The sequence below is a fragment of the Stappia sp. WLB 29 genome, assembly GCF_023507705.1.
Taxonomy (GTDB): Bacteria; Pseudomonadota; Alphaproteobacteria; order Rhizobiales; family Stappiaceae; genus Stappia.
In genome coordinates, this window is record NZ_JALBGD010000006.1 from 1 (window position 1) to 112,059 (window position 112,059).

At 65.4% G+C, this 112,059-nt stretch carries 106 protein-coding genes, 1 tRNA gene and 1 other annotated feature (1 of these 108 only partly in view); of the genes, 44 read left to right on the top strand and 63 right to left on the bottom strand.

Going from position 1 to position 112,059, the window contains the following annotated elements; translation table 11 throughout:
* Positions 1-621: TetR/AcrR family transcriptional regulator (locus MNI96_RS12740; RefSeq protein WP_283776478.1), on the bottom strand; the 621-nt coding region annotated here is incomplete at its 3' end.
* A gap of 134 nt (positions 622-755) precedes the next feature.
* Here MNI96_RS12740 and MNI96_RS12745 point away from each other — a divergent pair.
* The 3 genes from MNI96_RS12745 (at position 756) to MNI96_RS12755 (ending at position 2,847) form a co-directional block, all read left to right on the top strand.
* Positions 756-1,187 (top strand): VOC family protein, encoded by a 432-nt coding sequence (locus MNI96_RS12745; protein ID WP_249693685.1) that lies wholly within the window; start codon positions 756-758, stop codon positions 1,185-1,187.
* A gap of 117 nt (positions 1,188-1,304) precedes the next feature.
* Entirely contained in the window at positions 1,305-1,715 is a 411-nt protein-coding gene (locus MNI96_RS12750) for a ketosteroid isomerase-related protein (RefSeq protein WP_249693687.1), read from the top strand.
* Positions 1,716-1,749: 34 nt separating this feature from the next.
* The gene (locus tag MNI96_RS12755; protein ID WP_249693688.1) at positions 1,750-2,847 is read left to right on the top strand and encodes an NAD(P)/FAD-dependent oxidoreductase; all 1,098 of its coding nucleotides are present in this window, start codon (positions 1,750-1,752) and stop codon (positions 2,845-2,847) included.
* Positions 2,848-2,941: 94 nt separating this feature from the next.
* On the opposite strand, the gene speE is transcribed toward MNI96_RS12755, so the two are convergent.
* Both speE and speD read right to left on the bottom strand, forming a co-directional pair.
* Positions 2,942-3,814: a polyamine aminopropyltransferase gene (gene speE / locus MNI96_RS12760; protein ID WP_249693690.1), complete on the bottom strand. Its 873-nt coding sequence runs from the start codon at positions 3,812-3,814 to the stop codon at positions 2,942-2,944.
* Positions 3,811-4,350: an adenosylmethionine decarboxylase gene (gene speD / locus MNI96_RS12765; protein WP_249693692.1), complete on the bottom strand. Its 540-nt coding sequence runs from the start codon at positions 4,348-4,350 to the stop codon at positions 3,811-3,813. The genes speE and speD overlap by 4 nt, the downstream gene beginning before the upstream one ends.
* Positions 4,351-4,493: 143 nt before the next feature.
* Between speD and MNI96_RS12770 the strand changes: the two genes are divergently transcribed.
* Entirely contained in the window at positions 4,494-5,075 is a 582-nt protein-coding gene (locus MNI96_RS12770) for a GNAT family N-acetyltransferase (RefSeq protein ID WP_349629168.1), read from the top strand.
* Between the two features lie 67 nt (positions 5,076-5,142).
* Here MNI96_RS12770 and MNI96_RS12775 read toward each other — a convergent pair whose 3' ends face one another.
* The 5 genes from MNI96_RS12775 to MNI96_RS12795 form a co-directional block, all read right to left on the bottom strand.
* Positions 5,143-5,883: an SIMPL domain-containing protein gene (locus tag MNI96_RS12775; RefSeq protein WP_283776479.1), complete on the bottom strand. Its 741-nt coding sequence runs from the start codon at positions 5,881-5,883 to the stop codon at positions 5,143-5,145.
* Between the two features lie 236 nt (positions 5,884-6,119).
* Positions 6,120-7,367: a TRAP transporter large permease gene (locus MNI96_RS12780; RefSeq protein ID WP_249693694.1), complete on the bottom strand. Its 1,248-nt coding sequence runs from the start codon at positions 7,365-7,367 to the stop codon at positions 6,120-6,122.
* Entirely contained in the window at positions 7,364-7,909 is a 546-nt protein-coding gene (locus MNI96_RS12785) for a TRAP transporter small permease (RefSeq protein WP_249693695.1), read from the bottom strand. Before MNI96_RS12785 ends, MNI96_RS12780 begins: the two co-directional genes overlap by 4 nt.
* Before the next feature lies 1 nt (position 7,910).
* Positions 7,911-8,894, bottom strand: coding sequence for a TRAP transporter substrate-binding protein (locus MNI96_RS12790; protein WP_249693696.1), 984 nt, complete (start codon positions 8,892-8,894; stop codon positions 7,911-7,913).
* Positions 8,895-9,225: 331 nt separating this feature from the next.
* Complete coding sequence (locus MNI96_RS12795) at positions 9,226-10,299, bottom strand: AI-2E family transporter (protein ID WP_249693697.1); 1,074 nt, start codon at positions 10,297-10,299, stop codon at positions 9,226-9,228.
* 181 nt (positions 10,300-10,480) lie between these two features.
* Between MNI96_RS12795 and MNI96_RS12800 the strand changes: the two genes are divergently transcribed.
* Positions 10,481-10,556 (top strand) — tRNA-Ile (locus MNI96_RS12800).
* Here MNI96_RS12800 and MNI96_RS22085 read toward each other — a convergent pair.
* From MNI96_RS22085 to MNI96_RS12815, 3 genes are all read right to left on the bottom strand, one after another.
* A complete protein-coding gene (locus MNI96_RS22085) occupies positions 10,513-12,099 on the bottom strand; it encodes a recombinase family protein (protein ID WP_502960338.1) in 1,587 nt (528 codons plus the stop codon). The genes MNI96_RS12800 and MNI96_RS22085 overlap by 44 nt on opposite strands.
* A gap of 550 nt (positions 12,100-12,649) precedes the next feature.
* Positions 12,650-13,489 (bottom strand): hypothetical protein, encoded by an 840-nt coding sequence (locus MNI96_RS12810; RefSeq protein ID WP_249693699.1) that lies wholly within the window; start codon positions 13,487-13,489, stop codon positions 12,650-12,652.
* A 228-nt stretch (positions 13,490-13,717) separates the two neighbouring features.
* Positions 13,718-14,230: a hypothetical protein gene (locus MNI96_RS12815; RefSeq protein WP_249693700.1), complete on the bottom strand. Its 513-nt coding sequence runs from the start codon at positions 14,228-14,230 to the stop codon at positions 13,718-13,720.
* A 114-nt stretch (positions 14,231-14,344) separates the two neighbouring features.
* Here MNI96_RS12815 and MNI96_RS12820 point away from each other — a divergent pair, with 114 nt between their 5' ends.
* The gene (locus MNI96_RS12820) at positions 14,345-14,557 is read left to right on the top strand and encodes a hypothetical protein (RefSeq protein ID WP_249693702.1); all 213 of its coding nucleotides are present in this window, start codon (positions 14,345-14,347) and stop codon (positions 14,555-14,557) included.
* A gap of 37 nt (positions 14,558-14,594) precedes the next feature.
* Here the strand turns inward: MNI96_RS12820 and MNI96_RS12825 are convergent, their stop codons facing one another.
* The 7 genes from MNI96_RS12825 to MNI96_RS12855 all read right to left on the bottom strand — a co-directional run bounded on the left by MNI96_RS12825 (position 14,595) and on the right by MNI96_RS12855 (position 20,193).
* On the bottom strand, positions 14,595-14,903 hold the full coding sequence (locus MNI96_RS12825) for a hypothetical protein (protein ID WP_249693705.1): 309 nt from the start codon (positions 14,901-14,903) through the stop codon (positions 14,595-14,597).
* A 203-nt stretch (positions 14,904-15,106) separates the two neighbouring features.
* Entirely contained in the window at positions 15,107-16,492 is a 1,386-nt protein-coding gene (locus tag MNI96_RS22000; RefSeq protein ID WP_249693707.1) for a type IV secretory system conjugative DNA transfer family protein, read from the bottom strand.
* A gap of 134 nt (positions 16,493-16,626) precedes the next feature.
* Positions 16,627-17,016 (bottom strand): hypothetical protein, encoded by a 390-nt coding sequence (locus tag MNI96_RS12835; protein WP_249693709.1) that lies wholly within the window; start codon positions 17,014-17,016, stop codon positions 16,627-16,629.
* Positions 17,013-17,489, bottom strand: a complete 477-nt coding sequence (locus MNI96_RS12840; protein WP_249693711.1) for a hypothetical protein — start codon at positions 17,487-17,489, stop codon at positions 17,013-17,015. Before MNI96_RS12840 ends, MNI96_RS12835 begins: the two co-directional genes overlap by 4 nt.
* On the bottom strand, positions 17,486-18,118 hold the full coding sequence (locus MNI96_RS12845; protein WP_249693713.1) for a hypothetical protein: 633 nt from the start codon (positions 18,116-18,118) through the stop codon (positions 17,486-17,488). The genes MNI96_RS12840 and MNI96_RS12845 overlap by 4 nt, the downstream gene beginning before the upstream one ends.
* A gap of 40 nt (positions 18,119-18,158) precedes the next feature.
* Positions 18,159-19,322: a hypothetical protein gene (locus MNI96_RS12850; RefSeq protein ID WP_249693715.1), complete on the bottom strand. Its 1,164-nt coding sequence runs from the start codon at positions 19,320-19,322 to the stop codon at positions 18,159-18,161.
* A 115-nt stretch (positions 19,323-19,437) separates the two neighbouring features.
* Positions 19,438-20,193, bottom strand: coding sequence for a hypothetical protein (locus tag MNI96_RS12855; RefSeq protein WP_249693717.1), 756 nt, complete (start codon positions 20,191-20,193; stop codon positions 19,438-19,440).
* 98 nt (positions 20,194-20,291) lie between these two features.
* Between MNI96_RS12855 and MNI96_RS12860 the strand changes: the two genes are divergently transcribed.
* Positions 20,292-21,083 (top strand): hypothetical protein, encoded by a 792-nt coding sequence (locus tag MNI96_RS12860; RefSeq protein ID WP_249693718.1) that lies wholly within the window; start codon positions 20,292-20,294, stop codon positions 21,081-21,083.
* Here MNI96_RS12860 and MNI96_RS12865 read toward each other — a convergent pair.
* On the bottom strand, positions 21,080-22,246 hold the full coding sequence (locus MNI96_RS12865) for a hypothetical protein (RefSeq protein ID WP_249693719.1): 1,167 nt from the start codon (positions 22,244-22,246) through the stop codon (positions 21,080-21,082). The two genes, MNI96_RS12860 and MNI96_RS12865, sit on opposite strands and share 4 nt — an antisense overlap.
* A gap of 47 nt (positions 22,247-22,293) precedes the next feature.
* Positions 22,294-22,875 carry a recombinase family protein gene (locus tag MNI96_RS12870; RefSeq protein WP_249693720.1) on the bottom strand — a complete coding sequence of 194 codons (582 nt, stop codon included), beginning with the start codon at positions 22,873-22,875 and terminating at the stop codon, positions 22,294-22,296.
* A gap of 215 nt (positions 22,876-23,090) precedes the next feature.
* Here MNI96_RS12870 and MNI96_RS12875 point away from each other — a divergent pair, with 215 nt between their 5' ends.
* A complete protein-coding gene (locus MNI96_RS12875) occupies positions 23,091-23,318 on the top strand; it encodes a hypothetical protein (RefSeq protein WP_249693721.1) in 228 nt (75 codons plus the stop codon).
* Positions 23,308-26,448, top strand: a complete 3,141-nt coding sequence (locus MNI96_RS12880; protein WP_249693724.1) for a phage tail fiber protein — start codon at positions 23,308-23,310, stop codon at positions 26,446-26,448. The genes MNI96_RS12875 and MNI96_RS12880 overlap by 11 nt, the downstream gene beginning before the upstream one ends.
* A gap of 233 nt (positions 26,449-26,681) precedes the next feature.
* Here the strand turns inward: MNI96_RS12880 and MNI96_RS12885 are convergent, their stop codons facing one another.
* The 3 genes from MNI96_RS12885 to MNI96_RS12895 are packed head-to-tail and all read right to left on the bottom strand — an operon-like array spanning position 26,682 to position 29,383.
* Positions 26,682-27,026: a TraR/DksA family transcriptional regulator gene (locus MNI96_RS12885; protein ID WP_067217562.1), complete on the bottom strand. Its 345-nt coding sequence runs from the start codon at positions 27,024-27,026 to the stop codon at positions 26,682-26,684.
* 4 nt (positions 27,027-27,030) lie between these two features.
* A complete protein-coding gene (locus MNI96_RS12890) occupies positions 27,031-27,882 on the bottom strand; it encodes a universal stress protein (protein WP_067217560.1) in 852 nt (283 codons plus the stop codon).
* A 16-nt stretch (positions 27,883-27,898) separates the two neighbouring features.
* Positions 27,899-29,383: a SulP family inorganic anion transporter gene (locus MNI96_RS12895; protein WP_067217557.1), complete on the bottom strand. Its 1,485-nt coding sequence runs from the start codon at positions 29,381-29,383 to the stop codon at positions 27,899-27,901.
* A gap of 78 nt (positions 29,384-29,461) precedes the next feature.
* Positions 29,462-29,517 (bottom strand) — a sequence feature (sul1 is cis-regulatory element that is thought to sense ions involved in sulfur or methionine metabolism; They are found in Alphaproteobacteria).
* A gap of 366 nt (positions 29,518-29,883) precedes the next feature.
* On the opposite strand from MNI96_RS12895, the gene MNI96_RS12900 reads away from it, so the two are divergent.
* Both MNI96_RS12900 and MNI96_RS12905 read left to right on the top strand, forming a co-directional pair.
* Positions 29,884-30,822: a class I SAM-dependent methyltransferase gene (locus tag MNI96_RS12900; RefSeq protein WP_249693727.1), complete on the top strand. Its 939-nt coding sequence runs from the start codon at positions 29,884-29,886 to the stop codon at positions 30,820-30,822.
* 570 nt (positions 30,823-31,392) lie between these two features.
* The gene (locus tag MNI96_RS12905; RefSeq protein WP_249693729.1) at positions 31,393-33,321 is read left to right on the top strand and encodes a ParB/RepB/Spo0J family partition protein; all 1,929 of its coding nucleotides are present in this window, start codon (positions 31,393-31,395) and stop codon (positions 33,319-33,321) included.
* A gap of 297 nt (positions 33,322-33,618) precedes the next feature.
* Here MNI96_RS12905 and MNI96_RS12910 read toward each other — a convergent pair whose 3' ends face one another.
* From MNI96_RS12910 to MNI96_RS12930, 6 genes are all read right to left on the bottom strand, one after another.
* Positions 33,619-34,323, bottom strand: a complete 705-nt coding sequence (locus MNI96_RS12910) for a hypothetical protein (protein WP_249693731.1) — start codon at positions 34,321-34,323, stop codon at positions 33,619-33,621.
* Between the two features lie 7 nt (positions 34,324-34,330).
* Positions 34,331-34,462, bottom strand: coding sequence for a hypothetical protein (locus tag MNI96_RS21890; RefSeq protein WP_283776480.1), 132 nt, complete (start codon positions 34,460-34,462; stop codon positions 34,331-34,333).
* A gap of 205 nt (positions 34,463-34,667) precedes the next feature.
* Positions 34,668-35,357 (bottom strand): competence protein CoiA family protein, encoded by a 690-nt coding sequence (locus MNI96_RS12915; protein ID WP_249693734.1) that lies wholly within the window; start codon positions 35,355-35,357, stop codon positions 34,668-34,670.
* Between the two features lie 23 nt (positions 35,358-35,380).
* On the bottom strand, positions 35,381-35,668 hold the full coding sequence (locus MNI96_RS12920) for a helix-turn-helix domain-containing protein (RefSeq protein ID WP_249693736.1): 288 nt from the start codon (positions 35,666-35,668) through the stop codon (positions 35,381-35,383).
* A complete protein-coding gene (locus MNI96_RS12925) occupies positions 35,665-35,985 on the bottom strand; it encodes a type II toxin-antitoxin system RelE/ParE family toxin (RefSeq protein WP_249693738.1) in 321 nt (106 codons plus the stop codon). Before MNI96_RS12925 ends, MNI96_RS12920 begins: the two co-directional genes overlap by 4 nt.
* A 234-nt stretch (positions 35,986-36,219) precedes the next feature.
* Positions 36,220-36,768: a recombinase family protein gene (locus tag MNI96_RS12930; RefSeq protein ID WP_249693740.1), complete on the bottom strand. Its 549-nt coding sequence runs from the start codon at positions 36,766-36,768 to the stop codon at positions 36,220-36,222.
* Between MNI96_RS12930 and MNI96_RS12935 the strand changes: the two genes are divergently transcribed.
* From MNI96_RS12935 to MNI96_RS12955, 5 genes are all read left to right on the top strand, one after another.
* Complete coding sequence (locus MNI96_RS12935) at positions 36,745-37,329, top strand: hypothetical protein (RefSeq protein WP_249693742.1); 585 nt, start codon at positions 36,745-36,747, stop codon at positions 37,327-37,329. The genes MNI96_RS12930 and MNI96_RS12935 overlap by 24 nt on opposite strands.
* The gene (locus tag MNI96_RS12940; RefSeq protein WP_249693744.1) at positions 37,326-38,099 is read left to right on the top strand and encodes a hypothetical protein; all 774 of its coding nucleotides are present in this window, start codon (positions 37,326-37,328) and stop codon (positions 38,097-38,099) included. Before MNI96_RS12935 ends, MNI96_RS12940 begins: the two co-directional genes overlap by 4 nt.
* A gap of 112 nt (positions 38,100-38,211) precedes the next feature.
* The gene (locus MNI96_RS12945) at positions 38,212-38,448 is read left to right on the top strand and encodes a CopG family ribbon-helix-helix protein (RefSeq protein ID WP_249693746.1); all 237 of its coding nucleotides are present in this window, start codon (positions 38,212-38,214) and stop codon (positions 38,446-38,448) included.
* A gap of 8 nt (positions 38,449-38,456) precedes the next feature.
* The gene (locus tag MNI96_RS12950) at positions 38,457-38,744 is read left to right on the top strand and encodes a type II toxin-antitoxin system RelE/ParE family toxin (RefSeq protein WP_249693748.1); all 288 of its coding nucleotides are present in this window, start codon (positions 38,457-38,459) and stop codon (positions 38,742-38,744) included.
* A 588-nt stretch (positions 38,745-39,332) separates the two neighbouring features.
* Entirely contained in the window at positions 39,333-40,247 is a 915-nt protein-coding gene (locus MNI96_RS12955) for an ArdC family protein (RefSeq protein ID WP_249693752.1), read from the top strand.
* A gap of 68 nt (positions 40,248-40,315) precedes the next feature.
* Here the strand turns inward: MNI96_RS12955 and MNI96_RS12960 are convergent, their stop codons facing one another.
* The 5 genes from MNI96_RS12960 to MNI96_RS12980 form a co-directional block, all read right to left on the bottom strand.
* Entirely contained in the window at positions 40,316-41,722 is a 1,407-nt protein-coding gene (locus MNI96_RS12960; RefSeq protein WP_249693754.1) for an MATE family efflux transporter, read from the bottom strand.
* Positions 41,723-41,762: 40 nt separating this feature from the next.
* The gene (locus MNI96_RS12965; RefSeq protein WP_249693756.1) at positions 41,763-42,578 is read right to left on the bottom strand and encodes an oxidoreductase; all 816 of its coding nucleotides are present in this window, start codon (positions 42,576-42,578) and stop codon (positions 41,763-41,765) included.
* Between the two features lie 72 nt (positions 42,579-42,650).
* Positions 42,651-43,994: a beta-ketoacyl-ACP synthase II gene (gene fabF, locus MNI96_RS12970; protein WP_249693759.1), complete on the bottom strand. Its 1,344-nt coding sequence runs from the start codon at positions 43,992-43,994 to the stop codon at positions 42,651-42,653.
* The gene (locus MNI96_RS12975) at positions 43,991-44,482 is read right to left on the bottom strand and encodes a PaaI family thioesterase (RefSeq protein ID WP_249693762.1); all 492 of its coding nucleotides are present in this window, start codon (positions 44,480-44,482) and stop codon (positions 43,991-43,993) included. Before MNI96_RS12975 ends, fabF begins: the two co-directional genes overlap by 4 nt.
* Positions 44,479-45,075, bottom strand: a complete 597-nt coding sequence (locus MNI96_RS12980) for a TetR/AcrR family transcriptional regulator (RefSeq protein ID WP_249693765.1) — start codon at positions 45,073-45,075, stop codon at positions 44,479-44,481. Before MNI96_RS12980 ends, MNI96_RS12975 begins: the two co-directional genes overlap by 4 nt.
* Positions 45,076-45,159: 84 nt before the next feature.
* On the opposite strand from MNI96_RS12980, the gene MNI96_RS12985 reads away from it, so the two are divergent.
* The 3 genes from MNI96_RS12985 to MNI96_RS12995 all read left to right on the top strand — a co-directional run bounded on the left by MNI96_RS12985 (position 45,160) and on the right by MNI96_RS12995 (position 50,132).
* Entirely contained in the window at positions 45,160-46,275 is a 1,116-nt protein-coding gene (locus MNI96_RS12985; protein ID WP_502960339.1) for an efflux RND transporter periplasmic adaptor subunit, read from the top strand.
* Entirely contained in the window at positions 46,272-49,382 is a 3,111-nt protein-coding gene (locus MNI96_RS12990; protein WP_249693766.1) for an efflux RND transporter permease subunit, read from the top strand. The genes MNI96_RS12985 and MNI96_RS12990 overlap by 4 nt, the downstream gene beginning before the upstream one ends.
* Before the next feature lie 129 nt (positions 49,383-49,511).
* Positions 49,512-50,132, top strand: coding sequence for a TetR/AcrR family transcriptional regulator (locus tag MNI96_RS12995; RefSeq protein WP_249693767.1), 621 nt, complete (start codon positions 49,512-49,514; stop codon positions 50,130-50,132).
* Between the two features lie 33 nt (positions 50,133-50,165).
* On the opposite strand, the gene MNI96_RS13000 is transcribed toward MNI96_RS12995, so the two are convergent.
* Both MNI96_RS13000 and MNI96_RS13005 read right to left on the bottom strand, forming a co-directional pair.
* The gene (locus MNI96_RS13000) at positions 50,166-51,446 is read right to left on the bottom strand and encodes a relaxase/mobilization nuclease domain-containing protein (protein WP_249693770.1); all 1,281 of its coding nucleotides are present in this window, start codon (positions 51,444-51,446) and stop codon (positions 50,166-50,168) included.
* Entirely contained in the window at positions 51,443-51,859 is a 417-nt protein-coding gene (locus tag MNI96_RS13005; RefSeq protein ID WP_249693772.1) for a plasmid mobilization protein, read from the bottom strand. Before MNI96_RS13005 ends, MNI96_RS13000 begins: the two co-directional genes overlap by 4 nt.
* A 250-nt stretch (positions 51,860-52,109) precedes the next feature.
* On the opposite strand from MNI96_RS13005, the gene MNI96_RS13010 reads away from it, so the two are divergent.
* The 3 genes from MNI96_RS13010 to secD all read left to right on the top strand — a co-directional run bounded on the left by MNI96_RS13010 (position 52,110) and on the right by secD (position 55,838).
* A complete protein-coding gene (locus MNI96_RS13010; RefSeq protein WP_249693775.1) occupies positions 52,110-52,496 on the top strand; it encodes a hypothetical protein in 387 nt (128 codons plus the stop codon).
* An 86-nt stretch (positions 52,497-52,582) separates the two neighbouring features.
* Entirely contained in the window at positions 52,583-52,795 is a 213-nt protein-coding gene (locus tag MNI96_RS13015) for a hypothetical protein (RefSeq protein ID WP_249693776.1), read from the top strand.
* 520 nt (positions 52,796-53,315) lie between these two features.
* Positions 53,316-55,838, top strand: coding sequence for a protein translocase subunit SecD (gene secD, locus MNI96_RS13020; protein WP_249693779.1), 2,523 nt, complete (start codon positions 53,316-53,318; stop codon positions 55,836-55,838).
* A 52-nt stretch (positions 55,839-55,890) separates the two neighbouring features.
* Here secD and MNI96_RS13025 read toward each other — a convergent pair whose 3' ends face one another.
* Positions 55,891-58,107: a heavy metal translocating P-type ATPase gene (locus MNI96_RS13025; RefSeq protein WP_249693781.1), complete on the bottom strand. Its 2,217-nt coding sequence runs from the start codon at positions 58,105-58,107 to the stop codon at positions 55,891-55,893.
* Between the two features lie 110 nt (positions 58,108-58,217).
* On the bottom strand, positions 58,218-58,631 hold the full coding sequence (locus MNI96_RS13030; protein ID WP_249693783.1) for a MerR family transcriptional regulator: 414 nt from the start codon (positions 58,629-58,631) through the stop codon (positions 58,218-58,220).
* A 160-nt stretch (positions 58,632-58,791) separates the two neighbouring features.
* Here MNI96_RS13030 and MNI96_RS13035 point away from each other — a divergent pair, with 160 nt between their 5' ends.
* Positions 58,792-59,799, top strand: a complete 1,008-nt coding sequence (locus tag MNI96_RS13035; RefSeq protein ID WP_249693785.1) for a L,D-transpeptidase family protein — start codon at positions 58,792-58,794, stop codon at positions 59,797-59,799.
* Positions 59,800-59,833: 34 nt separating this feature from the next.
* Here the strand turns inward: MNI96_RS13035 and MNI96_RS13040 are convergent, their stop codons facing one another.
* Positions 59,834-60,574, bottom strand: a complete 741-nt coding sequence (locus MNI96_RS13040) for an RES family NAD+ phosphorylase (protein WP_249693787.1) — start codon at positions 60,572-60,574, stop codon at positions 59,834-59,836.
* 2 nt (positions 60,575-60,576) lie between these two features.
* Positions 60,577-60,990: an MbcA/ParS/Xre antitoxin family protein gene (locus tag MNI96_RS13045; protein WP_249693788.1), complete on the bottom strand. Its 414-nt coding sequence runs from the start codon at positions 60,988-60,990 to the stop codon at positions 60,577-60,579.
* Positions 60,991-61,309: 319 nt separating this feature from the next.
* Between MNI96_RS13045 and MNI96_RS13050 the strand changes: the two genes are divergently transcribed.
* Together MNI96_RS13050 and MNI96_RS13055 are read left to right on the top strand one after the other, a co-directional pair.
* Complete coding sequence (locus MNI96_RS13050; RefSeq protein WP_249693790.1) at positions 61,310-61,720, top strand: BA14K family protein; 411 nt, start codon at positions 61,310-61,312, stop codon at positions 61,718-61,720.
* A 157-nt stretch (positions 61,721-61,877) separates the two neighbouring features.
* A complete protein-coding gene (locus MNI96_RS13055) occupies positions 61,878-62,915 on the top strand; it encodes a glycosyltransferase family 10 fucosyltransferase (RefSeq protein WP_249693793.1) in 1,038 nt (345 codons plus the stop codon).
* 10 nt (positions 62,916-62,925) lie between these two features.
* Here MNI96_RS13055 and gntR read toward each other — a convergent pair whose 3' ends face one another.
* Positions 62,926-63,945 (bottom strand): HTH-type transcriptional regulator GntR, encoded by a 1,020-nt coding sequence (gene gntR / locus MNI96_RS13060; protein WP_283776482.1) that lies wholly within the window; start codon positions 63,943-63,945, stop codon positions 62,926-62,928.
* A 125-nt stretch (positions 63,946-64,070) separates the two neighbouring features.
* Between gntR and MNI96_RS13065 the strand changes: the two genes are divergently transcribed.
* From MNI96_RS13065 to MNI96_RS13080, 4 genes are all read left to right on the top strand, one after another.
* Positions 64,071-64,616: a gluconokinase gene (locus tag MNI96_RS13065; protein WP_249693797.1), complete on the top strand. Its 546-nt coding sequence runs from the start codon at positions 64,071-64,073 to the stop codon at positions 64,614-64,616.
* A 66-nt stretch (positions 64,617-64,682) separates the two neighbouring features.
* Complete coding sequence (locus MNI96_RS13070) at positions 64,683-65,705, top strand: TRAP transporter substrate-binding protein (protein WP_249693799.1); 1,023 nt, start codon at positions 64,683-64,685, stop codon at positions 65,703-65,705.
* Positions 65,706-65,815: 110 nt separating this feature from the next.
* Complete coding sequence (locus MNI96_RS13075) at positions 65,816-66,367, top strand: TRAP transporter small permease subunit (protein ID WP_249693800.1); 552 nt, start codon at positions 65,816-65,818, stop codon at positions 66,365-66,367.
* Positions 66,367-67,683 (top strand): TRAP transporter large permease, encoded by a 1,317-nt coding sequence (locus MNI96_RS13080; RefSeq protein ID WP_249693802.1) that lies wholly within the window; start codon positions 66,367-66,369, stop codon positions 67,681-67,683. Before MNI96_RS13075 ends, MNI96_RS13080 begins: the two co-directional genes overlap by 1 nt.
* Here MNI96_RS13080 and MNI96_RS13085 read toward each other — a convergent pair.
* Positions 67,670-68,647 carry a glycosyltransferase family 61 protein gene (locus tag MNI96_RS13085; RefSeq protein ID WP_249693804.1) on the bottom strand — a complete coding sequence of 326 codons (978 nt, stop codon included), beginning with the start codon at positions 68,645-68,647 and terminating at the stop codon, positions 67,670-67,672. The two genes, MNI96_RS13080 and MNI96_RS13085, sit on opposite strands and share 14 nt — an antisense overlap.
* A gap of 112 nt (positions 68,648-68,759) precedes the next feature.
* On the opposite strand from MNI96_RS13085, the gene MNI96_RS13090 reads away from it, so the two are divergent.
* On the top strand, positions 68,760-69,518 hold the full coding sequence (locus MNI96_RS13090; RefSeq protein WP_249693806.1) for a hypothetical protein: 759 nt from the start codon (positions 68,760-68,762) through the stop codon (positions 69,516-69,518).
* Here MNI96_RS13090 and MNI96_RS13095 read toward each other — a convergent pair.
* The 3 genes from MNI96_RS13095 to MNI96_RS13105 form a co-directional block, all read right to left on the bottom strand.
* The gene (locus tag MNI96_RS13095) at positions 69,461-70,114 is read right to left on the bottom strand and encodes an FkbM family methyltransferase (protein ID WP_249693808.1); all 654 of its coding nucleotides are present in this window, start codon (positions 70,112-70,114) and stop codon (positions 69,461-69,463) included. The two genes, MNI96_RS13090 and MNI96_RS13095, sit on opposite strands and share 58 nt — an antisense overlap.
* A gap of 114 nt (positions 70,115-70,228) precedes the next feature.
* A complete protein-coding gene (locus tag MNI96_RS13100; protein WP_249693809.1) occupies positions 70,229-70,849 on the bottom strand; it encodes a sulfotransferase family 2 domain-containing protein in 621 nt (206 codons plus the stop codon).
* A 387-nt stretch (positions 70,850-71,236) separates the two neighbouring features.
* A complete protein-coding gene (locus tag MNI96_RS13105) occupies positions 71,237-71,494 on the bottom strand; it encodes a hypothetical protein (protein WP_249693810.1) in 258 nt (85 codons plus the stop codon).
* A gap of 260 nt (positions 71,495-71,754) precedes the next feature.
* On the opposite strand from MNI96_RS13105, the gene ettA reads away from it, so the two are divergent.
* Entirely contained in the window at positions 71,755-73,404 is a 1,650-nt protein-coding gene (gene ettA / locus MNI96_RS13110; protein ID WP_249693811.1) for an energy-dependent translational throttle protein EttA, read from the top strand.
* Between the two features lie 174 nt (positions 73,405-73,578).
* The gene (locus tag MNI96_RS13115) at positions 73,579-74,193 is read left to right on the top strand and encodes an MOSC domain-containing protein (protein ID WP_249693812.1); all 615 of its coding nucleotides are present in this window, start codon (positions 73,579-73,581) and stop codon (positions 74,191-74,193) included.
* Positions 74,194-74,203: 10 nt separating this feature from the next.
* Here the strand turns inward: MNI96_RS13115 and MNI96_RS13120 are convergent, their stop codons facing one another.
* Positions 74,204-74,545: a DUF2293 domain-containing protein gene (locus MNI96_RS13120; RefSeq protein WP_249693813.1), complete on the bottom strand. Its 342-nt coding sequence runs from the start codon at positions 74,543-74,545 to the stop codon at positions 74,204-74,206.
* A gap of 15 nt (positions 74,546-74,560) precedes the next feature.
* Entirely contained in the window at positions 74,561-75,517 is a 957-nt protein-coding gene (locus MNI96_RS13125) for a LysR substrate-binding domain-containing protein (RefSeq protein WP_249694111.1), read from the bottom strand.
* A gap of 132 nt (positions 75,518-75,649) precedes the next feature.
* Here MNI96_RS13125 and MNI96_RS13130 point away from each other — a divergent pair, with 132 nt between their 5' ends.
* Positions 75,650-76,726: an acyltransferase family protein gene (locus tag MNI96_RS13130; RefSeq protein ID WP_249693814.1), complete on the top strand. Its 1,077-nt coding sequence runs from the start codon at positions 75,650-75,652 to the stop codon at positions 76,724-76,726.
* Here MNI96_RS13130 and tsaA read toward each other — a convergent pair.
* Positions 76,704-77,252: a tRNA (N6-threonylcarbamoyladenosine(37)-N6)-methyltransferase TrmO gene (tsaA, locus tag MNI96_RS13135; protein WP_249693815.1), complete on the bottom strand. Its 549-nt coding sequence runs from the start codon at positions 77,250-77,252 to the stop codon at positions 76,704-76,706. The two genes, MNI96_RS13130 and tsaA, sit on opposite strands and share 23 nt — an antisense overlap.
* A gap of 231 nt (positions 77,253-77,483) precedes the next feature.
* On the opposite strand from tsaA, the gene MNI96_RS13140 reads away from it, so the two are divergent.
* Positions 77,484-78,563, top strand: coding sequence for a DUF2336 domain-containing protein (locus MNI96_RS13140; protein WP_249693817.1), 1,080 nt, complete (start codon positions 77,484-77,486; stop codon positions 78,561-78,563).
* A 91-nt stretch (positions 78,564-78,654) separates the two neighbouring features.
* Here the strand turns inward: MNI96_RS13140 and metH are convergent, their stop codons facing one another.
* From metH to MNI96_RS13160, 4 genes are all read right to left on the bottom strand, one after another.
* A complete protein-coding gene (gene metH, locus MNI96_RS13145; RefSeq protein ID WP_249693819.1) occupies positions 78,655-82,386 on the bottom strand; it encodes a methionine synthase in 3,732 nt (1,243 codons plus the stop codon).
* A gap of 8 nt (positions 82,387-82,394) precedes the next feature.
* Positions 82,395-83,312, bottom strand: coding sequence for a methylenetetrahydrofolate reductase [NAD(P)H] (gene metF / locus MNI96_RS13150; RefSeq protein ID WP_249693821.1), 918 nt, complete (start codon positions 83,310-83,312; stop codon positions 82,395-82,397).
* Between the two features lies 1 nt (position 83,313).
* Positions 83,314-84,372, bottom strand: a complete 1,059-nt coding sequence (locus MNI96_RS13155; RefSeq protein ID WP_249693823.1) for an ArsR/SmtB family transcription factor — start codon at positions 84,370-84,372, stop codon at positions 83,314-83,316.
* 249 nt (positions 84,373-84,621) lie between these two features.
* The gene (locus MNI96_RS13160) at positions 84,622-86,850 is read right to left on the bottom strand and encodes a mechanosensitive ion channel family protein (RefSeq protein WP_249693826.1); all 2,229 of its coding nucleotides are present in this window, start codon (positions 86,848-86,850) and stop codon (positions 84,622-84,624) included.
* Positions 86,851-87,785: 935 nt separating this feature from the next.
* Between MNI96_RS13160 and MNI96_RS13165 the strand changes: the two genes are divergently transcribed.
* Entirely contained in the window at positions 87,786-88,874 is a 1,089-nt protein-coding gene (locus tag MNI96_RS13165) for a DUF2336 domain-containing protein (RefSeq protein WP_249693828.1), read from the top strand.
* An 81-nt stretch (positions 88,875-88,955) separates the two neighbouring features.
* On the opposite strand, the gene MNI96_RS13170 is transcribed toward MNI96_RS13165, so the two are convergent.
* The 3 genes from MNI96_RS13170 to MNI96_RS13180 form a co-directional block, all read right to left on the bottom strand.
* Entirely contained in the window at positions 88,956-90,212 is a 1,257-nt protein-coding gene (locus MNI96_RS13170) for an amidase (protein WP_249693830.1), read from the bottom strand.
* A gap of 172 nt (positions 90,213-90,384) precedes the next feature.
* Entirely contained in the window at positions 90,385-90,906 is a 522-nt protein-coding gene (locus tag MNI96_RS13175; protein ID WP_249693838.1) for a BA14K family protein, read from the bottom strand.
* Between the two features lie 258 nt (positions 90,907-91,164).
* On the bottom strand, positions 91,165-91,728 hold the full coding sequence (locus MNI96_RS13180; RefSeq protein WP_249693839.1) for a BA14K family protein: 564 nt from the start codon (positions 91,726-91,728) through the stop codon (positions 91,165-91,167).
* Between the two features lie 193 nt (positions 91,729-91,921).
* Between MNI96_RS13180 and MNI96_RS13185 the strand changes: the two genes are divergently transcribed.
* Together MNI96_RS13185 and MNI96_RS13190 are read left to right on the top strand one after the other, a co-directional pair.
* Positions 91,922-92,710 (top strand): HugZ family pyridoxamine 5'-phosphate oxidase, encoded by a 789-nt coding sequence (locus tag MNI96_RS13185; RefSeq protein WP_502960336.1) that lies wholly within the window; start codon positions 91,922-91,924, stop codon positions 92,708-92,710.
* Positions 92,711-92,773: 63 nt separating this feature from the next.
* The gene (locus tag MNI96_RS13190; RefSeq protein WP_249693841.1) at positions 92,774-93,685 is read left to right on the top strand and encodes an alpha/beta hydrolase; all 912 of its coding nucleotides are present in this window, start codon (positions 92,774-92,776) and stop codon (positions 93,683-93,685) included.
* A gap of 97 nt (positions 93,686-93,782) precedes the next feature.
* Here MNI96_RS13190 and MNI96_RS13195 read toward each other — a convergent pair whose 3' ends face one another.
* The 7 genes from MNI96_RS13195 to MNI96_RS13225 form a co-directional block, all read right to left on the bottom strand.
* Positions 93,783-94,115 carry a hypothetical protein gene (locus MNI96_RS13195; RefSeq protein WP_249693842.1) on the bottom strand — a complete coding sequence of 111 codons (333 nt, stop codon included), beginning with the start codon at positions 94,113-94,115 and terminating at the stop codon, positions 93,783-93,785.
* 215 nt (positions 94,116-94,330) lie between these two features.
* Positions 94,331-95,338 carry a TIM44-like domain-containing protein gene (locus tag MNI96_RS13200; protein ID WP_249693843.1) on the bottom strand — a complete coding sequence of 336 codons (1,008 nt, stop codon included), beginning with the start codon at positions 95,336-95,338 and terminating at the stop codon, positions 94,331-94,333.
* A 239-nt stretch (positions 95,339-95,577) separates the two neighbouring features.
* Entirely contained in the window at positions 95,578-99,183 is a 3,606-nt protein-coding gene (locus MNI96_RS13205; protein WP_249693844.1) for a hydantoinase B/oxoprolinase family protein, read from the bottom strand.
* A gap of 167 nt (positions 99,184-99,350) precedes the next feature.
* Positions 99,351-100,658 carry a TRAP transporter large permease gene (locus tag MNI96_RS13210; RefSeq protein WP_249693845.1) on the bottom strand — a complete coding sequence of 436 codons (1,308 nt, stop codon included), beginning with the start codon at positions 100,656-100,658 and terminating at the stop codon, positions 99,351-99,353.
* Between the two features lie 6 nt (positions 100,659-100,664).
* Positions 100,665-101,198, bottom strand: a complete 534-nt coding sequence (locus MNI96_RS13215) for a TRAP transporter small permease (protein ID WP_249693846.1) — start codon at positions 101,196-101,198, stop codon at positions 100,665-100,667.
* A gap of 220 nt (positions 101,199-101,418) precedes the next feature.
* Entirely contained in the window at positions 101,419-102,408 is a 990-nt protein-coding gene (locus MNI96_RS13220; RefSeq protein ID WP_249693847.1) for a TRAP transporter substrate-binding protein, read from the bottom strand.
* A gap of 98 nt (positions 102,409-102,506) precedes the next feature.
* The gene (locus tag MNI96_RS13225) at positions 102,507-103,769 is read right to left on the bottom strand and encodes an NAD(P)/FAD-dependent oxidoreductase (protein WP_249693848.1); all 1,263 of its coding nucleotides are present in this window, start codon (positions 103,767-103,769) and stop codon (positions 102,507-102,509) included.
* A 208-nt stretch (positions 103,770-103,977) separates the two neighbouring features.
* Between MNI96_RS13225 and MNI96_RS13230 the strand changes: the two genes are divergently transcribed.
* Complete coding sequence (locus MNI96_RS13230; protein ID WP_249693850.1) at positions 103,978-104,697, top strand: aspartate/glutamate racemase family protein; 720 nt, start codon at positions 103,978-103,980, stop codon at positions 104,695-104,697.
* 66 nt (positions 104,698-104,763) lie between these two features.
* Positions 104,764-105,306, top strand: a complete 543-nt coding sequence (locus tag MNI96_RS13235; RefSeq protein ID WP_249693852.1) for a winged helix DNA-binding protein — start codon at positions 104,764-104,766, stop codon at positions 105,304-105,306.
* Between the two features lie 9 nt (positions 105,307-105,315).
* Here MNI96_RS13235 and MNI96_RS13240 read toward each other — a convergent pair whose 3' ends face one another.
* A complete protein-coding gene (locus tag MNI96_RS13240) occupies positions 105,316-107,565 on the bottom strand; it encodes a putative bifunctional diguanylate cyclase/phosphodiesterase (RefSeq protein ID WP_249693854.1) in 2,250 nt (749 codons plus the stop codon).
* A gap of 186 nt (positions 107,566-107,751) precedes the next feature.
* Between MNI96_RS13240 and MNI96_RS13245 the strand changes: the two genes are divergently transcribed.
* From MNI96_RS13245 to MNI96_RS13265, 5 genes are all read left to right on the top strand, one after another.
* Positions 107,752-109,158, top strand: a complete 1,407-nt coding sequence (locus MNI96_RS13245) for a class II fumarate hydratase (RefSeq protein ID WP_249693856.1) — start codon at positions 107,752-107,754, stop codon at positions 109,156-109,158.
* 182 nt (positions 109,159-109,340) lie between these two features.
* Positions 109,341-110,042 (top strand): SDR family oxidoreductase, encoded by a 702-nt coding sequence (locus MNI96_RS13250; RefSeq protein WP_249693858.1) that lies wholly within the window; start codon positions 109,341-109,343, stop codon positions 110,040-110,042.
* 15 nt (positions 110,043-110,057) lie between these two features.
* Positions 110,058-110,756 (top strand): J domain-containing protein, encoded by a 699-nt coding sequence (locus MNI96_RS13255; protein WP_249693860.1) that lies wholly within the window; start codon positions 110,058-110,060, stop codon positions 110,754-110,756.
* A gap of 33 nt (positions 110,757-110,789) precedes the next feature.
* On the top strand, positions 110,790-111,416 hold the full coding sequence (locus MNI96_RS13260) for a LysE family translocator (protein WP_249693862.1): 627 nt from the start codon (positions 110,790-110,792) through the stop codon (positions 111,414-111,416).
* Between the two features lie 22 nt (positions 111,417-111,438).
* Positions 111,439-112,059, top strand: partial view of an N-acetylmuramoyl-L-alanine amidase gene (locus MNI96_RS13265; protein ID WP_249693864.1) — the 5' portion only. 135 nt of this gene lie beyond the right edge of the window; only the first 621 of its 756 coding nucleotides appear in the window; it begins with the start codon at positions 111,439-111,441; the stop codon falls past the right edge of the window.

Sequence of the window (112,059 nt, forward strand, 5' to 3'; positions counted from 1 at the left end):
CTCCGGGGTCAGCAACCCGTCGATGAGCACCTCGAAGACGGCGAGGAAGCCGGCCTCGTCGGCGCCCGAGGCGATGTCGAGCGCGGCGCGGTCGAAGGCAGCGGAGAGCACGCCGGTCAGCGCGTCGAGGGGCAGGGGGCGCAAGTCGCCCTGCCCAAGGGCTTCCGCCAGCCCCTCGCGCAGGGTGCGGCCGGCATGCAGCGCGTCGAGCCGCGAGGCCTCACTGGGGCCGAGCGCGGCCGGCCCGTCGACCAGCAGGATGCGGCTGCGGCCGGGCGCGCGCATCGCCGCGAAATAGGCCCGCGCGCCGGCAAGCAGCGCCGCGCGCGCGGACGGCGCTTCGGCCGAGCCCGCTTCGATCTCCTGCGCGACTTCGCGGCTTTCCGCCTCGAAGACGGCGGCGAAGAGCGCGGTCTTGTCGGCGAAATGGTGATAGAGCGCGCCGCGCGTCACGCCGGCGGCGGCGACGATCTCCGGCGTCGAGGTGTCGGCGAAGCCTTTTTCCGCGAACAGGCGCCGGCCGGCGGCGATCAGCTCGCCGCGCATTTCGGCGGAACGTTCGGAATTGCCGCGGCCCTTGCCGCGCCGCCGGTCGGGTTTGTTCGTCGTCGTGCCGGTCATCGATTCATCTCTTTACATACAGACTGCCTGTATGTATATGGATACAGGCTGCATGTATGTGACATGGGGCGGTGCCGGCAGGCAAGGGTTTGCTGCTGTCGCCGAAGGACAGACGAGAGACGGAAGGACAGGCCATGAAGGTGACGAGCTATTATCCCGTGCTGATGACCGGCGAGGTGGAGACGACCGCGCGATTCTATGAGACGCATTTCGGCTTTCGCCGCGCCTTCAGCGCCGACTGGTACGTGCATCTGCAGTCGGAAAACGATCCGTCCGTGAACCTTGCGGTTCTGGACGGCAGCCATGAGACGATCCCGGAGGCGGGGCGCGGGCAGTCGGTCGGCGGGTTGCTGCTCAACTTCGAGGTGGAGGATGTCGATGCCGAGTACGAGCGGCTGACGGCGGCGGGCCTGCCGATCCTGTTGGACATCCGCGACGAGGAGTTCGGCCAGCGGCATTTCATCACGCGCGACCCTAATGGCGTGCTGATCGACATGATCAAGCCGATCCCGCCGAGCGCAGCGTTCCTGGCGCAGTATGCGGACGATGCGGTTCCGACCGAGTGAGCTCAGGGTGGACAGTGTGGACAAGAAGGGCGGGCGCGGCTTGCCAAGGCCGGGACGGGAAGGTCAGAATGCGGCCCGAACGCCCTCCCTTCTTTCCCCCGAACACCGGAAACAGACATGCCGCAAGCTGCGACCCTCAAGCTTCTCCACGCCTATTACGCCGCCTTCAACGCCGGCGACACGGCAGCGATGCTGGAGCTGGTCACCGACGATATCGCCCATGACGTGAACCAGGGCGAACGGCGGCAGGGCAAGGCGCTGTTCGCCGCGTTCAACGACCACATGACGCGCTGCTACAAGGAAGAGCTGTCGGAGATCGTGCTCTTTGCCAGCGAGGACGGCCGCCGCGCGGCGGCCGAGTTCATCGTCTCGGGCACCTATCTCGTCACCGACGAGGGCCTGCCGGAGGCGGCGGGACAGACCTATCGCCTGCCGGCGGGCACGTTCTTCGACATTCGCGAGGGGCGGATCGCCCGCATCACCACCTATTACAATCTGCAGGAGTGGATCGCCCAGGTCGGCGCCTGATTCCCGCTCGCGCCGGCAAGGAGGCAAGCTTCCCATGAAGGTCATCGTCGTCGGCGCCGGCATTGCCGGGCTCTCCACCGCCTGGTCGCTCGCCAAGCGCGGCGTCGAGGTGGTGCTGGTCGAACAGGGGCAGATCCCCAACCCGCTGTCGGCCTCGGGCGACCATCACCGGATCATCCGCCGCGCCTATGGGGCGCAGGGCGGCTACCAGCGGCGGATCGACGAGGCCTATGCGGCCTGGGACGAGATGTGGGCCGATCTCGGCGCCAAGCATCTGGCCGATACCGGCTTCCTGCTGGTGTCGCAGACCGGCCGGGACGCGGCCGTCGACTATCGCGACAGCCTGGTCGCCGGCGGCTATCCGGTGGAGGACCTGACCCGGGACGAGGCGGTGCGCCGCCATCCGTTCCTCGATCCCGGCGGCGTGCATTCGGCCGCCTTCAGCCCGGAGGGCGGCGTGCTGCTGTGCCGGCATATCGCCTGCGATCTGCTGGCCTTCATGCGGCGCGCCGGCGTGACGATCCGCGCGCAGACGCAGGTGGTGGCGGTGGATGTGGCTTCGGGCAAGGTACGGCTTGCCGGCGGCGAGGAGCTTGCCGGCGATCATGTGGTGGTGACGGCCGGCGCCTGGGTGCTGCAGCTGTTCCCGCAGCTTGCCGACCGGCTGACCTCCTATCGCACGGCGGTCGCCTATCTCGACCCGCCGGCGGATCTCGCCGCCGCCTGGGAGGCCTCGCCGGTGATCCTCGATGTCGGCGGCACGGTCGACGGCTATGTGCTGCCGCCGGTGCGGGGCACGGGGCTGAAGGTGGGCGCTGGCATCCACAAGGTGCGCGCCGGTGCCGACGAGCGGCGTGTGCCGGAGCCGGGCGAGGGCGAGCGGTTGCGCGATCATTTCGCCCCGCCGTTTGCGCGCATCAAAGAGTACCGGGTGCGCGAGGTCATCACCTGCGCCTATACGTTCACCGCGGACGAGCATTTCCTCGTTGCCGGGGAAGACCGGCTGACCATCGTCTCGGCCTGCTCGGGACACGGCTACAAGTTCGGCGCGGCCGTCGGCCGCCGGGTGGCGGACGGGGTTCTGTCCAGCGACCGGGCCGGTTTGAGAGAGTGGCTAGAAGCGCGGGACTGAGGGAGTGGCGTTGCCCCCAGCGACAGGCGCCGCAAAAAAAGCCGCCGTCCCGAGGGGCGGCGGCTTTCCTGTTTTCGGCAAGCAGACAAAGGCGTCAGGCGCCCTTGCGGCCTTCCTCCACCGCATCGCGAATGAAGCGCGGCAGCGCGAAGGCGGCCTGGTGCACTTCCGGCGTGTAGTAGCGGGTGTCGAGCTCGGCGGCCTCGAAGCGCTGCTCCAGCACCTCGAGCGGCTGGCGGCGCAGGGCCGGATCGTCGCTGGCCCAGCCGAGCGCCATGTGGCCGCCGAAATAGGTCGGGATCGCCGCGACATAGGCATAGGCGTCGCGGTAGATCTTCGAGAAGTGGCCGATGGAGGAGACCAGCTCGCCCTTCTGCAGGAAGGGGACGCCGTTCTGGGTGACCAGCACGCCGCCCGGCTTCAGGCAGTGATGGACGCCGCGATAGAACTCGGGCGTGAACAGCACGGCGCCGGGGCCCATCGGGTCGGTGGAATCCACCATCACCACGTCGAAGCGGCGATCCGTCTCGGCGACGAAGCGCGCCCCGTCGGCGATGACCAGGTCGAACCGGTCGTCGCGGAAGACGGAGGCGTTGAAATCGGCGAAGTGCTCCTTGGAGAATTCGACGACGGCATCGTCGATCTCCACCTGGGTCAGCCGCTCGATGCCCTTGTGCTTCAAGGCCTCCTCGGCCATGCCGCAGTCGCCGCCGCCGATGATCAGCACCTCGCGCGCCTCGCCATGGGCGAGGATCGGCACATGCGCCATCATCTCGTGATAGATGAACTCGTCGGCGGTGGTGACCTGGGTGATGCCGTCGAGCATCAGGACCTTGCCGAACACCGGATTGGCGAACAGCACGAGGTCCTGATGCTCTGAGCGATCCTGGTACAGGATGTCGTCGCAGGAATACTGTACCTGGACGCCAGGATAGAGCGTCTCGCGGAAGACCAGCCCGTCGCTCATGCGACCTCCTTGCCGCGCAGCAACTCGCTGACGCTGGTGCGTCCAGGGCGGAAGGCCGCTTCCAGCACCTCGACGCATTTTTCCGGCCGGGCATCGCCGCACATGAACACATCGAAGGCCGCATAGCCGGCCTCGGGCCAGGTGTGGACCGAGATATGGCTTTCGGCCAGCACCGCGACGCCGCTCACGCCGGTGGGCTCGAACGGGTGCAGGTGGATGTGCAGCAGCGTTGCGCCGGCCTCCTCGACGCAGGTCTTCAACGTCTCCTCGATAAAGGGAAGATCGTCGAGACGCGAGGCGTCGTAGAGATCGATGATCAGATGCGAGCCGGCACAGCGGACGCCCTCGCGCTCGATGAAGTGATCGAGCCGGTTGTCCTGCGTGTTGGCCGCAGGCGCGGTAATGTCGTTGTCTTCCGTATGGGTGGTGCTTCTCGGCACGTCGAAGGCATATGCGTCCGCAAACGATGCGTCGGCGCCTTCATGGTGACGTGCTTCCAAGTCCATCCCCAATTGGAAGAGGCCGTCGTCAGACATGGCGGTCTCCCCAACCAGCAGATGAAACCCGGGTTCAGTCCCGAACGGGGGTGCTATAGGGTGGTTCGTGCTGCGATGCAATGGACGTTTTTCCGCAAGTTCGCGAAAATCGGCGAGAGGCGATGAGAACAGAGCTTATTACTTTGACGGGTAAGAAAATCGGCGATGTGCTCGACGACCTCGCGGAACTGCGGGTCAAGGTGTTCCGGGAGTGGCCGTATCTCTATGAGGGCTCGCTGGACTACGAGCGCAATTACCTGCGTCGATATGCCGAAAGCGAGGGGGCGGTCGTCGTCGGAGCATTAGCCGGCAAACGGCTTGTCGGAGCGGCCACCGGACAGCCGCTGGCCGGCGAGGTGGCGGATTTCCGCGATCCCTTCGAGAAGGCCGGCTTCGATCCGGCGGCGATCTTCTATTTCGCGGAATCCGTGCTCGATCCGCAGTTTCGGGGACAGGGACTGGGGCACGGTTTCTTCGATGCGCGCGAGGCGCATGCGCGCGCCCTCGGCTTCGACCGCGCGGCGTTCTGCGCGGTGATCCGCCCAGCGGACCACCCGGCGCGGCCGAAGGACTACAGTCCGCTCGACCCGTTCTGGCGCAAGCGCGGCTATCTGCCGGTCGAGGGGCTGACGGTCGGCTTCGACTGGCCGGATGTCGGGGAGCCGGCCTCCAGCCGCAAGCAGATGCAGGTTTGGATGCGCGACGGCCTGACCGGGGCGAACTGATCGGCGCAAATCGACCGGCGCGGAGCGACCCGCGCCGGAAGGTGTTGCTGGAGGGGAAGGACAGCCGTTACGGCTGGACCAGCTCCCAGGTGACGTTGACGCGCACCTCGAGCGAGCTCTCGCCGGCCTCCATCGGGGCCGGAGCGGCATCCATCTTGGCCTCGGCGCGGGCCATCATCATCATCGGGCGCGGGCCGCCGAAGTCCTGCTCGTTGATCGAGAGCACCCGGCCGAGCTTGACGCCGGCCGCCTCGGCATAGATCTCCGCCTTGCGGATCGCGTCGGCCATGGCCTCCTTGCGGGCGCCGTCCTTCAGCTTGTCTTCCTCGCTGACGATGAAGGCGACGCCGCCGACCTGGTTGGCGCCGTCGCGCACCATCACGTCGATCAGCCCGCCGAGCTTGGCAAGGTCGCGCACGCGCACGCTCACATTGTTGCTGACGCGGTAGCCGAAGACCTCGCTGCGGTATTCCTCCGGGGTGGAGCTCTTCACCTGGCGGTAGCGCGGCTGCACGGAAAAGCCCGAGGTCTGGATGTCGCGCTGCTCGATGCCTGCCTCCTTGATGCGGGCGATCACGGCGGACATCGCCTCGGTGTTGGCGGCAAGCGCCTCGGCGGCGGTGTCGGCATCGCTGACGACGCCGCTGGTGATCATCGCCATGTCGGGGGCGGCGGTGACCACGCCGGTGCCGACCATGTCGATGGTGGCGATGCGCGGGGTCTCCTCGGCCCTGGCGGGCAGGGTGGCGGCGGCAAGGGCCAGCGCGCCGACGAAGGCGAAGCGGGCAGCGGTCTGGAGCGAGGTCATCGAATATCTCCTTGAAAAACGGAAGCTGTCCGCCGCAGCCCTCGGGCGCATGAGGCGGAACGGCGCGACCATCGCGAGCAATTGCGGCGGACGGAAGGCGATCGACCGGTGGCTTTCGGGTCGTTTCGGGTCGGTCGACACGGCCCGGCTGGACCGAGAAAGGGGTGAATGCGAAGACGGCCGCCGGGACAGCGTCGCGGCGGCCGTCGTCGGAACGTCGATGCGCGGATGCCCCGTCAGAAGACGAAGGGCACGAAGGCGATCAGCAGGTAGACCACGAGCAGCGTCGCGAGATAGGGCATCACGGCCCTGGCGATCCGCTCGATGGGCAGCCCGGCGATGGTCGAGGCGACGAACAGGTTGATCGCGACCGGTGGCGTCACCATGCCGATGGCAAGTCCCACCACGATGATGATGCCGAAATGCACCGTGTCGAGGCCGAGCTGGGCCGCGAGCGGCAGCAGCATCGGGGTCAGGATGATCAGCGCCGAGGCAGTCTCCAGGAAGACGCCCGCCACCAGGATCACCGCCATGATCAGCAGGAGCAGAACGTAAGGGTTGGAGGAGAGCGACAGCGCCGCACTGGCGATCTGGTTCGGCACCTGCCAGCTCGACAGGGTCCAGCTCAGCACCGACGAGGCGGCGATGACGAACATGATCACCGCGGTGGTGATGCCGGCGCGTAGCACGATGTCGTAAAGCTGCCGCAAGGACATGTCGCGATGGACGAGGAAGGAGATCAGGATCGCGTAGTTCACCGCGATGACGGCGGCCTCCGACGGGGTGAAGATGCCGGAGAAGATGCCGCCGAGGATGATCAGCGGCGCCATCAGGCCCCAGCTGGCGGCGACGAAGGTGCGCCAGATGGTCCGCAGGTTCAGCGCCGTGCCGCGGGGATAGGCGCGGCGATGGCCCTGGACGACGGCAATGACGATCAGGCCGACGCCCATGGCGATGCCGGGAATGAAGCCGTTAAGGAAGAGCTTTGCGACCGATTCCTGCGCGATCACCGCATAGATGATCATCGGCACGGACGGCGGGATGACGACGCCGATGGTGCCCGAGGCGGCGATCAGCGAGGCGGCGGAGGCCGGGTCGTAGCCCTTGCGCTTCAGCTCGGGCACGAGGCTGGCACCGACGGCGGCGGTGGTCGCCGCGCCCGAGCCGGAGATTGCGGCGAAGAACATGCCGGCAAACACGGAGACGATGGACAATCCGCCCTTGATGAAACCGAAAAGGCTGTCGGCAAACGCCACGAGGCGCTTGGAAATCTCGCCCTGCGCCATCACGTCGCCGGCCAGGATGAACATCGGTACGGCAACGAGGGCGAAGGAGTTGATGCCGGAGAACATCTGCTGCGGCACTGCCATCAGCGAGGTGCCGTCCATGTGGAGGGCCGTCATGGTGGCCGCGCCGATGACGATGGCGACCGGCAGACCCATGAGCAGGAACAGGACGAACAGTCCGAAAAGAAGGAGGCTCATACCCGACGATCTTCCCCGTGGATCTGCGTTTCGAGCTCCACGTCGATCTCCGAAGGGGTCTCCCGCGCGCTGCCGCCGGCGAGCAGCCGGATCAGGTCGATGGACGACAGGAGGGCGATCAAAGCGGCAGAGATCGGCATGACGACATAGACGTAGTTCATCGGCAGGCGCAGCGAGGGCGACTTCTGGAAGCTCTGCAACATCGTGTAGCGCCAGCCGACCCAGGCCAGGGCGACCAGGAAGGCGATCGCGACGAGGAGCGCAGCCCCCGTCACGATCCGTTTGAAGGCGGGCGGCAGGCCGTCGCGCATGAGCGTCACCGCGATATGCCGCCCCTGCTGGTAGGCCAGCGTGGCGCCGAGGAAGGTGATCCAGATCAGGAGGAAGCGGGCGACTTCCTCCGTCCAGCTCACGGATGTGAAGAACACCCGCGAGACGATCTGGAGCGTGATGACCGCGACGAGCGCGGCCATCCCCACGAAGACCACGGGCTTGAGCGTCTCGCCCAGAAGGCGGTCAATCCACGCCAACCCTGCCAGCATCTTACTTCAGCGCCTCCTGGATGCGGGGCAGGTAGTCGCCGAACTTCTCGCCGTATTTCTCGTAGACCGGCTGAACGGCGGCCTGGAAGGCCGAGAGGTCGGCATTCTCGTTGACGGTCATGCCGGCATCCTTGAGCGCCTGGAGCTGCTCGCCCTCAAGACGGGCGTTGAGCGCGCGCTCGTACTCGGCCGCTTCCTGCGCCGCCTGGCGGACGATCTGCTGGGTCTCTTCGGACAGCTCGTTCCACTTGGGCATGCCCATGACGAAGATCGCCGGGGCATAGGTGTGGCGCGTCATGGTCATGTTGGTCTGGGTCTCGTTCAGCTTGAACGAGTAGACGACGCCGACCGGGTTTTCCTGGCCGTCGATGGTGCCCTGCTGCATGGCGGTCAGGGCCTCGGTCCAGGCCATCGGGATGGCGTCGGCACCCAGCTCGCGGAAGCTGTCGATATAGACCGGGTTCTCCATGACGCGCACGCGCAGGCCGCTGAGATCGGCCGGGCTGTTCACCGGGCGCTTGGAGTTGGTCAGGTTGCGGAAGCCGCGCTCGGCATAGGCGAGACCCTTGAGATTGACCTCCGACAGGCGGTCGAGCAGCTCCTGGCCGATCTCGCCGTCGAGCACCTTGTAGGCGGCCTCGGGCGAGGGGAAGAGGAAGGGCAGCTCGAACACGGCCATCTCTTCCAGGAAGTTGGACACCGGGCCGTTGGTGATGACGCCCATGTCCACGGTGCCGATCTGCATGCCCTCGAGCAGGGTGCGCTCGTCGCCCAGCGTGGCATTGGGGAAGATCTCGACGGTGATCTTGCCGTCGGACCGTTCGGCAACCAGCTCCTTGAACTTCGTCGCGGCGGCATGGAAGCCGTCCTGCTCGTTCACCACATGGGCGAGGCGAAGGTTCACGGTGTCGATTTCGGCGAGGGCCGGCACGGCGCCAATGCCGAGCGTGATCACGGCAGCGGCCGCTGCCTTGAAGATATTCATCCTGTTTCCTCCTAAATAATTTAAAGAGTGCGCGAAGGACGCAAAGTCAATCCACACTCGCAAGCGTGTCTTTGTTCTGTGAATGATGGGGCTGACATTCCCGAATTAGTCTTTCGTCGATGTCAGGGTCACATTGTTTCATAAACTGGCCAAGCGTTTCGCGTCAAGGATGGTGTTTTAGGTAGTTATAACGATTGGTTGTGCGGTCTCGGCCCGGGAACTGCTTGATCCGGGGGAATTTTCGGCATGAAAACCGGATAATCGCGCAGGATTCTTGCGCAGATTTGCAAGGGGCGGGTCTGCCCCCTTGCGGGAATGCAGGAGGCTTCGCCTATTCCAGCGGGGAGGGGCCGCGGGCCACCATCGGGGCGCCGACCTCGCCATCGGCGGACAGCAGCACGGCGACGGGCCGGGAGGCGGGGAACTGGGCGCAGATGATCAGCACCATCACCGTGAGCGGCACGCAAAGCAGCATGCCGGTGACGCCCCACACCGCGCCCCAGAAGGACAGGGACAGCATGATCACCAGGCCCGACAGATTGAGGCTGTTGCCCATCAGCCGCGGCTCCAGCAGGTTGCCGATCAGGAACTGGATGGTGCCGAGGCCGAGGCTGATCACCAGGAAGGGCGTCAGCGTCTCGAAATGCACCAAGGCCAGCAGGCTGGGGAAGATCACCGCGATCAGCGAGCCGATGGTGGGGATGAAGTTGAGTGCGAAGGCGATGAAGCCGAACAGGGCGGCATAGGGAAGGTCGAGCAGCGTCAGCAGGCCGGCGGTGAGCGCGCCGGTCAGCACGCTGACGGCGGTCTTGATGCCGAGATAGTGGCGCAGCGCCCCGGTGATGCGCTCGCGCATCAGGAAGGCGATCTCCATGCGCTCGCGCGAGGAGAACAGCCGGGTCATCTTGCGGTCGAAGGTCGACTGTTCGAGCAGCAGGAACAGCACATAGATGAACACCAGCGAGGCGGAGCCGGCGATCTGGGTGATTGCATTGGCGCCGGCGCTGAGCGCCCGGTTGAGGGCATTGTCGGGCACGAGGTCGCGCATCTGGACCGGATCGGCAAGGCCGACCCAGACAGAACCGCTCTGGAGGATCTGGTCGAGCCGGGCCTGGTAGACCGGGGCATCGCGGGCAAGCTCGGTGAGGTTCGCCGCAACAATGTCGACCGCCATGCTGAAGACGACGAAGATCACAGCGAGCGCGGCCGTCACCGCGACGAGCCGCGGCAGGCGCAGGCGGCCGAGCGGGATGGCGCGGATCGCCTCGGCCAGGGCGACGATCAGGTACCAGACCAGCAGGGCGATGACGAAGGGAATGAGCAGCGAGCGGCCGAGCACGAGCAGCCAGCCGAACAGGGTGATGGAGAGGAGGGTCGTGGCGACCAGCAGCGGAAATTGAGGCATGGGGCTCCCAGTATCTCGCCTGCGGTCCGGGCGCTGCGCCGGGCCTTGCACATCTTGTGCTTGTCACCCGTCGCGCCCTGCCTTGCAACCCCTCGAAAAGGTGTTGTAGGAAGTATCGCACGCCGCGCGGGGCATTGCCGTTTCCGCCCCGTTCGGCGCGACCGGCGTCCAGCCTGTCGAGGGGCCTGTAGCTCAATGGTTAGAGCCGTCCGCTCATAACGGATTGGTTGCAGGTTCGAGTCCTGCCGGGCCCACCACTTCTTCCATTTTCATGTTTTTGTCTCCTAACATTTTGAATATCAAAGCGGTTTGGGCGGTTCGATAACCGCTGCCGCGTTGGTAGGCGAGACGCTCCGCGAAGACCAGTCGCAGAACGGCGCGGCGGTCCTCCAGACGGGGCGAATGCCAGAGATTGCAAGGGTTTGCGATGAAGGCGAAGGCGGTTCGATACGTTTCCGCAAACGACGCCTGCGGCTTGCCGATCGATGCGGCCTTTTCGCTCAACGCGGCCTTGTGTTCGTGCAGCTCGCGCAGACGCGCTTCATAGGCTTCCGCGAGCGCGCTGGTGCTGGCCCCCATCACCCGGTCGACCAGCTGACGCACCTTCACCTCGACGCGCTGCAGCTCGCCGGCAACGGCACGGGCCATCTCCTCGCTGCGGCCAAGACGGTCGTTCCACTGATCGCGCAGCATCTCGTAGATCGCGTGGAAGAGATGCGCGCTCGGCTTGAGCGCGGCCAGCAGCGTCTCGAACTCGCCCTCGATGACCTCCTTGCGCACGGACTTCCGGCGATCCGGGCAATCTCGCGTATCGCAGAGATAATAGGCGTAATGCTTCGTGCGGCCCTTCGACCAGCAGGCGGTCATCGGCTGGTTGCAGGAGGCGCAGCAGACGAAGCCGCGCAGCGGGAAGTCCTCGTTGAGATCCTTGCGCACGGGAGCCTTGGGCGTGCCCTTGAGCCGCTCCTGCACCCGCTGCCAGGTGGCAATGCTCACCAGCGGCTCGTGCTTGGCCGGAATGAAGGACATGCCCCATTTGGGCACCTCGATATATCCGGCATAGAGCATGCGGTTGAGCAGTTCGGCAACGCGCTCGAAGTGCACCTCGCCGCGATGATCGCGCGGATAGGCGGGCTGGCTTTCCAGGAAGCGCTTCACCTCGGCTACGCTCTCCAGCCGGCCGCAGGCGAAGGCCTCCAGCGTCTCCTTGATGATGCTGGCAAGCGGTTCCTTGCGCACCAGGAGCTTGCCGTGTCCGGCGACCTTCTCGTAGCGATAGCCGTTGGGAGGCGAGAAGCACCAGTAGCCGGCCATCACCCGCGCCTTCATCTTCTGAACCACCTGGCGGCTGTTCTGTTCGCGCTCCAGCTCGCCCTGGGCGGCGAGGATGGTCTCGATGAACTTGCCCTCGGGCGTGTCCTCAAGCCGGAAGTTCAGGCATTCGATGCGGGCGCCGCGCATGCGGAACGCTTTTCGGAGCTTGATGTGGAACTCGGTGTCGCGGGCGAAGCGCTTCAGGTCGTCGAAGATGACGACATAGTTCTTCCGATCGGGCTGGGCATCGAGATAGCTGAGCAACGCCACCATGCCGGGTCGCCGCATGAAGTCGCCGGCACCGGAGACGTCATCGGGGAACACCGCCTCGACCTCATAGCCCAAGTGGAGCGCATGGGACCGGCACCGTGCCTCCTGCGAATCGAGGCCGTGGAATTCGGTCGCCTGCTTGCTGCTCGAGACGCGGCAATAGATCAGCGCCTTGGTGGGGGTGGTCTCGGGGGTTTGGGGGATGTGCGCCGGCATGTCTCTCACTTTCTCCCGCCGGCACTTCCGCTTGTCGTGCGGAAGGAACCGGTCAGGTCCTTCTTGTCTGTCTCCGTTGTGGTGGTGGTCCCGAATGAGCCTATCACAGGGCGGGAATCGATTGCATCTTTGGCCTCCAGTTTGGCCCCCGGCCCATCGCCCGAGGGCGGCAGCGCGGGCACCCAGGCGTGCTCAGCAGGGCCGGACAGGGAACCGCTGACCTGCTGGACCGGATCAAGGCCGAAGGCGCGGTCGACGAAGCTCTGGGCAATCGTCCACAGCACGCGCAGCATCTCGTCCTTCTTCTCGTCGGGCAGATCGAGATGGTCGACATGGCGGCGGTAGCGGGAGAGATCGAGATCGCTCATTGTCCTGTCTCCTCAAACCGGTCGGACCGGCCAGCGCAGGGCGCGCGTCCAGAACCCCGTGTCAGTGTGGTGGAGACGCGGCGCGAGCCATGGACGAGCACGACCGGCGAGCGGGACATCGTGTCCCGCGCGCGATTGCCGATGATCGTCTCTGCCCTGTGGTGCCGCATCTCCATCTCCGTTCAGCGGTCGTAGCTCATGCGGGAGCGGCGCTGATAGCGCGGCGGTGGACCGTCGCTGTCCTGCTTGATGCCGTCGCCGGCCCCGGTATCGCGCGCGGCGCGGGTGTAGCTGCTGCGGGTCGCACTCTCGCCGGCAGAGCCGGCGGAGGCACTGTCGCCACTGCCCTGGCGGGTGCGCCGGGCAGTGCGGCTGCGGGACGTACCGGAGGCGCCATTCTCCTGCCGGCGGGCTTCGGCTTCAGCGCGCTCGGCCTCGATCTGAGGACGGTAGAACTCTTCCTCCAGATGCTTGCCCCACTCATAGAGGTCGGCCTGTTCCGCCGCCTGGAACTCCTCGCGCATCAGCCGCTTTGCCGCCGCATCGGTGATGCCGAGAGAACGGGCCAGCGCTTCGCCCTGATGGGCAAAGGCCCGGTGGAAGGTGATCTTGTCGCCAGTCTCGATCATCGCGCCGACGCCAAGGGCGTGCTCCAGCGCCTGCTGGCCGGCTTCCTGTGGCAGGGCCTCCTCGCGGGCGACCAATTCCTCGCGCAGCTGGTTCATCGAGCGCCCGGTGCGGGAGCGGAAGAGATCGCGCAGGATCGTTTCCGCCTTGGCGGTATCGAAGTTCTCGGTCCGCGCATAGGCATGGGCGTAGTCGGCAAGCTTCTCCTTGAAGGCGCCGCTGCGCAGGATCTCGCGTTCGAGAATGCGGGTGATGGTCACCGCCTCGTCGAACTGGGGATTGCTGAGCAGGCGACCGGAGAAGCTGGCGCGGGCCTGCAGGAGGCGCTCCTGCTCGGAAGGCGCGTTGGGGTTGGCATTGGGGGTCTGGTTGGAGTTGATGCTGTTGGTCGACATGTCCTGGTCCTTTCCGTTGGGTGTGTCTGTCTTTGGCGTCCTTTGCTGCGTTGGTTTGTTGATATGCGAGAACATATCCGGAACATAGGACAATTGTCCTATTTGAAGCAAGGATTACGCGCGACAGATTCTTTCGTTTTATTTGCGATAACAGGGGCTTGGCTGGCACAGGCAGCGCGTTGCGGGCCGGCCGCCCTCAAACGGCAGGGCCGGCCGCGACGTGCCGTGCTAGCTGTCGCGCCGACGAACCCAGCCGCCGCGCCGCTCCATCGCGGGGGAGCGGGTGCTCGCCTGCGCGAAGGTCTCGCGCGGCGATACGGAGGCCGAGGTCTCCCGCGCCGCCTGGCGCTTGAAGCCTTCAAGCGTCCTGCGCTCATATTCGGTGATGCGCATGAGCCGCCGCTCATGGGCGATCTCCACCTGCCTTCGCGCCTGGCGCAGAATGGCATCGGGCGAGAAGCGGTCCTTGCCTGCCCAGGGTGGCTTGAAGTCGCGGGACCTGCTTGCCGCCTCGTCGATCAACCGCCGGCGTGCTTCTTCCACGCGGGTGTCATAGCGTTCGGTGTAGAGCCGTTCCTCGCGGGCGCGGACCTTGTTGCAGCGCTGTCCAAACTTGCGGACATCGCTCCAGTAGCGAGTCGTCTTGAGCGCCATTGCGTCCTTGCGCAGGCTTGCCACTTCAAAACTGCGACGCAGCACCTCTTCGATCGGCAACTGTGTCGGGATCTTCTTCTCGGTCATGGCCATTCTCCTGGGGTTCGGAGGACAAATTTGCGTCGTGGCGACACGATCCGGCACACTGTCGGCATGGTGTTTTTTGAAGATCGTGACGATGTGAGGGAGTGGCTCGCGCCCTTGGATTTTGAGGCCTTCTGGCGCGAGGTGGCGCTGTTCGAACCGGACATCGAGCCGCGCGAGATCTGCGAGGCGGACATTGCCTCGGGCGAGGTCGATGAGGCGACCGTTCTGGAGGTTCTCAAGCAGATGGTATGGCTGGAACTGTGCGAACGGTTCCACCTGCCGTGGCGCGACCGGGCGCCCTGGCATTCGAAGTGTTCGCTACAGTGACGGGCCGCATGCCTCACGCGGCTCTGGCCGGCCCGCCTCATTGCGCGCCCCCACCGGGCTGCGTCTGCCGGAAGACGATCAACGGGCAGCGGCCGTCCGTGGGGTTGAGCAAGGCTGCGCTGCCATGGAAGCCGATATAGCGGCACTGCGTGTAGTAGCGGGCACTCCAGTCCCAGCGGTCGGCGCCGGATGTCACATAGCTGTAGGACCACAGGAGGTGCGGCAGGCCGTGGGTGCTGTAGCCCCACCACAGGAGGGTGGCCGCGACCAGCCAGAGCGCGTGGCCGGGACGCAGCAGGCGCGGCGGCCTGGGCCGGCCATGGTGATGCGGGGATTGCGGGCTCATGGGCGTGTCTCCATCTTGCGAGGGTCAACGGAAGGTGTTGGGGCCGTCGGCACGTGCGGGCGTACCCGCCGGTCGCGTGGGCTGTTGCCGGGGCGTGCACCGGGCGTGCACCGGGCGTGCATTGGACTTGCACTGAGCACCAACGCGCCTTGCTGATCGCAACAGTGCGGCAGCGCATGCCGTCGTCCGGAAGCGGTCGCGCATCACCCGTCCCTCGCGATGACCACGCGCGGGTCCGGCGGCAGCCGGCCGCCCTCCAGCGGATTGGCGGCAAGCTCGAAGCAATAGGGCGCGAACTGGTTCTGGTAGAACTTGCGGCAGTGGATGAAGCCCACCCCGTCGACCTGCAGGATCTGCTCGTCTGGCGGCAGGCGCATCAACTCGTCCGCCGTGAACACCCGGCCCTGGCTGGTCGAGTAGTTGCTGTTCCAGCCGCTCTGGTTGCTGGTCAGCCCAAGCCCCGGCGAGATGACGATGGTCTCGCCCATCGCCCTGGAGATGCGCTCCGCCTCCTCATAGTTGGAGAACTTAAGGTACTGGATGATCGAACAGTTCTCCTCCAGCAGAGCGGTCTCCTTCTCCCCGTATTTGCGGACGATGTCCTGGCGCGACTGGGCGATGAAGTGCGAGCGGGCGCCGAAGGCCCGCTGGATGGTCACCCGGTTGAGCGCATCCCTGAGCGGTGCGTTGCAGAACTCGTCCAGAATGAACTCCGACCTGCCCGCCCCGTGACGCAGCTGGGCGTTCATCAGGGCAAGGAAGTGGAGCGCGTAGAAGGGGCCGAGCCGATCGGTGAAGCGGGCCGGATTGACGAAGCAGACCACGGCGCCTTTTTCGATCAGCTCGGCATGTGTGGCTTGTGCCAACCGTCCGGCATTCTTGAGCGGACCGGTGGCAAAGATCTTCAGGGAGGTGAGAGCCGCCCGCATGTGCTGGGAATAGTGTTCGGGATTGTCCTGCTTCATCTCCAGCAACTGACGGGCCGATGCGCTCAAGCTCGCATCGAGACTGTCGGCGGCATCGCGCAAGGCCCGTGCCCATGTGTCCGGATCGGCGAGCAGCGCGGCGAGCGCGCCTGGAAAGCACCGGCGCGGGTTGAGCTCCAGCAGGATGAGGATGCCGAGCGTCAGGATCTCCCGGGGAGCTTCCCGCCAATAAAAGTTCTTCTGGTCGTCCGACGGCTCCTCGATCAGGGCGTGGACGATGTTGGCGAAGACGAAGGGCAGCTGCTCGGGATCGACCTTCAGCGCATGGACCGCCGCGCCGAACGGGTTGAGGGCGATCCGTGCGGGGTTGTCCTCCCCGAGCGCGGCGAACTCGTCGACGATGGCAAAGAGCCGCCCGTGCTTGCGGCACATCCCGCCGACCTGCGCCGCGATCTCTCCGTCCTTGCTGTCCGAGATGAACACCGCCCTGGAGGTGTCAGCGAGCATCGACATCAGTGCCGGTACCGAGACGCAGGTGGTCTTGCCGCCGCCGGCGGCAGCCAGCGTCAGCGAGGAGCCGGCAGTCTTCGGCTCGAAGATCGGCCGGCCGTCGAAGGTCAGGCCGAGAATGCGGCGGCCGATCATGTGCTCGGGAATGGGCACCGCCTGATCGTGCGGCCCCGACGTACGCTTCAGCCAGCGCCGATATTGCCGCTTTTGGTGCCTGATCCAGCGACGCAGCCGACGCGAGAGATCGGATCCCGTCCAATGCGGCGGACGGTGGTGGAACGGCGTAGTCATTCGAGCATCCCCGCCTTGCGCAACGTCTCGTGATCTGCAAGCGGGGCCGCCTTTTGCGGCGTGCCCTGCATGAGGAAGCGGTGGACCACACGTCGGCGCTGCCAGGAGGCACGAAGGCTCCCAAGAGCGGCGATCAACGAGGCGAGCGACCCCATGCCGAACAGCGTGCTGGTGACGGCAAGCCCCCACCATTGCGGGCTGGTCGGCCAGATCGCCCAGGCGCAGCCGCCATAGATCACCGCCGCCACCATGCGGGCGTTGAACGCGGTCGTCTCACCGAGGCTGGCATCGCGGACGGATACAGTGGGATCGCCGGGCATCCGGTCGCTGGCATGGTTGCGTTGCGTGCGGGCGGTATCGGACATGGTCGGCTTGAGCTGTCTCATGCCCCGTCCTCCCGGCGCTCGCCGCGTGCGGCCATCGCCATCTCCACCGCCTGCCGCACACGGCGCAGCGTGGTGATCAGGCCGATATTCGAGGCGACCTCCTGGTCCCTCAGGGCAAGGCTGTGCGCCTTGAGAGTGCCCACCGTCAGCGATGCGATCAGCGCCGCAATCCCGAAGGCGCCGACGAAGACAAGCTCCGCCGGCCACAGATAGCGGTGGAAGGCCACCGCAAAGCCCGCCAGCCCCAGGGCCGGCGGCAGCAGGAACAGGGCGAGCGGCCGCTCGACCGAGATGTACTCGATGCGCTCCAACGCATAGCTCTTGCGCGGCGTGCGCAGGATCCGGTCGGTGACGAGGAAGCCGCCGCCGGCAAAGCGCACCGTCTCGCCGGCTCGCGCAAGATTGGCGCCACCGGCAGGCGCGCTTGCCTGCATCTCGGGAGTGTCGTGGTGGACGCGGAGGCGGTTGGTCACGACGCACCTCCCGCCTGCCGTTCGCAGGACCCGGCGCGCGCCGCCTGCGCCATGCGGCCGGCAAACCCGTCGATGGAGGCCGGGCGATAGAGCGTCAGGCTGCCGGTATAGAGCGCCCAGTCCATCCGCGTCTCGGCAATGGCCACATCGGCGATGCAGCCGCAGATGTCGTCCGAGGCGGCGAGCCGGCTCGCCGTGCGTGTCAGCACCTGATCGCGCGAGCGCTGCCAGGTCTCCATCGCCGCCTGCTTGCTGCGCTCGTAAGCACGGCGCGCGTCCGCGACCTGCTGGCGCGGGTCGAAGTCGAAGACAGAGCCAAGACCGCCCGGGCCGCTGTTGGCGGCATCATAGGCCCAGTCCACCAGCGGAATGCGGAGCATCCCTTCGGCCAGGATGAGAGCCTGTTCCGCCGCATAGTCCACCTGCGGCAACGGCAGCGCGGCGAGCTGTTCCTCGCCCGCCCGTGCCGCCAGCGCCGCCACATTCGCGGTGCAGGCCGGCATATGATCGGCCGCCGCGACCCGTTCCGCCAGCTTCGGGCCGATCAGCACGTAGTTGACCGCGCCCCAGGCGAGGCCTCCGGCAAGCAGCGCCCGAGGCACGACATCCGTCAAGATATTCGGGATCATTCCTGTCTCCAGTTCAGGTCGATTGGGAGGGGGGAGAGGGTCAGGGCTGGCCGAACCCGTGGTTGTCGCCGTCATCGCGGGGATCTCTCCTCGCATCGGCGTTGCGACGCCCAGGGCGGCGGTCCTTCCAATGACCGTTGCCCGTACCGTTGCCAGCGCCGCTGCCGGCACCGGTCACCGGCGTGCGCGCGGGCCTGCGGGACGTCTCGATCTCACCGCGCTGGCTCAGGGTCTGATGAACGTCCCAAGACAGCGCCCAGAACGTGTAGGCCCACAGCACCAGCGGCAGGACGAGATCGACCACGGCGGCGATGGCCGCCACCGGCAGGAAGTGGCCGATATACGAGAACGTGTCGGTCACGCCGGTCTTGCGGGGGAAGGCCGGGACAAGCTCGTCCCGCTCCTCGGTCGAGGCGGCCAGAGCCGTCAGGGTCGCGCCGTGACGCGACAGCAGTGCCGACAGCCGGGCTTCCGCCTCCGGGCGCTCGGGGATCGAGACGCCCGAGCGCAGCTCACCCGCATAGGCGCGGATCAGCGGCAGCGGCACGCTTTCCTTGAGCTCTCCCAGCGCCTGCCGGATGCGGCTGTCGATCCCTTGCGCCCTGGTGCGACGCTCGCGAAGGTCGCGCTCATCGTCTGCAAGCGTCTCGTCGAGGCTGGTCAGAAGCGTGTTCAGCTCCTCCAGGAGTGTCTGGCGGGCGACCTCTCCCGCCTCCACCTGCCGGCCGATGCTGGCTGCGCGCCCTGCCTGTTCCTCGGCAATCCGCGCAACCGTGCCATAGCCGCCACCACGACCGGAGAGGCAGGCAGAGGCGATCTCGCAGTCGGCCTTGGCCTTGAGATCGCCGACAATGGCGCGGATGCCGGGTGCGATCCGCGTTGCCTCCGCTGCCGCATCGCTGCGGACCGTCACATGGACGCGCATCGCCGCCGCGTGCTGCTGCAACTGCAGCTCCGCGACGTCCTTGTAGGTGAGGCCCGAATAGGTGGCGCTGAACAGGCCGCCGCCCACCATGGCGATCGAGGCAAGGCTGATGACCGCCGCGCCGACATAGCCCTTGACGGCAAGCGGGGCGCCGCGATCGATGGCGAGCCGGTTCACCGCGAAGGTCACGAAGGCGGCGCTGACCGTCAGGGTGACGACCTTGCCGATCGCCACCAGCCCGGTGCCATCCACCAGATTGGGCATGCCGACCCCCAGCATGAGGCTGCTTCCAATGGCGGTACCGAGCAGTGCGATGTCGACAAGGGGGCGCTTGCTGCGTGCGGGCAATTTGACAGGGGCGGGACTGGACACGGACGTCATGGGAAGCTCCTTCTCAGCTGGCATCGAGGGGAAGATCGCAGGACCGGCAGGCAAGCTGCGCCGTGGGGCGAGCCCAGGCCTTCAGGCCGCAGCCCCGGCAGACGAAGCGGGTGCGGGTGTTGCCGGACGGCGAGGTGCGAACATCCCCTGAAGCGCGTGCGTCCTCATCAAGAAGGAACGAGCCTCGCGCAGAGGCCTTGTCGCGCCAACGCAGTCGGAAGCCCGATGCCAGAAGCTCCGCGCAATCGAGATCGAAGGGGCCACCCGGCGCAATCTCGAACGACATTGCGTAACCGGTCTTCTTGCCGGTCGCCCTGGCGATCGGGGTTAGCCCGACCTCGTCCATTTTTCGGGCCCAACGCAGACCGTGATAGGCGCGCGCTCCACCGCTCTTGTCGCCTCGCTTTATTCGGTCCCAGAGGCTGACCTGCGCGCACAGGATTGTTGCCAGGACCTGCCGTTCGTCGGCCTGGGCAAGCAGCGGCAGGTTAAGGCTGATCTCGTGCGCCTCCACGCCGTCCACCCGGGTAAAGGCATCCTTGCGCAGCATCGTCGCGCCGTCGCTACGACGATTGAAGGTGATCACACAGTTCGGCAGGGCACCGTCGAAGAAGCGTTCGTTCAGGAACGCATAGGCCGTGTCAGGATCGGCATACGCCTGCTGTGTCGGCGTGTCGGCATCCGCATTTTTGGGCTGTACAGTCGAAAGCCTGTTTTCCTGGGAGAAGGGCCTCAGCCACTCTTCGAATTGACGGTCCTGTTCCGACATGGCGCTACCTTGCAAGCCTCCGACCGGGGATTGCAGGACGCTAACTCGACCCTAAAAGTAATTGTCAGGTACAAGGCAGGTAGGAACGGGTAATACGAATGAATGGGAGCTTCGACTGGCTGAACGCCTCGACGCAAGACCGCAAGAAACTCTACAGGGTGATGTCCAAAGCCCGCAAGGCGCGCAACTGGACCCTTCATCGCTTCCTCAAAGAGACGTTGGGAGACCATGTTCCGCTCGGAACTGACTACGAGGCGAATGCAAGGGCCGGCAGAATGGCGCGCAGCAAATGCGGGCCCATCCACGACTGGCTGCGCGCCAACCACCCCGCCCTTTGCGCCGAGCTTGACCGCAAGCTCAGTCTGGCGTCGCCGCAGCCCCGCTCACGCTGGCTGGATCTGGTTGAGACCGAAGGCCAATATCTCGGGCTTGAAGTTTTGTCTCTGCCTTCAGCCTCGCTTGGGATCGTCACGCTGACACGCCTGACGCCGATCGCCGACCAGCGACTTCGTCTCGGGGACCGGTTCTGCTTTCGTCTCACGCCGCCCTTCGCGGGCCACGTCATCGCTTTCCAGAATGTCGCGCACAGCTGGCACATTCTGCCACTGTCCACGAAAGCAGCGAACGCTCAGGTCGGTAACGCACCCACCCTGTTGCCGCGCGGCGCCGGCGATGACGAGCCGGAACCCTTGCACGAGCTCAACGACGAAGGGCTCCACCGCTTCGTGTTCCTGATTACAGCAAGGCCATGCGCAGTCGATAGCATTGTCGGCGCGCCTTTTGGGACGCAGCTTCCAGAAGCGCTCCTCGACGAACTGGCCGCCCGCTATCTCTCGCTGGAGATCGGAGCGCGCGTGCTTCTGCGCATAAATTTGCTGTTCCAGCCTTAACTGCCGTCCGGGGGCGCGAACCGGTAGAGTGCGAGCTCCGGCCGCAGCTCGGTCAATCTGGCCTGCAGGCGGGCGAGTTCGCCCGAGGCCTCCGATCCCTTGAGGTCGCGCATCAGCTGCGCCGTCCGATCCATTCCGGGAATAACGGCGGCGATCCGGTCGAACTCGCTCTCCACGCTCGCCTGCACCGCCTGGTCCTCATCAGACGTGAAGCGCTGCCGCGACAGCCCGAGCATGTTCTGCAGGCGCAGGTAGGGAGCCGGGTGCGACAGGCCGTACCGGGCATCCATGAAGTTCTGAAACTCTTCGAACAGCCAGGTCATCGCATAGGCACCAAAGAGCGCCAGTCGTTTGCGCAAGCCGATATCGAAGTTTGCGAAGCTCTCGAAGTTTTCCCGTCCAGTCGCCTGTACCTGCCAGCTTGCCCAAAGTGCCGCTTCGTCGGCATCGAGTTCCAGGGCGCGCAATGTGTCGCTACGCTGATCCGTTCGTTTGGCGAAGGAGGCGACCCCCAACGGCTCGGCGACCTCGTGCAACCGCAGCGCAAGACCTTCCGCCTGCACGTAGTCGACGTGACCGTTGAAGCAATGCGCATATTCGTGGAACCAGACAAAGCGCGCCATCAGGAAGCCGAGATAAAGCGAAGCCGCGTAGCGCGTATCGTCGGTTGGTGTCAGCATCTGGCTGTGCTCGGGAGCCACCTTGCCGCCGTCGAGCGTGAACCGCAGAAGCCACATACCTGGGACGTCGCCGTCAGGCAGCGGCGCGCTTTCCGCTGGCGGGTCGCCCACGTCGCGGAAAAAGTCCTGCTGAGTGAAGCAGAACATCGAAAATTCCTGCAAGGCGACGAAAAGCGGCGTGTAGATAGCAACCAGATGCGTCCCGTCGGCGCGATCCGCCAGCGCGTTGGGCAGCATGATATCGACGAAACCCGCGAGTACCCGGAGCCGCTCTCCAGTGCCGTTACGCCAGTCGTGAATACCTTTGAGCTGCTGCGCAAGGCTCATCAGCGACATGCGGAACGTATGGTTCCGCATGTCTCCATCCCAGACATCAAGCGCAGTAGCACCGAGGCGCACGCCCACCGATTGCCGGAAATTGGCAAAGGAATCCGCCAGCTGCGCCTCCAGCGGATCGGTGGTCTCGTCGGAAGGATCCGGCATGATGGTATCCGGGCGGGTTTACGAGCAATACATGCCTCAAACATCCTTCACGACTTCCCGCTCCGCAAGGCGCGTTTGAGGGTAGCAACATGCACGCCGTAGCGGGCCGCGATGGCTTCATGCGACTGCCGACCGGCCTCCAGCAGCGTGCGAGCCCGGGCAACCTGCCGCGCGCTCAGCTTGAAGGGGCGGCCGACATGGATGCCGCGCGCCTTGGCCGCCGCCATGCCCGCCTTGGTGCGCTCGCGGATCAACTCCCGCTCGAATTCGGCAAGAACCGCGAAGATACCCACAATCATGCGCCCGTCCGCGCGGGTCGTATCGATCATCGCACCTTGTCCTGTCAGCACCCGCAAGCCGATCCCGCGTTCGCGCAAATCCTCGATCAAATTGACCAGGTCGCGCAGGCTACGGCCCAGCCGATCCAGTTTCCAGACCACCAGAACGTCACCTGCCTGACAGCATCGCAGCGCTCTGGAAAGTCCCCGGCGGCTGGTGTTGGTGCCTGAAGCCTTGTCCGTGAACAGCCGGGTACAGCCGGCGGCTTTCAGGGCATGCAGTTGCAGATCGAGATGCTGGTCATCGGTGGAAACTCGGGCATAGCCGATATGCGTGGAAGGCGGCGTCATTCAGAGGCAAGGCGCGGGTTGGTGCGCCTGTGAGGGCGCCGGACGAGGACAAAAGGGTTCCCTTTCGGTCGCCTCCCGCATCGATCATGGCCTCCATGGTGCGAGGCAACAAACGGGATTTTTCTCTGTATCGATTTTTGTTTTTGTTTGCATGATCAATTAAATATGTGAGAAAATCGAATTTATATAAGGGAACGCTTTTATACAACAGGATTATGGCACGTAACATTTACAGATATATTTTGGTTGCCTTGTGCATCGCTGCGAGTCTCGCTCTTTATCAGCTTCACCATCGCGGCGTCATTGCGCAAATCGACCCGTTGACCGCCCTGTGGCTGGGATTGGCCATCGTTTTACTGATTGGCGTCGTCATCGGGGCCACCGCTGCCTGGCTGTTCCTGCAACTCAAGCCGCCCCCGCAGGAGCAAGCCGATGCCCGTTGATACCTCGTTCTCTCGCACCCAGTCCGGCAACGTATTTTTCGCCCTGTTCGGCGCTGTCGGTCTTGTCGGGGTCATCGGCGCGGCGTCGATGACGATCCTGAAAGGGCCTGTCGCGGGGATGCAAAAGGTCACCAAATACACGGTGGCGGAAAACGCGATGATCGCGGCGGGGCGCTTGTCGATCGTGGCGGCGAACGCGGATTGCGACGATGACGGCGTGAACGAGCCGCTGGAATGGGCCGATGCGGGCGCGGAACCGGCGCCGTCCGGCGGGGGGCTGATTCCCTCGACCATCGGCGCGGCGAAACAGGACCCGTGGGGCAACACGTACGGGTATTGCGTGTGGGACCACGGCGCGGCGATTGACAATGCGGGATGCGGCGGCGCGTCCCAGAACCGTCTGGCCGGGGATGCGGATATTGAGAGCGATGCGGGCGGGATTGTGATTGCGCTGATTTCCTCGGGGCCGGACCGCGTGTTCCAGACAAGCTGTGGCGATGATCCGGATTATGTGACCAAACCATCGGGCAGCGACGATATCGTCCTGACCTATACCTATGGCGAGGCGAGCGACCTGGCCGGCGGCCTGTGGCAGCCCAAGGGCGATGAGACGGCGGAAATCGCGCGCGACCTTGAAGTATACAGCGCCGCCGATCCGAACACGCAGATCTTCGGGCTGGATTCCGCGTCCGATCCGACCAAGCCGTCGATCAAGGTGGATTTTATCCAGAAGCTTTCCGCCGGTGCGTCCGGCGTGACCTTCCTGTCCGACCTGCTGGTCGATGGCGGCAAGGTCGGCATCGGGACGAGTAGTCCAACTCGCAAACTTGAAGTTCAGGCAGGAAATGATCATCTCGCCCGCTTTACCGGGACGGTTGACGGATCTTCCTACTTGGAACTTCATAACAACGGCGCAGCAGCGAAAGGCATTGGCTTAGCTTTGGGGAGCGGGGCTTCGGCAGAAGCCTATCTTCGGTACAATCTTGCCAGTGATAGCTGGGAAATCTATGCAGGCGGTGGAGGGACCGGCGATCGGAAAATGGTGATTACGGCAACAGGCAACGTCGGCATCGGGACGACGTCGCCTGCCGACACGCTCGACGTCAACGGGACGGTCATCAGCCGGGGCCAGCGCGCGCTGGCGATGCTGGGTGATGTCGACACGGCCAAATGGCTGATGCATCTGGGTGCGTACGACCTGACATTCTACAGCGATCACGGCAACGCGACCAAGCTGACCTCGGTCGCGGACCAGACCATCTATGGCCGCACCTTCCGCCCCAAGGTCAAAATGACCGAAACGGGCAATTTTGAGGTGTCCGGGAGCATCGGCATCGGGACCGAAGCGCCGGCGGCCAGGCTGCATATTGACGGATCGGGAGCCTTAATCGAGATAGATCGCCCGGCCGGACAATATGGGTACACGGAATATTCAACGGACGGCAGCCGCCGGTGGCATATGGGGATCGGTAATGCCGCCGAAAGCGGATCGAACGTCGGCAGTGATTTTTACCTGAACCGTGCGGATGACAGCGGTACTTATATTGATACGCCCCTGTTTGTGAAAAGAAATACCGGCAATGTCGGGATCGGCACGCTGAGTCCGGCTTACAAGCTGGATGTCTCCGGCGAAATAACGGCAAGAGGACAGAACGCGTTCCGCCTTCGACAAGCAAATTATTCGCTTATTTTCCGCAATGATAACTCAAACACCTTTTTGCTGCTTACCAATAATGCTGATCCTGATGGTTCATGGAATACGCTGCGGCCGCTTGCCATCAATAATGCCAGCGGCGATGTCACCCTTGGGCACACGGCGCTCAACGTTCGGCATGGAGGCGATGTCGGGGTGGGAACGTTTTCTCCCTCGGCCAGGCTTGACGTCGCGGGGACGGCGGAAATCAACGGCCAGCTGGATATGGTCTCGAACAAGATTGTGAACGTCGCCACGCCGACGGCACTGAACGATGCCGTGAACAAGGCCTATGTCGACACGGTGGTTGCGGGCGCGGCGGACGATCTGGGCAACCACACGGCGACGGGTCATCTGAATATGGGCGGTTACCGCATTACCAACCTCGGCACGCCGACCACCGGCAGTGACGCGGCCACGCGCGCCTATGTTGATCTGGCCGCCGCCGGTGCCGCCGATAACCTTGGTAACCACACGGCAACGCAGACTCTGGCAATGGGGGCGTATGGCATCACCTCTTCGGCGGGAACCATCCGCGATGGAAACGGCGGATGGGTGCGCACCTACGGCAATACCGGATGGTACAACGGCACGCATCAGGGCGGCTGGTATCTGACCGATACGACGTGGCTGCGATCTTATAACAACAAGAGCATCCTGACGGGCGGTGTTGTGCGTGCCGATAACGGTTTCCAGGTGGACGGGGTGACGGCCATTTCCGGCACAGGCCAACTGAATGCCGACAGCCAGACCATCACCAACGTCGCCGATCCCGTCAATGCGCAGGACGCGGCTACCAAAGCCTATGTCGATGCGAACGCGGGGGGCGGTGGAGATCCTCCATTTATTGTGTGTTCAAATGAAAATACAGACGGTGATGGGATAGGTGATATTGCCGCTTGCGCTGAAGCGGCAACTTTGGGTTTGGGCAGTAATGTTATTGGAACCACGAACTATTTCCCTGTTTCCTGTTCTATAGGGGGACAATATAGAACAGGAGCATTTTTTCAATGGGATGGTATTACGTGGCGAGCTTGGAATGCTTCGACTTATCAAAATTGCGTGGATGGAACAATGATTGTTGGTAATCGTACAGCGAGTGGCGGCAGTGGGGGTGGAGGATCATCTACATGTCTTTCTGGCTTTACTGCTATTGGGAAGCTTGGTTGTATGCAAAATGATGAAAATGGCGCAGGAACATGGATTTCTGCAAATGATACTTGCTATAGCAGTTATGAAGGGCGCTTACCAAGTCCAGGTGAGTGGTATATTGCGATGAACAATTACATATTATCTAATGAAACTGATGATTGGGAATGGGTGGATGGTAATTATAGCGGAAATGTAAGGCAGCTTGCCGGTTCTTCCGCTATTGCAAACACAAGTTATGCTACCCAAACAAATTCTAACGCTTATCGATGCTTTGTGCCGTTTTAAATGCAAGTCCGGCATCCGGAGGCACAATAACTATTGCGCGCCCACGGCGCGCTTCGCGCCACTTGCAAGGTGTGCCTGTATTACAGGCGTCCTTGCCAAGGGAGGCCCGCTGCGCGCCTCCCGTTGGATCCCTCCCGGCCAGGCGCTGAATGCCAGTCGCAGTGAGACACTTTCGGGGCGGAGTCAGAGACGCTAAAGAACGTCATCGCTTTGCGGGTCTGTCGACCGCCTGTCTATACCGCGCATCTCACGCACTTCGGGGTTGCAGCATCAATCTCGAGCCGGCGCATACCGATAAACTCACCGCAATCGAGACAGTAGCCGAACTCTCCGTTTTCCAGACGATCCAGAGCCTGCCTGACAGCAACAATGCGCGCCCTCCGCCGTTGTTCGACAGCCTTCGCCATCGCCTGAAGCTGTAATGCGTCCATGCGAGAGAGGCGACCGACCGACTGCTGGTCAAGGTCTACTGGCCGGCGATCAGCGTCAGTCGCCTCGGACCGGCGCTCAATCTCCGCCTGTTCCGCTTCGAGGCGAGGCCTAAAGGCCGCTTCCAGCTCTTTGTCGTCAGGGTCCATCGTCCTATCGGAACAGCACGACCGGAATCTTGCAAGAGCGGATCATCTCTGTGGTGGTCGATCCGATAATCATTGCACGAATCCGGGAGTGCCCATAGGCGCCCATGACCAGAAGATCGGCGCCCTCGCGCTCCACTGCATCCGTAATCACCTTATCAGGCTGGCCGGACGCCAGTTCGATAGACACGGTGTGCCCACCGGCTTCCAGCGTGGCTCTCGCATCTTCCAACCTTCGGTTGGCGTCCTCGCTCTCTGGTCCGGCGGTGAGAACGTGGAAGTCGAGGCCGGCGAAAAGTGGTGCTCTTGCGACATGATCGACGGCGCGCATCGCACTTGGCCCGGCATCATAGGCAATCAGCACCTTGCGGATGGGATTGAACGCCCGCGATGCGACAAAGACCGGCTTGTGGGACGAGCGGACAATACGTTCCAGGTTCGAGCCCAGATGCATTTTTGCAAAATCGGCAGCTTCGCCGCGCTTGCCGATGACAATGCCGCGTGCGTCACCTTCGGCCTCGATGACCGTCTCGACCAGGTCCCCGTTCCGCAATCGTGTGGTCACATGTTCGACGCCTGCGGCCCTCAGCATCGCTTCTGCATCTTCAAGAAGCGCCCGTCCGCGCTTCTGAGCCAGACGCGCGCGCTGCTCGTCGAGTGCGGTCAACTCCTTGAGCAGGGCCGAACGTGCGCCCAGTGCAATGGCACCAGATAGATCGGACCCCGCCGTCTCGCGGCGCCCAAGGACGTGGAGCACCTCGACCGGCGCCCCAGTGCGCTCCGAAATCCAGGCGGCGTGGTCGCAGACGCTCTTCGAGTAGATGGAGCCGTCTACCAGGGCGATTAGTTTTTCTGTCATTGGATCCTCCCTTGTCTCAGTGCGCCAGCAGCTTATCGAGCGCGCCCGGCTTATCGTGAATGGCAAGCTTGTCGACCAGGGTTTCACTGGCTTCGTTCATGCCGACAATGTCTACGTCCGCCCCGTCCCGACGGAACTTCAGGATCGCCATGTCCAGTGCGGCTACACTGGAAATATCCCAGATATGGGCGCGGCTGACATCGATGGTGACCTTCTCGACCGCTTCCTGGAAATCGAAGGCGGCCATGAAATTTTCGGCCGAAGCAAAAAATAACTGGCCCTCCACCACATAAGTACGATGTCGGCCGTCGGTGCTGAGCGAGGCGGTAACCCGGAACAGCTGAGCGATCTTCCATGCGAAGAAAATGCCTGACAACAGCACCCCGATCAGAACGCCGATCGCCAGGTTGTGCGTAACAACAACGCCAACCACGGTGGCGAGCATAACCAGAGACGAAGATCTCGGATGGTCTTTGAGGTTCTTGATCGACGACCAGCTGAACGTGCCGATCGAGACCATGATCATGATTGCCACCAGCGCAGCCATCGGGATCTGGCTCACGAGATCACCGAGCACCAGAATCATGAACAACAGGAAGATGCCGGCCGCAAAACTCGACAAGCGTCCGCGTCCGCCAGACTTCACATTGATGATTGATTGACCAATCATCGCACAGCCGGCCATGCCACCGATAAATCCGGTGGCGGTGTTGGCAATGCCTTGGCCAATGCATTCCTGACTGCGATCCGAGGGCGTGTCCGTGAGATCATCGACAATCTGCGCCGTCATCAGGGACTCAAGCAGACCAACTACCGCAACAGCCATCGAATACGGCAGGATGATCATCAAGGTCTCAAGGGTCAGTGGGATGTCCGGAATGAGAAAAACCGGCAGTGTATCGGGCAGTTGGCCCATATCGCCGACAGTGCGAAGCTCGAAACCGAACAACATCGCCACACCGGTCAAAACGACAATGCAGACCAACGGTGAGGGAATGGCCTTGGTCACATAGGGAAAAAGGTAGATGATCGCGAGGCCGGCCGCGACCATGACATATGTTAGCCAAGGCACGCCGACCAGTTCCGGAATCTGCGCCATGAAGATCAGAATGGCGAGGGCATTGACGAAGCCGGTCATCACCGAGCGCGAGACAAACCGCATAAGCATACCGAGCTTCAGTACGCCTGCGGCTATTTGTATAAGGCCCGCGAGAACCGTCGCGGCCAGAAGATATTCGAGGCCGTGATCGCGAACCAGCGTGATCATGAGCACCGCAGTGGCGGCGGTGGCGGCCGAGATCATGCCGGGGCGCCCGCCCACGAAGGCGATAATCACGGCAATGGAGAAGGATGCGTAGAGGCCGACTTTTGGGTCGACACCTGCGATGATGGAGAAGGCGATCGCCTCCGGGATGAGCGCAAGCGCTACCACCAGTCCGGAGAGCAGGTCACGGCGCATATTGCCGACCCATTGGGCACGGTAAGCAGTCAGAGAGATCATGCAGTTCCAGGGGGATAGTCAATAACCAAACCAGCGTCCCGTTAGAGCAAGGGGGCGCACCGATGTCGGTATCGATTTAGTTATCCGGCGGATTGGCGGCCGGAAGAGCCACCCGGATTTGCACCGGGTCCGTATGAATGATTATCCCTTACCGCAACTCGATATTGCATTGCAATATTTAAATTGCTCAGTGTTTCGTTTGCCGCTATCGCGCGCGTGTGGATTAGTTTCAGCGACCAATTGAGGATTGTAATAATTCCTGGTGAATATTCGCACCTTCTCGGGGTGACCGCTTCAATTTATACCGCATAGATCGCCCGATCATGTCGGATGTATTTAGGTGGCGAACATTACGAGGAATTTATTTACATCATCGCAGGGAGGCGCTACATCCAGTTTTTTCGCGCGAGCTGACACGATAGTGGGTTCCGCATGCTCTTGCTGATCCGCTTTGAGCGATTAAGGAAACACGTCAGGACCTGAAGGAGAAAGCGGAAGCAATGGCGTTGATTGCGCAGTATTTTATCCCGTTCATTTCCTACCCTTATACCGGTGAGACGATTGACTGCGATCTGTGCGGCTGCCCGGACCATAAAGTGATCTGTCGGCACGATCGTCGTTTCAAAAAGCTGCAGACAGTGGCCTGTTTACAATGCGGGTTGATGCGCACCAATCCGATGCCGACCAAGGCGGAGATCGAGGAATACTATTCCAATGTATACCGCCTGGACTACGGGCTGACATTGTCGAGACCGTCGAAGCGGCACCTGAACCGCTCCCATGATCAAGCGAAGTCGCGCATGGAATTGCTACGACCTGTGCTCAAGCCGGGCGCACGCGTCCTCGATTTCGGTTGCGGCGCCGGCGTGTTCCTGCACCACGCCAAGACAGCAGGCTACGAAACACTAGGAATCGAACCTGGCTCCCAATTCGCGAGCTTTGCTCGTGATGAACTCGGTGTGGAGGTTATCAATGACATCTGGGAACAAGTCGAACTGCCCCACAACTTCGACGTGATAACGGCGGTGGAGGTGCTTGAACATTTGCGCCATCCGGTTCTGGCCATGCGTTGGCTGGCCGACGCGCTGGCCAATGACGGCATACTTTATGTCACCGTTCCGAACATGCTGCCTTCGAAAAAAGAGACTTTCCGCCGCTTTCATTTCGCGCATCTATACCAATTCACTCCGACGACGCTGACATGGGTGGCGGCGGCGGCCGGTCTTGAACCGGATCCTCGATTTGAGCCGAACGGGACGCGTATTGTCTTTCGTAAGACGGAAAAAGGTCCGTGTTTGCCGGATTTCAATCTCAACTATGGCGAGGGGATGTGTGAGCAGTATGCGCACGCTTCCGTATCACAATACCTGTTAAGCGGTCGCTGGCTGAGATCTATGGGGTCACGCCTGACCAAATCGATACGCGATACAATACGCTAGACGTTCGATTGAGTTTCTAAAAGGCTGAGTCCAGCGCCTCCTTCGGACCGGGCTCTATCGCTTGGGGCCGCGCCCCTCGCGACCGAACCCCTTGCCGGGTGCGGCGGGTTTCGGCCCATGCGGGTGACGATCCCTGGGCGGGAGAGTGGACGGCCGCAAGCCGGCCGGCATGTGGTTGTGATGGTAGTCTTGTCGTTCGGCAGGCGGCCTGTGGCCGCCTGAGTGATGTTGTCCTGCGCGCTGGTTGCGCGCGTGATCCCCTTGTTCCAGCTTGCACCGACGGCGGGGCTGTCCGCCAATAGCCGAAGTCCGGGCGGGCCCGCTCCTTCGCCGGGTGCGCTTCGCTACCCGTCTCCCGTGTGGCCCGGACCGCCTGACGCGCCGTTGCACGGTTCGTCTTTGGCCGCCCCGCCTTTCGGTACGACCGTCCCTTGCGTCGCCGCCGCCCGCCTGTCGGCGGCGGCGATGTTTCTGTTTGTCTGGTTTGGGGACGCTCGGCGCTGGCCAGGGGTTCATGCGCGGCCCTTCGGGGTCGTGCCCTCAACCCCCAACCGACAGGAGACTACCCCCATGAAACTCATTCACCTTACCCTTGATCAACTGTCCCCCTCGCGGGTCAATGTCCGCAAGAAGGGCGGCAAGGAGATCGCCGATCTGCTTCCCTCCATCCGGCGGCTCGGCATCCTGCAACCGCTTCTGGTGCGCAAAGGCGCGGACGGCTACGAGGTCGTTGCCGGACAGCGGCGGCTGGCCGCCCTCACAGCGCTGGCCGCAGAGGGGATTGCCGACCCCGTGCCCGTCATCGTCATGCAGGACGGAGACGACGCCACCGCAATCGAGGCTTCGCTCACCGAGAACATCGCCCGTCTGCCGATGGACGAGATCGACCAGTACAAGGCCTTTGCCGCCCTGCGCGGCGAGGGGCTGGAGATCGGCGACATTGCCGCGCGCTTCGGCGTGAGCGAACGGCTGGTCACCCAGCGGCTGGCGATTGCCGGTATCATCGAGCCGGTGCTCAACGCCTATCGCCGCGACGAGATCAGCGCCGAGACGCTCCGCATCCTCACCATGGCAACGCCGCGCCAGCAAAGGGACTGGTGGAAGCTGTTCAAGGACAAGGACAGTTACGCGCCCTATGGCAACGGTTTGCGGAGCTGGCTTTTCGGCGGCGGTCAGATCCCGCTGGACCACGCCCTGTTCGATCTGGAGCAGTACAAGGGGCCGATCATCTCCGACCTGTTCAGCGAGGCGCGCTACTTCGGCGATGTGCAGGCCTTCTGGACCCTGCAACATGCGGCGATTGCCGCGCGGCGCGAGGCCTATCTCGCCAAGGGCTGGGAGGCGGTGGTCGTGCTCGATATCGGCCAGCACGTGCCGCGCTGGGACTACGTGAAGGTTCCCAAGGCGCGCGGCGGCAAGGTCTATGTCTCCATGACCGCAGACGGCGAGGTGAGCTTCCTTGAAGGCTACCTGCCCGAGCGCGAGGCGCGGCGCAGGCAGAAGCAGGAGGCCGAGGGCGGCAAGCCCGATGGCGCACCGCTTCCCTCCACCGTGGCGCGGGGCGAGCTGACCAAGGCGATGCACAACTATATCGGCCTGCACAAGCATGCGGCGGTGCGCACCGAACTGCTGGCCCATCCGCGCATTGCCCTGCGGCTGACGGTGGCGCACATGATCGCAGGCTCCGGCCTGTGGAAGCTGGAGGCCGACCGCCAGAAGGCGGCAAGCCCCGCCATTCAGGAAAGCCTTGCCGCCTCGCTTGCCGAACAGGGCTTTGCCGAGGAACGCCGCCGCATCCATCTGCTTCTGGGTCTCGACGACACGGACGCGGAAGACGATGCGGACAGCGAAGCCGAGCCGGATGCAGAGGCAGGCGCGGAGGCTGAAACCGACGAGGACGAGGCCGCCCTCGAGCACGACAGCCACACCGTCCGGCGGGACGGGCCTGTGGTCTTCCATGGGCAGGGACACTGGCTCGAGAGCCGTTGTCTTGCGCGCATCTTCGAGAGCCTGATGCATATGGAAGACAGTACGGTCATGCGCATTCTCACCTTTGCCATGGCCGAGACGCTGGAGGCTCAAACGGGCATGGTGGATGCGCTGGGGCTTCTGCTCGGCACCGACATGCGCAACTGGTGGGCACCGGACGAGGTCTTCTTCGATCTCCTGCGCGACAAGCAGGCGATCAACGCCATGGTGCGGGAAGTCGCCGGAGACGTGACCGCCGGAGCGCATGCGCTCTCCACCGCAAAGATCCAGAAGAAGATCGTGGCCGACTGCCTCAACGGAACCCGCACCGGCGAGGTCAAGGCAGGGGAGTGGGTCCCGCCCTACATGGCCTTCCCGCCCAAGGGCTACACCACCCGTTTCGAAGGGCCCATCACGCCGGACTGGCCGCAAAAGTCATCGGGCCGCGAGACAGGCACCGAGCACAGCTCCGCCGCCGAGGTCGAAGACCTCGATCTCGGTGATCGCGGCGATGTCAGCGAAGCGGCATAGCGCGAAATTTTTCGCTCCGCCGGACCAGAGGTCCGGCGGAGCGATCTGCACAAAACGCTATGATCTTGGTTCAATTTCGAACGTCTGGGTTGGCAGGAGCGAACGGATGGTTTTTGGGTGGCTACGCCGCGATAGCTACCGTCACCGGCCCAAGGGCATTGGCAGAAACAGGGGCATGAGTCACCGTCCCGCCTGTGGTCGGTAACCTCACCCCTCTGCCTGATGCCGTCGGTTTGTTCCAGAAGCCGCATTATTGGGCGTGAAGACATGCCGCCCGATAATGCGGCTTCTGGCACCCTAATAGGGGTCGTCAAAATCATGGGTGACGGAACCGAGACCAAAATCATCCTGCCGTCCTGCCGTGCCCATGTGCATGCGAGTATGCAGGTGGCATAGTCGATAGGCATTTGAGATCCCCAACTCGCTCTGAGTGCTCTGCAGGCGCTCGACATGGACAAGGCCGTTCGCGCCGAGGACCGTTAGGGCGTTCTTGATGTAGTTTTCCTTGATACCCGAGGTCTCCTCGATCTTCCCGTAGCTGATTTGCGCCATGTTGGTGTCGCGGTTCCTGCGTGCCGCGAACAGGAAATACAGCTTCATCGCGTCGAGTTCGGCGCGCCGTCGTAGGCGGAACTCCGACAGCCCAAGTATTTCGCCGCCACGGTACAGCCCGCGCGCGGGCACCTTAGCCCAATGTTGAGTCGGATTGTAGTCACGCACGCCTATGCTGCTGCGTCCCTCGGGCTTGGGCACGATCATCTCGCGTCGCTGCAGGAGCTTAAGCGCGGACGACAACTTCTGTCGGCTGATCGAGGTCGCTGTCGTGAGTTGGTCATAGGTGACATGCGCGACGCCGGTATCCGGCTCCATGTGATTGAGGATGGCGAGATAGGTCATCAGGGCGGCCAGGTTGTCCGACCCCTCGTCACCCCAGCGAAATCGCTTGAGACGGCCGTCGTTAATCCAGGCGATCGGCATCTTGGTGAATTGCGGTAGCTTCATGCGTCCCTCACTTCGCCACCGCATAGACGACATAGATCGCAAACGTCGCAAGCCCGATCCCCGCGAGAGCGATCAGTCCGTTCAGACGGTCGGTTGGGAGGTCAAAAATCTTGGAAAGGAAGTCGAAAATGCTCTGCATACGAAGCTCCTATTCTTGAGTTGAGCCTCATTATTTGCAGAAGGGACCCAATAGTATCTAGATACAATCCAACAAAATATAACGCAAGGAATCCCATATAATCAAATGATATCAGGTGTATATGGATTTCAGATATGGTCTATATCATTCCCTGATTCAGTTCACGAAACGGCGTCCGTGAACTGAAGTCAGGCGAAAGCGCCTCTTAAGGACTACCATGGACGGCGCGGATGAAGTCATCGCGGGCCAAGTGACACAAGGCGAACTCGCCCTTCTTTAACGGTCCGCCGAGGCGGCGCGATACGCTTTCGCTTGCGAGGTAAAATACGTTTCCCTGAAACTCGAAAAAAACATGCGCGGCCGCGCGCTTCCATTTTTCGATGAACTGCTTGCTACGCCCCATCCAGCGCATCACGGCATAGGTGTGACCGTTGAGCTGATAGGTTCGCGAGCCGAAATCAAGAGAGAAGCCGAAACTGTATCCGTTGAAGTTGGCCTCGTTGTGAATATGCACGAGCCAGAACATGCGATGCGCCTTCATATAGAACGCTTCTCGCGCCACGCGCTCTTCCTCGGAAATGGATGAATGCTGCAACTCCAGCACGGTGGGCTGCGGCGTGCCGACACCGCAGAGAACATCAGCGCGGTGGCGTTCGCCCGTCGCCGGATCTACCAGCGCGATTTCGCGGCAGGACAGATCGAACCGCTCTTTCCATCCAAGATGCCAAGCCCCTTCCGGCTCGCTCCATGGATCGCAGTCGCCTGCCTTATGTCGCCAATGACGGACGTTCTCGACGGGAATAACGGCCGTGAGCTGTCCGCCGCAGTCGCAGACCGTACGCTCGCCCCTTTCCAGCGGCGGCCGCTTTACTCCGTGAACCCAAGCATAGAGCATTCGGTCTACCTCGTTGCTTGATGTTACGGCGTCGTCGCATGCTCAAGGCTGATCTTCAGCCGTGACCCCGTCGCCGCCGCATAGCGCTGCAGGGCCTTCATCGACGGGCTGACGCGGCCGCTTTCCAGCTTGGCGATATAGGACTGCGAGGTCTGCATCTTCCGGGCAACCTCTTCCTGGGTCATGTCCGCTTCGGCGCGGGCGCGGATCAGCGCCTCGGCAATCGAAAACTCTTCCGCCAGGGCTTCGTACTCGGCGCGCACGTCGGGGCGCTCCAGCAACGTCTTTTTCAGTTCATTCAGCTTCGTCATGTCACGTCCTCCGCCCGCTTCAAGGCGAGCTCAATCTCACGGCGCGGGGTCTTCTGCGTTTTCTTGGCAAACACCCGGACCACGACCACCCGCTTTGGCCTTGCCACCACATAAAGGGCGCGGGAAATGCCATCTCTGCCCTTCATCCGGATTTCCCAAAGCGGGCCTTCCAGATGCTTCACATGGGGTTCGCGAACGCGTTCCAGCCCCAGCGACTGGATCAACTCGCCAATCCGTAGGAACTTGGCGATCTGATCGGCCGGGAGCGCTTCCAGCTCCGCATCGACCGTCGCGTTGAGTGTTTCAACAACCCACATGATCAATATATCAAATCTGACATGATTTTGCAATCATCGTGTTATTCCCGCCGGTCGTGCGGTCCCGTTCCGATACAGCGGCAACACAACCGAGGACGGTCATCCTCTCGCGCGTGCAGCGGAGCGGCGCGCCCCTTTCCCTGACTCCCGCGAATGCGCTGTCGGGCGAGGATTTTAAGCGTGTTCCCATACGGTTAAGGCTAGCGGATTCGGCTGTTTGCCGCCAGTTGTTGTTCAACACGAGGCAACCGCCGCCTCGTGCCGCCGCAGGGTGCGCACGAGCGTCCAGCGGGCCACGCCGAGGGTGCGGGCCGCCGCGCTCGCCGACAAACCCTTCTGCTCGATCAGGTGACGGGCCTTGCGGATGTCGCGTTGGCTCAAGGCGGGAGGCCGCCCGATCCGCGCGCCGCGCTTGCGCGCGGCAGCCATACCCTCGCGGGTGCGCTGGGACAGTGTGCGCCGCTCGAACTCCGCCAAGGCCGAGATCATCGTGTAGACGAAAATGCCGGCCGGTGTGGACGTGTCGATGTTGAGATTGGCGATCCGGAAATGCACCCCGCGAGCGCGTAGCGCCTCGGCATGGGTGAGCGCATCGACCACCGAACGAAACACCCGGTCGAGATCCCACACCACCAGCGTGTCACCGGGGGAGAGGCGCGCCAGCACTCTGTCGAGGACGGGCCGGCTGTGGCCGCAGGCGGAGACGGTCTCGATATGGAGCTCGTCGCAGAACTGGCGCAGGCCCTCGACCTGGCGGTCATGGCGCTGCTCGGGGGTGGACACGCGGATGTATGCGATCTTTTTGTTCTTTTTCAATGGCTTGCTCACTTCCTGCCTGTCTCGAAACCGTCCCCTATTGCTCCTGCCGCCTTGCCTGGCGGGTGTGATCGGTCACGGGCTCTCAAGGCCCTGATTTCTATAAAAGTATACCAAATTTTGGGCGTATTATTCAAATACTCACAAAACGGGACGGTTTTGAGCGGTTGGGAAACAGTAAAAAGAAGCGTTAGAGCAGGTCTTTCCGGGGTCCTGTTCTTCCTCGCGACCGGTGTTCATCCGGCCTATGCCACCGACATGACTGCGGGTGTCGTGCTCCGGGAAATGCCGAGCAACGAGTTCGTGGTCTATGTCGCCGGTATCGTAGAAGGGCTTGCCTATGCCCGCTTCAGGAAAGACAGCGTGGCGGCTGGCCGGAAGGTCGAAGACGGCATGCAGTGCATTCGCGATTGGTACCACAACAACCCTGAGAGCATCCTCAAGGTCGAGGAGGCGTTCCGCCAGCACGACAAATACCCGCCTTGGGTTGTTCTCGCCGCTATGGTCAAAAAGGAGTGCGGCGAATGATGCATCAGCCCGCCATCGGTGATCTCGGTCGCGTCTTCCGCACAAGCGCCGGTCTTGCCGCGCATTTGCGGGCGTTCCAGCGCCAGCAGGAGGAAGAGCGTCTGCGCCGCGACCGTCGTCAGGATGCGCAGGGCGATGAAGCCGAACTGATGGACTTTGCCATGGTGATGGTCTCCGCCAGCGAGATGGAGACATTCCGCGTCGAACTCGACAGCTATGATACCGCCACCATTGCCGCCTTGCAGGAAAACGAGGTCGCTCTGGAACGGGCGCTGAAAGAGCAGGAAGAGTTGTTGTTGCGCGCCCACGTGTTGCCCGACGGTCGGCGCGTGTTCAAGACCGAGGATGGCTCTCGGGTTTTCGATGAACATGGCCAGGAACTGGCTAACTCGGTCATTGATCCGGTTCTGGTCGAGGACGGTCGCCCGAGTTGGGAGACCTACAAGCCGCGTCTTGAGGAAAAGATGCGGTTGCTCGACGAACGTCGCAATCTTCTTGAGTACCAGCAGAAGCTGGACGCAGCGCGCGAGCGGATCGATGCGGGCGAGATCTCGCGCGAGGAGTGCGACGAGATGCGCGACGAGTTGAAGACCGCCATGCCCGATGCCGTGCGCGTGCAGGTTCCGGAACTGGCCTCCGAGGTCACGATGGACACGGACGTCACGACGCCGTCTTCCTCCGGTCTCGCCGCCGACACCGGTCTTGCCATCCAGGACGACATGATCCCGTCCTCCTTTACCCCCGCATCCATCCCCGGCCTCACCCGATAGGGGTGGCGTCGCGAAAAAACGGGGAGCAGTGGCGCCTCTCGCGTCTTATCCTTTGTAATTGCTTATGTTTTTTTGCTTGGCCTCGACCCGGCAATCGTGGCAAAATACTCTTATGGCTGACCACAATACCCTGTCCGACGATATCAGCCGCCGTATCGATGCATTGGCGGCGCGCTCTTCCCTGACCCGCGAGCGGATCATCGAGGATGCGCTCAGCCATGGCCGCTCGCTTGCCTGGCAGGAAAAATGGATCGCCGGGGTGCAGGAGGGAATCGAGGACGCCGACAACGGCCGCTTCGCCTCCGAGGAAGAGATAGCCGCCGTCCTGAACAAATACTCTCAAGCGTAACCGGACACGTGCGGATCGTCTGGACCACAAGATACCTGAACGAGCTCGCGGCAATCAGCGACTACATTGCCCAGCACAACCCCGCAGCCGCATCCCGTGTCCTCCACGCCATCCACACCACGACCGGCAAGCTGCTTTCGGCCAATCCCTTCATTGGTCGTCGCGGCGAAATCAGCGGAACCCGCGAACTCGTCATCCCTGGCACGCCCTATATCGTCGCCTATCGGGTGACGGATTCCGAGGTCCAGATCCTCTTCGTGCAACACGGCGCGCGCCAATGGCCCGATGAGGCCTGATCCAACTTCCTGACGATCGCTTGTGGGTATGAAACCCGCGCCTGTCGCTGATCAACGCGGTGCTGTCGGTGCTACTTCTCTACTTGCCTTGTGCCCAGCATGCTCCTCGCGCGCCCTCGGCCTGATCTCCCGTTCGTCACTGTTCGCAACCGGCCTCACCACCTCGCTGGTGTTCCGCCCCCGATAGCACCACCCGAGCGGTGATGACGCCGCCGAGGTGGTCTCGGGAGCTGAGACGGACGCGCTTCTCTTTGATCCGCCGCCGTTTGTCCCTGGCTGTTCCAGCAGCAACACCATGAACGCCGCCATCTCCTGAGCTCGATCCGTTTCCCGCTCTCCGGTGCCGTCACTGTCCCCGGGCCATGCCTCCTTGGTGCCCACCATCCTGGCCGCGCCGCCTGCGGCCTTTGCTGGCTGTCCTGGCAGGGGAGGCGCGCCCTTGCAACGGCATGGGCCGTCTTTCCGCTTCGCCCGCCCACTCGCTTGCCGCTCCGCTCGCTCGGGGTGCAAGGGCGCGCCTCTCCCTGCCTCTCCGGACGCCGTCAGGCCGCAGTGGTCGCGGCCTCAACAGGCACAAGGAGATACATCATGGCCCGTATTCAGAAGTTCGATGTCCACCAGGAGATCACCAACCGCATCGTCGACGCGCTCGAGAGCGCCGGGGAGTTCAGCCTGCCCTGGATCAGGAACAAGGGCGGCTCATCGAGGCGCCCCGTCAACATCGCCTCCGGCAATCCCTACAATGGCGTCAACATCGTCTCGCTCTGGGTGGCGGCGCAGGTGCAGGACTATCCCTCGCATCTGTGGGGCACCTACCGCCAGTGGCAGGCGCGCGGCGCGCAGGTGCGTCGCGGCGAGAAATCCTCGCTGGTGGTTTTCTACAAGACGCTGTCGGTCGAGGAGACCAACGAGCAGACCGGCGAGAGCGAGCAGTCCGAGCGCTTCATGGCCCGCGCCAGCTTCGTCTTCAACGCCGCCCAGGTCGAGGGACTCGATCTTGCCAGCGAAGAACAGCCCTTGCCCGATACTCCCGTCTTCGACCCGATCGCCCGTGCCGAGGCCTTCGCCAGGGCAACCGGTGCCAGGATCGAGGAAGGCGGGGACCGCGCCTGCTATATCCCGTCCGCCGACATGATCCGCATGCCCGAGCGCCGCCGCTTTACAGGCACCGCCACCACCTCGCCGGCCGAGGGCTTCTATTCGACCTTGTGCCACGAGCTGGTCCACTGGTCGGGCGCGCCCAACCGTCTCGACCGCAATCTTGTCGGCCGGTTCAATGCCGAGAGCTACGCCATGGAGGAGCTTGTTGCCGAGCTTGGCGCGGCCTTCCTGTGCGGTGATCTCGGCATCACGCCGGAGCCGCGTGCCGACCATGCCCAGTACATCGCCCACTGGCTCAAGGTCCTCAAGGACGACAAGAAGGCCGTCTTCACCGCCGCATCCAAAGCGTCCGAGGCCGCCAACTGGCTGATCGCGCGGGAGGCGGAACAGGCTGCGGCGTAGTGTGGATGCGAAAGCTCAAGGCCAGCCCTGGTCGCTCGACTATCGGGCGGCCGGAAATAGGTGACGACCTACGCAAGTGGCTGAGCCGCCCTGTATCGGCCCCAGCCACCGGAAAGCATGGCTGCCGCAGTCATAACGCCATAGGCGATGGAAGACGCAGCGACGATCTGGAAAAGAGTCGCGAGACCGGCGCCAAACCAGGTGACAGCGGACCAGCCAATGAAGGCTGCAATGACCATGCGCATCGTCCCGGCCAGGACTGGAAACAGAACATGGTTCGCTCCCTGGCTGGCGAAGTAGAGCGCCAGCCCAAGTCCCACAGCGCCGTAGAACGGCGCCACGTGCCGCAAATACAAGGTGCCCATCTCCAGCACCTGAGGATCGTTGTTGAACAGGCCTATCCAGGCATGCGGAAAGATGATTGCGATCAGGCCGATGACTTCGGTAACTCCAAAGGCAATTCCGGCGCCGATCCAGGCAACGCGGCGCGCCCGCTCCGCCTGTCCGGCCCCGATGTTGATGCCAACCATTGTCACCAGCGCTGTGCCCAGGCCGAAAATCACGGGGATCTGGATGTAGTCCAGGCGCGAGGCGATGCCGTAGCCCGCAATGGCCTCGGCGCCGAACCTGCCAACTGCTGCGGTGACGAAGGCGACAGTCAAGTTGACCTGGATGGTGCCGATTGCCGCCAGGGTGCCGACTCCCATGATGTCCTTGAACAAGCGCCCTTGCAATCGGACGACTTTAAGTTTGATGGGGCTACGGGGCGAGCACATGTACAGCGCAAGGACGAGCGCGGCGACGACATAGTAGATGACCACCGCCGCCCCGCCACCGGCAACCCCAAGCGGGGGGAGCGGCCCCCAACCGAAGATCAGGGCCGGCGACAGCGGAATGAGGAGGACGGCACCGAGAGCGATTACAAGAGCCGGCACGATCACGTTTCCGGCTCCGCGAAGGGCCGACGACAACAGGGCAGTGATCCAGATCGGGACGGAGCCAGCGAACACGATACCAGAATAGGTGAGTGCCGCCGCCAGCGTCGCTCCTGCCCCACCCATCGACCGGTAGAGCATCGGACCGATGAGCAGTGCCGCCGCCATGAAGACGATGCCGAACGCACAAGCCAGGACGACCGAGTGCCAGACCAGAGCGTCCGCATCGGCATGGCGACCACCTCCCACGGCCCGGGCGACAGCGGATGCGACTCCACCGCCAATGCCGCCGTTCGACATCATCTGCATGAGCATGAGGACCGGGAAGACCAGCGTCACACCGGCAAGCGCGTCCGTGCCAAGAAAGCTGACAAAATAGGTTTCAGCCACGCCGACCAGCGTCTGGATGACGAGCACCACGATCGTTGGCGATGCCAAGCGGAGCATCGTCGATACGATCGGGCCGGCGAGTACGCCGGGCGGCGCTTTATGCACCGGTGATGAAGTCGGAGCGGGATCCCGATGTGACACATGAGCCATTGATTCGTCCTTCACAGACGGATGTCGACGTCGTCTGCGGTCAGACCGGCAAACCCGCCTGCTTCCGCAGGCTCTTGTCGAAAGCAGCTTCCGGAACGAGCCGGCGCAGCAGCCGCACCTGACGGGCCATTTTCCCGGCCGGGTAGCGTCTGTTCGGGACTGTGGCGAGCGCGGCTTTCAGGACTGTCTCTGCCACGATTTCCGGAGCGTCACCTTGCTTTACGCTCTTCATCATCAGTCGCTCGGTATGGGTGCGCATCGCGTCGTAGATCGAAAGCGGTTCGTCCGGCTTCGTCTTGTTTTCCTCGAACGCTGTATTGGTGTAGGCCGGCTCAACCAGGGTCACCCGAATACCCAATGTCCGCAGTTCGTGATCAAGGGATTCGGAGTAGCCCTCGATCGCGTGTTTGCTTGCTGAGTAAATGGCGCTGAAGGGTGATGGGATCAGTCCCAGAAGGGAACTCACGTTGACGATCCGGCCCGAGCCCTGCGCCCGCATCGCAGGCAACACGGCTTTGGTCACACGCATGACACCGAAGACATTCACGTCGAACAGCGCCTGCGCCTGGGCGATCGACGACTCTTCCGCTGCGCCGATGATGCCGATGCCGGCATTGTTGACGAGCAGATCGATGCGGCCCGCTGCAGCCAGCACGTCCTCGACCAGCTTTGCCACGGACGCATCGTCTGTCACGTCGCAGATCAGCATGGTAACCCCGTCCGGCCCGGCGCCGGTCGCGCGGCGGCTGGTGCCGAACACGCGGTAGCCCGCTTTCTGCAAGGTTCTGGCCGTGGCGTAACCGATGCCGGAGGATGCGCCTGTCACCAAGGCGATGCCGAGATCATTGTTTTTCATAGAGGTCTTATCTTTCATTGTTCCGAGGCTGGACTTTGAAATCCGGTAAGCGTCCGGGAGTGGCGTGCTGGGCTACGTCTCCTGTCCGACGGGCTTGTTGGCTGAGCTTTCCGTCCAACGCCGAAACACTGCGCTGGCGTTGACACCGCCGAAGCCGAAGCCGTTGGCGATCGCGTAGGTCATCGCCATTGGCCGGGCCTGGTTCGCGACGAAGTTGATCCCGTCGGCAGCTGGGTCAGGGAGCTCAAGATTGAGAGTTGGAGGTGCAACCTGATCCCTGAGTGCCAGAACCGTGAAGATGGCTCCAAGCCCACCTGCGGCTCCCAGAAGGTGTCCGGTCGCCGACTTCGTTGCGCTGACGGCCATCGCGGAACCGGTGCCGAAAACGGACCTGATCGCCGCAATCTCGCCGAGATCTCCAACCGGCGTCGAAGTTGCATGTGCATTGAGGTGGTCAATCTCTTGAGCGGATATGCCGGCTTGGGCGATTGCAATCTCCATCGCCCGGCGCGCACCTGCGCCGTCCTCGGGGCCGGAAGTGATATGGTGAGCATCCGCCGTCGTTCCGTAGCCCACGAGTTCGGCGAGCGGCTTGGCACCGCGCGCAAGCGCATGCTCCAGTTCCTCGATGACCAGGATGCCGGCTCCCTCGCCCATCACGAAACCGTCTCGCGATGTATCGAACGGGCGTGAAGCGCGGCACGGCGTTGTATTGAAACCCGTCGAAAGAGACCGTGCCGCAGCAAACCCGCCGAGGCTGACGATGTTGATGCACGCTTCCGTTCCGCCGCACACGGCAATGTCTGCTTCGTTGGCGCGGATGAGGCGCGCCGCATCACCGATTGCCTGAATGCCGGCGGCGCAGGCCGTCACCGGCGTCCCAAGCGGTCCCTTGAAGCCGTGGCGGATCGAGATATGGCCGGCTGCAAGGTTCGCCAGAAAGGACGGCACGGTAAACGGCGACAGGCGACGAACGCCGCGCTGGTCGACCGTTCTGACCGCCTCGGTTATTGCGGGAAACCCGCCGATGCCGGACGCGATGATCGTCGCGCTCCGCAGGCGTTCCGCATCGGATGTGGGAGCCCAACCCGCCTGTGCGATGGCTTCTTGCGCAGCCGCAACACCGAAAAGAATAAACCGGTCCACCTTGCGCTGCTCCTTGGGAGCGAAGACGCTGTTGGGATCGAAGCCGCCGTCCGGATCTTCTTCCACGGAGGGCACCACGCCAGCAATCTTGGCCGGGAGATCTCGTGCCACATCCTCGGTAAGTCTTCGAATCCCCGAGCGGCCGGTCAGAAGACGCGTCCAGGACCTTTCAACACCTGAAGCAAGTGGCGTAACCGCGCCAAGGCCGGTGACAACGATGCGCCGCGCTGCAGTTGGGGTGCCGTTCGTGGAGGACAAAGCGAACGTCATTGTTTCCTGCTTACGATCAGGCAGGTCGAGGTCCCGTGGGCGTAGAGCCGGTTCTGGGCGTCCTCGACCCTTCCCTCCAGCGTAATAACCGTCTGGCCACGGGAGATGACTTCGCCGGTGACGTACAGGATGTCGGAATCGATGAAGATCGGCCGGACGAACTTGACGGCCGTCTCGTGCGAAGGGCAGCTTTCACCTTCAGACAGGGTGGTCTGGGCGGCAAGCGACATGACGGTGTCCAGCATCGTCATAATCCATCCGCCATGGAGCGTGTTCGTCAGGTTGCAAAAGCGCGGCTCCGGGGCGACCAGGAGGCGGACCTTCCCTTCCTCGGGGGGGAGCAGCGTGAAAGGGAGTGTTTCGGCCATTGGCGGGGGGTGGATGCTTCCGTCCGCCAATCCCGCGACCAGCTCAAGGCCCGAGTAGCCCGCCAGCTCGGAAAAAGAGATCGCTGCACCGCCCGCCGGGGTCGCATGGACTGTCGTCATTGCAGCGACCCTCCCGCTCCACCATCGACAGCCACTGCCTGCCGCACACTGTCGGCGGCCGCCTTCAGGATCTGCCTGGACAGCTGCGTGTCATCGATTGCCCGCGAAAGGATCAGCGCGCCGACCATCGTCGAAAGAACGCTCATGGCCCGTCCGCCGGTCTCCTCCTGGCCGACGAGATGATCAAGGACTTCGAGATGGGTTTTGATGCCTGCCTCGAACGACTCCTTCACCGCGCTGCCCTGTCTGGCTGCATCGGAGCCGAGCGCCACGATGGGGCATCCGTCCATTCTTTCCTCGAGATGGTCCGTACTGAGATAGAAATCGAGCACAGCTTCCAACGGATTGCCCGGATTCGCCTCGATCGCCGAGGACCAGCGGCACGACGCGCTCTCGAATGCACGCCTGGACGCCTGAGCCGCCAGGTCGTCCTTCGACGCAAACTGTTTGTAGAACGCACCCTGGGTCAGTCCGGCGTTCTTCATCAGATCCTTGAGGCCGATGCCGTCAAAGCCGTGCTCTCGAAACAGGCGGCTGGCCACATCGATCACTTTCTGTCGGTTTCTTTCAGCCTGCATGCGGCTCACACGCATGATCGATCCTCCTTTTTAGATTGCACTTATAATCTATATTCGATATAGAGTGTGAACGCAATCTATTTATGTGAGGCGACGAAAGTGAAGTTGAGATCCGCTGCTGCGCTTGGAAGCGTCCTGACCGTGGTTCTGGGAGGGAGCGTGTTCGGCGTGCTCTCCATTCCCACACAGGAAGTCTCCGCCATCGGGGACGCGCGTCAGGAGCCGCCGATCGTCAGACTGACGACGGCAATGCAAGTGGACGGATTCGAGCGCAGTTTCACGGGCGTTACAGGGGCGAGGATCGAGAGCAGTCTCGGTTTCCGCGTCCCCGGCAAGATCGTCGAGCGATTTGTAAGCGCCGGTCAGGAGGTCGAAGCCGGTCAGTCGCTGATGAGGATCGACGACACCGACCTGCAGCTTGCGCTGACCGCCAAGCGCAACGCCGTGGCGGCGGCGCGGGCAGTGCTGGTTCAGGTCAGTGCGGATGAAAAGCGCTACGCAGTTCTTGCCAAGAACGGTTTGGCTGCTAGCCCGCAGCGGTACGAGCAGGCAAAGGCAGCGCTGGACACGGCAACCGCGCAGCTTGCCGCAGCCGAAGCCGAAGCGCGTGTCGCCGAGAACGAGGCAACCTACGCGCTTCTGGTGGCAGATGCGGATGGAACGGTCATCGAGACCCTTGCAGAGCCGGGGCAAGTCGTCTCCGCCGGCCAGACCGTTGTTCGTCTTGCCCAGGCAGGCCCCCGCGAAGCGGTGATTGCCCTCCCGGAGACGATCCGGCCGGCAATCGGGTCGAACGCCGAGGCTCGCTTATACGGAGACGACCAGCATCGCTACACCGCCCGCCTGCGACAACTGTCGAACTCGGCGGATGCCCAGACACGCACATACGAGGCACGCTATGTGCTTGACGGCAAGGCAGCGACGGCGCCGCTCGGTGCAACGGTGACACTTCGGCTCTCGAGCCAGGGGCGGACGGCGGGCGTCCAGGTGCCGCTGGCAGCGCTGCTTGATGATGGCGACAAGACCGGCGTCTGGATCTTCGACAGCGCCACATCCACGGTGCGGTTTCAGCCCGTCGAACTGATCCAGGTCGCCAGCGAAACCGCCGTGATCTCGGGACTTAACTCAAACGATCAGATCGTCTCCCTCGGTGCCCATCTCTTGCAAGAGGGCGCACGCGTCAGGGTTGCCGTCGACGGGGAGGGTGACCGATGAACCTGAACATTTCCGCGATCGCCGTTCGCGAGCGGGCCGTCACCCTGTTCTTCATCCTTCTGCTGGTGGCCGCCGGTGCCTATGCCTTCGTTGCGCTCGGGCGGGCGGAAGACCCCAACTTCACCATCAAGACCCTGACGGTCACGACCGTCTGGCCGGGCGCCACCGCGCGCGAAATGCAGGACCTCGTCGCCGAACCGCTGGAAAAGCGGCTTCAGGAACTGACCTGGTACGACCGGGTGGAGACCACTACCCGGCCGGGGTACGCCTACATGACGGTCACGCTGAGCGACAGCACACCACCGTCCGCAGTGCAGGAGGAGTTCTACCAGGCCCGCAAGAAGCTTGGCGATGAAGCCCGCAACCTGCCGCCCGGCGTCTTCGGGCCTTTCGTCAATGATGAATACTCCGACGTGAGCTTCGCCCTTTATGCACTCAAGGCGAAGGGTATGCCGATGCGCGAACTCGTCCGGCAAGCCGAGAAGATTCGGCAGGACCTTCTGCATGTGCCGGGCGTCAAGAAGATCAACATCGTCGGCGAGCGGCCGGAGCAGATTTTCGTTGAGTTTTCCTATGCCAGGCTGGCGACCCTGGGCGTGTCGGCACAGGACATTATCGCAGCACTGCAGCGCCAGAATGCGTTGACGCCGGCTGGCTCGGTCGACACGCGGGGCCCGCGTGTCTTCATTCGGATCGATGGCGCCTACGACAGCGTCCAGGCGATCGCCGATACGCCGATCGTTGCTCACGGGGCGATGTTGAAGCTCTCCGATATCGCCGATATCCGTCGCGGCTACGAGGACCCGCCCACATACCTCATCCGGCACCAGGGCGAGCCCACCATCATGCTCGGGGCCGTCATGCAGGAAGGTTGGGACGGTCTTGCGCTCGGCAAGGCACTGGAAGACAGAACAACGGCGATTGCGGAGACTTTGCCGCTCGGGATCGTACTCGACAAGGTGAGCGACCAGGCGGTCAACATCTCCTCTGCGGTCAATGAATTCATGATGAAGTTCGCTATGGCACTCGGCGTGATGCTGCTGGTGAGCTTGCTCAGTCTTGGGTGGCGCGTCGGCATCGTCGTTGCGGCCGCCGTTCCCCTTACGCTTGCCGCTGTGTTTCTCATCATGCTGGAGACTGGCCGGTTCTTTGACCGCATCACGCTGGGGGCGCTCATTCTCGGGCTCGGCCTGCTGGTGGACGACGCCATCATCGCCATCGAAGTGATGGTGGTGAAGATGGAAGAGGGAATGGATCGCATCAAGGCGGCGGCCTATGCCTGGAGCCATACTGCGGCGCCGATGCTGTCGGGAACGCTCGTGACAATCGCAGGGTTTCTGCCGGTCGGCTTCGCACGTTCGACTGCGGGCGAGTATGCCGGCAACATTTTCTGGGTCGTAGGTTTCGCCCTCATCGTCTCCTGGATCGTGGCTGTGGTGTTCACACCCTATCTCGGGGTCAAGATGCTGCCGGAGATCAAGCCGGTGGAGGGAGGGCACCATGCGATCTATGACACGCCGAATTATCGACGCCTGCGGTCGCTTATTGTCTTTGCCGTGCGCCACAAGTTCCTGACCTGCGCTGTCGTCGGCCTTGCCTTCGCCGGTTCGGTCGTCGGCATGGGTGCCATCAAGCAGCAGTTCTTCCCGACCTCCGACCGCCCGGAGGTGCTGGTCGAGGTCCGTTTGCCGGAAGGAACCAGCATCGAGACGACGACCGCTACCGTCGAAAAACTGGAACAGTGGCTGGACGGACAGCCCGAGGCGAAGATCATCACGAGCTATATCGGCCAGGGCGCTCCCCGCTTCTTTTTTGCCATGGCGCCGGAACTGCCCGATCCCGCCTTTGCCAAGATCGTCGTGCTGACCTCGGATGCGAAGGCGCGTGAAACCCTGAAGCACCGGCTGAGGGGAGCGGTATCACAGGGGCTTGCGCCTGAGGCCTATGTGCGCGTCACCCAGTTGGTGTTCGGACCCTACACGCCCTTCCCGGTGGAGTTCAGGGTCATGGGTCCCGATCCCGAAAAACTGTACCGTATCTCGGAGAAAGCCCTCGACATCATGCGCGGCGTGCCTGATGTGCGGCAAGCCAACCGTGACTGGGGCAGCCGCACGCCTGTGCTCCGCTTCGTTCCCGATCAGGATCGTCTCAATCTCATCGGCCTGTCGCCGGTTGAGGTAGGCCAGCAACTCCAGTTTCTTCTCACCGGCATTCCTGTCACGCAGGTGCGAGAGGACATCCGCAACGTTCCCGTCGTGGCACGCAGTGCCGGCAACGAACGGCTGGATCCTGCAAGGCTCGCTGACTTCTCGCTGATCAGCAGGAGCGGTCGGCAGGTTCCGCTCGATCAGATCGGCCGCTCGGAAATCCACCTGGAAGAACCCATCCTCAAGCGCCGCGACCGCACCCCGGTCATCACCATCCGCTCGGACATCAACGAGGAATCCCAGCCTCCGGAGGTCTCCAAGGAAATCATGGCGGCCCTTCAGCCGCTGATCGCGTCCCTTCCGGCCGGGTATCGCATCGAACTGGGCGGATCGATCGAAGAGGCGGCGAAAGCCAATGCCGCGCTTGGAAAGGTGTTTCCGGTGATGATCGCGGCGACGCTGATCGTCATCATGCTGCAGGTGCGCTCCTTCTCGATGATGGCGATGGTCATGTTGACGTCGCCGCTCGGTCTCGTCGGCGTCGTGCCTGTGCTGCTCGTCTTCAACCAGCCTTTCGGCTTCAACGCCATTCTGGGGCTGATCGGGCTGGCCGGAATCCTGATGCGAAACACCCTGATCCTGACCGAGCAGATCAAGGAGAACCAGGCCGCCGGCCTCGACGACTATCACGCAGTCATCGAGGCAACGGTGCAACGCGCGAGGCCCGTGATCCTGACCGCGCTCGCGGCGGTGTTGGCCTTCATCCCGCTCACCAGCTCCGTCTTCTGGGGATCGATGGCCTATACGCTGATTGGTGGTACGGCAGTCGGCACGGTGCTGATCCTGCTCTTCCTTCCCGCGCTCTACACCGCGTGGTTCCGGATAAAGCCTTCCGCCGACGGCATTCATGGTGTTCCCGCCAAGACCCCGAAAAGGATTGCTGACATCGCAGCAGAGTGAGTGCCGCCGCTGGACCGGATGCCCCGCAAGCCGGTTGTCCCGATAGTGATAGACACTCAACGACGCTTCGGATTTCGGAATTGAGCCCGGCCGATGAAAAGCACGCTACTGAAACCCTCTGGAGTTCCCATGGGCCGTCACGCCAAGACGCAAGCCAACCGTGACGAGGTAAGGGTGCGCATTCTGCAAGTGGCCGAAGAGCATTTTCGACGCGCCGGCCACTACAAGACATCGGTTGCTGCCATAGCGTGCGAACTGGGGATGAGCCGGGCGAATGTCTACCGGTTTTTTCCGACCAGGGAAGCCATCATTACGGCCGTCTGCAGACAGACCCTGGATGATGTTGTCGCGCGCGCCTTTACGATCGCCCGTTCGAGTGCTTCGGCGCACCAGAATCTGTTGTGCATCCTCGTCACCATACACAACATCAACAAGGAAAGGTTGGCCTCCGACAGGCATATGCACGACCTGATCGTGTCAACGATGCAAAAAGATGAGGCAGCATTAAAAAAATATATCGGCGAATTGAATCTTGTTTTGGAGCTTGTCATACGAAGCGGAGTGAAGGCGGGTGAGTTTGAGATTGAAGATTCTGCCGTCACCGCACGCGTTGCGACATCGTTTTTTGTTTCTTTATTAAATCCGCTTCTATTTGAATACTGTTTTGGAGATCAAGCGGCGTCTGAAAAATTTCTGCGCATTCAAATTCGCCACTTTCTGAGGGCAGTGGAGAACAGTTGCGCAACCTGATGAGCTAGCCTGTACAGAGATGGACACACTACCTCACAACCCAAATTTTCTGTGCCTGCTTCTCTTCCGCCGTTCGTTCGGGTCGGTGGTGGTCGCCTGACCCTGTTCCTGCATCTTGGCGGTCCGGTTGATCTCGCGATGGAGGCGGGCGAGTTCGCGCACGTGCTGACGGCGCTCCCCGTCGATCTCCTTCTGGAGAGCGAGGCGCTCCTGCCGCTGTCGGTCGATGAGGGCTTGCCGCTCCTGGGCGTCGCGTAGCGCGCAGGCATCAGCGTCGCGCTCGATCTGGTCCCTGAGCTTGCTGTGCTTGCCGGTCAGCCGGTCCCACAGGCCGAGCAGCCCCTTGCGGAAGCGCAAGGCACGTTGGCGGACCTCGTCATCCGCGCGTCGCCGCTGTGCTTCGTCAAAGGCGCTGCGGTCCCTCCTGTGGCGTTCGACCATCGCCAGCCGCTGCCCCTCCAGCTGTGCGGCGGCATGGGCGAAGTCTTCTGTGACGCTGCCGATGAAGCCGGACAGCCGGGTGCGGACAAGGCTGGCGACCTTGCGCCTCGTGTCCTCGACGGAGGGGAGAGTGTCGGGATCGCCGATACGCTGGCGCACGTCCTTCGTCTTCAGCCCGATCCACCGGGCAAGGGCATAGACCTCGCCTTGCGTGTCGACAGCGACGATACGGCCTCGATCACCCCGAGCCAGGTAGTAACCGCGCGCTTCGAGCGCATGGGCAAGGGCCTTGCCGGAGTCCGACGCCGCCCAGCATTGCTGGAGCGCCGCCTTGATGTCGCGCGGGTCCTTGCCCGCCTGCTGTGCCTGGAACCACTCCTTGCGGTCGAAGTTGAGCGGATTGCGCAAGGCCGGATCGATCAGGCCCTCCGGCATCTTCCAGCCATGTTCCAGATAGAGCTCGCGGGACAGCGCGCCGAGCTTTCTCCGGTCATGCGACATTCGCACTGCCGTCATGGTGTCGGCATCGATGCGCGACCAGACGCAGTGGGCATGGCGGCGGCCCTTCTTCTCGTGGAACACCACCACCCGAGCATGACCGGAAAGCCCGAGCCGTTCCTCGATCCGTTCAATCGCCGCCTCGAAGACCGAGACGGGGACGTTTTCCGTCTCCGGTGGGCTCAGGGACAGCGAGTAGAGGTGCTGACGACAGCGTGTGCCCCGGCTGACGGCCTCGGCTTCCCGCAGGGCGCCCGTGACCGTATTGGCCATGAAGCCCCGGATCTCGTGGATCTCGACATGTTCGTTCTCCGGCTTCATCAGGTGAACGGCGAGATCGCGGGCACCGCCGCGCTGGTTGCCGTCGAGGATCATTGTTCGCCCCTTTCGACAAAACCAAGCGCCGCCATCAGATCCCGGCGCATGCGGGCAACCATGGCGCAGGCTTCCAGTAGGTCCTGTTCCGTCTCCGGGGTGAGCGGCAGGGTGCCGATATTGGCGGCTCTGGCGAGCTGGTTGAGGTTGTTGGCGATGCGGCTCTTGCCGAGCGCGGCGAGCACACGGGCCAATGCCTCCTGGTCCTTCACCGGACTTCTCGGTTTGCGCGTCTGCGGTCGGGGCGCTCTGTCGCCGGCCGCCAGCGCGAGGTTCCGCAGATAGGCGCCGAGCGACAACGCCCCGGCGCGCTGCATCAGCAGGCGTTTCTCGTCTTCGGTCAGCCGGATGGAAAAGGGTGTGGTTTTCGGCCTGGCCCTGTCCGGGCCAGCCATAGGCGCCTTCGTGGACATGTCGGCACCTCGCTCAAGGTGCCGGAGGAGGCGTCGGCGGACCGGGCCGCTTTGCCAGCGACGTGTCCTTCAAAAGCGCTTCCCATTCGGCGAGTTCAGCGAATAATTGGTTTGACGTCTCGCCGAGCACGTCCACCATCTCCTTATCGCTCGCGCAACACCCGCCTCGCTCGTTTGCCCTGCCGGCCGCGGGCGCGGCCTGCACGCTATTCCCGTCGTCTTTCGCCGACCGATGGTGTAAATTGGCGGGATGACGACAAACGGAACGGATGCCGGACGCCCGCTCCGCCCGGAGCGATGGATCATCGCTTTCCTGGCGGTGCTCTTCGCGTTTTCCGCCGCCGTTCCTTACGGCGCGCGCTATCCGACGCCGAAACTCGTCGAGATCGTTCTCACCAACGATACGGGATCCGGCACCACGGCCGTTCTGCCGAAGCTGGATCACGACCTCCGCCAGAGGTCCCTTCCGGTGCCGCCGCCCTCGGGCAGCGACCACGACGACGCGGTGGCCCTGGTTCCGCTCATGCCCGCCGAAATCGCGGCGGGCGCCGACCTTGCGCTGATTGCCTGCTGCGCAGCTGTCCCGGGGCGTGCCGGGGCGGCCCATGCGCCGCGCGCGCCTCCCGTTTCCGCCTGAAACCTGTCGATGCCGCCTTCGAGCGGCGAGCGATTTCAGGGCGCGTGCCGCAGGAGGATGCGGTCGTGCCGACGCGGAGACTTCCCATGCAGATCACCGTAGGGCTGGCCATTTTCGTGGCCGCAATCCTTTGCATCGTCTACAGCACCCCCCGCGAGAAGGGCATATTCGCCGTTCTCGCCGCCCAGCCGGGTATGGCCTCGGTCATGGCGCTGGCGATCACCGCGCTCCTCATGGGCGGCGCGATCCTGACGGTTTCCGGGGTTGCCGAAATCGTGTTGCCGGCCGCTGCGGGCTGAGGCCCGCACGAGACCTGCCGTCATCACATGAACCGCTTGCGGACTGTCGTCGGGCGGCGTAACCGCGCCGCCGACCGTGGCTTCCTGCCTTGGCTCCTGCTGCCTGCGCTGCTGCTCCTGCTGGCCGCGGCAGGTGGCGGAGCTGTGCCTGGAGGCGGTCCCGCAGCACCCTCGCAGGCCAGCGGCGAAAGCCGCCTCGGCGGCGGTGCGACGACGCCCCGCGCCGTCATCGACCGCGACCGGGCGCGCCACCAGCTCCAGACGAGTCTCCGGCGCCAGGGCCTGAACACCTCGACGGGTCCCGATCCGCGCGACCAACTGGCCGCAGATTCCGTCGAGCCGCCCGTAACCCGGATTGCCGCCGTCCCTGCATCGAGGGGAGATGCCGCAGGCGCTTCCTGCCTGCAACGCCCCCGCGCGCGCGGACCGCCTCTTCCCGTCTGATCGTCCGGCTTTGCGAGCCGGTTTTGCCGGGCGCCGGTTTGGCGCCCGCCCGAGATCTTTTGCTTCGGATCAGACAATGAAAACGTCCCGATGGGTCCTTGTGACCTATACCCTCATCATCCTCTTCGGGCTCTTCGCCGCATTGCCCAACGTGTTCACGCCTGCCCAGCTGGAAAGGCTGCCGGGCTTGTTCCCCAAACAGCAGGTCACGCTCGGCCTCGACCTGCGCGGCGGGTCGCATCTCGTCCTCGAGGTCGATGCCGATGCGCTCAAGGCCGACCGGCTCAAGAGTCTCGTTGCGGAGGCGCGGGCGCTGCTGCGCAAGGAGCGGGTAGCAGGCACCGTGCGCCAGGTCGGCGACGGCGTCGCGGTCTCCGTTCCCGATGCGGCGGCCCGCGCCGGCATCGTCAAACAGCTGCGCGATCTGGCGACGCCGGTCGCCAACGGTGGCTTCGGGGCGCAGGTCTCCGATATCGAGATGACCACCGAAGGCGAGCGCATCCGGCTCGGCTTCAGCGAGGCGGGCTTTCGCGACCGGTTGAACCAGGCGATCGACCAGAGCCTGGAGATCGTCCGCCAGCGCGTCGACCAGGTCGGCGTTGCCGAGCCGACGATCCAGCGGGTCGGCGCCGACCGCATCCTGGTCCAACTGCCCGGCCTCAACGACCCGACCCGGCTGCGCGAGCTGCTCGGCTCCACCGCGCAGATGTCCTTCCACATGGTTGCGGATGTCGTTCCGGGCACACGCCCGCCCGCAGGCGTCAGCCTGCTTCCGGAGGAAAAGACCGGCCGTACCGTCGCCGTCGAGGACCGGGTCGCGCTCGGCGGCGATCACCTGACCGATGCAAGGGCCGGCTTCGACCAGCGCACCAACGAACCGATCGTCAGCTTCCGCTTCGACACATCCGGTGCGCGGCAGTTCGCCCGCATCACCAGCCAGAATGTCGGCAAGCCCTTCGCCATCGTGCTCGACGGCAAGGTGCTGAGCGCGCCGGTGATCCGAGAGCCGATCACCGGCGGCACCGGCCAGATCAGCGGGTCCTTCACCATCGAGGATACGGTGGTCCTGTCGGCGCTGTTGCGTGCCGGGGCGCTGCCTGTGCCGCTCGTCGTCATCGAGGAGCGCACGGTCGGCCCGGACCTCGGCGGCGACGTCATCGAGATGGGCATCGCCACCGGCCTTGCCGGCTTTGCAGCGGTGGTGGTCTTCATGGTTGCGCTCTATGGCGGCTGGGGCCTCTTCGCCAATTTCGCGCTGTTCCTCAACGTGGCGCTGACCGTCGGTCTGCTCAGCCTGCTGGGGGCGACACTGACCCTGCCAGGCATTGCCGGCATCATCCTCGGCATCGGCCTTGCCGTGGATGCCAACATCCTGATCAACGAGCGCATACGCGAGGAGGCGAGAGCCGGAGCCAGCGCCTTCGCCGCCCTCGATCGAGGCTTCAGCCGGGCCTATTCCACCATCGTCGATGCGAATGTGACCTCGCTGATCGCGACGGGCCTGCTGTTCCTGTTCGGCTCGGGACCGGTGCGCGGCTTCGCGATCACCATGATGATCGGCATCTGCGTGTCGATGTTCACCGCCGTTGCGGTGGTGCGCATCCTGATGACCGAGTGGGTGCGACGGCGCCGCCTCAAGACCATCTCGGTCGAGCCGCTGATCCGCATCGTGCCGGACGGCACCTCGATCTCGTTCATGAAGGCGCGCTTCTTCGGCATCGGCCTGTCCGTCCTGCTGTCGCTGGCCTCCATCGGCCTGTTCATCAAGCCTGGCCTCAACTACGGCATCGACTTCAAGGGCGGCATCCAGGTGGAGGCATCGACGCCCGACGGCGTCAGTCTCGCGAGCCTGCGCGACGAACTCGGCAAGCTCGATCTCGGCGAGGTGTCGCTGCAGCAGATCGGCGAGAACGTGCTGATCCGCATCCAGCGGCAGGAGGGCGGAGAGAGCGCGCAGACCCGCGCGGTAAGCGAGGTCCGCGACACGCTGCAGCGGATCGATCCGGGCATCGGCATCGAGCGGACGGAGGTCGTCGGGCCGAAGGTCAGCAGCGAACTGGCGCGCAACGGCGTCATCGCCGTGGTGCTCGCCAGCCTTGCCATGCTGGTCTACATCTGGTGGCGGTTCGAATGGAACTTCGCCATCGGCGCCATCGCGACGCTGGTGCTCGACACCACCAAGACGGTCGGGTTCTTCGCCCTCTTCGGGCTGGATTTCAACCTGACGGCCATCGCCGCGCTGCTGACCATCATCGGCTATTCGGTGAACGACAAGGTGGTGGTCTACGACCGCATGCGCGAGAACATCCGCATGTCGAAGAAGCGGGACCTGAGGTCGATCATCGACCTCAGCATCAACCAGGTGCTGGCGCGCTGTCTCTTCACCTCCGCCACCACGTTCCTGGCCATGTTGCCGATGGCGATATGGGGCGGCAATGCGGTGGAGAACTTCGCCCTGCCGATGCTGTTCGGCGTGGTGATCGCGACGAGTTCGTCGATCTTCATCGCCGCGCCGATCCTGCTTCTGCTCGGCGACTGGTGGACGCGGAGGAAGGAAGCGGCAGCCGCTGCCGCGCCGGAGACCGAACGCGCCGCCTGACGGCGGAAATGCGCTCCCCGGGACCTGTCGGCAGGCCCCGGGGAGCAGCCCATCACTTCATGCCGCGCCAGGCGAGCAGGCGCATCGCATTGGCGGTCACCAGCACGGTGGCGCCGGTATCGGCCAGGATCGCCGGCCACAGGCCGGTGATGCCGAGAACCGTGGTCACCAGGAAGACGGCCTTCAGGCCGAGCGCGATGGTGATGTTCTGCCAGATGTTGCGCAGGGTCGCGCGCGACAGGGCGATCATGTCGGCAACGTCGGTGACGCGGCCATGCAGGATCGCCGCATCCGCGGTCTCCAGCGCGACATCGGTGCCGCCGCCCATGGCGATGCCGATGTCGGCAGCGGCAAGCGCCGGGGCATCGTTGATGCCGTCGCCGACCTTGGCGACCTTGTAGCCTTTCGCCCGCATCTCTCCGACGATCCGCTGCTTGTCCTGCGGCAGCAGTTCGGCGTGGGCTTCGATGCCGAGCGTGCCGGCAATGGCGCTTGCCGTGCGGGCGTTGTCGCCGGTCAGCATCACGGCATCGGCACCCAGCCTTCGCAGCGCCGCCAGGCCTTCGACGGCGTCCTCGCGCGGCTCGTCGCGAAGGGCGATGAGGCCGGCGGTCCTACCGTCGACCAGAAGCAGGGAAACCGTCTTGCCGTCGTCGTTGAGCGCGGCAATTCGCGCCTCCAGCGCATTGTCCAGCGGCACGGTCTCGGCGGCGGCGCGGGGCGAGGCCAGCAGAAGGCGGCGCCCCTCCAGCATGCCGGTGACGCCCTTGCCGCCGAGGGCCGCCGCATTCGAGGCGGGCATGACGGCGATGCCGTCGGCTTGTGCCCGGGCGAGGATCGCGCGGGCCAGCGGATGGCTGGACCCGGCCTCAAGGGCGGCGGCAAGGCGGAGCACCTCGCGCTCGTTCATGCCGATGCCGGCAATGTCCGTCACCTGCGGCTTTCCTTCCGTCAGAGTGCCGGTCTTGTCGAAGGCGGCACGGTCGATGCGGCCGAGGCCCTCCAGAACGGCGCCGCCCTTCATCAGGAGGCCACGGCGGGCGCCGGCCGAAAGAGCTGCGGCGATGGCGGCCGGGGTCGAGATGACGAGGGCGCAAGGGCAGCCGATCAACAGGACCGCAAGACCGCGATAGATCCAGGTGGCCCACTCCGCTCCGCCGACAAGCGGCGGGAGCACGGCGATCAGAGCGGCGACGACCATGACGCCCGGCGTGTAATAGCGCGAGAAGCGGTCGATGAAGCGCTCGGTCGGGGCCTTGGACTCCTGCGCCTCCTCGACGAGGGCAATGACACGGGAGATGGTGTTGTCGGCCGCCGTGGCGCCGACTTCGATGCGCAGCACGCCCTCCTGGTTCACCGTGCCGGCAAAGACCGTGTCGCCCGGCTCCTTGCGCTTGGGCACGGATTCGCCGGTCACGGGAGCCTCGTCGACCGCGCTTTCGCCCGACAGGACGGTGCCGTCGGCCGGGATGCGGTCGCCCGGGCGCACCAGCACCACAGCGCCGACCTTGAGACTGTCCGCCGGCACGGTCTCGGTCGTGCCGTTCCGCTCCAGCAGAGCGGTCTTGGGCATCAGGTCGGCAAGGGCGCGGATCGAGGCGCGGGCGCGGCCGGTGGCGATGCCTTCCAGCAGTTCGCCGATCAGGAACAGCACGACGACCACGGCCGCTTCCTCGGCCGCGTCGATGACGACGGCGCCGGCCGCCGCCACCGTCATCAAGGTTTCGATGGAGAAGGGGCTGCCGTTCATCGCCCCGGCGAGTGCGCGGCGGGCGATCGGCACCAGCCCCACCGCCATGGCGAGGGTGAAGCTCCAGAACGCGGTCTGCGGAAAGACGTGGGCGACGGCGAAGGCCGCGGCCAGCGCCACCGCGCACAGGATCGTCAGCCGCGCCTTGGGGCTGCGCCACCACGGGCCGTCGATCTGCGCATGGTGGTGCTGGTGGCCGTGGTCGTGGCCATGGTCGGGTTGGTCGTGATCGTGCCCGCCGCAGCAGGCCGCGTCGTCGCGGGCGCTCTCGCCAAGTGTGCCGGAGGCAGGCTCGCGGGCGAGCAGCGATGTCCGGTAGCCGAGGCTGTCGACCTTGCGGGCAACGTCGGCAAGATCGGTGCCCTCGCCATGGGCCACGGTCATCGTGCCGGCCACGACCGAGACGCGGACATCGGAGATCTCGGGCAAGCGGCGGACGGCGCGGTCGATCTTTGCCGCGCAACTGGCGCAGTCCATGCCGTCCACCCGGAAGCGGGTAAGGCGCTGCGAAGCGCTCATGTCGTCAACTCCTGTTGTTCAGGAGCAGGACAATAGGACCTCTAGCGACTAGAGGATCAAGAGGGCGTGCCGCTCTTTTTTCCGGCCTGCGTCGACGGGCAGGGCGGCCGTCAATGGTCGGTGCTGCACATCTCGTGATTGGCCAGCGAGCGGATGACGTAGCAATCCCTCACATGATCTCCGTGGCAGGTGCCGACCATGCGGGACAGTTCGCTCTCCAGCCGTTGCAGCCGCGCGATCTTGTCGCGGACAATGTCGAGCTGGCGCGCGGCGATCTCGTCGGCATGGGTGCAGGGACGCTCCGGATGGCCGCTGAGATCGAGAAGTTCGCGCACGGCCTCGAGGGTGAATCCGAGGTCGCGGGCATGCTTGATGAAGGCAAGACGGTCCCGGTGCGCCGCGTCGTAGCGACGCTGGTTGCCTTCGGTGCGGCCCGCCGCCTCCAGCAGGCCCATCTGCTCGTAGTAGCGGATTGTCGGCACCTTGACGCCGGTCTGCCGCGAAAGATCGCCGATCGAGTACATCGCAAACCTCCAGTTTCTAGAGATATGGGGCCGTGCCCGCTGCGACGTCAAGTTCACGCAATCGCGAATTGCGGCGCGAGCAACTTGGCATTAACCGTGTCCGGCGAGACTGGACATCTGTCGGCGGGCGGGGCGGCACGAACGAGATCCTGGCAAGCGAATGATGTTTAAACCAGCTAAAGCGGCGACCTTCCTGGTTCTCGCAGCCCTGTTGAGCGGCTGCGCCACGAACGAATATGCCGATGACGGCCGGGGATCGAAGCCGATTCCCTCCAAGCTTCTGTCGATGATGTCGGAGAAGTCGATGTCGCCGTCCGCGCCCGTCGTGGTGCGCATCTTCAAGCAGGAGAGCGAGCTCGAGGTCTGGAAGAAGGACCGCTCGGGCCGGTTCGCGCTGCTGAAGACCTATCCGATCTGCCGCTGGTCCGGAAAGCTGGGGCCCAAGCGCAAGCAGGGCGACCGCCAGGCGCCGGAAGGCTTCTATCACGTCAATGCCGGCCTGCTGAATCCGCGCTCGCAATATCATCTCGCCTTCAACCTCGGCTTTCCCAACAAGCTGGAGCGCGCTCTCGGCTATTCGGGCAGCGCCTTGATGGTGCACGGCGCCTGTTCCTCGTCGGGGTGCTATGCGCTGACCGACGAGGGCGTGGAGGAAATCTATCCGGTCGTGCGCGAGGCGCTGAAGGGCGGGCAGTCGGCCTTCCAGGTCCAGGTCTTCCCGTTCCGCATGACGCCGGCAAACATGGCCCGGCACCGGAACGATCCGAACTTCGCGTTCTGGAGCAATCTCAAGACCGGCTACGACATTTTCGAGGTGACCCGTCAGCCGCCGAAAGTCTCCATGTGCGGCGGACGCTATGTCTTCGACAAGGAGTTCGTCGGCGGCGAGCCGAAGGATCCGCTTGCCGCCTGTCCGCCGGCGGTCAGCAAGGTGCCGGAAGCCGTGGCGAGCAAGGCGGAAGCGGACCGCGTGGCCATGCAGTCGCTGATCTCCAGCGGCCTTGCCCTCAGCGCGCCGTCCTATTCGGACGGGGGCATGCATCCGGCCTTCCGCCAGCTGCTGCGGCGCGACGGCGAGGAAGCCCTGTCCCGGCGCACGTCGAAAACCTCCGTCCCGGTCAGCCGCCCCAGCGCCGCGCTTGCCGATCCGCATATGGCGCAGGAGTGAAACAGAAGACGCCAGCGCTCCGGGCTCGATCCGCTCAGGCCTCGATCCGGAAGATCCGGCCGCGCCGGTCTTCGCCTGTCGCCTCATGGATCTTGACCATGTCGATGCGCGTGCCGTCCCAGTGGCAGGTGAGGTGGCTCGCCTGTATCGGCACGGACATCACATCCGGATGGAAGGCTGCGAAACACGCGCCGCCGGCGTGGCGAACGCTGGGATAGGCAATGCCGTTGTGCCCCGCGGCGCGGATCTCGGCCGCAAAGGCCTGGGAGGGGCCGTAATCGTCCGGGTCCAGCAGGGCCGCGAGCGCCGGGTCGCCGGCGGTCAGGTCGATCAGCTCCGCGTCGATGTCCCCGACCAGTTCGCGCATGTCGGCGATCCAGCCGGGTGCCTCGGCCGTTGCCGCAAAGAACCTGGCCTGGTGGTGGGCGACCTCGAACAGGGCGGTGTCGAAGGCCCTGGCCGCATAGAAGGCGCCGAAGCTGCCGTCGTGGAAGCGGCCCTTGCGCTCCGGCGAGACATGGGTGAAAGGCGCCATCACATAGGACGCTCCGGGGCCGCTGACCCTGCGCCCCGCCGGCACGAGATCCAGCGAGCCGACCGTCTCGGCAACGCGCGGGTTGCTCTTGGCTTCGGCGGCGGCAAGCAGCTCCCAGTCGGCCGGGTCGGCGATGTCCTCGAACAGGTCGATGGGCGGATAGGCGGAGCTGATCAGACGGTGGTAGCGCGGCCAGGCGACCCGCGTGGTGGCAAGGCCGGCAGTCCGGGACGCGGACATGGTCACCACTGGCCGCGGCGGGCGTCGAGATAGCGCCGCACGCGCATGAGGTCGGTGATGCGCCCATCCAGCATCACCTCAAGAGCCGAGCGGCCGGCGAAATCGGCATTGGCGCGCGTTACCCAGCCGTAGCCGCGCTCCGCATCGCGAAACAGCAGGCGCAGCGCCTTGTGGATGCCCAGGAGGTTGGACATGCGCTCGGCAAGGTCGATGCCGGCGCGGCCGGGCGAACCCGCTTTCCAGCGCTGATAGGTGCGCACCGAGATATCTCCCAGGAGGCGGCTCGCCTGCTCGTCGGTCAGCCCCCAGCGCGCGAAGAGGTTGACCACCGCCCGCTGCATGGCGCGGATTTCGGCTCCGGAGAACTGCGGCACCGGTTCGGGCGTTACGGGCGATACGGGGCGAAGTGCGGGCATGGCGTGCCTCCTGTCATTTGTCATGATATATGAATTTCATGCCAAATGGCAAGACGATGGGAACTTCGCGTCCGACTGCCGCGTTTCCGGATGTGAACGTCGCCGGGATGATCTGCGTCACAGTCCTGCCCCGCTCGCAGGACTAGGGTTCTTCCATCATGATCGCTGATCGCGATGGTGTGCGGCGCCAAGGCGTCGGGTCATATCGCGGAAGACCTTTGCAAGTCGCCGCGAGAATGTCCGCCCCGCCCTTCCCCCGCCGGCAGCACGTGCTGCCGGACAGGCGGTTCGGACCGCAAGGCCGAGAGGAGACAGGACCATGCGTTTCAGACACACTTGCGCGGCGGCGGCGATTGCCGTTGCCTCCATGATCGGCTTCGGAGCCGGCGCGCCGGCCGAGGCTGCAACAGCCGGCAATGCGGCGAGGGCACTTGCCCCGATCATCGATGTGGCGCCCGATGCTCGGCAGGGCGGTCTGGTCGAGAAGACCTGGCATCGCGGCCGTCCGCACCGGGTGCGGCCGCGCCACCGCTGGCGCCCGCGTTATCGCTGGGGCCCGCCGGTCTATGCGCCGCGCCCGCGCTACCGTGTCCCGCCGCGTGCGCGCGGCCTGCCCCGGGCCCACTATGCCTGGTGCAGTCAGCGCTACCGGTCCTACCGGGCGTCCGACAACAGCTTCCAGCCCTATAACGGGCCGCGTCGCCTCTGCATCTCGCCCTATATCCGCTAAGGACAGGGACACCTTACGATGATCCGTGGCCGCCGCCGGGCTCTTCTCGGCGGCGGCCTTTTTGCGTTCCGGCCTTTGCCGGAATGTCGCCATGCGCTATCGCTGCGGGAAGCTGGATCTTTCCGGCAGGACACAGCAAACGCAGGGCCTTCCAGGCATGACCGTCATCCAGCTCGCCACCGCCCAGTCCTTCGACTTTCTGCTGCGCCAAAGCCGGGACGGCGGCGGGCGATGGGGCGACATTCGGCTCGTGCCCGGCAACGGGATGGGGGAGGAGGCCGACTGGCTGGTGGTCTACGACCAGCCGCCGCGCGGGTTGCTGACGCTTCTGCCGCGCGAGCGCCGCATCGTCTTCCTGCCCGAGCCGGTGTCGATCAAGCACTACGATCCAGCCTTCATCTCGCAGTTCGGAATTGCCGTCACCTCCTCGCCGCTGCCGGGTTTCGACGGCGAGGCCTTGCACATGCAGCCATCCTCGCCGTGGTTCTACGGGACGGGGCTCGGCGCATCCGCCGGCGGTTCGCCGCGGCTCGGCTTTGCCGAGCTTGCCGCGCGGCCTGTTCCTTGCGGGCCGGTGCGCGGGCTGATCTCGGCCGTCTGCTCGACCAAGGCTCTGAACCGCAACCAGGTGCGCCGGCTCCGTTTTCTGCGCCGTGCCAAGGCGGCGCTGGGCGAGCGGCTCGACATCTACGGGCGCGGTTTTCGCGAGATCGACGACAAGGCCGAGGGGCTCGACGGCTACCGCTACCACCTGGTGCTGGAAAACAATCTCGATCCGCATTGCTGGACGGAAAAACTCGCCGATCCGCTCCTGGCCGGGGCCTATCCGATCGTTGCCGGCGGACCGGGGCTGGAGCGCTATTTCGATCCGCTCGGCTTCACTGCGCTCGACATCACCCGGCCGGAAACGGCGCTGAAGACGCTGCTCGCCGTGGTGGAGGCCGATCCGGTGTCGCGGCCCGAGGTGCAAGCGGCGATGCGCGAGAACCGCCGCCGACTGATGGAGGAGCACCAGGTGTTCCCGGTGCTTGACCGGCTGGTGAAGGGGCGCGGGGAGGGCGCGCCGACCCCGCTGGCCGAGGCACAGGCGATCCGCCCGCCGGCCCGCGCGCCCTATCGCCGGCTGACGCAGGCGCTGAGACCGCTGCGGCGGGCGGCCGACCGGCTGCATCTGGCCTTGTTCGAGCGCGGCTAGGGGCAGGACCCTAGGCCGGGTTCGCCGATCCGCCGCGCCGGGTGCTGTCGCGCGCCATCACCTCGAAGCCGAGGTCGACTGTGCGCCGCTCGGCCTCGCGGCCGGCCAATGCATCGATCATCATCGCCATTGCCTTGCGTCCCATGTCGAGCCGGTAGGTGCGGACGCTGGTCACGGCCGGATTGGCGACGGCCATCATCTCCAGGTCGTTGAAGCCGCAAATGCCGATCTGGCGGGGACTGTCGAGCCCACGGCGCTGGCATTCGAACAGGGCCCCCAGAGCGAGATCGTCATTGTTGCAAAGGATCGCGTCGGTGTCCGGCGCGCGGGCCAACAGGTCGGCGGTGAGTTCGCAGCCGAGCGTGACGGTCGAGGCGCGGGGCGTGGTGATGATCCGCCCCGGATCGAGGACGCCCGCTTCGCGGGCGACATCGCGGAATCCCTCGAGACGGCGCTGGGTGCGCGGGTCGAGCCGGGCGGCGATGAAGCCGGGACGACGGTAACCGGCGGCGAGCAGATGCCGCGAGGCGGCGCGCGACGCTTCCAGGTGCGAAAAGCCGACCATCATGTCGAAGGGGTCGGGCCCGGTCTCCATGATCTGGACGATGCGGCAACTCGCCTGGCGCAGCATCACGGCCGTTGCGGCCGACTGGTCGATGCCCGAGACGATCAGTCCGGCGGGCCGCTGGCTCAGGAAGGTGCGCACCAGCCGCTCTTCTTCCAGCGGCGAGTAGCGCGAGTTGCCGAGCTGCACCTGCCAGTCCGTGCCTTCCGCCTGGCCGTAGATGCCGGACATGACATCGGCGAAGACGTTGTTGGTGACGGACGGGACGATGACGCCGATGACATTGGTGCGCCCGGCGGCCAGCGCCCGGGCGGCCGGATCGGGCACGTAGCCGAGCCGGTCGATCACTTTGCGGATCTTCTCCAGCGACTTGGCGGAGACGCGCTCCGGTTCGCGCAGCGCACGCGAAACGGTCATAGCGCTAACACCGGCCTCGCGAGCGACATCTGCGATTGTCACCGCCAAATCATTCGCCCTTTCAGTCTATTACGGGAATGGTCAAGGTTTCTTTGAAAGGTAGCAGAAAAAATCGCATTGACAAATGTTAGCGCTACCATGATAGACTTTGGGCAAGAGGAGGAGCCTGCCACGTGTCTTTGCCGCAGCTTTCGAGCCAGCCTGAGGGGCAGGCCGTCGTCATCGTCATGGGAGTGTGCGGCGCCGGCAAGAGCCGGCTGGCCCGTCTGCTTGCCGAGCGACTGGGCGGTGCATTGGTCGAGGGCGACGATTTCCACAGCGAAGGCGCCAAGGCGCGCATGGCGGCCGGGCTTGCCCTTACGGATGCCGAGCGCGAGCCGTGGCTCGATGCGGTGTCGGCGGCCGCGCGCGAGCAGCACCGGGCAGGGCGCATGGTGGCGGTGGCGTGTTCGGCCCTGCGCCGCGCCTATCGCGACCGGCTGCGGGCGGCGCTTGGCGATCCGTTCTTCGTGCATCTTTCGGGCGACCGCGCGTTGATCGCCGAGCGGCTGGCGGCGCGCGACGACCATTTCGTGGGCGAGAGCCTGCTCGACAGCCAGCTTGCGGCGCTGGAGCCGCTGGCGGGCGACGAGCGCGGTCTCACCCTTTCCATTTCCCCTCCGGTCGAGGAGCTTGCAGGCCGGACGCTGGAAAGACTTGCGGAGCTTGCTTCGCAGTAAGACGGGACTGGGCGGCCGGAACCGGGTCGCGCCCGCCCCGATGGATCATCCAAGGGAGGAAACAGGATGTTCAGGAAACTCGGTACCCTAGCTGTTGCGGCCATCGCCGGCACGGCCATTGCCACCGGCGCGCTGGCGCAGGACTTCAGCTTCAAGTTCCAGTCGTCCGATCCGGCCGGCAACCCCAACTTCATCCTGCAGCAGGGCTGGGCGGAGAGCGTCAAGGAGAAGACCGGCGGCCGTGTCGTCATCGAGCTTCTGCCGGTCGAATCCATCGTCGCCCACAACGAGACGCAGGACGCCATCGCCGCCGGCATTCTCGACGGCCACGTCACCGACACGTCGTATTTCTCCGGCAAGGACCCGGCCTTCGGCCTGATCGCCAATCCGGTCGGCGCCTGGTCGGCTCCGGAGGAAATGTTCGACTTCATGTCGAGCGGCGGCGGCAAGGAGCTGATGAACGAGTTGCTGGAGCCTTATGGCCTGCACTTCATCGGTGCCACCACGCCAGGTCTGGAGGCTTTCGTCTCCAAGGTGCCGCTCAACGGCGTCGACGATCTCAAGGGCCTGAAGGTGCGCGCGCCGGAAGGCCTGGTGCAGCAGGTCTTCGCCGCGGCCGGAGCTGCGCCGGTGAACCTGCCGGGCTCCGAGGTCTTCACCTCGCTCGACAAGGGCGTGATCGACGCGGCCGACTATTCGGTCTTCTCGACCAACCAGGCGCAGGGCCTGCACGACGTGGCGCCGAACCCCGTCTATCCGGGCTTCCACTCCATGCCGCTGGTCGAGATCTCCATCAGCAAGGCCAAGTGGGACGCGCTTCCCGACGACCTGAAGACCGCTCTGGAGGAAAGCGTTGCGGCCTTCGCGCAGGTGCAGGTGGCGGCTCTTGCCGAGAACGACATGAAGGCCGTCGAGGCGGCCAAGGCCGGCGGCAAGATCACCGTCAGCGACTGGCCGGCCGAGGAGCGGGCGAAGTTCCGCACCATCGCCACCGGCGAATGGGCCAAGGTCGCGGAGCGTTCGGAGAGCGCCCGCAAGGTCTATGATACGCTCACCGGCTATCTGAAAGAAAAGGGCCTGATGCAGTAAGGCATCGGAGCACTTTTCGGCGGGCGCGGCAGCGGTCGCGCCCGTCTCTTTGACCGCAACCCGGGAGGGAGAACCCGGGGCACGCGGGATTCCGCAACGGGGAGGAGCGCATGTCTGAGCAACCGGAGCTTCCGGGGCACACAGAGGAAGCCGGTGCGATCGAGGAAGCCGGTCTGCTCGGGCGGCTGATCGACCGGGGCGGGCTGGTCTTCGCCATCGGCATCGTCGCGTCGATGGCGATCCTCCTCAACGAGGTGGCGCTGCGCTATATCTTCAACGCGCCCACCATCTGGGCGCACGAGGCCACGATCTTTCTCTGCGGCGTCGCCTTCATCTATGGCGGGCTCTATTGCACCGTCCGCGACCGGCACATCCGTGTGGTGCTGATCTACGACGTGCTGCCGCCCCGCGCCCGCCGCCTGTTCGACATCGCGATCTCTCTGATCTGCGCTGCCGCCAGCGCGATGTTCGCCTATGCCGCGTGGCTGATGGTTCAGCGCGCCGCATTCCGCCCCGACGGCTCGTTCCGCCTGGAGAGTTCGGGCAGTGCCTGGGATCCGCCGTTTCCCGGCCTTCTCAAGGTTTTCCTGCTGGTCGTCCTTGCGGTGATGGCCCTGCAGTTTCTGGTGCTTGCGGTGAACTACGCGAAGGGGCGGCGCTGATGGAAGTCTTCGGTTCGTTGCAGCCGCTCGGGATCGAGGCCGGCACCTTCCTGATGTTCGCCCTGCTGCTGGGGCTGCTCGTCACCGGCATTCCGCTGGCCTTCGTCACCCTGCTCGTGGCGCTGATCTTCGCGCTCGGCTGGTTCGGGCCGACCGTGGTGCCGCTGATCACCAGCCGCGTCTATTCCTTCGTCTCCTCCTTCGTCTTCGTCTCCGTGCCGATGTTCGTGCTGATGGCGGCGATCCTCGACCGCTCCGGCATCGCCCGAGACCTCTTCGATGCCATGCGCCTGCTCGGCGGGCGGCTGCGCGGCGGCATCGCCGTCCAGACCATTCTCGTCGCGGTGATCCTTGCCGCCATGAGCGGTATCATCGGCGGCGAGGTGGTGCTTTTGGGACTGGTCGCGCTGCCGCAGATGCTGCGGCTCGGATACGACAAGCATCTGGCCATCGGCGTCGTGTGCGCCGGCGGTGCGCTCGGCACCATGGTGCCCCCGTCCATCGTGCTGATCATCTATGGGCTGACGGCCAACGTCTCGGTCGGCGATCTCTTCACCGCGGCCTTCATGCCGGGGTTGATGCTCGCTGGCTTCTACGTCGCCTATGTGCTGATCCGGGCCCGGCTCAATCCTTCGCTCGCGCCGATTGCCGACGGACCGGCCGAGCCGCTATCGGAGAAGCTGCGCCTGCTGAAGGGACTGATCCTGCCCCTGCTCGTCGTCGGCGGCGTACTTGGCTCGATCTATGGCGGCATCGCCTCGGTGACCGAGGCCTCGGCGGTGGGGGTGGCCGGAGTATTGCTGTCGACGGTGGTGCGCGGCGAGTTCAGCCTCGCGCTGCTCAAGGGCGCCGCGCTGCAGACGCTGCAGACGGTCGGCATGATCGTGTGGATCGGCATCGGCGCCAGCGCGCTGGTCGGCGTGTTCAACCTGATGGGCGGCATCCGCTTCGTCTCGGCGATGATCACCGGGATCTCGGACTATCCGATCGTCATCCTGCTGTTCATGATGCTGATCCTGTTCGTCCTCGGCATGTTCCTGGACTGGGTCGGCATCGCGCTTCTGACCATGCCGATCTTCGTGCCTATCATCGTCCAGCTCGGCTATGATCCGGTGTGGTTCGGCGTGCTGTTCTGCATGAACATGCAGGTGTCGTTCCTGTCGCCGCCCTTTGGGCCGGCCGCGTTCTACCTCAAGAGCGTGGCGCCCCCCGGGATCACGCTGGCGACGATCTTCCGCTCGCTGCTGCCCTTCATCTGCCTGCAGATCCTGGCCGTGGCGATGCTGATCGTCTTCCCCGGCATCACCGGGCGCTGAGGCGCTCCAGAGCGAGACCGAGCCCGGCGGCGATCACCGCCGGACGCGGATCGGGCCGGCGCGACGGGTCGGCGATCTCGACGAGACGCTGGAGCGTGCCGTCGGCAAGGACGGCTGCCGAGAGCTCGCCGGTGGACGGGGCGAACAGTGTACGGGCGCGGCGCAGGCGCTCTACCAGCGCGCGCAAGGGAAGATCGGACGGGTCGACGATGTCGAGGCGATTGTCGGCCACTGCCTTGCGAAGCTCTGCGTGCCCGGCCAGCAGCCGTTCGGCGCGCGGGGCTCCGCCATCGCACAGGAAGAGATCGGTCGGCTCTCCCGGTGCGCCGTGCGATGGATAGACTGCCGCGAGCTTGGCCGCGATCCGGGCAAGGATGCCGGCATGGCCGAGCGGCCGCTCGATCACATAGACCGCACCGCTGCGGGTGACGCGGCCCTGGCGCATCAACTCGACCGGGCGCGGCCGGAACACGCCGTCGGTGAGCGCGTCCTGGAAATGGTCGGTCATTCCCATCGAGACCGGCACCACGACGAGCAGGTCCTGGGGCAGGGCAAAATGGTCGAGCGCGAAAAAGCGCGGCAGCACGTCGGAGCAGAAAGCGGCGAGCGTGCCGTCGTCGCCGTGATGCAGCACGGTCAGCGGCTCGCGCCGCACCGGGTTCATCCGCAGCCGCCGGGTCACGTCGGGCCGGGCTTTCTGCCAGGGCAGAAGCTCCTCGCCCGGCTGCGGGGCGACCAGGCGGGCATCGTCGAACAGGAGGCCCGAAAGCGGGTCGATGTCGAGCGGGCCGGAAACGCGCAGGCAGCCGAGCCGGTCGTGGCCTTGCAGAGTTGCCGCCACCTCTTCGCCGATGCGCTCGATGCGGCCTTCGGTAAGATGCGTACGCGGCCAGGCCGGCAGCATCAGACGGCTCGCCAGCGCCCGGAAGAGAGCGGGCATGAGCACGGCGTCCAGCCGCTTCATCCAGCTTCCCGGGACTGGCTTTGACACGTCGGGCCACCTATAAGGCTGCGAAATGGGTCGCGACGCGCCACGCTTACGGGCGGCGCAGCGGGAAAGCAAGCATGGAGTCCGCATGAAGTCTGAGGTCTTCAACCTCAACGTCTTCACCAACGTGGCATCGCGGGACCCGTCCCACTGCCTTGCCCAGCATGCCGTGCGCTCGTTTTTCGATGTCTTCGGCAAGGACAGCCGTCACCGTATCGTCACCCGCATCTTCATCGATCCCAATCCGAACCCGGACATATTCGAGCCCTGGGTCGCGACGATCCGCGACGGGTTGCCGGACATTCCCTTCGAGCTGGTGCAGACCAACGGCATGCTCGACGGCTTCTCCCGCTCGCTGGAGGTCTGCGAGGGCGCCTATGCGATGCAGCTGGAGCATGATTTCGTCTTCGTGAAGAGCCGCATCCATCATTCGCTCGACCGTATGGTCGACGAGATGCGGACGCGCGGGATCGACTACCTGCGCTTCAACAAGCGGCGGAACCGGCCGGCCGCCTTCGATCTGGGGTTGGAGCCGGCGGGCGATGCCGACTTTCCGATCTGCCGGATCAGCGGGCGGTCCAACAACCCGCACATCCTCGACATCGCGCGATATCGCGAGGTAGTGCTGCCGCTGCTGAAGGGTCCGGACGGGCATTCGGTCGGGCTGGAAGGCGGGCTCTGCCGCCATGTCGGCGGTGGCTATATCTACGGCCCCTACGGCCATCCGCGCACGGTCGGTCATCTCGACGGTCGCCGGCTGCGCTTCAGCGACGGCATTCGCCGCCGGCTCTACCTGCTCGGCGAGACGCTGTCGCGCAGGTCCCAGCGTTCCCAGACGAACGGATAGCGCCAGGCAAGGTCGTGGGTCTTCGACAGGCCCTCGGCGATGCGTGCATAGCGCTCGCGGCTGGTGCCGTCGATCAGGTGGAATTGCACCATGAGATGGCGCACCTCCCCCATCAGGCCTTCCGCGATCAGGTTCTCCAGGACCGGGTATTCGTCGCCCTCGATGTTGAGCTTCATCAGGTCGATCGGCCGGCCGGCAGCGCGAACGACGTCCGAGGCGCGGCGCAGCTGGACTTCGACGCTCTCGCCCTCTTGCCGCCGCTGGGTGCTGCTGCCGTCATTGTCGTAGACGAGCTTCGCCGTGCCGTTGAAATCCGACAGGCCGGCGCAGTCCAGCGTCACGTTCGGCATGGCGGCAAGCAGCGGGCGGGCGCGTTCGCAGAATTCCGGCGCCGGCTCGAAGGCCAGAACCTTCGGGGAGCCCTTCTGGGAGATGCGGGCGGAAAAGTCGCCTTTGTAGAAGCCGGCGTCGACGACCAGAGACTTTCCGTCCAGCGATACGTCGGTCAACAGGCGTTCGTCGCCCTTTGCGAGTTTCCAGCGCTTGACGGCCCGGTAGTGCGGGTCGAGGGCGAAGCGGATCAGGTTGAAGCCCATTGGGGATCGTGAACTCGCGAAAGGAACGAAACGGCCGGTCGCCTTGCGGGCGCCTGACTGAGCCATTGCAGCTTGGGCGGCGAATTGCAAGTCCGCGACCTGCCGCAGGACACTTCAGAACGTATAGCCGAAGGTCTCGATGTCGTCCCTGTGACGCCTGGCGATCAGGTCGATCCCGAAGTCGTCGTAATACTCGCGGTAGTGGCCGTGCGAGGACGGATTGGCGCGGCGCTCGGGAACGGTGACGGCAAGGTCCAGCTCCGCCGTCATCTTGGCAAGGTCATCCGCCAGCCGCTCCTGCCGCAGGATGCGCTGGACAGCAATCTTACCTTCGGCGTCGGTCAGGTAGTCGAGCTGCTGCTTGCGGATGTAACGGGTGGGGGAGGTCGGCGCCTCGTCGTCCGCCAGCCAGCGCAGGTAATCGGAAAAGCCGTAGTTCTGAAACAGCTCCACCTCGGTGGGCATACCCGACTGGCCGCGGCCGAGATCTTCCTTGAGATAGTGGAACCAGGATACGTGCCAATCCCAGGGATTGCGCACGACGGTAAAGACATGCATGGCGGACAGATCGACCCGGTGCCGGTCGAAGACCTTTGCATATTCGCAGTACGTGAGGTGGCCGCGGGCATCGCGAATGCGGCGCGAGGGGCATTTCAGGATCCAGGGCAGGAAGGCTTGCTCCACGAAGGATCCGCCGCATTTCGGCACATGCAGGAAAAGGATGTTCGCCTTCATGCGCCTGAAGAAGGCCTGTCTTGTGTTCTGCGGAACAAGCAAACTTCTGTCCGTCCCGTTGCTGTTGGGCGTTGCCTCGGCCTTGCCGGGGTCATTGGCTGGTCTCTTTTGGCGAAAATATGACCCGATTGGATGCGAAATCCAGCATTTTGTCTGATATTGTAATTTTTTACGATGAACTTTGCTCGGTAGAATGCAAGGTTGCAGTTGGGGGCGTGAGAAGATACTTCGCGATATCAGGGTGTTGCGCCGCGTTGCGGGTCGGCGCACCAGCAGCCGGCGGGCGCGCGAAAGCGCGGGACCGGCCCTGTCCTTCGACATGCCGGTCCCGTGGACGTGCTTCTGTGTGCGGGGAAAGCCTGTTTCGGCGTGTGCGTCGGTACCGCCTCAGCAGTTGTTGGGGCGCTGCGGTCCGAGATCGATCTGGCACTCGTTGGTCAGCGCACCGATGGCAGCGCCACCGACGGCGCCGGCCGCCATGCCGGCCAGAACGGGACCGCCGGCCAGCGCCAGCGCGCCTGCGCCGGCCGCACCGCCGATGGCACCGCCCGTCACGCCGCGCTCGAAACGGTTCGAGCCGCAGGCGGCGACCAGCAGGGAAAGAGCAAGAACGCCGGCAAGTCCGGCCGGTCTCGGGATACGCATGACTTGAATCCTTCTGAGGGCCCAGCCCGCTGCCAGAATGCGGATCGAGGGTGAACGGGAGGTAAACGTGGCGGCACGGCCTTCGTGCCGATCCGGCACATCCGCAAAGCGGTTGGCAAGGCGGGCGGCAAGGGGGCGCGAAAGGAGGCCGGGCGGGCCGAAAGGGCTTGCGTCCGGGGACTTTCCCTTGCCCCGAAGGCCGCCATCGACTAAGAAGCGGCCAGTTTCCCCTCATGTCCAGAATGGAGCGGCAAGCACCTATGGCGCGCCAGTTCATCTATCACATGCACGGTCTGTCGAAGGCCTATAACGGCAAGAAGGTCCTCGACAACATCCACCTGTCCTTCTACCCGGACGCCAAGATCGGCATCCTGGGCCCGAACGGCGCGGGCAAGTCGACGCTCCTCAAGATCATGGCCGGCCTCGACAAGGAGTATACCGGCGAAGCGTGGGCGGCCGAAGGCGCGCGCATCGGCTATCTGCCGCAGGAGCCGCAGCTCGACCCGACGAAGACGGTGATCGAGAACGTCATGCTGGGCGTTGCCCACAAGCAGGCGATCGTCGACCGCTACAACGAACTGATGATGAACTATTCCGACGAGACGGCGGAAGAGGGCGCCAAGCTCCAGGACATCATCGACGCCGAGGACCTGTGGAACCTCGAGAGCAAGGTCGAGATGGCGATGGAGGCCCTGCGCTGCCCGCCGTCCGATTCTGCGGTCGACAACCTGTCGGGCGGCGAACGTCGCCGCGTGGCGCTCTGCCAGCTGCTGCTGTCGGAGCCGGACCTCTTGCTGCTCGACGAGCCGACCAACCACCTGGACGCCGAGACGGTGCACTGGCTGGAGCGGCATCTGCGCGAGTTCAAGGGCTCGGTGCTGATCATCACCCACGATCGCTACTTCCTCGACAACGTCACGGGCTGGATCCTGGAGCTCGACCGCGGCCAGGGCATTCCCTATGAGGGCAACTATTCGGTCTATCTGGAGAAGAAGACCAAGCGCATGGAGCAGGAGGGTCGTGAGGACATGGCCCGTTCGCGTGCGATCGCCCGCGAGCGCGAGTGGATGGGCATGTCGCCGAAGGGCCGCCAGACCAAGTCCAAGGCGCGTATCCGCGCCTATGAGGACCTGCTCTCCAAGCAGGAAGAGCGCCTGCCGACCATCGACCAGATCCTCATCCCGGTCGGCGAGCGGCTCGGCAACAACGTCATCGACCTGGAGAACGTCTCCAAGGGCTTCGGAGATCGCCTCCTGATCGAGGACCTGACGTTCAAGCTGCCGCGCGGTGGCATCGTCGGCGTCATCGGCCCGAACGGCGCCGGCAAGACGACCCTGTTCAAGCTGCTGACCGGCCAGGAAAAGCCGGATTCGGGCACCGTCACCATCGGCGACAGCGTGCATCTGGGCTATGTCGACCAGTCGCGCGACAAGCTCGACCCGAACAAGACGGTCTGGGAAGAGATTTCCGACGGCCACGAGATCATCTATCTCGACGGCAAGGAGATCAATTCGCGCGCCTACTGCTCGTCCTTCAACTTCAAGGGCCCGGCCCAGCAGGCGAAGGTCGGCAATCTGTCCGGCGGACAGCGCAACCGCGTGCACCTTGCCAAGGTGCTGAAGCAGGGCGCCAACGTGCTGCTGCTCGACGAGCCGACCAACGACCTCGACACCGAGACGCTGGCGGCCCTCGAGGACGCGCTGGAGAACTATGCCGGCTGCGCCGTGGTCATCAGCCACGATCGTATGTTCCTCGACCGCCTCGCCACCCACATGCTCGCCTTCGAGGGCGACAGCCATGTCGAGTGGTTCGAGGGCAACTTCGAGGACTACGAGAAGGACAAGGTGCGTCGCCTCGGCGCCCATGCCGCCGACCCGCGCCGCATCAAGTACAAGCCGCTGACGCGCTGAGGCGCCAGCGACACACGCTCACGACAGGATACGGCGGTGCGGGTCTCGCGCCGCCGTTTTCTTTCTGCCTTCCGCCGGTCGAAAACGCGCGGCTTTCCTGCCTGCAGGACTCATTGTATCCCTCGTGTTCCCGCGCAGGTCTTGCCTGCGGGCGATGAGGCAGGAAGGTGAGCGATGGCGGATCTGTTCGGACGCGAGCACATGGACGAGTTGCAGAGCGTGCCCGCGCGCAGGCTCAGCGCCACCACCGTCAAGGTGCTCGCCACCCAGACGCCGGACGACTTCCGCACGACCTGGACGGCGGCGTTGAAGCTCTGCTTCGAGGGCATCCCCGGAGGGCGCCACACCGGCTACACCCGCCGCTCGGGCTCGCGCGAGCCCTGGTATCCGCGCGGCACCGAAATGTGCAACGAGCGCCAGGTGTCCATCCTGTCCGTCGAGGAACTGGCCGAGGTCGCCGCCGACATGGGCCTGCCGCGCATCGAGGCGGAGTGGATCGGCGGCAATATCCTGCTGGAAGGCCTGCCGCGCCTGTCGCTGGTGCCGCCGCGCACGCGCCTCGTCTTCGCCGGCGGAGCGGTGCTGAGGGTCGACGGCGACAACATGCCCTGCCGGATCGCCGGAGCCTCCATCGCCGAGCACTATCCCGACCGCGAGGGCATCGACCTGCTGTTTCCCAAGACGGCGCGTCGCCGCCGCGGCCTCGTCGCCTATGTGGAACGACCGGGCGTCATCCGCCCCGGCGAGGCGGTCACCGCGCATATTCCCGAGCACTGGCTCTATCGCTGAAGGGGCGACCTCAGTCCTCGCTGATCTCCTCCTCGTCCGCGCTGACCTGCCGCGTCGCACCCCAGTCGAGCAGCGTGTCGTTGATCGACGTCAGCGCGAAATAACGGGCCGCATCGCGCTCGTAGCCCTCATCGAGCAGCGCGTCGTAGTCGCTATGGACGTGGCGGACATGGGCGACGAGCGCAAGCCATACAGCGACAGAGGGTGGCATGTGCCGCAGATGCGGGGCAAGCGCCCCGGCCAGCACCGGTTCTGCATCCACAAAAGGGATGCGCGGCACGGTCACCCGCAGCGCCTTGCGCATCTCCTTCTGGCGGCGCGTGCCGCCTGAGGCTTTCCCGCCCGACATCATGGCAGCACGCTCCGCTCAGGCATCGGGCCAATGTCCGGCGCGAGGATCCTTTCCGACCACAGGCGGCAGGAGCGGCTGGCCGCCCGGTTCCAGCGCCTCCAGGATGCAGGCGCCGAGCGCCTCGAAGTCGCGCTTGCGCGGAGAGGAACGCCGCCAGATCAGACCGACGGTGCGTTGGGGTTGCGGTTCCTGGAAGCGCAGGAGCGCCACCCGTTCGTCGCGCACTTCCACCGAGGCGCAGAGCTCGGGCAGCAGGGTGACGCCATAGCCGGCCGCGACCATCTGCATTACCGTGGACAGGCTGGTGGCGCCGAAGCCGGAGCGGGCGGTCGGCTGCAATCCCTCGCAGTAGTTCAGCGCCTGATCGCGCAGGCAGTGGCCTTCCTCCAGCAGCAGCAGCGAGGAGCCGTTGACGGTCCTCGGGTCGACGCGCTGGCGTTCGTCGAGATCGGGGCGCGACTGCACGGCCAGCAGGAAGCGGTCCTGGAACAGCGGCCGGGTCTCGAATTCGGCGCCGGCGACGGGCAGGGCGGCCAGGATGACGTCGAGCTCGCCCTGCAGCAATTCGCCGACCAGCGCCTGGGTCAGCGTCTCGCGCAGCTGCAGCTCGACATGCGGATGGCTGCGGGTCAGCTCCGGCAGGATACGCGGCAGGAGATAGGGCGCGATGGAGGGAATGATGCCGAGACGGAGCGTGCCGCTCATCACCTGACTGGCATGCTGGCCGTAATCGAGCAGATCGCGGGTTTCGGCGAGGATGCGCCGGGCCCGGCGGGCGATCTCCTGTCCTTCCCCCGTCAGGCGAACGCCAGCCGGTCGCCGCTCGACCAGCGCAACGCCGAGGATCGCCTCCAGCTCGCGGATCTGCATGGACAACGCCGGCTGGGACACGGCGACGGCTTCGGCGGCGCGGCCGAAATGCAGGTGGCGGGCAAGCGCATCGAAATAGCGCAGCTGGCGAAGCGTGATCATCGCCATTGGATAAGCTTATCGCGCCCGGCCTTCAATGCGATTGATGCTGATCAGACTGGCGGCCCGTCGTTTCAACTCCCTTTAACCGGGAACCGGCGATACTCCGCGCTTGAGGCGAGGGGAGTGGATGCAATGAGCGCTGCCGCAAGACGGCCGGGTCTCGATCTGATGCGGGTGGCGGCGGTCGCGGCGGTCGCCTGGTTCCACTACGGCTTTCGCATGCAGGTCACCGGCGAGGCCGGCCCCGTCGCCGGGGCTGGCGAGCCGGGAGACTGGGCGCGGTTCGGCTATCTCGGCGTTTCGGTTTTCTTCTCCATCTCCGGCTACGTCATTTCGATCTCGACGGAAGGGCGCGATCCTTTCACCTTCGCGGTTGCCCGCATCGCGCGGCTGTGGCCGGTCTATGTGGTGGCGATGACGCTGACGGCGCTGGTCACCCTTGCCGTGCCGGCGCTCGGCTTTCCCCTGTCGCTACCGCAATATCTCGCCAACCTGACGATGCTGCCGCCGTTTTTGGGCCAGCCTTTCATGGACGGGGCCTACTGGTCCATCGTCGCCGAGATCCTGTTCTACGGCTGGGTCGGGCTGCTGATGCTTTTCGGCCTGTGGTCGCGGCATCAGGTGGCCGTGGCCCTTGCCTGGCTGGCGATTGCAGCGCTCGATCAGGCCGTGTTCGGCAGCGATATCCTCCGCCGGCTTCTTCTGACCGACTTTGCCGGGTTCTTCGCCTTCGGGATGATGCTGCGGGCGCGCGAGCGCGGAGAGGCGGGGGCGAGCCTCGTTCTTGCGGCGGCCTTCGTACAGGCCGTTGCCGCAGCGATCCTGTTCGCCGGAGGGCTGGTCGAGCTCTATCGCGGCGAACCGTTCTCCCCGATTGCCGTCGCCGGCATCGTTGCCGTCTCGCTGGTCGTGTTGGCGCTGGCAACGCGGCTGGACGCGCCCTGGCTGCCCGTCGGCCCGGCGGCTGTTGCCGGGCGGGCCACCTATCCGTTCTACCTGCTGCACCAGCACATCGGTTATGCGGGCTTCTTCCTTCTGACGCCGGTGCTGGGGCTTTCAGTCTCGGCGCCCGTCATTCTTGCCGGGGTCGCGCTTGCGGCACTGGTGCTGACCGTGGGCGTGGAGCGGCCGGCGGCGCGGGCGATACGCGGGGCGGGCGAGTGGGCGCGGCTGCGGGCCCTGTCGCTCAGGCGTCGCCCGGCGGGCTGACCGCTTCGGCGTCCTTCAGGCGGTCGCGCCAGCGCACCCGCGCCTCCGGCACGCTGTCCGTGGTCACGAAATAGGGCTTGATGTCGATCAGCGGCGTGCCGTTCAGGCAATCGAGCCCACGCACCAGAAACCCGTCCTGCGTCATCTCCAGCAATTGCACGACGGACAGAGACACCGGGTTCGGCCGGACCGGGGCGCGCAGGCCGAAGCAGCCATGGGTCTCGTCGGCAAAACCGGGCGCGAGCACCGCCAGGTCGCGTCTGGCCTTGTGCATCCAGTAGAGCAGGATGAGGTGGCTGCATTCGTCCACCGATTTCAGCCCCTTGCGGTATTCCGGCTTCAGCCGCACGCGGCACACGGCATCGGTGCCGCGGCCGTTGCGCGGACACTGGGCGCGCGTCGCCCAGGGCGTTTCCACATGCCCGATAAAGACGAGGCCGGCCTCGAACGGCCCTCGCGCCGGATCGTGGTCGAAGGCTTCCTCGCCGGGCCGCGCCACCGTTTCCTCGCCAGATCTTTCGCTCACCTTGACCTCCGGACCGATGCGTATCTTCGGGATTTGTCCAATGCCTTGCGGCCTTCGCCTGCCCGCGATTTGGCGCATCCCGCCATGGTTCAATTTTTAATCGAAATTACTTCAAATTCATCAAGTATTTTTCTAAAATATAGGTAAGTAATAACCTGTTCGTTTCGATATTTTGTTTAAGAGACTCGTGCTATCCACAGCGAACCAAGATTCTCGGTCGGGGAAATAGCAATGCCGAACATGCCAAATACCGAGCTCGTGAACTTCGAAGCACTGGCGAACGAGCCGGACATGGCGCGGCGCAACGAGCTTGCACGCAATGTCGCGACCCTGTTCTCGCTGACGTCCGAGAAATGCTCGGACGAACAGATCGAGGTCTACGATTCGGTGCTGGTGCGCCTGTCCGACATGGTGGAGATGCAGGCCCGCGCCTTCATCGCCGGTCGCCTCGCCTCGCTGCGCCGGGCGCCCGAGGGCACGATCCGCCGTCTGGCCGACGACGAGATCGAGGTCGCGCGTCCCGTGCTGGAACAGTCCACGGTGCTGCGCGACGCGGATCTGGTGGAAATCGCGCTCAAGCGCGGCGAGGACCACAAGGTCGCGATCGCGGCGCGCGAGATCCTGTCGGAGATGGTCACCGACGTGCTGGTGGAGAGCGGCAGTTCGGCCGTCCACCGCACGGTTGCGCGCAACGGCGGGGCAAGCCTGTCCGCCCGCGGCGTTCTCGGGCTTATCCAAGCTTCCGGCCTCGACGAGGACCTGCAGATGGCGCTTGCCGATCGTCAGGATCTCGACGAGCACGCGGTGTCGACACTGGCGGCGCTGGCGAGCGAGCGGGTGCGCATGCGCCTGCTGGAGACCGGCACGTCCGAGGGCGGCGAGGTCCCGCGTGCCGCCCGTGTCGCCGCGCAAAAGCTCTCGAACGAATTCTGGCTCGGCCGTTACGACTTCGAGACCGCCATCGGGCGCGTCTATGCCTTGGCCCGTGGCCCCGGCATCGACGAGGATACGCTGGTGCGTTTTGCCGAGGAGGACCGGTTCCCGGAGGCGGTCGCCGCTTTCGCGATGATCGGCGACGTCGGCATCGAGGAAGCCAAGCACTGGATGGTGCGTGTCGACACGGACCCGTTCCTGATCGTTGCGAAGGCGTCCGGCCTTGCGCTCTCGACGGTGGAAAAACTGTTGAACATCGGGCCGTGGCGCTATCGCCTGCAGGCGGAAGATCGCGCGCGCATCCTCGCCCGTTTCCAGGGCATCAAGCTGCAGTCGGCGCGCCTGCTGCTGAGCCAGTGGCACGGCCGGGTCGCCTGAGCGGCAGGCTCGGCATACGTCTTCCAACGAAAACGGGCGGGACCGCGGTCCCGCCCGTTCTGTTTTTCTGTAGCGGCGGCGAGGGTGCGGATTACTCCGCCGCCTCCAGCTTGAGCGGATCGTAGTTGAGGATCGGGGCAAGCCAGCGCTCGGCGGTGGCGATGTCCCAGCCCTTGCGCAGGGCATAGTCCTCGACCTGATCGCGCTCGATGCGCCCGACGCCGAAATAGTGGCTGTCGGGATGGGCGAAGTAGAGCCCCGACACCGAGGAGCCCGGCCACATGGCGTAGCTCTCCGTCAGCTCGATCCCGGCGGTCTGTGTCGCGTCCAGCAGGTCGAACAGGGTGCCCTTTTCCGTGTGGTCGGGCTGGGCCGGATAGCCCGGTGCGGGGCGGATGCCCTGATACTTCTCGGCGATCAGCTCCTCGACGCTGGCCTTCTCCTGCGGGGCATAGCCCCATAGCGAGGTGCGCACGATCTGGTGCAGTTTCTCCGCGAAGGCCTCGGCAAGGCGGTCGCACAGGGCCTGGGCGAGGATCTTGTTGTAGTCGTCGCCCGCCTTGACGTAGCGCGAGAGGAACTCTTCCTCGCCATGGCCGGAGGTCACCGCAAAGCCGCCGACCCAGTCGGCGATGCCGCTGTCCTCGGCTGCGACGAAGTCGGCCATCGCCACATTGGCGCGGGTGCCTTCGGCGCGGGCCATCTGCTGGCGCAGCGTGTGCAGCACGGTGCGCTCGCGGGTCCGCTCCTCGTCCTCGTAGAGCACGATGTCGTCGCCGCGTGCGGCCGCCGGCCAGAAGCCGACGACGCCCCTGGGCTGCACCAGCTTGTCGCGGACGATCTCGTCGAGCATCTTGCGGGCATCGTCGTAGAGCGCCTTGGCGGCCGGCCCGTAACGGTTGTCGGTCAGCACCGCCGGGTAGGTGCCCTTGATCTCCCAGGTGGAGAAGAAGGGCGTCCAGTCGATGACCTCGACCAGGTCCTGAAGCGGCACCTCGATCGGGCGGATGCCGAGGAACGAGGGGCGCTGCGGCCGGTAGCTGTCGAAGGACGGGCGGAAGCGGTTCTTGCGCGCGTCCTCCAGGCTGGTGCGGCGGGACTGTCCGCGCGAGCGCGAATGCCCCTCCGCCGCCTTGGCGTAGTCGGCGCGCAAGGCCTCGACATAGCCGTCGCGATCCGTCTTGCTCAAAAGCTTCGAGACCACGCCGACCGCGCGGCTGGCGTCCGTTACATAGACGGCCTGCGAGCGGCGATAGTTCGGGTGGATCTTCACCGCCGTGTGGATCAGGCTCGTCGTCGCACCGCCGATCAGGAGCGGCAGGTCGAAGCCCTCGCGCTCCATCTCGGCCGCCACGTGGCACATCTCGTCCAGCGACGGGGTGATGAGACCCGACAGGCCGATCACGTCGACCTTCTCCTTGCGTGCCGTCTCGAGAATCTTCGCCGCCGGCACCATGACGCCGAGATCGATCACCTCGAAATTGTTGCACTGGAGCACGACGCCGACGATGTTCTTGCCGATGTCATGGACGTCGCCCTTGACAGTGGCGAGCAGGATCTTGCCGGCGCTCGGCATGTCCTCGAGGCCTTGCTCCAGCTTCTCCTGCTCCATGTAGGGCATCAGGTAGGCGACGGCCTGCTTCATCACGCGGGCCGACTTCACCACCTGCGGCAGGAACATCTTGCCGGCGCCGAACAGGTCGCCGACGATGTTCATGCCGGCCATCAGCGGCCCTTCGATGACGTGCAGCGGGCGTTCGGCCTTGGCGCGGGCCTCCTCGACATCCTGCTCGATATAGTCGGTGATGCCGTTGACCAGCGCGTGGGACAGGCGATCCTCGACGCTGCGCTCGCGCCAGGAAAGGTCCTGCACCTGCTGTTTGCCGCCTTTGCCGCGGAAGCGCTCGGCGATCTCCAGCAGCCGGTCGGTGGAATCGGCGCGCCGGTTCAGCACCACGTCCTCGGAGAGCTCGCGCAGCTCCGGATCGACATCGTCGTAGACGGCGAGCTGGCCGGCATTGACGATGCCCATGTCCATGCCGGCCGCGATCGCGTGGTAGAGGAACACCGAGTGCATCGCCTCGCGCACGGGCTCGTTGCCGCGGAAGGAGAAGGACAGGTTCGACACGCCGCCCGACACATGGGCGTGCGGCAGGTTCTGGCGGATCCAGCGGGTCGCCTCGATGAAATCGACGCCGTAATTGTCGTGCTCGGAGATGCCCGTGGCGACCGCGAAGATGTTCGGATCGAAGATGATGTCCTCGGGCGGGAAGCCGACCTCGTTCACCAGGATCTCGTAGGAGCGCTGGCAGATCTCGGTCTTGCGGGCCTGGGTGTCGGCCTGGCCCTGCTCGTCGAAGGCCATGACGACGACCGCGGCGCCGTGGCGGCGCACCAGCTTCGCCTGGGCGATGAAGGCATCCTTGCCTTCCTTCATGGAGATGGAGTTCACCACCGCCTTGCCCTGGACGCACTTCAGGCCGGCCTCGATCACCTCCCACTTGGAGCTGTCGATCATCACCGGAACGCGGGCGATGTCCGGCTCGGCGGCGATCAGGTTCAGGAAGGTGACCATCGCCTCCTTGGAGTCGAGCAGGCCCTCGTCCATGTTGACGTCGATGATCTGGGCGCCGCTCTCCACCTGCTGGCGGGCGACTTCCAGGGCTGTGGGGTAGTTGCCTTCCTTGATCAGCTTGCGGAAGCGGGCCGAGCCGGTGACGTTGGTGCGTTCGCCGACATTGACGAAGTTGATCTCCGGCGTCAGCACGAAGGGCTCCAGCCCCGACAGGCGCATGCGGCGCGGCGGCTCCGCAGGCTTGCGCGGAGCGTGGCCGGCAACGGCCTGTGCGATGGCGCGGATATGGTCGGGCGTGGTGCCGCAGCAGCCGCCGACGACGTTGACGAGGCCGCTCGCGGCGAACTCGCCGACCAGCTCGGCCATCGCCTCGGGGCTTTCGTCATACTCGCCGAACTCGTTCGGCAGGCCGGCATTCGGGTAGGCGCAGACCAGCGTATCGGCAACGCGCGACAGCTCCGCCACATGGGCGCGCATTTCCTTGGCACCGAGCGCGCAGTTGAGGCCGATGGAGAACGGCTGCGAGTGGCGCACCGAATACCAGAAGGCCTCCGGCGTCTGGCCGGACAGGGTGCGGCCGGACAGGTCGGTGATCGTGCCGGAGATCATCACCGGCAGGCTCACGCCCTTTTCCTCCAGCACCTCGTCGATGGCGAAGAGGGCGGCCTTGGCGTTCAGCGTGTCGAAGATGGTCTCGACGAGCAGGATGTCGGAGCCGCCGTCGATGAGGCCACGCACGGCCTGCGCGTAGGCTTCCCTCATCTCGTCGAAGCTGACGGCGCGATATCCAGGATTGTTGACGTCCGGCGAGATGGAGAGCGTGCGATTGGTCGGGCCGAGCGCGCCGGCGACGAAGCGCGGGCGTGCAGGGTCGCGGGCCGTGACGATGTCGCAGGCCTCGCGGGCCAGCCGGGCGCCGACGAGGTTCAGCTCGTAGGCCAGCTCCTCCATGGCGTAGTCGGCCTGGGCGATGGTGGTGGAGGAGAAGGTGTTGGTCTCGACGATGTCGGCACCGGCCTCCAGATAGGCGACGTGGATGTCGCGGATCGCCGGGCCCTGCGTCAGGTTGAGCAGGTCGTTGTTGCCCTTCACGTCCTGCGTCCAGTCCTTGAACCGGTCGCCGCGATAGCCGGCCTCGTCCAGCTTGAGCGCCTGGATCATCGTGCCCATGGCGCCGTCGAGGACGAGGATGCGGTCGCGGGCGGCGGCGGAAAGGGCCGACGCCGCGGTCTTGGTCTTGTCTTGCATGATCAGTCTCAGGCCGCCTGCTGTTCCAGGGGAGCCGGGCGCAGGCCCAGCATGTGGCAGATCGCGAAAGTCAGGTCCGCGCGGTTCATCGTGTAGAAGTGGAAGTCGGTGACGCCGCGGTCGACCAGGTCCAGCACCTGCTCGCAGGCCACCGCCGAGGCGACCAGCTTGCGCGTCTCCGCGTCCTGGTCGAGCCCGGCGAAGCGCCGTGCCAGCCAGTGCGGGATCGAGGTGCCGCACTTGGCGGAGAACACCATGGTCGTCTCGAAATTGACGATCGGCAGGATGCCCGGAACGATCGGAATGTCGATGCCGGCCGCGCGCACCTTCTCCATGAAGGTCTCGAACAGGTCGTTGTCGAAGAAGTACTGGGTGATCGCACGGGTCGCGCCGGCATCCACCTTGCGCTTCAGGTTGTCGATCTCGGCCGACCAGTCCGGGCTTTCCGGGTGACGCTCCGGATAGGCGGAGACGGACACCTCGAAATCGTCGGAGACGCGGCGGATGCCGGCGACCAGGTCGGAGGCATAGGCGTAGCCGTCCGGATGCGGGCGGTAGATGGCGCCGAGCCCCTCCAGCGGATCGCCGCGCAGGGCCACGATGTGGCGCACGCCGATCTCGTGGTAGGCGCGCACGATCTCGTCGACCTCGGCGCGCGAGGAGCCGACGCAGGTCAGGTGTGCAGCCGGGGCCAGGCGTGTCTCGGTCAGCATCCGCTCGACCGTGCGGTGGGTGCGCTCGCGGGTGGAGCCGCCGGCGCCGTAGGTCACGGAGACGAAGGACGGTCCGAGCGGCTCAAGCCGCTGGACGGCCGACCACAGCGAGGCTTCCATCTTGTCGGTCTTCGGGGGAAAGAACTCGAAGGAGACGGAAACCCCGGTTCCCTGGTCCAGCTCGAAGCGGCGGAATCTCTCGGGCGATGACATATCAGGCGACCTCCTGGGTCAGGCTAAGTTCTGGAAGATCGGAAACGATCCGCGGATCGCGGGCGAGCCAGATGGTGACCGTGAGCCGGTCGGCCTCGCCCGCTTCCGGGTTGAGGTCGCGGGTCTCGATCACTTCGAGGCCGGCTGCGTGCAGCCAGCGGTCCATCTGATCGCGCGAAAATCCGAGGCGGCGATGGGCGTGTTCGTCGCGCAGGAACTCCAGTTCGTGCGGGGCGAAGTCGACGATCAGCAGCCGGCCGCCGGGCCTGAGCACCCGGGCCGCCTCCTCGATGGCCCGGCCCGGGTCGTCGAGGAAATGCAGCACCTGGTGAAGGGTGATCAGGTCGTGGCTTTCGGCCGCAATGTTGAGCGCGTAGATGTCCCCCTGGCGGACCTGCACGTTGCGCAGGCCCTGACGGGCGAGATTGGCGCGGGCGACGGTCAGCATGTCGTGGCTGGCGTCGAGGCCGACCGCCTGCTCGTACTGGCCGGCAAAGAGCGAGATCAGGCTGCCGGTGCCGGTGCCGAGATCCAGCAGCGAGCGGAACGGCCGCTCGCCGACCATCTCGCGCAGGGCCTGCTCCACGGCCGCTTCCGGCACATGCAGCGAGCGCTCCTGGTCCCAGGTCTTGGCGCGGGAGGCGAAGAAGGCCGCGGCAGCCTCGGCCTTGGCGCGGCGGGTGGCGGCAAGGCGTACCCGGTCGCCGGCCAGCACCGCGTCCTGCGGGTCGAGCCGGGACAACAGCAGGCGGGCGAGATCGCCCATCGGACCATCGCCGAGGCGGTAGAACACCCAGGCGCCTTCGGGGAAGCGCTGGACGAGGCCGGCCTCGGTCAAGAGCTTGAGATGACGAGAGATTCGCGGCTGGCTCTGGCCGAGAATGACGGTCGCGTCCTTGACGGTCAGCTCGCCGTCGGCCAGCAGGGCAAGGAGGCGCAAGCGCGTATCCTCGCCGACCGTGCGCAGGCCGGCCAGCAGCTGCTCGGCGCTGAGCAGAGGCTCGCCCGCCCCGGCAGTGGAGGCGGCAGTCGTGCCGGCGGTGTTCGCGTTGGTGGTCATCGCATCCTCGAAAGGCGACCCTGCTCGAAATGCAATCTCGCAGGAAGATATAAAGATATCTTTATACCTCTATCGACCTGGATGCAAGGCCGGATCGGTGTCCCGCGCTGCCGTCCACATGGCGAATTGCGCCGCGAGTTGTACCGGGGCATGCGTGAACCGCCCGGGTTATCCCCGGCGCGGCGCAGAGGTGCCGGAAGAACGGCTTATCGTTCGCATCAGGGCAGCAAGCCCGAGAACCCGCCGTTTTCAGCGGGATTCCGAGGCATCCGTCAGCGGGTTCGTCGCGGCAGGCTGCTCCAGCAGAGGCCGCACGGCGCCGGCGATCGCCTGCTTTTCCGCATCCGAGAACTGACGCGGATCGGACGGGTCCTGGGCGACGCGCACGGTCACCTCGCGATGGGCGAAGTGGATGCCGTTGGCCTCGCACAGGTCGCGGATGCCGGAATAGACCACCTTGCGCAACTCGAACTGGTCGCCCGGGCGGGTCATGAACTTGACCCGGACGATCATCGCCGAATCCTCCAGCGCCGTGACGCCCTGAGACTTCACCGGCTGGAGGAATTTCGGTCCGTAGTCGGGATGCTGCATCAGGCTCTCGCCGAATTTCTTGATCAGCTTGCGCATCTTTTCCACGTCCGTGTCGTAGGTGACGCGGAAGGCCAGCTTCATCACCGCCCAGTCGCGGGAGAAGTTCTTCACGTGCTTGATTTCCCCGAAGGGCACGGTGTTCAGCGGTCCGTTGTGGTGGCGCAGCTGCATGGAACGGATCGAGATCTTTTCCACGGTACCCTTGACGCTGCCGAGGTCGATATACTCGCCCTTGCGGAAGGCATCGTCGATCAGGAAGAAGGCGCCGGAGAAGATGTCGCGGATCAGCGCCTGCGAGCCGAAGCCGACGGCAAGGCCGACGACGCCGGCACCGGCAAACAGCGGGGCGATGTCGATGCCGACCTGCGACAGCACGATCATGCCGCCGATCACGACGATGGTGATCAGCAGGAAATGGCGGAAGATCGGCAACAAGGTCGCCAGGCGGCTTTCGCCGACGCCGCCGATCTCCATGTCCTCGCTGCGCCCGCCCGACTGGCCGCGCTCCCGGCCGATCTGCCGGTCGATGGTCAGTTCCACCGCGCGGTAGCACATATAGGCGATGAAGGTGACGACGCCGATCTCGAAGAGATTGCCGAGGATGGAGGTCTCGTCGCGCGGGTCTATCCCCCAGCGCGACAGCACGTAGCCGAGAGCTATCACCGCCGACAGGATCGCCGCGCCGTGGTCCAGCAGGGCACGATAGGGCGAGCGTTGTCCTTCCGCGTCTGCGGCCTCCGCTGCCGCCTGGGCTGCGACCGCCTCGTGGTCCGGAAGCTCGCCGGCAGCCTCTTCGGCGCGCACCAAATCCTCGCTGCGCCGTGTCTGCTGCGCGTCGCTGTCGAGGCGCGGAAGCAGGAGGCGGTCGATGACGAGCACCATCAGGCCGTAGGCGGCGGCCCAGATCAGGCCGGCGAGAACCGGCGCGGCGACAAGGCCGAGGGCGGCCTCGCGCTCCAGCAAAATCCGGCCGGAGGAGACGATGAAGGCGGCGAGGAAATAGAGGAGAAGCAGGGGAAGCCAGAGGCGCTGGAGCACCCGGCGGCGATCGTTGTCCCCGCCGGCGGAGCCGCCGGAGAGCAGCCTGCCGAGGGCGCCGCGATGGGCGACGGCGACGGCCGAGAGCAGCAGGCAGGTGAGGCCGACGGAGAGGGTCGCCAGCAGCCGGTGGCCGCCTGGATCGAGGTCCATCGCATCCAGCCACTCGTGCAGCGCAACGGTCAGAGCAGCGACCGCGCCGGTCGCCACCAGCCAGCGGTAGAGGCTCGCTGCGCTCGCGTCATCGAGGGCGAGCATGCGGATGGCCCCATTTCCCGGCGCCAGAACAGCGGACAGAACGATGCGCAAAAGCAGAAGGATTCCAACGCTCTGCAGGCCGATGAGCAGAGTGACCCGGCCCGCCGCGTGATGGGAGGCAAGGAGGAAGGCGACCGCAAGCGCCACGACATAAAACAGCGCAATCGCCAGCAGCATGGCAAAGGCGCGGGCGATCAGGCGGGAGATGCGGGCCGCGCGTGTCGCTTGGGGCGGGCGGGCCGGCAGCAGCCGGGCGAAGAGCCAGCGTTCGCCGGCAAGAAGGGCGAAGCTGCCGGCGATGAGCGAGGCGGCGAGCACGGCGAGCGTCGCCGGCAGCCAGTCGGGGTTGTCCCCGGCCCGGCCGGCAATGGCGGCGGATATCATCGAGGGCATGGCGGCGGCCGCACCGAGCGTGTCGGCAAGGGCCGCGCGCAGCTCAAGTCCAAGGCGTACCAAGGGTTTATCGGCCGCCATCTCCATCGCCGTCGCGCCCTGGGCGGCAGCGGCTCCCGCGCTTGCGGCGATTGCGACCGCGCTCGCAAAAATTCCGGCCCTGCGGCCGCCTGCGACCCGTTGCGAGACCTTGCTCATGGACTCTGTCCCCCGATGCCCGCGGACGCCGTGGCACGGCCGTCGCGCCGCACGCCCACCATCAACTTAGTGGCAACCTAGCGGGGCAAGCTTACAGAATCTTTTTGCAAGACACCGAAAGGGCGGAGATTTTCGCGCAAAAGCGCGAGCTTCGAGCAACGCCGGGCGCCCGGCGAACGCTCCACATGCAAACGCCCGGGCAAGGCCCGGGCGCCGAAACTGGTGGATCGCCGGCCGCAGCCGAGGATCGGGGGATGCCGGTTGTCCCCGGCATCCGGTTTCTTGAAATCGTCGTTCGGGCCTGCGCGAATTTTGCGACGAATTTTGCAAAATTCCGTTCCGAAATCGCCCAATTTCGATACGCGGCTCTACAAATCCGGAATTCGCGAGGTGCCTTGCTTCCTCCGTCCGACGGAGGTGGCTCGGGCCTCGACCTGCATGCCCCTGTCTGGTCCTTTTCGCCTCAGAAGACGCCGACGACGATGGCGCCGACGAAGGCGAATGCCGCACACACGGCCAAGAGATTAATATTGCGGACAAGTGTCATATCGTGGCCTCCCGCAGTCTCTCGATACATGAAGGATAAGTTACCGGGGCCAGCCGGCAAAGCGAAAAAGATGCTGCGTTGCGTCGCAGCCACGCAGCTTGCCGCAAGCCTCGTTAGGAATGGCAAGCGCAACCGGCGATTTCGGCCCTGTTGCCAATCGTCGTTTGGCGAGGGGAAATGAAGTCCAGCGCGAGGGTGCGACCCGGCGCGAAAGATCATGGTGCAGTGCAATATCGACGTCCCGACCCATTGCGCTCCGTCGACGCAGAGGGAAAAAGGCAAGATACTTCAGTCGTTTGAAAATATATACACACTTCGACTGAGGATTAACTGGAGGGAAACAGGATCGGCTTACCCTCGAGTTCACACGCTGTGGAAGGACTGGGGTATGAAAACTGCGGAACTGACCGAGCTGGCCCGCAGCGGTTCGCCGGAAAGCATCGGCGAACTGATCACCGCGCTCACCGAGTTGTTTCTCAAGGCCGACGACCAGGAGCGAAGCCGGGTCAGTCCGGTTTTCGGCGACGTGGTGCTGCGTGTGCTCGACCGACTGGACACGCCGGTCCGCAAGGCGATGGCCTCCAGAATACGCGCCGAGACCGAGGCGCCGCGCGACTTGCTGAAGGCGCTGGCGAAGGATGCCGAACTGGCCGTCGCCCGGCCGGTGCTGGAAGGCGGCAGTCTGTTGACCGACGAGGACCTGGCCGAGGTCGCGCAGGCGGGAATCCCGGCGCGGCATCTGGAAGTGATGTGCGCGCGGCAGGGCATCAAGCCGGTGCTCAGCCGGGTGCTGGCGCAAAAGGGCGACAGCGGCGTGCTGTGCGCGCTGCTGGGCAACGAGACGGCGCGGATCGGCGCGGACTCCTTCGACCTGCTGCTGGCGCGCTCGCGCAAGGATGCCGAGTTGCAGACCGCGCTCGCCTTGCGGCAGGACCTGCCGGAGCCGGTGGCGGCGAAGCTGGTGCCGTTCCTGTCGAAGGAACTGGCGCAGCAGGTGCGCGACACGAATGCCAACCCGGTGCTGGTCAAGGCGTTGGCGGAGCACGCGGCGCGCGAGGTCGAGATCCGCATGCGCGAGATCGGCGGCGCCAAGTCGAAGATCGACCTCCTGATCGAAGGGGCGATCGCCGGCACGGTCCCGATCGACCAGGCGGTCGTCGTCTTCGCCGACAAGGACCGTGCCTTCGATCTGGGCAAGGTGCTGGCGGGCAAGGTCGGCTGGCCGGAAAACGTCGTGGTGCCGCTGCTCTACCGCGACGACGAGCATCCGCTCTTCGTGCTGGCGCGGATCGCCGGCGTGTCCGACGAGGCTTATGTGAAAGTGGTGCGGATGCGCGGCAAGAAGATGCGCCTGTCGTCGGCGAGCGCCAGCGAGTCGGCACGCAGATTCGGCGCGATGACGCTGGAAGCAGCGCGCGGCGAGTTCATCACCATGGCCCGCAAGATGAAACTTCCGGTGGAGATCGCCGGAGGCTGACACACCCGGCCTCGCGTATTCCGGTCTATCCCCGCTCTGTCCCCGGCCGCAGTCGCGGCCTGTCCCCGGAAAGGGCGCGCGTCAGCCGGCCTTCGCCAGGCACTCCTCCAGCCAGCGGGCGGCGAGCAACGTGGCGCGGTCGCGCCCGTACGGACCGATCAGCTGGATGCCGAGCGGCAAACCGCCGGTGGTGGCGAGGCCCGGCACGTTGATCGACGGTCCGCCCATCAGCGTCCACACCCGGTTGAAGACCGACGAGCCGGTGGAGGCGAGGCCGGCGGGCGCGGCGCCGGGCGCCGACGGCATCATCAGCACATCGACCTGCGACATCACCTCGGCGAAGGCACGGCGTGCCTGTCGGGCGACCTCGAGCGCGGCGTCATAGGCGGCCGGCTCGATGGCCGCGCCGTCCTCCAGCGTGCGCATCAGGACCGGGCTGATCAACTCGGGTGCAGCGTCGACCTCGGCGGCGAGCGCACGCGTCGCCTCGAAATCCTGGATGGTCTGGTGGGCGGCGAAGGCCTCGCGGAAGACCGGAGGCAGTGAGATGCGCGAAACGGCGGCCCCGGCGCGGGTGGCGCGGGCAACGGCTGTTTCCAACGCGCCCTGCATGTCGTCGTCGGCCTGGGCCCAGGGCTGCGGCTCGACGACGCCGATGCGCGGCGGCATGGGCACCATGGCGTCGACCCGCCAGTCGCGCGCGGACAGCGCACTGCCGGCGAAGGCGACGTCGGCGACGCCCTTGCCGAACAGGCCGAGCGTGTCCAGCGTCCAGGAGAAATATTTCATGCCGACCGTCGGCAGGTGGTCGAAGGACGGCTTGAAGCCGACGACGCCGCAGAAGGAGGCGGGGCGCACCACCGAGCCGCCGGTCTGGGTGCCGATGGCGAGCGGAAAGAAGCCGGCGGCGACACCCGCGGCCGAGCCGGAGGACGAGCCGCCCGGCGTGTGCTCGAGATTGTGCGGATTGCGCGTCGGCCCGGGCTGGAAGAAGGCGAATTCGGTGGTGACGGTCTTGCCGAGAACGGCCCCGCCGGCGCGGCGGGCGAGGGCGACGGTCACCGCATCCACCGCCGGCTGGTGGTTCTCGTGGATCGGCGAACCGTAGCGCGAGGGAAAGTCGGCCGTGTCGATATTGTCCTTCACGGCCAGCGGCAGGCCCAGGAGCGGGCCGCGCGCGGAGCGGGCGGCGCGGCGGGCGGCCTCGACGTCGTGGCAGACGAAAGCACGGATCGCGCCTTCCTGTTCGGCGATGCGCGCCGCGATGTCGTCGTAGAGCGCGTCGATATCCATCGTTCCGGCGTCGAGGGCACGGGCGAGTTCCAGGGCAGACAGCATGGGTTCCTCCTCAGCGGGGGACGATCATCACCAGCCGTGCCGAGACTGCAAGTTTTTTCAGGTAATTGCACGCTGTGGCTGCCTTGCGCGATACTCTGTGACCGGAACGCGAAACGGCCCGGCGGGAGGGGCCGGGCCGTTCGGGGAGGGGGCCAGGTTCAACTTCTTGCCATTACTGGCAGAAGCGCTGCTGGCCCGAGTAGGTGGTGTAGGTCCCGGTGTTCGGGTTGAAGCTCCGGTACTTGGAGGCGCAGTAGGAGTACCACTCCGGGGTGTAGGGCTCCAGGCCGCCGCCCACCACGACCGGTGCGGCCGGGGTGTAGATCGGATTGCCGCGATTGGCCGGGTCGATATAGACGTTGCCGCGGACCGGGGCCGGATCGCGATAGATGTATTCCGGCTCGTAAACCCGATCCGGAGCGCTCAGCGCCGAGCCGAGGATCGCGCCGGCGGCAAGGCCGATCACGCCAGCGGCGACGGCGGCGCCGGCATCGTTGCCGCGATTGCCGCGGTGATGGCGATAGCCGTAATTCGGACGATGCGGGCGGTGGACCCGGTGGTGCTTGTAGCCGCCGCCATTGCCCCAGCCGTGACGGCCGTCGCGGGCCTCGGCAGACGGCGCGAGCGAGGGCACGAGCAGGGCGCCGGCAAGCGCGACGGCAAGCACGCGGGCAGAGATTTGCTTGAGGGCCATGGGGTCGTTCCTTCCAGTGGCTTCGATGTTCCGATGGGGCGAGATTGCCATTCCGCAATTGAACGAGGTCTGAGGTATCCGTTCATCCGGCGTTCAGGTTCCGCGCCCCATTCGGCAGCCCCAGCGAGCGCATTTCAAATGCGAAAACCACACTGGAAACATCTATTTGCTGGTCACCCTCGTGAATCTGAAGTCCGTAGAGCATGCCGCGACATGGGACGAACTTCAGATTCGGGTGACCGGTGTGGCGACCCAAGATCAGCGGCAGAACCGATACTTGCCGGAATAGGCAAGGAAATAGCCGGTCTCGGGGTTGAAGCTCCGGTACTTGCGCGAGCAGTAGGAGTACCACTCGGGGGTCCAGGGTGCGTAGCCGCCGCGACGGACCGGCGGATCGATATATTCCCGGCCGCCGCCGCTCAGCGCCGAACCGAGGATCGCGCCGGTGGCAAGGCCGAAGATCGCCGCGCCGCCAATGGCAGCACCGTTGTTGCGGTGATGGCGATAGCTGCGGCGGTCGTGCCACCCGTGGCGCGGGCGATAGTGGCGGTGTCCCCGGTATCCCCGGTTCCCGCGATGCAACGTGGAATAGCCATCGTTGCCGCGGTTCGGGTTAAACCGGCGATGCTGACCGCGACGAGCGTCGTATCCCCCGCCTCCTACGAGGATCACGTTTTCGCCAACGGCGGAGCTGCCGATCTGCTCGGCCGAAGCACGGCCCGGCGCGGTGATCTGGGCGGTGAGGGCGAGCACGGCAACGAGCGCCCCCCGGACGGCCCAGGATACCAGTCGCCCTGCGCGATATGCGGTGGATGCGGCCATGACAGGCCTCCTTTCGAAACGATTAACCCTTCTTTACCATTGCCTCTTTTGTGGCGAGAGCAAGGCCCGGCCTGTCGATCCCGCCCAAGGGGCGGGGGCCAGCGGGCCATTGCTTTCCGCCGGTGGCGCAGGCAAAAGAGCGAGAGCCACGCGATGCAGCGGTAGCCAGTTCACGCAAGGATAACTCCCGAACATGGAAAGGCGTTCCGTGGCTGAAAACGATCGACCGCAGGTGATCCGCCCCACCGACGACGAAGCCCGGCTGCTGTCGCGCCGGCTGGTGCGCCTGGCGCGCTTCGGTGCCCTCGGCGTCATCGACCCGCAGGACGGGATGCCGTTCGTGTCCCGCGTCGGGCTTGCCACCGAAATGGACGGCACGCCGGCGATGCTGGTCTCGCGCCTGTCGCAGCACACGAGCGCGGTTGCCGCCGATCCGCGCTGCTCGCTGCTGGTGGGCGAGCCGGGCAAGGGCGACCCGCTGGCCCATCCGCGCCTGACCATCGTTGCCCGCGCGGAGCGGATCGACCCGGCCGATCCGGCGCATGCGGCCGTGCGCCGTCGCTACCTGCTGCGCCATCCCAAGGCAAAGCTCTATGTCGACTTTCCCGATTTCGCCTTCTTCCGCATCCGCCCGGAGCGTGCGAGCCTCAATGGCGGCTTCGGCAAGGCCTACCACCTGACGGCGGACGACCTGCTGCTGTCGGGGCCGGCGCTGGCGGATCTGGCCGGCGCGGAGGCGGGGGCCGTCGACCACATGAACGAGGATCACCTCGACGCGGTCGCGCTCTACGCGGAGAAGCTGGCGAAGGCCGGCAGCGGCGCCTGGCGCCTGTCCTCGCTCGATCCGGCGGGGCTGGACCTCGTCGACGGCGACAGGGTGGCGCGGCTCGACTTCGACCCGCCGCTGGCGAGCGCGGGCGAGTTGCGCGCACGCCTGGTCGCCCTTGCGAAACAGGCAAGGGCTGGTGAATCATCTCCCTGACCGAGAACCTGGCCTGGGACCCGGCCGACACATCTGCATGCCTTCGAGGAGAGAGCCGACACCGTGACTGCGACCCGCATCCTGCCCGTCCCGCCGCTCGTCGTCGCGGTTCTCGTTCTTCTGGCGGCCGCGCTCGGTGCGAGTCCTGCCGCGGCCTACCGGCTGGAGCCGTTCAAGGACCGGCTGTTCTCCTATCCGGGCCTTCTGGCCGGCAAGGCGGACGATCCGTTCGTCATCGTCGACTACGACAAGCGCCGCGACATCCACCGCCGCGACAAGGTGTGGGAGCGGGAGGTCTACGGCGAATACGTGTCGATGAAGCCGAGCGGCTCGCAGGAAGACCTGACGCTGAAAGCGAACGGGCGCACGATCAGCTACATGCGCGTCGGCGAGCCGCGCGGGGCGCGCAGCATCGTCATCTACGTGCACGGGCAGGGCGGCAACCGCTTCCAGGGCATGAACGACGTCAGCTTCGGCGGCAACTTCAACCGCATCAAGAACCTGATGGTCCGCAACGCCGGCATCTACATGACGCTCGACGTCAAGAATTTCGACGCGCGCGGGGCGGGCGACGTCAAGGCGTTGATGCAGCACTACATGCGCCAGGCGCCGCAGGCGCGGGCCTATGTCGCCTGCGGTTCGATGGGCGGCTTCCTGTGCTGGGAGCTGGCGCGCGACAGCGGCGCGGCGGCGATGATGGGCGGCATGCTGCTGATGGGCTCGACCTGGGACGATGCGTTCCTGTCGAGCGGCACGTTCCGGGGCGGGCGGCTGCCGATCTATTTCGGCCATGGCAGCTGGGACGAGGTCTACGACTGGAAGAAGCAGGCCGCGTTCTACGAGCGGCTGAAGGCGCGCAAGTCCGACTATCCGGCGCGGTTCGCGTTGTTCGAGACCGGCACCCACGGAACGCCGATCCGCATGACCGACTGGCGGCTGATCCTCAACTGGATGTTCGCTGCTACCGGCCGCTGAGAGCGCCGGAGGCGCTGCCCGGTCTGGCCATGGCCGCAATCAAAAACGGGCCGCCCATGGGACGACCCGCTTCCATCGGCTCTCGCGAGCGGACCGGTTACTTCCAGACCACGTCGTTGTTGCGGACGGTGATCGTCGACATGTCGCAGTAATCTATATTCGCATCGACATAGGTGCCGTCGGTGAAGTCGATGCGGGTGCGCACGGTGCACTCGCCCTCATCGGTGCCGAAGTCCATTTCGAACGTGTCGCCCGGCACGATGATCTCGTCCAGCCAGTTGTCGCTCCACGCGCCGTTTTCCTGGGTGCGGAAGGAGGTGACGTTGGCGGTCGAGCGGTTTTCCAGATCGAACTTCCACTCGTTTGCGGCAGCGGCGCCGGTGGCGACAAGCAGCACGGCCGTGGCGGCCAGAAGTGTTTTTGCAGTCATGGTCCAGTCCCAGGATCAAGCGCGGCCCAATCGCCGGCGCAGGACGATACAACTGCGCCATTTTCCTGGATAGGCGGATAATTTTTCCGCCCGTGCAGGGGGCGAGACCACCTGTGCGGGGCCGGTCGAGAAGGGCGCCAAGGTCGCGCTCCTCAAGAAAAAACCGCCCCAAAGGGGGCGGTTTCTCATGTCTTTCAAATGACTGCGACGGGGGCTTATTCGGTGCCCTGGATCGCCGCGAGCACCCACTCGCCGCCCTTCTGGCGGCGGAAGGTCCACAGCTCGGTGCTTTCCTGCGGCTCCTCCAGGCTGCCCGAGATCACCCGGCCGGAATTGCGGTCGAGGACGGCATCGAGGGCGGAAAAGCGCATGGCGACGGTCGCGTAGTCGTCACTGCCTTCGCTCCAGGCCTCGGAGAGGTCGCCCTGCAGCAGCTTCACGTCCGAGACGGCGTTGCGCCTGCCGGCGGAGGCGAGCTCGCCCAGCTCTTCGGCGAGGAAGGACATGGCCTCGGGCGTGGCAAGACGGCGCAGCGCCGCATAATCCTCGCGGCCATAGGCTTCCTGCACTTCGGCCAGCATCTGCTCGAAGCGGTCGAAGTCGGCTTCCTCCAGGTCGAGCGGGGTTTCGATGACCGAAACCTGGAACGGTGCGGCCGTGCCGCTGCCCGTGCTGCCCGCGCCGCCGAAGCTGAACGGAGTGCGCGCCGTGTCCGCGGCAGTGCCGCCGAAATTCGGGGTGCCGCCGGCCGCTGCCGCTGCCGGCTGCTGGCGCCGCCCGAAGAAGCGCATCGCCAGAACGACGAGGAAGCCGATGAGCGCGACCTGAAGGATCAGGCCGAGGAAGCCGGCGAAGCCGCCGAGGCCGCCGCCGAACAGCATGCCGAGCAGGCCGCCCATCAGCAGGCCGCCGAGAAGGGCGCCGCCCATGCCGCCGAACAGGCCGCGCGAGGGCTGGGCCGCCTGCTGCTGCCGGGCACCGGCGCCGGGCGTCGCCTGCTGGCCCTGTGCGGGCTGCGGCGTCATCGTGCGCTGGACGGGCGCTGCCGTGCCGGGCGCGGTGTTGGTCGGGGCGGGGGCGGAAAAGGTGCGGGCACCGCGGCTGCCGAAACCGCTGCCGCCGGCCCGGCGCGCTTCGGCAAAATCGACGGCGGCGAAAAGCGCGGCAATTCCAAGGGCAATAACGGCTGTCGTCTTGCGCATCCGGCTGGCGGCAGCTTGCATCGGGATTTCCTCCACTGGGTTCTTGTCGAGAACAACGCACGTCATATGGGAGGCCGCCGGGCGCATTGCCAGCGCAATCGGCTGGTTGGCGCCGGTGTTTTCGGCAGGGCGGGGGCGTCCCGCCTCACGCTTGCTGGGGGTGCCAATGGTTCCCGGTTCCGCGCTGCGCTGGACCGGGATGACGGCCGAGAGGGAGGCAGCGCCGCCGCCGCCCCTTCCGTTGTCGGTCCCGGCCATTTTCAGCCGGCGCGGCCCCAGCCGCCGGCGGTCGGGGTGATGACGGTGACCGCCTCGCCCGCCTTCAGCACCGTCTGGTCGCAGCCGGCCAGTTCCTCGATGCTGCCGTCGAGACGGCGCACCAGGGTTTTCCCGAGCTGGCCGTCGCCGCCGCCGTCGCCGCCCTTCGGGGCGATGGTGCGGTGGGACGACAGGATCGCCAGCTCCATCTCCTCCAGGAAGCGGATGGTGCGCTTGGTGCCGTTGCCGGCATGCCACCTGCCCGTGCCGCCAGAGCCCTCGCGGATGTGGAAGTCCTCCAGCAGCACCGGATAGCGGAATTCCAGCACCTCCGGATCGGTGAGGCGCGAGTTGGTCATGTGCACATGGACGCCGTCGGTGCCGTTGAAGCCGGGACCGGCGGGCGAGCCCGAGCACAGGGTCTCGTAATACTGGTAGGTGGCGTTGCCGAAGGTCAGGTTGTTCATCGAGCCCTGGCTGTTGGCCATGGCTCCCAACGCGCCGAACAGGGCGTTGGTGACGTGCTGGCTGGTCTCCACGTTGCCGGCGACGACGGCGGCCGGGTAGGCCGGCTTCAGCATGCAGCCGTCGGGGATGACGATGTGGATCGGCCTGAGGCAGCCCGCATTCATCGGGATGTGGCCTTCGACCATGACGCGGAAGCAGTAGAGCACGGCCGCGCGGGTGACCGGCTCGGGCGCGTTGAAGTTGTTCGGCTTCACCTCGCTGGTGCCGGTGAAGTCGACGGTCGCCTCGCGCTTCGTCTTGTCGACGGTGATCTTCACGCGGATCACCGAGCCCTGGTCGGTCGGGTACTCGTACTCGCTGTCGGTCAGCGCCTCGATGACCCGGCGCACGCTCTCCTCGGCATTGTCCTGGACGTGGCCCATATAGGCCTGCACCACCTCAAGGCCGAAGTGGGAGACCATCTTGCGCAGCTCCTGCACGCCCTTCTCGTTGGCGGCAATCTGCGCCTTCAGGTCGGCGACGTTCTGCGTGACGTTGCGCACCGGCCAGGGATGGTCGGTGAGGACATGCACGAGTTCGTCCTCGCGGAAGCGGCCCTGGTCGACGAGCTTGAAGTTGTCGATCAGCACGCCTTCCTCGTCCACCGTGGTGGCACGCGGGGTCATGGAGCCGGGGGCCGAGCCGCCGACATCGGCGTGGTGGCCGCGGCTGGCCGCCCAGAACAGGATCTCCTTGCCCGCGTCGTCGAAGACCGGCGAGACGACGGTGATGTCCGGCAGGTGGGTGCCGCCGTTATAGGGCGCGTTGAGCGCGAAGACGTCTCCGGGGCGGATCCGGCCGGCATTGAGCTTGATCACCGTCTCGACGGAACGGTCCATCGAGCCGAGATGCACCGGCATGTGCGGGGCATTGGCGACCAGCGCGCCGGACGCGTCGAAGACCGCGCAGGAGAAGTCGAGGCGTTCCTTGACGTTCACCGAATAGGCGGTGTTCTGCAGCGTCACGCCCATCTGCTCGGCGATGGACATGAAGAGGTTGTTGAAGACCTCGAGCATGACCGGGTCGGCCTTGGTGCCGATGGCCTCGGCGCGGGCGAGCTTCTCGACGCGGCGCAGGACGACATGGTCCTTGGCGGTGATCTCCGCCTGCCAGCCCGGCTCCACGACGATGGTCTGGTGCGGCTCGACGATGAGCGCGGGACCGGAGAGCCTGTGGCCGGGCTTGAGGCCGGCGCGGGCGTAGAAGCCCGCCTCGCGCCACTCGCCCTCGGCGAAGATGCTGCCCGTGTCGGCCGGTTCGGGCGTGCCGGAGACGACCGGCAGGTCCGGCTCGTCGATGCCGGAGCCGCCGCCGACGGATTCCACCTCGAGCGCTTCCACGACGATCGGCTTGTTCTCGTAGACGAAGCCGAACTGGGCGCGGTGCGCATCGGCGAAGGCGCCGACCATGGCGTCGATGTCGCCGGGCACATAGGCGACCGGGATCGGGGTGTCCGTGCCCTCGTAGCGCAGCAGGGCGCGCGGCAGGTTGCGGATTTCGGCATCCGCGACGCCCTGGCCGGCGACCTCCGTGCGGGTCTCTGCCGACAGACGGTCCGCCAGAGCCTGAAGGTCTTCCAGCATCGCCGGCTCGAGCCGGCGCACGACCGCCTGCTGGCGGGTGGCGCGGATATCGGCAAGGCCCATGCCGTAGGCGGACAGGATGCCCGACAGCGGGTGGACGATCACCGTGGTCATGCCGAGGCTGTCGGCGACCGAGCAGGCGTGCTGGCCGCCGGCGCCGCCGAAGCAGGTCAGCGCATATTCGGTGACGTCGTAGCCGCGCTGGACGGAGATCTTCTTGATGGCGTTGGCCATGTTCTCGACGGCGATCTTCAGGAAGCCGTCGGCGACTTCAGCGGCGGAGCGGCCGTCGCCGATGCGCGCGGCCATCTCCTCGAACTTCGCCACCACCGCATCGCGGTCGAGCGGCTCGTCGCGCCCCGGTCCGAAGATCCTCGGGAAGAAGTCGGGGCGCAGCTTGCCGACCATGACGTTGGCGTCGGTGACGGCGAGCGGGCCGCCGCGGCGGTAGCAGGCGGGGCCGGGATTGGCGCCGGCCGAATCCGGGCCGACCTGGAAGCGGCCGTCCTTGTAGTGGAGGATCGAGCCGCCGCCGGCCGCGACCGTGTGGATCATCATCATCGGCGCACGCATGCGCACGCCCGCCACCTCGGTCTCGAAGGCGCGCTCGTATTCGCCGTTGTAGTGGGAGACGTCCGTGGAGGTGCCGCCCATGTCGAAGCCGATGACCGCATCGAAGCCGGCCATCTTCGAAGTCTCGACGGCGCCGACGACGCCGCCGGCCGGGCCCGACAGGATCGCGTCCTTGCCCTGGAAGAGGTCCGCGGCGGTGAGGCCGCCGGAGGACTGCATGAACATCAGCCGGCAGTCGGTGCCCTCGATCTGCAGCTCGCTCGCCACCTGCTCGACATAGCGGCGCAGGATCGGCGAGAGATAGGCGTCGACCACGGTGGTGTCGCCGCGCCCGACAAGCTTCATCAGCGGCGAAACCTCGTGGCTGACGGAGACCTGCGGGAAGCCGACCTTGCGGGCGATCGCGGCGACCTTCTTCTCGTGCTCGGGGAAGGCGTAGGCGTGCATGAAGACGATGGCGGCGGAGCGGATGCCGCTGTCATAGGCGGCCTTGAGGTCGCGCTCGACCTGGGCGAGATCCGGCTCGGCCTCGATGGTGCCGTCGACGCGCATGCGCTCGGCGACCTCCACGACGCGCTCGTAGAGCAGTTCCGGCTTGACGATCTCCTTGGCGAAGATGTCGGGCCGCGCCTGGTAGCCGATCTCCAGCGCATCGCGGAAGCCGCGGGTGGTGACCAGCAGGGTGCGGTCGCCCTTGCGCTCGAGCAGCGCGTTGGTGGCGACGGTGGTGCCCATCTTGACGGTGGCAATGCGCTCGGCCGGGATGCGCTCGCCGGAGGCGATGCCCATCAGCTCGCGGATGCCCTGGATGGCGGCGTCGCGATAGGCTTCCGGGTTCTCCGACAGGACCTTATGGGCGCGGATGCCGCCCTCGGGATCGCGGGCGACGATATCGGTGAAGGTGCCGCCGCGATCGATCCAGAAGTCCCACTTGCCGCTCGTCATGATGCGTTTCTCCGCTGGTCGGTCCGGCCGCCGTCCGCATCGTGCGGGGAGCCGGTTATTGGATCGTCGCTACGTCAACAATTTATCGAGAAAATGTCAATGTTGTTTTTGCGATTTCCCTCGCCCGCAAACGGGGCGGGCGAGGGAAGCTCTTGCAAAGCCGGACCTTACGGCCGGTTGCGCATGTTCTCGGGCAGCCAGGTCGCCAGCTCCGGGAAGGCGATCAGGATGAACACCATCACCACCATCAGCGCGAACATCGGCAGGGCGGCGCGGGCGATATAGGTCATCTCGTGCCGTGTCATGCCCTGCAGCACGAACAGGTTGAAGCCGATGGGCGGCGTGATCTGCGCCATCTCCACCACCACCACGACGAAGATGCCGAACCAGATGGCGTCGATGCCGGCGGCGCGGATCATCGGCTCGACCACCGCCATGGTCAGCACCACGGAGGAGATGCCGTCCAGGAAGCAGCCGATGACGATGTAGAAGACCAGCAGCGCCATCAGCAGCTCGAACCGCGAGAGCTGCATGTCGGCGATCCAGGCGGCGAGCGCGCGCGGCAGGCCGGTGAAGCCCATGGACAGCGACAGGAAGGCGGCGCCGGCGAGGATCAGCGCGACCATCGCCGAGGTGCGGGTGGCGCCCATCAGGCTCTCGCCGAAGGTCTTCCAGGTGAGCGAGCCCTGGCCGGCGGCAAGCAGCAGCGAGCCGATGACGCCGAGGGCCGCGGCCTCGGTGGCGGTGGCAAGGCCGGTATACATCGAGCCGATGACGACGACGATCAGTGCGATCACCGGGAGCAGGAAGCGCGAGTTGGCGAGCTTTTTGCGGAAGCTCATCTGCGGCTCGGGCTGCGGCTTGTAGTCCTTCGAGACCTTCGCGTAGACCGCGATATAGCCCATGAACAGGCTGGCCAGCACCAGGCCGGGCAGGATGCCGGCCATGAACAGCTTGGTGATGGATTCGTTGATGGTGACGCCGTAGACGATCAGCGTCAGCGAGGGCGGGATCATCAGGCCGAGCGTGGCGGCGCCCGCCAGCGTGCCGATCACCATCTTTTCCGGATAGTCGCGCTTGCGCAGCTCCGGCACCGACATCTTGCCGACCGTCGTCAGGGTGGCGGCGGAGGAGCCGGAGACGGCGGCGAAGACCGTGCAGCCGACGACATTGGTGTGCAGCAGGCCGCCGGGCAGACGGGCCATCCACGGCGCAAGGCCGCGGAACATGTCCTCCGACAGGCGCGTGCGGTAGAGAATCTCGCCCATCCAGATGAACAGCGGCAGGGCGGTCAGCGTCCAGGACGAGGAGGCGGCCCAGATCACCGTGATCATGGCGTCGCCCGCCGGGCGCGAGGTGAACAGTTCCATGCCGACGAAGGCGACGCCGAGCAGGGCAAGGCCCACCCACACGCCGGTGCCAAGGAGCAGGAACAGCACGAAGAGGAACAGGACGATGGGAGCGAAGGTTTCCATGGCGGCTTACTCCCCGTGGCTCTGTTCGACCGTGTCGGAGACGATGCCCGACGAGCCGAGGACGAGAACGCGGACCAGGTGATCCGTCATGGCGATCGCGAGAAGGACCGCGCCGGCGGCCATGGCCGACTGGGGGATCCAAAGGGGGGTGGCGTCCTGGCCCTGGCTGACGTCGTGCAGCTTGTGCGACCAGTAGACCGCCTTGATCGCGTAGTACGACAGGTACCAGGCGAGGGCGGCGCCGATGCCGAAGCACCAGACCTCGAGCCAGCGGCGATGGCGGCCGAGGGCGTTGAGCAGGATGCTGACCCGGATATGGGCGCCGCGGTTGAGCGCGTGGGCGAAAGCGAAGAAGGAGGCCGAGGCCATGGCGTAGCCGGCATAGCTGGCGGCGCCGGGGAAGATGAGGCCGGTCCAGCGGGCAACCATCTGCGCCACGATGATGGCGAGGATGGAGACCAGCGCCAGCGCGGCGATCATGCCGCCGGCCAGATACAGACCGTCCAGAAGGCGGCGAAGTCCGCGCCCGAATGCGATCATGGTCGTGTTCCGTGTGTGTTTCGGACCGGCCACGGCGCGACTGTCGCGCCGAACCGCGCAGCACGCGATCCGGCAGTCGACAGGCCGGCGCGGGCAGGAGCCCGGCTGTCAGGGACGGCGTGCTGCCACGACCTTCGGGCCGCGGCAGTCGCCGGATGCGCGCTCCTTCAAGCGGGCGCGCATCCGGACCGTCGGTGACGGAGGCGGCGGAGCGCGCCGCTCAGTTGGCCTTGTAGGCGTCGACGATGGCCTTGCCCTTGTCGCCGGCAGCCTTCAGCCACTCGTCGGTCATGGCCTCGCCGACCAGGGCCAGGTCGCTCTTGAGCTGGTCGCTGGGCTTGAGCACCTTCATGCCGTTGGAGGCAAGGCCGTCCAGCGTCAGCTTGGTGTAGTCCTTGGCCTTCTGCAGGCCGTCGGCCTCGGCCTTGGCGGCGCAGTCGGTGAAAACCTTCTTCATGTCGTCGGAGAGGCCGGCCCAGGTGTCCTTGTTGACCATCACCGAGTTGCGCGGCAGCCAGGCATCGACCTCGTAGAAGTGCGAGACGTTCTCCCACAGCTTGCTGTCGTAGCCGGTGGCGCCGGAGGAGATCATCGATTCGGCGACGCCGGTGGCGAAGGCCTGGGAGACCTCGGCCGCCTCGATCTGCACGGGGAGCATGCCGGTCAGCTCGGCGAGCTTGGCGGTGGCGGCGTTGTAGGCGCGGAACTTGATGCCCTTCATGTCGGAGCCGGAATTGACTTCCTTGTTGAAGTACAGGCCCTGCGGCGGCCACGGCACGCTGTAGAGAAGGACGAGGTTCTGGCCGTCCAGCGCCTCTTCCACTGCGCCTTCGGCGGCGTCCCAAAGCTTCACCGAATCGTCGAAGGAGGTGGCGAGGAAGGGAATGCTGTCGACGCCGAAGATCGGGTCTTCGTTGGCATGGGCGGAGAGCAGGCGCTCGCCGATCGGCACCTGGCCGGTCTGCACGGCGCGCTTGATGTCGGCGCCGCCGAACAGCGAGCCGCCCGGATGGGTGACGATCTCGATCTCGCCGCCGGTGCCCTCGGTGACGCAGGCGGCGAAGGCGGCCGCATTCTCGGAATGGAAGTTGGTCGCCGGATAGGCGAGGGGCATGTCCCACTTCTCGGCGGCAACCGCCGGGGAGGCGGCAGCGGCGGCCAGAAGCGCCGCGGTTACGATGCCGGTGGTGCTCTTGAGCAGGTCAGTCATGTTCGGTCCTCCATCGGCCGGGATCCGATTGTTCCGGATCTCGCGGCAGTGCTGGTCTCTGGTCGGTGTTCCCGCGGCCCAGCGCCCAATGCCTTACTCTAGACAGCGAAACGGGCGGGCGAATAGGGGGCGGGATCGATATTCGGCTTGCGGCCGGCGATCATATCGGCGACGAGGCGACCGGTCCTGGGACCGCCGGTCAGGCCGATATGATGGTGGCCGAAAGCCATCAGGACGTCGCCGCATGCCGGCGACGGCCCGATCACGGGGATGGAATCGGCCGGCGCCGGCCGGTGACCCATCCATTGGCGTGCGGCGCTCCAGCGCAGCGCGGGCATGGCCCGGCGCAGCTGGCGCTCCAGAAGCTCGAACGGCGCCTTTGCCGGTCCCGCGGCAAGGCCGCCGAACTCGACGACGCCGGCAAGGCGGATGCGCCCCTCCAGCGGCGTGGCGACGAATTTCGCGGAGGCGAACATGAAGGGCGCGCGCGGCATCGCGCTCGGCGCCTCCAGCTCCAGATGGTAGCCGCGCTCGCTCTCCAGCGGCACGGAAATGCCGAGCTGACGGGCGAGCGGCCCGGACCACACGCCGGTGGCCAGCACGGCACGGTCGCAGCCGAGCGGCCCGCCGTCGGTGGCAAGGCCGGTCAGCCGGCCGTTCTCGGTCACGAAGCCCTGCAGCGCGCCGCGCAGGAGCGTGCCGCCGCGCGCCTCGAACTCGGCGGCGAGATCCTTCACGTAGCGGCCGGGATCGCGGATGACGCCATGGTCGGCAAGGCGGACGGCGAAGCGGTTGGCCTCTCCCAGAAGCGGGTCGTAGGCCCCGAGCGCGGCGCCTTCCATCTCGTCCCAGGTGAAGCCGGCCTCGCGTCGCAGCCGCCAGCCATAGGCATCGCCCTCGAAGGCGGCGCGGTCGCGGTAGACATAGAGATAGTCGGACGGGGCGATCCAGCGCCCGGCCGGCGTGTCGCCGGCGAGCGCGCGGTGCTCGTCGAGGCTGTTGCCGACGATGGGCAGAAGCGCGCGGGCGATGCGCTCGGTCTCGGCAGCGTTGCAATGGGAGAGATATTTCGCAAGCCAGGGCAGCAGGCGCGGCAGGTAGGACCAGCGCAGGAACAGCGGGCTGTCCGGATCCATCAGCATGCGCGGCGCCTTGGCCGGCAGGCCGGGCACGGTGACCGGCACGACGGCGCAGGAGGCGAGCACGCCGCCATTGCCGTGGGACGTGCCCTCGCCGGGACCGGCGCGGTCGAGCAGGGTGACCTGATGACCGTCGGCAAGGAGGCGGAGCGCGGCGCTGACGCCGACGATTCCCGCGCCGATCACCACAATCCGCAAACGCCCGCTGTCGTGCTGCTGCACAGTGCCTCTCCCCGGCCAATTGTGACAAGTGTCGTGGGGTCAGGTTCTGTTGTCAACAATTTATCGACAAAATGTCCTTAATAGACTGCGCAAGATCCTTGAATTGCAGTCCTTCCGGTGCACAGTTCCCGGATAGGGGGCGTTCTTGCCAAGGTTGACGCAGGGTTTTCGGCAGGCGGGGCAGCAACGCCGTTTCGGGAGGAACGCGATGACGGTGCGTGGCGGCAAGGCGCTTTACGGCGCGGCGGTGGGGATCCTGATGCTGGAGGCGCGCTTTCCCCGCATCCCCGGCGACATGGGCAATGCGCTGACCTGGCCGTTCCCGGTGCATTACCGCATCGTGCGCGATGCGACGCCCGACCGGGCGGTGCGGCAGGGGGCGAGCGGACTGCTCGACGCCTTCGTCGCGGCCGGGCGGGAACTCGTCGCCGACGGGGTCGACGGCATCACCACCAATTGCGGCTTCCTCTCCCTGTTCCAGCGCGACCTGCAGGCGGCGCTCGGCGTGCCGGTGGCCGCGTCCTCCCTGATGCAGGTGCCGCTGGTCGACCGCCTGCTGCCGCCGGGCAAGCGCGCCGGCATCCTGACGATCTCCGCCGGCTCGCTGACGCAGGCGCATTTGGCGGCCGCCGGCTGTCCCGCCGACACGCCGGTGATGGGTACGGAAGGCGGGCGCGAGTTCACCCGCGCGATCCTCGACAACGAGGAGGCGCTCGACGTTGCGGCGGCGCGGACCGACAACGTGGAGGCGGCGCAGGCGCTTCTGGCGCACAGCCCGGATGTCGGGGCCATCGTGCTGGAATGCACCAACATGGTGCCCTACGCTGCCGACATTCGCGCTGCGACCGGGGTGCCGGTCTATTCGATCGAGAGTTTCGTGACCTGGTTCCACTCCGGTCTGGTGCCGCGACGCCATCCCTCCGCCTGAAGGATGGTTGCCCTTTCACCGCTCTCCGCCGTAGCCTTTGGCCAGAACAGTTCAGGCAGGACATCCATGACAGACAGCAGCCAGTCCGAAGACATTGCGCGCGGCGGCATCGGGCCGGTCGTCTCGGCCGCCCATCTCGCCTCCGGCGCGATGCCGGCGCTTTCGGAGGTCGAGTTCGCGGTGACCATGATGGTCAACGCCTATCACCGCTGGATGGTGCGCTGCATGGCGGCGGCCGGTGCGCCGGGGATGAGCCCGCTCGACACCTTGGTGCTGCACTCGGTCAACCACCGCGGCCGGCCGAAGTCGCTCGCCGACATCTGCCTGGTGCTGAACATCGAGGACACGCACACCGTCACTTATGCGCTGAAGAAGCTCGCCGCCGCCGGGCTGGTGGAAACGGGCAAGCGCGGCAAGGAGAAGACGGTGGCGATCACCCGCGCCGGCGAGGCGATCTGCATGGAGTACCGGCGGCTGCGCGAGGCGCTGCTGGTCGGGCCGGTAAAGGGGCTCGGCATGGACGAGACCGAGCTGTCGCGGCTGGCCGCGACGCTGCGCTCGGTCTCCGGCCATTACGACCAGGCCGCGCGCGCCGCAGCGGCAATGTAACGGCCGGTCTCAGACCGCGCCGACCGTGCGGGACTGATCCCCGGCGGTCCGGCTTTTGCCTTCTTCCGGATCCGCTTCCGATTCGGCCGTCACGGCGACGCCGTCCGCACCCGCGTCCATGACGAAGGTGTCGATATCCGCATCGCCAAGGCGTGGGCCGTCGGCTGCCTCGGGTATATCGAACGGGAGCTGCGGCAGGTCCTGCTCGCCGGCGGCCAGCAGCAACTGCTCGCGCCGCACCTGCTGGGCGAGAACGACGGTATCGCTGGCGGACTGGTCGGACAGGTCCATCGGCTTGCCGAAGAGGAAGCCCTGCACCTTGTCGCAGCCGGCAATGCGCAGCAGCGCGACCTGGGTCTCGTCCTCCACCCCTTCCGCCGTGATCGTGACATCGAGCGAACGCCCCAGGCCGACGATGGAGGCGATGATCGCGTCGGTCGTCGGGTTCTTGCCGACGGTGGCGACGAAGGAGCGGTCGATCTTGATCGTGTCGAAGGGGAAGCGCGACAGGTAGCTGAGGCTCGAATAGCCGGTGCCGAAATCGTCCATCGCCACGGACACGCCCATCTGGCGGATCTGCGCCAGCGTCTTCACGACGGCATCGGTGTCGGAGATCAGCAGGCCTTCAGTGATCTCCACCTCCAGCCGCTCCGGCGCCAGGCCGCTGGTCTCGAGCGCATGGGCGACGCGCTCCTCCGTGCGGCCGGGGCGGAACTGGGCAGGGGACAGGTTGACGGCGACGGTGAGCGAGGTGTCGCGCCAGCGGGCGGCCTCGTGGCAGGCGTGCAGCAGCACCCAGGCGCCGATGTCCTCGATGAGGCCGGCATCCTCGGCAATGGGAATGAAGACGGTCGGCGAGATGGTGCCTCGCTCGGGATGCTCCCAGCGCAGCAGGGCCTCGTAGCCGGTCAGCTTGAGATCGAGCAGGGAGAATTGCGGCTGGTAGAGCAGGCGGAACTCGTCCTGGACCAGCGCCTTGCGCAGGTCGCTCTCCAGCAGCTTGCGCTTCTGCGCCTCCGCGTCCATGTCCGGCGTGTACCAGACATAGGTGGACCGGCCCGAATGCTTGGCCCGGTAGAGCGCAAGGTCGGCGCAATGCAGCAGGCGGGAGGCGCGCCAGGCGGCCTCCGAGGCCTGGGCGACGCCGATGGACAGCGAGATCGGGATGTCCTTGCCGTCGATGCGGGTAGGGATGCGGGTGGCGGCGATCATCGACGAGGCGAGGCGGGTCACCGCCTTGCGGTCGAGGTCGCGGGCGATCAGCACGGCGAACTCGTCGCCGGACAGGCGGGCGACCAGATGGTTGCCGAAGACGGTGCTCAGCCGGTCGGCGATCACCTGCAGGAACAGATCGCCCGCAGCGTGGCCGTAGGTGTCGTTGATGGCCTTGAACTTGTCGACGTCGATCAGCATGACCGAGATGTTGCCGGCTTTGGCGCTGGCGACCCGCAACGCCTCGTTCAGCTTGGTGGAGAAAACGGTGCGGTTGGGCAGGCCGGTCAGCGCGTCGTGATGGGCGAGGAACTGGATCGTCTTGCTGGCCTTCAGCCGGTCGCGGAAGCGCATCCACACGAACAAGGCGGCAAGGCCGACGGCAGCGAAGATCATCGCCATCAGGATACCGATGCCGATATGGACCACCTCGGTGAGGAACAGGCCGGTCGTCGCCTGGTCGTAGACGACGATGATGGCGCCGTCGACCGCGTCGCCGTTGCGGATCGGCACGGCAAGCAGGGTGGAGTCCGATCGCGTGCCGAACAAGGTGGAGGGAATGTCGACGGCGCGCGGCGTCCCTGCGGCAAGGTCGCGCAGCAGGGCGTCGATGCGCGGGGCGAGGCGGTCGAGCGCCTGTCGGTCGACGCGCGGCAGTACGGAGGCCTGCGACAGAGACACCGTGCCGGGAGCGAAGCGGAGCACGGCGACGGTACTGGCAAGGTCGCTGCCGTCGAGCTCTTCCACGAACTCGGCGATGGACGCCTCGCGGTCGATCTTCGTCGGATTGGGGGCCGGGCGGGCCGACGCGGGCGCTGCAGCGGTGCGGCTTCCGTCGACACCGTCGATGGAGCGACGCAGGCTCTGATCGGCAAAGGCGGCGATCTCCTCGTCGGAGACCTTGTCGTTCTTCAGAAGATGGTGGTTCAGGTCGCGGTCGATCCGTCGCGCCGTTTCCTGCGCGTCGCGGGTGTAAATTGCCTTGGAAAAGAATACATTTGCCGCATGGATCGTTCCGGCGAAACCCGCAACGATCGTGATGCCCACAAAGATGCCCAGCAACGTCTTTAGGTTGCGCAACCTGACCTGCCCCCGGCGACGCACCTCTGTCGCCTTCATCCATGAAACTGTCTTGGGGACGGATCATGACATCGCAAGGTTTCCAGACATTGAATCATGCGTCCGCATCCTGCCTGCCGGCGGGACGTGACGCCGGATAAGACGGAGCAGACCATGACCGCAGACGACAGGCGTACCGAGACCGACTCGATGGGAGCGGTGGAGGTGCCGGCGGACCGCTACTGGGGCGCCCAGACCGAGCGTGCGCGCCACCACTTCGCCATCGGGCGCGATCCGTTCCCGCTGGAGATCATCCATGCGCTGGCCGAGATCAAGCGCGCGGCCGCGCTGGCCAATGCGCAGATCGGCGTGCTGGACCAAAAGCGCGCCGACCTGATCGTCGAGGCTGCCGAGGAGGTGACCGGCCGGCGCCACGACGGGGAGTTCCCCTTGCATGTGTGGATGACCGGCTCGGGCACCCAGGCCAACATGAACGTCAACGAGGTGATCGCCAACCGGGCCATCGAGCTCGCCGGCGGACGGATCGGCTCCAAGGATCCGGTGCATCCCAACGATCATGTCAACCGCTCGCAGTCCTCCAACGACGTGGTGCCGACGGCGCTCAACGTGGCGGCGGCGCTGATGATCGCCAACCGGGTGCGGCCGGCGCTGAAGGTGCTGCGCGACGCGCTGGCCGAAAAGGCCCATGCCTGGAAGGACCTGGTGAAGATCGGCCGCACGCACATGCAGGACGCGGTGCCGATGACGCTCGGCCAGGAGTTCGCCGGCTATGTCGGCATGCTGGACGACAACGACGAGCGGCTGGCCTTCGCGCTGAAGGGGCTGATGAAGCTGGCCATCGGCGGCACCGCCGTCGGCACCGGACTGAACGCGCCGGAGGGCTTCGACGGCAAGGTGGCGGCGGAACTGTCGCGCCGCTGCGGCCTGCCCTTCGAGGCAGCGGCGAACAAGTTCACGGTGATGGGCGCCCACGACGCGATGGTCGCGGCCTCGTCCATGCTGAAGGTGCTGGCGGTCTCGCTGCACAAGATCGCCAACGACATCCGCCTGCTGTCCTGCGGGCCGCGCGCGGGCTTTGCCGAGCTGCGGCTGCCGGAGAACGAGCCGGGCTCCTCTATCATGCCGGGCAAGGTCAACCCGACGCAGTGCGAGGCGCTGGCGATGCTGAGCGTGCAGGTGATCGGCCTCGACGTCGCCAGCAGTTTCGCCGGTGCGGGCGGGTTGCTGGAGATGAACGTCTACAAGCCGATGCTGGGGGCCAATGTGGTGGAGAGCTGCCGCATGCTGGCGGACGGCATGGAGCATTTCGCGCGCTTCGCCGTGGCGGGCATGGAGGCGGACGAGGCGCGGCTGGCCGAGACGGTGAACCGTTCGCTCATGCTGGTCACCGCCCTGACGCCGGAGATCGGCTACGACAAGGCGGCGGCGATCGCCCACCACGCGCATCACGAGGGGACGACCCTTCGCGAGGCGGCGCTGGCGCTGGGCCATATCGACGCGGCGACGTTCGACCGGATCGTCGATGCCGCGTCGATGACCGGCCCGATGCCGAAGATCTGACGTCGTTTCCTGCTCCGGCGCCCGTTCAGCGTGCCGGGGCGGATCTCGTGGCGGCTTGCGACAGCCCCGTGTGGCGAGGCCGGTCGTCTGTGCTAGAACGCTGGGCTAGAACGCTGGAAAGAGTCGGTGTTCGTTCGCGAATGCCGTACCTCAGGCGTCATGGGGAACAGGTCGGGGACAGCATGAAGGATCGGGTCGTACTTCTGACCGCCGCGGGCAGCGGCATGGGCGCGGCGGTCGCGCGCAAGCTGGCGGACGAGGGCGCGCGCGTCGCCATCCTGTCGTCCAGCGGCAAGGGCGCGGCGCTGGCGCAGGAACTGGGCGGCCTCGGCCATACCGGGTCCAACCTGGAGCCGAAGGACCTTGCCGCATTCGTGGAGGCGGCGATGGCGCATTTCGGGCGGATCGACGCGGTGGTCAACAGCGCCGGCCACGGACCGAAGGGCGAGGTGCTGGCGATCAGCGACGAGGACTGGCACCTGGGCATGGACTACTACCTGCTCAACGTGGTGCGGATGTGCCGGCTGGTGACGCCGCAGTTCCAGGCGCAGGGAAGCGGCGCGATCGTCAACATCTCCACCTATGCGGCCTTCGAGCCGGAGGCGGCGTTCCCGACCTCGGGCGTGTTCCGCGCCGGGCTTGCCGCCTTCACCAAGCTCTACTGCGACCGCTATGCGGGCGATGGCATCCGCATGAACAACGTGCTTCCGGGCTTCATCGACAGCCTGCCGGAGAAGGAGGACCGCCGCGCGCGCATCCCGATGGGCCGCTATGGGACCGTTTCGGAAGTGGCGGACACGGTCGCCTTCCTGTTGTCGGACGGCGCCGGCTACATCACGGGGCAGAACCTGCGCGTCGATGGCGGCATCACGCGGTCTGTCTGAGGCGGCATTCGCGACATGAACATCTGGTCTGCGATCAGTGCGGTGGCGGCGGCAATCGGCGCGGGCGGTGCCCAGATCGTCGACCGCATCGTGCAGTTCATCGTCTCCTCCGGCGACGGGCGGGGCGACCGTGCGGTGGTCTTCACCGTCGCCATGATCGCGCTGTCGGCCAAGATGGCCAAGGCGGACGGCGTGGTGACCGGCGACGAGGAGATCGCCTTTCTCGACGTGTTCGACATCCCGGCCGGCGAGGAGCGCAACGTCGCGCGGCTGTTCAACCTGGCCAAGCAGGATGTGGCCGGCTACGAGACCTATGCGGAGCGGCTGGCGGCGCTGTTTCCCGACGATCCGGAAATCCGCGTGGACATCCTCGACGCGCTGTTCCACATCGCCAAGGCGGACGGCATCGTGCACGAATACGAGCTGGCCTACCTGGAACGCATCGCCGAGATCTTCGGGCTGGACGAGCGGGCCTTCAACCAGATCCTCGCCCGGCATGTGCGCAGCGAGGAGGACCCTTACCGGGTGCTGGGCGTCGCCGGAAGCGTGCCGGACGAGGAGATCAAGCGGCACTACCGCAAGCTTGTGGCGGAAACCCATCCGGACCGGCTGATCGCCCGCGGCGTGCCGGAGGAATTCGTGCGCATCGCCAACGACCGGCTGGCGGCGCTGAACGTCGCCTATGCCAAGATCGCGGCGGAGCGGGGGCTGTGACGGCGACGACACCACCATGAGGGAGGTACGGCAATGATCGATATGACGACGCTTGCGGCCTATGTGGCGATCGTCCTGGGGTTCGTCTTCATTCCCGGGCCGGCGACGCTGCTCACCGTGGCGCGGGCGACGACCTCGGGGACACGGGTCGGCATCTCGACCGGAGCCGGCATCGCCGCCGGCGACCTGGTGCACACCGTGATGGCGGTGGTCGGCCTCTCGGCGATCATCGCAACGTCCGCCATGCTGTTCTCGATCATCAAGTATCTGGGCGCGGCCTATCTGATCTATCTCGGCATCCGCGCTCTGTTCGAGCGGCCTTCCACCGACCTGTCCGCCGGGACGCGGGCCATCGGCGCGGGGGCGGCGTTTCGCCAGGCGGTGCTGGCCGAAGTGCTGAACCCGAAGACGGCCCTGTTCTTCCTGGCGTTCCTGCCGCAATTCGTGAAACCGGAGAACGGATCGGCGGCGCTGCAGCTTCTCGCGCTGGGGGTCCTGTTCGTGCTGATCGGGCTGTTCAGCACCGTCGTGTTCGCGCTGGCCGCGGGCCGGCTCGGCAATTTCCTCCGCCGCAACCCCGTCGTCCTGAAGTGGCAGGGCAAGGTGGTCGGCGGCATCTACTGCGCGCTCGGGGTCAGGCTCGCCCTGCAGGACCGCTGAGAGCACCACGGAAAGACATGCGATGGGCGTGAAGACGGATACCGGACTGCCGGCGCGGCTGCGGCCTTCGCCGAACCACAACGAGCGGGTTGGTCCGGTCAGCCTGCTGCTGCTGCACTATACCGGCATGACCAGCGGCGAGGAGGCCCTGCAGCGGCTGTGCGACCCGCGCGCCGAGGTGTCGGCGCATTACGTGGTCGACGAGGACGGGACGATCCTGCAGCTGGTGCCGGAGAGCCGGCGCGCCTGGCATGCGGGGCGCTCCTATTGGAAGGGCGAGCGGGACGTCAACTCGCGCTCCATCGGCATCGAGATCGTCAATCCCGGCCACGAGAACGGCTACCGACCCTTTCCGGACGCGCAGGTGCGGTCCGTGATCGAACTGGCCCGCGACATCTGTACCCGGCACGGCATCGCGCCCCAGGACGTGTTGGGCCACTCGGACGTGGCGCCGGAGCGCAAGGAGGACCCGGGCGAGCTGTTTCCCTGGGACAGGCTGGCGCTGGCGGGCGTCGGCCTTCACGTCGTGCCGGAGCCGGTGTCTGGCGGGCGCTTCTTCCAGCAGGGCGACGGCGGGCAGCCTGTCGAGGCGCTGCAATCGATGCTGGCGCTCTACGGCTTCGAGATGCCGATCACCGGGGTC

Excerpts from the sequence above, each read along its gene's own strand:
- fabF (WP_249693759.1), bottom strand. The coding sequence starts at position 43,994 with ATGACGTTCGCTTTGTCCTCCACGAACGGCACCCCAACTGCAGCGCGG.
- MNI96_RS13260 (WP_249693862.1), top strand. The coding sequence starts at position 110,790 with ATGATCGATATGACGACGCTTGCGGCCTATGTGGCGATCGTCCTGGGG.
- MNI96_RS13015 (WP_249693776.1), top strand. The coding sequence starts at position 52,583 with ATGCAGATCACCGTAGGGCTGGCCATTTTCGTGGCCGCAATCCTTTGC.
- MNI96_RS21890 (WP_283776480.1), bottom strand. The coding sequence starts at position 34,462 with ATGCAGAGCATTTTCGACTTCCTTTCCAAGATTTTTGACCTCCCAACC.
- MNI96_RS12850 (WP_249693715.1), bottom strand. The coding sequence starts at position 19,322 with ATGCTGGGGGTCGGCATGCCCAATCTGGTGGATGGCACCGGGCTGGTG.
- MNI96_RS13235 (WP_249693852.1), top strand. The coding sequence starts at position 104,764 with ATGACAGACAGCAGCCAGTCCGAAGACATTGCGCGCGGCGGCATCGGG.
- secD (WP_249693779.1), top strand. The coding sequence starts at position 53,316 with ATGAAAACGTCCCGATGGGTCCTTGTGACCTATACCCTCATCATCCTC.
- MNI96_RS12865 (WP_249693719.1), bottom strand. The coding sequence starts at position 22,246 with ATGCCGGATCCTTCCGACGAGACCACCGATCCGCTGGAGGCGCAGCTG.
- MNI96_RS13210 (WP_249693845.1), bottom strand. The coding sequence starts at position 100,658 with ATGGAAACCTTCGCTCCCATCGTCCTGTTCCTCTTCGTGCTGTTCCTG.
- speD (WP_249693692.1), bottom strand. The coding sequence starts at position 4,350 with ATGTCTGACGACGGCCTCTTCCAATTGGGGATGGACTTGGAAGCACGT.
- MNI96_RS12995 (WP_249693767.1), top strand. The coding sequence starts at position 49,512 with ATGGGCCGTCACGCCAAGACGCAAGCCAACCGTGACGAGGTAAGGGTG.
- MNI96_RS13090 (WP_249693806.1), top strand. The coding sequence starts at position 68,760 with ATGAAGTCTGAGGTCTTCAACCTCAACGTCTTCACCAACGTGGCATCG.
- MNI96_RS12945 (WP_249693746.1), top strand. The coding sequence starts at position 38,212 with ATGGCTGACCACAATACCCTGTCCGACGATATCAGCCGCCGTATCGAT.
- MNI96_RS13185 (WP_502960336.1), top strand. The coding sequence starts at position 91,922 with ATGGAAAGGCGTTCCGTGGCTGAAAACGATCGACCGCAGGTGATCCGC.
- MNI96_RS13120 (WP_249693813.1), bottom strand. The coding sequence starts at position 74,545 with ATGATGTCGGGCGGGAAAGCCTCAGGCGGCACGCGCCGCCAGAAGGAG.
- MNI96_RS13115 (WP_249693812.1), top strand. The coding sequence starts at position 73,579 with ATGGCGGATCTGTTCGGACGCGAGCACATGGACGAGTTGCAGAGCGTG.
- MNI96_RS13130 (WP_249693814.1), top strand. The coding sequence starts at position 75,650 with ATGAGCGCTGCCGCAAGACGGCCGGGTCTCGATCTGATGCGGGTGGCG.
- MNI96_RS13005 (WP_249693772.1), bottom strand. The coding sequence starts at position 51,859 with ATGTCCACGAAGGCGCCTATGGCTGGCCCGGACAGGGCCAGGCCGAAA.
- MNI96_RS13010 (WP_249693775.1), top strand. The coding sequence starts at position 52,110 with ATGACGACAAACGGAACGGATGCCGGACGCCCGCTCCGCCCGGAGCGA.
- MNI96_RS13025 (WP_249693781.1), bottom strand. The coding sequence starts at position 58,107 with ATGAGCGCTTCGCAGCGCCTTACCCGCTTCCGGGTGGACGGCATGGAC.
- MNI96_RS12885 (WP_067217562.1), bottom strand. The coding sequence starts at position 27,026 with ATGGACCCTGACGACAAAGAGCTGGAAGCGGCCTTTAGGCCTCGCCTC.
- MNI96_RS12790 (WP_249693696.1), bottom strand. The coding sequence starts at position 8,894 with ATGAATATCTTCAAGGCAGCGGCCGCTGCCGTGATCACGCTCGGCATT.
- MNI96_RS13205 (WP_249693844.1), bottom strand. The coding sequence starts at position 99,183 with ATGACGAGCGGCAAGTGGGACTTCTGGATCGATCGCGGCGGCACCTTC.
- MNI96_RS13170 (WP_249693830.1), bottom strand. The coding sequence starts at position 90,212 with ATGCTGTCTGCCCTGGAACTCGCCCGTGCCCTCGACGCCGGAACGATG.
- MNI96_RS12825 (WP_249693705.1), bottom strand. The coding sequence starts at position 14,903 with ATGAGCCCGCAATCCCCGCATCACCATGGCCGGCCCAGGCCGCCGCGC.
- ettA (WP_249693811.1), top strand. The coding sequence starts at position 71,755 with ATGGCGCGCCAGTTCATCTATCACATGCACGGTCTGTCGAAGGCCTAT.
- MNI96_RS13175 (WP_249693838.1), bottom strand. The coding sequence starts at position 90,906 with ATGGCCCTCAAGCAAATCTCTGCCCGCGTGCTTGCCGTCGCGCTTGCC.
- MNI96_RS12785 (WP_249693695.1), bottom strand. The coding sequence starts at position 7,909 with ATGCTGGCAGGGTTGGCGTGGATTGACCGCCTTCTGGGCGAGACGCTC.
- speE (WP_249693690.1), bottom strand. The coding sequence starts at position 3,814 with ATGAGCGACGGGCTGGTCTTCCGCGAGACGCTCTATCCTGGCGTCCAG.
- MNI96_RS12875 (WP_249693721.1), top strand. The coding sequence starts at position 23,091 with ATGGCACGTAACATTTACAGATATATTTTGGTTGCCTTGTGCATCGCT.
- MNI96_RS13250 (WP_249693858.1), top strand. The coding sequence starts at position 109,341 with ATGAAGGATCGGGTCGTACTTCTGACCGCCGCGGGCAGCGGCATGGGC.
- MNI96_RS12810 (WP_249693699.1), bottom strand. The coding sequence starts at position 13,489 with ATGTCGACCAACAGCATCAACTCCAACCAGACCCCCAATGCCAACCCC.
- MNI96_RS13085 (WP_249693804.1), bottom strand. The coding sequence starts at position 68,647 with ATGAAGCGGCTGGACGCCGTGCTCATGCCCGCTCTCTTCCGGGCGCTG.
- MNI96_RS13195 (WP_249693842.1), bottom strand. The coding sequence starts at position 94,115 with ATGACTGCAAAAACACTTCTGGCCGCCACGGCCGTGCTGCTTGTCGCC.
- MNI96_RS13000 (WP_249693770.1), bottom strand. The coding sequence starts at position 51,446 with ATGATCCTCGACGGCAACCAGCGCGGCGGTGCCCGCGATCTCGCCGTT.
- MNI96_RS13200 (WP_249693843.1), bottom strand. The coding sequence starts at position 95,338 with ATGCAAGCTGCCGCCAGCCGGATGCGCAAGACGACAGCCGTTATTGCC.
- MNI96_RS12845 (WP_249693713.1), bottom strand. The coding sequence starts at position 18,118 with ATGATCCCGAATATCTTGACGGATGTCGTGCCTCGGGCGCTGCTTGCC.
- MNI96_RS12900 (WP_249693727.1), top strand. The coding sequence starts at position 29,884 with ATGGCGTTGATTGCGCAGTATTTTATCCCGTTCATTTCCTACCCTTAT.
- MNI96_RS13125 (WP_249694111.1), bottom strand. The coding sequence starts at position 75,517 with ATGATCACGCTTCGCCAGCTGCGCTATTTCGATGCGCTTGCCCGCCAC.
- MNI96_RS12980 (WP_249693765.1), bottom strand. The coding sequence starts at position 45,075 with ATGCGTGTGAGCCGCATGCAGGCTGAAAGAAACCGACAGAAAGTGATC.
- MNI96_RS13215 (WP_249693846.1), bottom strand. The coding sequence starts at position 101,198 with ATGATCGCATTCGGGCGCGGACTTCGCCGCCTTCTGGACGGTCTGTAT.
- MNI96_RS12940 (WP_249693744.1), top strand. The coding sequence starts at position 37,326 with ATGATGCATCAGCCCGCCATCGGTGATCTCGGTCGCGTCTTCCGCACA.
- MNI96_RS12780 (WP_249693694.1), bottom strand. The coding sequence starts at position 7,367 with ATGAGCCTCCTTCTTTTCGGACTGTTCGTCCTGTTCCTGCTCATGGGT.
- MNI96_RS12920 (WP_249693736.1), bottom strand. The coding sequence starts at position 35,668 with ATGACGAAGCTGAATGAACTGAAAAAGACGTTGCTGGAGCGCCCCGAC.
- MNI96_RS12795 (WP_249693697.1), bottom strand. The coding sequence starts at position 10,299 with ATGCCTCAATTTCCGCTGCTGGTCGCCACGACCCTCCTCTCCATCACC.
- MNI96_RS13040 (WP_249693787.1), bottom strand. The coding sequence starts at position 60,574 with ATGTCCGCGTCCCGGACTGCCGGCCTTGCCACCACGCGGGTCGCCTGG.
- MNI96_RS13180 (WP_249693839.1), bottom strand. The coding sequence starts at position 91,728 with ATGGCCGCATCCACCGCATATCGCGCAGGGCGACTGGTATCCTGGGCC.
- MNI96_RS12890 (WP_067217560.1), bottom strand. The coding sequence starts at position 27,882 with ATGACAGAAAAACTAATCGCCCTGGTAGACGGCTCCATCTACTCGAAG.
- MNI96_RS13160 (WP_249693826.1), bottom strand. The coding sequence starts at position 86,850 with ATGAGCAAGGTCTCGCAACGGGTCGCAGGCGGCCGCAGGGCCGGAATT.
- MNI96_RS12905 (WP_249693729.1), top strand. The coding sequence starts at position 31,393 with ATGAAACTCATTCACCTTACCCTTGATCAACTGTCCCCCTCGCGGGTC.
- MNI96_RS12775 (WP_283776479.1), bottom strand. The coding sequence starts at position 5,883 with ATGACCTCGCTCCAGACCGCTGCCCGCTTCGCCTTCGTCGGCGCGCTG.
- MNI96_RS13030 (WP_249693783.1), bottom strand. The coding sequence starts at position 58,631 with ATGTACTCGATCGGCGATCTTTCGCGGCAGACCGGCGTCAAGGTGCCG.
- MNI96_RS12855 (WP_249693717.1), bottom strand. The coding sequence starts at position 20,193 with ATGTCGGAACAGGACCGTCAATTCGAAGAGTGGCTGAGGCCCTTCTCC.
- MNI96_RS13050 (WP_249693790.1), top strand. The coding sequence starts at position 61,310 with ATGCGTTTCAGACACACTTGCGCGGCGGCGGCGATTGCCGTTGCCTCC.
- MNI96_RS12750 (WP_249693687.1), top strand. The coding sequence starts at position 1,305 with ATGCCGCAAGCTGCGACCCTCAAGCTTCTCCACGCCTATTACGCCGCC.
- MNI96_RS13100 (WP_249693809.1), bottom strand. The coding sequence starts at position 70,849 with ATGAAGGCGAACATCCTTTTCCTGCATGTGCCGAAATGCGGCGGATCC.
- MNI96_RS12915 (WP_249693734.1), bottom strand. The coding sequence starts at position 35,357 with ATGCTCTATGCTTGGGTTCACGGAGTAAAGCGGCCGCCGCTGGAAAGG.
- MNI96_RS13230 (WP_249693850.1), top strand. The coding sequence starts at position 103,978 with ATGACGGTGCGTGGCGGCAAGGCGCTTTACGGCGCGGCGGTGGGGATC.
- MNI96_RS12975 (WP_249693762.1), bottom strand. The coding sequence starts at position 44,482 with ATGACGACAGTCCATGCGACCCCGGCGGGCGGTGCAGCGATCTCTTTT.
- MNI96_RS13095 (WP_249693808.1), bottom strand. The coding sequence starts at position 70,114 with ATGGGCTTCAACCTGATCCGCTTCGCCCTCGACCCGCACTACCGGGCC.
- MNI96_RS13075 (WP_249693800.1), top strand. The coding sequence starts at position 65,816 with ATGTCTGAGCAACCGGAGCTTCCGGGGCACACAGAGGAAGCCGGTGCG.
- MNI96_RS13055 (WP_249693793.1), top strand. The coding sequence starts at position 61,878 with ATGACCGTCATCCAGCTCGCCACCGCCCAGTCCTTCGACTTTCTGCTG.
- MNI96_RS12955 (WP_249693752.1), top strand. The coding sequence starts at position 39,333 with ATGGCCCGTATTCAGAAGTTCGATGTCCACCAGGAGATCACCAACCGC.
- MNI96_RS12835 (WP_249693709.1), bottom strand. The coding sequence starts at position 17,016 with ATGAGACAGCTCAAGCCGACCATGTCCGATACCGCCCGCACGCAACGC.
- MNI96_RS13155 (WP_249693823.1), bottom strand. The coding sequence starts at position 84,372 with ATGACCACCAACGCGAACACCGCCGGCACGACTGCCGCCTCCACTGCC.
- MNI96_RS12925 (WP_249693738.1), bottom strand. The coding sequence starts at position 35,985 with ATGTGGGTTGTTGAAACACTCAACGCGACGGTCGATGCGGAGCTGGAA.
- MNI96_RS12990 (WP_249693766.1), top strand. The coding sequence starts at position 46,272 with ATGAACCTGAACATTTCCGCGATCGCCGTTCGCGAGCGGGCCGTCACC.
- metH (WP_249693819.1), bottom strand. The coding sequence starts at position 82,386 with ATGCAAGACAAGACCAAGACCGCGGCGTCGGCCCTTTCCGCCGCCGCC.
- MNI96_RS12895 (WP_067217557.1), bottom strand. The coding sequence starts at position 29,383 with ATGATCTCTCTGACTGCTTACCGTGCCCAATGGGTCGGCAATATGCGC.
- metF (WP_249693821.1), bottom strand. The coding sequence starts at position 83,312 with ATGTCATCGCCCGAGAGATTCCGCCGCTTCGAGCTGGACCAGGGAACC.
- MNI96_RS13220 (WP_249693847.1), bottom strand. The coding sequence starts at position 102,408 with ATGACTGACCTGCTCAAGAGCACCACCGGCATCGTAACCGCGGCGCTT.
- MNI96_RS12755 (WP_249693688.1), top strand. The coding sequence starts at position 1,750 with ATGAAGGTCATCGTCGTCGGCGCCGGCATTGCCGGGCTCTCCACCGCC.
- MNI96_RS13245 (WP_249693856.1), top strand. The coding sequence starts at position 107,752 with ATGACCGCAGACGACAGGCGTACCGAGACCGACTCGATGGGAGCGGTG.
- MNI96_RS12965 (WP_249693756.1), bottom strand. The coding sequence starts at position 42,578 with ATGAAAAACAATGATCTCGGCATCGCCTTGGTGACAGGCGCATCCTCC.
- MNI96_RS12815 (WP_249693700.1), bottom strand. The coding sequence starts at position 14,230 with ATGACCGAGAAGAAGATCCCGACACAGTTGCCGATCGAAGAGGTGCTG.
- MNI96_RS13105 (WP_249693810.1), bottom strand. The coding sequence starts at position 71,494 with ATGCGTATCCCGAGACCGGCCGGACTTGCCGGCGTTCTTGCTCTTTCC.
- MNI96_RS12870 (WP_249693720.1), bottom strand. The coding sequence starts at position 22,875 with ATGACGCCGCCTTCCACGCATATCGGCTATGCCCGAGTTTCCACCGAT.
- MNI96_RS22085 (WP_502960338.1), bottom strand. The coding sequence starts at position 12,099 with ATGCCGGCGCACATCCCCCAAACCCCCGAGACCACCCCCACCAAGGCG.
- MNI96_RS13045 (WP_249693788.1), bottom strand. The coding sequence starts at position 60,990 with ATGCCCGCACTTCGCCCCGTATCGCCCGTAACGCCCGAACCGGTGCCG.
- MNI96_RS13070 (WP_249693799.1), top strand. The coding sequence starts at position 64,683 with ATGTTCAGGAAACTCGGTACCCTAGCTGTTGCGGCCATCGCCGGCACG.
- MNI96_RS12910 (WP_249693731.1), bottom strand. The coding sequence starts at position 34,323 with ATGAAGCTACCGCAATTCACCAAGATGCCGATCGCCTGGATTAACGAC.
- MNI96_RS12960 (WP_249693754.1), bottom strand. The coding sequence starts at position 41,722 with ATGGCTCATGTGTCACATCGGGATCCCGCTCCGACTTCATCACCGGTG.
- MNI96_RS12880 (WP_249693724.1), top strand. The coding sequence starts at position 23,308 with ATGCCCGTTGATACCTCGTTCTCTCGCACCCAGTCCGGCAACGTATTT.
- MNI96_RS13140 (WP_249693817.1), top strand. The coding sequence starts at position 77,484 with ATGCCGAACATGCCAAATACCGAGCTCGTGAACTTCGAAGCACTGGCG.
- MNI96_RS13080 (WP_249693802.1), top strand. The coding sequence starts at position 66,367 with ATGGAAGTCTTCGGTTCGTTGCAGCCGCTCGGGATCGAGGCCGGCACC.
- MNI96_RS13165 (WP_249693828.1), top strand. The coding sequence starts at position 87,786 with ATGAAAACTGCGGAACTGACCGAGCTGGCCCGCAGCGGTTCGCCGGAA.
- MNI96_RS12745 (WP_249693685.1), top strand. The coding sequence starts at position 756 with ATGAAGGTGACGAGCTATTATCCCGTGCTGATGACCGGCGAGGTGGAG.
- MNI96_RS12860 (WP_249693718.1), top strand. The coding sequence starts at position 20,292 with ATGAATGGGAGCTTCGACTGGCTGAACGCCTCGACGCAAGACCGCAAG.
- MNI96_RS13255 (WP_249693860.1), top strand. The coding sequence starts at position 110,058 with ATGAACATCTGGTCTGCGATCAGTGCGGTGGCGGCGGCAATCGGCGCG.
- MNI96_RS13035 (WP_249693785.1), top strand. The coding sequence starts at position 58,792 with ATGATGTTTAAACCAGCTAAAGCGGCGACCTTCCTGGTTCTCGCAGCC.
- MNI96_RS12935 (WP_249693742.1), top strand. The coding sequence starts at position 36,745 with ATGGCGCTGCTCGGGGGTGGACACGCGGATGTATGCGATCTTTTTGTT.